The sequence below is a fragment of the Mucilaginibacter sp. KACC 22063 genome (assembly GCF_028736115.1).
Taxonomy (GTDB): Bacteria; Bacteroidota; Bacteroidia; order Sphingobacteriales; family Sphingobacteriaceae; genus Mucilaginibacter.
Genome location: NZ_CP117877.1, coordinates 4093018 through 4208360, shown reverse-complemented (window position 1 = coordinate 4208360; position 115343 = coordinate 4093018). Strand labels below are relative to the sequence as shown.

125 protein-coding genes and 2 tRNA genes (2 of these 127 only partly in view) are annotated in these 115343 nt (G+C 40.2%); 97 read left to right on the top strand and 30 right to left on the bottom strand.

Going from position 1 to position 115343, the window contains the following annotated elements:
• A protein-coding gene (locus tag PQ461_RS18405) for a PfkB family carbohydrate kinase (protein ID WP_274207000.1) crosses the window boundary here: on the bottom strand, nt 1–465 show its 5' portion. The gene continues 456 nt to the left of window position 1, outside the view; 465 of the gene's 921 nt are visible here — the first part of the coding sequence; the start codon lies at nt 463–465; its stop codon lies off the left edge, out of view.
• A gap of 86 nt (nt 466–551) precedes the next feature.
• On the opposite strand from PQ461_RS18405, the gene PQ461_RS18400 reads away from it, so the two are divergent.
• The 5 genes from PQ461_RS18400 to PQ461_RS18380 all read left to right on the top strand — a co-directional run bounded on the left by PQ461_RS18400 (nt 552) and on the right by PQ461_RS18380 (nt 5465).
• A tRNA-Asn gene (locus tag PQ461_RS18400) sits at nt 552–625 on the top strand.
• 137 nt (nt 626–762) lie between these two features.
• On the top strand, nt 763–1977 hold the full coding sequence (locus PQ461_RS18395) for a site-specific integrase (protein ID WP_274206999.1): 1215 nt from the start codon (nt 763–765) through the stop codon (nt 1975–1977).
• A gap of 50 nt (nt 1978–2027) precedes the next feature.
• Nucleotides 2028–2837, top strand: coding sequence for a hypothetical protein (locus PQ461_RS18390; protein WP_274206998.1), 810 nt, complete (start codon nt 2028–2030; stop codon nt 2835–2837).
• A 114-nt stretch (nt 2838–2951) separates the two neighbouring features.
• Nucleotides 2952–3566, top strand: a complete 615-nt coding sequence (locus PQ461_RS18385; RefSeq protein ID WP_274206997.1) for a hypothetical protein — start codon at nt 2952–2954, stop codon at nt 3564–3566.
• Between the two features lie 54 nt (nt 3567–3620).
• The gene (locus PQ461_RS18380) at nt 3621–5465 is read left to right on the top strand and encodes a hypothetical protein (protein ID WP_274206996.1); all 1845 of its coding nucleotides are present in this window, start codon (nt 3621–3623) and stop codon (nt 5463–5465) included.
• A 62-nt stretch (nt 5466–5527) separates the two neighbouring features.
• On the opposite strand, the gene PQ461_RS18375 is transcribed toward PQ461_RS18380, so the two are convergent.
• A complete protein-coding gene (locus tag PQ461_RS18375; RefSeq protein WP_274206995.1) occupies nt 5528–6229 on the bottom strand; it encodes a helix-turn-helix domain-containing protein in 702 nt (233 codons plus the stop codon).
• A 342-nt stretch (nt 6230–6571) separates the two neighbouring features.
• Between PQ461_RS18375 and PQ461_RS18370 the strand changes: the two genes are divergently transcribed.
• Complete coding sequence (locus PQ461_RS18370) at nt 6572–7063, top strand: hypothetical protein (protein ID WP_274206994.1); 492 nt, start codon at nt 6572–6574, stop codon at nt 7061–7063.
• Between the two features lie 505 nt (nt 7064–7568).
• Nucleotides 7569–8138 (top strand): hypothetical protein, encoded by a 570-nt coding sequence (locus tag PQ461_RS18365; protein WP_274206993.1) that lies wholly within the window; start codon nt 7569–7571, stop codon nt 8136–8138.
• A gap of 481 nt (nt 8139–8619) precedes the next feature.
• On the opposite strand, the gene PQ461_RS18360 is transcribed toward PQ461_RS18365, so the two are convergent.
• A complete protein-coding gene (locus PQ461_RS18360) occupies nt 8620–9093 on the bottom strand; it encodes a hypothetical protein (RefSeq protein WP_274206992.1) in 474 nt (157 codons plus the stop codon).
• A gap of 318 nt (nt 9094–9411) precedes the next feature.
• Here PQ461_RS18360 and PQ461_RS18355 point away from each other — a divergent pair, with 318 nt between their 5' ends.
• The 12 genes from PQ461_RS18355 to PQ461_RS18300 all read left to right on the top strand — a co-directional run bounded on the left by PQ461_RS18355 (nt 9412) and on the right by PQ461_RS18300 (nt 21179).
• On the top strand, nt 9412–9555 hold the full coding sequence (locus PQ461_RS18355; RefSeq protein ID WP_274206991.1) for a hypothetical protein: 144 nt from the start codon (nt 9412–9414) through the stop codon (nt 9553–9555).
• Between the two features lie 32 nt (nt 9556–9587).
• A complete protein-coding gene (locus tag PQ461_RS18350) occupies nt 9588–10064 on the top strand; it encodes a hypothetical protein (protein WP_274206990.1) in 477 nt (158 codons plus the stop codon).
• Nucleotides 10065–10141: 77 nt separating this feature from the next.
• Entirely contained in the window at nt 10142–10645 is a 504-nt protein-coding gene (locus PQ461_RS18345; protein ID WP_274206989.1) for a hypothetical protein, read from the top strand.
• Between the two features lie 387 nt (nt 10646–11032).
• Nucleotides 11033–11242 (top strand): hypothetical protein, encoded by a 210-nt coding sequence (locus tag PQ461_RS18340; RefSeq protein ID WP_274206988.1) that lies wholly within the window; start codon nt 11033–11035, stop codon nt 11240–11242.
• Between the two features lie 16 nt (nt 11243–11258).
• Nucleotides 11259–11783: a hypothetical protein gene (locus PQ461_RS18335; protein ID WP_274206987.1), complete on the top strand. Its 525-nt coding sequence runs from the start codon at nt 11259–11261 to the stop codon at nt 11781–11783.
• A gap of 81 nt (nt 11784–11864) precedes the next feature.
• Nucleotides 11865–12941 carry a putative phage abortive infection protein gene (locus PQ461_RS18330; RefSeq protein WP_274206986.1) on the top strand — a complete coding sequence of 359 codons (1077 nt, stop codon included), beginning with the start codon at nt 11865–11867 and terminating at the stop codon, nt 12939–12941.
• A 755-nt stretch (nt 12942–13696) separates the two neighbouring features.
• Nucleotides 13697–14140, top strand: coding sequence for a hypothetical protein (locus PQ461_RS18325; protein WP_274206985.1), 444 nt, complete (start codon nt 13697–13699; stop codon nt 14138–14140).
• Between the two features lie 191 nt (nt 14141–14331).
• Nucleotides 14332–15663, top strand: a complete 1332-nt coding sequence (dndC, locus tag PQ461_RS18320) for a DNA phosphorothioation system sulfurtransferase DndC (protein ID WP_274206984.1) — start codon at nt 14332–14334, stop codon at nt 15661–15663.
• Nucleotides 15660–17756, top strand: coding sequence for a DNA sulfur modification protein DndD (dndD, locus tag PQ461_RS18315; RefSeq protein WP_274206983.1), 2097 nt, complete (start codon nt 15660–15662; stop codon nt 17754–17756). The genes dndC and dndD overlap by 4 nt, the downstream gene beginning before the upstream one ends.
• Nucleotides 17746–19308: a DndE family protein gene (locus PQ461_RS18310; protein WP_274206982.1), complete on the top strand. Its 1563-nt coding sequence runs from the start codon at nt 17746–17748 to the stop codon at nt 19306–19308. Before dndD ends, PQ461_RS18310 begins: the two co-directional genes overlap by 11 nt.
• Nucleotides 19309–19402: 94 nt before the next feature.
• A complete protein-coding gene (locus tag PQ461_RS18305; RefSeq protein ID WP_274206981.1) occupies nt 19403–19924 on the top strand; it encodes a hypothetical protein in 522 nt (173 codons plus the stop codon).
• A 1-nt stretch (nt 19925) separates the two neighbouring features.
• Entirely contained in the window at nt 19926–21179 is a 1254-nt protein-coding gene (locus PQ461_RS18300) for a DNA sulfur modification protein DndB (protein ID WP_274206980.1), read from the top strand.
• Here PQ461_RS18300 and PQ461_RS18295 read toward each other — a convergent pair.
• The gene (locus PQ461_RS18295; protein WP_274206979.1) at nt 21169–22341 is read right to left on the bottom strand and encodes a cysteine desulfurase family protein; all 1173 of its coding nucleotides are present in this window, start codon (nt 22339–22341) and stop codon (nt 21169–21171) included. The two genes, PQ461_RS18300 and PQ461_RS18295, sit on opposite strands and share 11 nt — an antisense overlap.
• A gap of 208 nt (nt 22342–22549) precedes the next feature.
• Here PQ461_RS18295 and PQ461_RS18290 point away from each other — a divergent pair, with 208 nt between their 5' ends.
• Together PQ461_RS18290 and PQ461_RS18285 are read left to right on the top strand one after the other, a co-directional pair.
• Nucleotides 22550–22867, top strand: a complete 318-nt coding sequence (locus tag PQ461_RS18290) for a hypothetical protein (protein WP_274206978.1) — start codon at nt 22550–22552, stop codon at nt 22865–22867.
• Complete coding sequence (locus tag PQ461_RS18285; RefSeq protein WP_274206977.1) at nt 22831–23118, top strand: hypothetical protein; 288 nt, start codon at nt 22831–22833, stop codon at nt 23116–23118. Before PQ461_RS18290 ends, PQ461_RS18285 begins: the two co-directional genes overlap by 37 nt.
• A 693-nt stretch (nt 23119–23811) precedes the next feature.
• On the opposite strand, the gene PQ461_RS18280 is transcribed toward PQ461_RS18285, so the two are convergent.
• Entirely contained in the window at nt 23812–24222 is a 411-nt protein-coding gene (locus PQ461_RS18280) for a helix-turn-helix domain-containing protein (protein ID WP_274206976.1), read from the bottom strand.
• Between the two features lie 203 nt (nt 24223–24425).
• On the opposite strand from PQ461_RS18280, the gene PQ461_RS18275 reads away from it, so the two are divergent.
• The 8 genes from PQ461_RS18275 (at nt 24426) to PQ461_RS18240 (ending at nt 30760) form a co-directional block, all read left to right on the top strand.
• Nucleotides 24426–24620: a hypothetical protein gene (locus PQ461_RS18275; protein WP_274206975.1), complete on the top strand. Its 195-nt coding sequence runs from the start codon at nt 24426–24428 to the stop codon at nt 24618–24620.
• A gap of 10 nt (nt 24621–24630) precedes the next feature.
• Nucleotides 24631–24807: a hypothetical protein gene (locus PQ461_RS18270; protein WP_274206974.1), complete on the top strand. Its 177-nt coding sequence runs from the start codon at nt 24631–24633 to the stop codon at nt 24805–24807.
• A gap of 80 nt (nt 24808–24887) precedes the next feature.
• Nucleotides 24888–25607 (top strand): CPBP family intramembrane glutamic endopeptidase, encoded by a 720-nt coding sequence (locus PQ461_RS18265; RefSeq protein ID WP_274206973.1) that lies wholly within the window; start codon nt 24888–24890, stop codon nt 25605–25607.
• 35 nt (nt 25608–25642) lie between these two features.
• The gene (locus PQ461_RS18260) at nt 25643–26806 is read left to right on the top strand and encodes an HlyD family secretion protein (RefSeq protein ID WP_274206972.1); all 1164 of its coding nucleotides are present in this window, start codon (nt 25643–25645) and stop codon (nt 26804–26806) included.
• Between the two features lie 27 nt (nt 26807–26833).
• Entirely contained in the window at nt 26834–28987 is a 2154-nt protein-coding gene (locus tag PQ461_RS18255; RefSeq protein WP_274206971.1) for a peptidase domain-containing ABC transporter, read from the top strand.
• 142 nt (nt 28988–29129) lie between these two features.
• Nucleotides 29130–29753 carry a M949_RS01915 family surface polysaccharide biosynthesis protein gene (locus PQ461_RS18250; protein ID WP_274206970.1) on the top strand — a complete coding sequence of 208 codons (624 nt, stop codon included), beginning with the start codon at nt 29130–29132 and terminating at the stop codon, nt 29751–29753.
• 60 nt (nt 29754–29813) lie between these two features.
• The gene (locus tag PQ461_RS18245) at nt 29814–30275 is read left to right on the top strand and encodes a hypothetical protein (protein ID WP_274206969.1); all 462 of its coding nucleotides are present in this window, start codon (nt 29814–29816) and stop codon (nt 30273–30275) included.
• A 146-nt stretch (nt 30276–30421) separates the two neighbouring features.
• Nucleotides 30422–30760, top strand: coding sequence for a hypothetical protein (locus tag PQ461_RS18240; protein WP_274206968.1), 339 nt, complete (start codon nt 30422–30424; stop codon nt 30758–30760).
• A 64-nt stretch (nt 30761–30824) separates the two neighbouring features.
• Here the strand turns inward: PQ461_RS18240 and PQ461_RS18235 are convergent, their stop codons facing one another.
• Entirely contained in the window at nt 30825–33269 is a 2445-nt protein-coding gene (locus PQ461_RS18235) for a TonB-dependent receptor (protein ID WP_274206967.1), read from the bottom strand.
• 242 nt (nt 33270–33511) lie between these two features.
• Between PQ461_RS18235 and PQ461_RS18230 the strand changes: the two genes are divergently transcribed.
• From PQ461_RS18230 to PQ461_RS18210, 5 genes are all read left to right on the top strand, one after another.
• Nucleotides 33512–34543, top strand: coding sequence for a sensor histidine kinase (locus PQ461_RS18230; RefSeq protein WP_274206966.1), 1032 nt, complete (start codon nt 33512–33514; stop codon nt 34541–34543).
• Nucleotides 34536–35252 (top strand): LytR/AlgR family response regulator transcription factor, encoded by a 717-nt coding sequence (locus tag PQ461_RS18225; RefSeq protein WP_274206965.1) that lies wholly within the window; start codon nt 34536–34538, stop codon nt 35250–35252. Before PQ461_RS18230 ends, PQ461_RS18225 begins: the two co-directional genes overlap by 8 nt.
• 189 nt (nt 35253–35441) lie before the next feature.
• Nucleotides 35442–35921, top strand: a complete 480-nt coding sequence (locus PQ461_RS18220; protein ID WP_274206964.1) for an RNA polymerase sigma factor — start codon at nt 35442–35444, stop codon at nt 35919–35921.
• Nucleotides 35905–36489 (top strand): hypothetical protein, encoded by a 585-nt coding sequence (locus tag PQ461_RS18215; RefSeq protein WP_274206963.1) that lies wholly within the window; start codon nt 35905–35907, stop codon nt 36487–36489. The genes PQ461_RS18220 and PQ461_RS18215 overlap by 17 nt, the downstream gene beginning before the upstream one ends.
• Before the next feature lies 1 nt (nt 36490).
• On the top strand, nt 36491–36718 hold the full coding sequence (locus PQ461_RS18210; protein ID WP_274206962.1) for a hypothetical protein: 228 nt from the start codon (nt 36491–36493) through the stop codon (nt 36716–36718).
• Nucleotides 36719–36747: 29 nt separating this feature from the next.
• Here the strand turns inward: PQ461_RS18210 and PQ461_RS18205 are convergent, their stop codons facing one another.
• Nucleotides 36748–37737 (bottom strand): amidohydrolase family protein, encoded by a 990-nt coding sequence (locus PQ461_RS18205; RefSeq protein WP_274206961.1) that lies wholly within the window; start codon nt 37735–37737, stop codon nt 36748–36750.
• 164 nt (nt 37738–37901) lie between these two features.
• Between PQ461_RS18205 and PQ461_RS18200 the strand changes: the two genes are divergently transcribed.
• Entirely contained in the window at nt 37902–38495 is a 594-nt protein-coding gene (locus PQ461_RS18200; protein ID WP_274206960.1) for an SGNH/GDSL hydrolase family protein, read from the top strand.
• A 107-nt stretch (nt 38496–38602) separates the two neighbouring features.
• A complete protein-coding gene (locus PQ461_RS18195; RefSeq protein WP_274206959.1) occupies nt 38603–39283 on the top strand; it encodes an esterase family protein in 681 nt (226 codons plus the stop codon).
• Nucleotides 39284–39330: 47 nt separating this feature from the next.
• Here the strand turns inward: PQ461_RS18195 and PQ461_RS18190 are convergent, their stop codons facing one another.
• Together PQ461_RS18190 and PQ461_RS18185 are read right to left on the bottom strand one after the other, a co-directional pair.
• Nucleotides 39331–40476, bottom strand: a complete 1146-nt coding sequence (locus PQ461_RS18190; RefSeq protein WP_274206958.1) for a PepSY-associated TM helix domain-containing protein — start codon at nt 40474–40476, stop codon at nt 39331–39333.
• A gap of 13 nt (nt 40477–40489) precedes the next feature.
• The gene (locus PQ461_RS18185; RefSeq protein ID WP_274206957.1) at nt 40490–42925 is read right to left on the bottom strand and encodes a TonB-dependent receptor; all 2436 of its coding nucleotides are present in this window, start codon (nt 42923–42925) and stop codon (nt 40490–40492) included.
• A 213-nt stretch (nt 42926–43138) separates the two neighbouring features.
• Between PQ461_RS18185 and PQ461_RS18180 the strand changes: the two genes are divergently transcribed.
• Entirely contained in the window at nt 43139–43918 is a 780-nt protein-coding gene (locus tag PQ461_RS18180; RefSeq protein WP_274206956.1) for a DnaJ domain-containing protein, read from the top strand.
• On the opposite strand, the gene PQ461_RS18175 is transcribed toward PQ461_RS18180, so the two are convergent.
• Nucleotides 43919–44383 (bottom strand): hypothetical protein, encoded by a 465-nt coding sequence (locus tag PQ461_RS18175; protein WP_274206955.1) that lies wholly within the window; start codon nt 44381–44383, stop codon nt 43919–43921. It abuts the gene before it with no gap.
• 160 nt (nt 44384–44543) lie between these two features.
• Here PQ461_RS18175 and PQ461_RS18170 point away from each other — a divergent pair, with 160 nt between their 5' ends.
• Nucleotides 44544–45068: a YceI family protein gene (locus PQ461_RS18170; RefSeq protein ID WP_274206954.1), complete on the top strand. Its 525-nt coding sequence runs from the start codon at nt 44544–44546 to the stop codon at nt 45066–45068.
• A gap of 34 nt (nt 45069–45102) precedes the next feature.
• Here the strand turns inward: PQ461_RS18170 and PQ461_RS18165 are convergent, their stop codons facing one another.
• A complete protein-coding gene (locus tag PQ461_RS18165; protein ID WP_274206953.1) occupies nt 45103–45549 on the bottom strand; it encodes a phosphatidylglycerophosphatase A family protein in 447 nt (148 codons plus the stop codon).
• Nucleotides 45550–45661: 112 nt separating this feature from the next.
• Between PQ461_RS18165 and PQ461_RS18160 the strand changes: the two genes are divergently transcribed.
• Nucleotides 45662–46504, top strand: a complete 843-nt coding sequence (locus PQ461_RS18160) for a sulfurtransferase (RefSeq protein WP_274206952.1) — start codon at nt 45662–45664, stop codon at nt 46502–46504.
• Between the two features lie 372 nt (nt 46505–46876).
• Complete coding sequence (locus PQ461_RS18155; RefSeq protein WP_274206951.1) at nt 46877–49594, top strand: carboxypeptidase-like regulatory domain-containing protein; 2718 nt, start codon at nt 46877–46879, stop codon at nt 49592–49594.
• Nucleotides 49595–49642: 48 nt separating this feature from the next.
• On the opposite strand, the gene PQ461_RS18150 is transcribed toward PQ461_RS18155, so the two are convergent.
• A complete protein-coding gene (locus tag PQ461_RS18150; RefSeq protein WP_274206950.1) occupies nt 49643–49819 on the bottom strand; it encodes a hypothetical protein in 177 nt (58 codons plus the stop codon).
• Between the two features lie 157 nt (nt 49820–49976).
• Here PQ461_RS18150 and PQ461_RS18145 point away from each other — a divergent pair, with 157 nt between their 5' ends.
• Together PQ461_RS18145 and PQ461_RS18140 are read left to right on the top strand one after the other, a co-directional pair.
• A complete protein-coding gene (locus PQ461_RS18145) occupies nt 49977–50534 on the top strand; it encodes a hypothetical protein (protein ID WP_274206949.1) in 558 nt (185 codons plus the stop codon).
• Nucleotides 50535–50578: 44 nt separating this feature from the next.
• The gene (locus PQ461_RS18140) at nt 50579–51568 is read left to right on the top strand and encodes an acetyl-CoA carboxylase carboxyltransferase subunit alpha (protein ID WP_274206948.1); all 990 of its coding nucleotides are present in this window, start codon (nt 50579–50581) and stop codon (nt 51566–51568) included.
• Between the two features lie 67 nt (nt 51569–51635).
• Here the strand turns inward: PQ461_RS18140 and PQ461_RS18135 are convergent, their stop codons facing one another.
• Nucleotides 51636–53021 carry a serine hydrolase gene (locus PQ461_RS18135; RefSeq protein WP_274206947.1) on the bottom strand — a complete coding sequence of 462 codons (1386 nt, stop codon included), beginning with the start codon at nt 53019–53021 and terminating at the stop codon, nt 51636–51638.
• 108 nt (nt 53022–53129) lie between these two features.
• Entirely contained in the window at nt 53130–56267 is a 3138-nt protein-coding gene (locus tag PQ461_RS18130) for a DUF2723 domain-containing protein (protein ID WP_274206946.1), read from the bottom strand.
• Between the two features lie 223 nt (nt 56268–56490).
• On the opposite strand from PQ461_RS18130, the gene PQ461_RS18125 reads away from it, so the two are divergent.
• From PQ461_RS18125 to PQ461_RS18075, 11 genes are all read left to right on the top strand, one after another.
• Nucleotides 56491–56561, top strand: a tRNA-Gln gene (locus tag PQ461_RS18125).
• A 149-nt stretch (nt 56562–56710) separates the two neighbouring features.
• Nucleotides 56711–57658 carry a ribose-phosphate pyrophosphokinase gene (locus PQ461_RS18120; RefSeq protein WP_274206945.1) on the top strand — a complete coding sequence of 316 codons (948 nt, stop codon included), beginning with the start codon at nt 56711–56713 and terminating at the stop codon, nt 57656–57658.
• 103 nt (nt 57659–57761) lie between these two features.
• A complete protein-coding gene (locus PQ461_RS18115; protein WP_274206944.1) occupies nt 57762–58337 on the top strand; it encodes a 50S ribosomal protein L25/general stress protein Ctc in 576 nt (191 codons plus the stop codon).
• Nucleotides 58338–58533: 196 nt separating this feature from the next.
• Nucleotides 58534–59094, top strand: a complete 561-nt coding sequence (gene pth / locus PQ461_RS18110) for an aminoacyl-tRNA hydrolase (RefSeq protein WP_274206943.1) — start codon at nt 58534–58536, stop codon at nt 59092–59094.
• Nucleotides 59095–59471: 377 nt separating this feature from the next.
• Nucleotides 59472–61892, top strand: coding sequence for a TonB-dependent receptor (locus PQ461_RS18105; RefSeq protein ID WP_274206942.1), 2421 nt, complete (start codon nt 59472–59474; stop codon nt 61890–61892).
• Between the two features lie 9 nt (nt 61893–61901).
• Nucleotides 61902–62249: a Spx/MgsR family RNA polymerase-binding regulatory protein gene (locus tag PQ461_RS18100; RefSeq protein ID WP_274206941.1), complete on the top strand. Its 348-nt coding sequence runs from the start codon at nt 61902–61904 to the stop codon at nt 62247–62249.
• A gap of 68 nt (nt 62250–62317) precedes the next feature.
• On the top strand, nt 62318–64291 hold the full coding sequence (locus PQ461_RS18095) for a M1 family metallopeptidase (RefSeq protein WP_274206940.1): 1974 nt from the start codon (nt 62318–62320) through the stop codon (nt 64289–64291).
• A 60-nt stretch (nt 64292–64351) separates the two neighbouring features.
• On the top strand, nt 64352–65029 hold the full coding sequence (locus PQ461_RS18090) for a peptidase associated/transthyretin-like domain-containing protein (RefSeq protein ID WP_274206939.1): 678 nt from the start codon (nt 64352–64354) through the stop codon (nt 65027–65029).
• A 53-nt stretch (nt 65030–65082) separates the two neighbouring features.
• The gene (locus tag PQ461_RS18085) at nt 65083–65832 is read left to right on the top strand and encodes a prolipoprotein diacylglyceryl transferase (protein ID WP_274206938.1); all 750 of its coding nucleotides are present in this window, start codon (nt 65083–65085) and stop codon (nt 65830–65832) included.
• Nucleotides 65825–67222: a radical SAM protein gene (locus tag PQ461_RS18080; protein ID WP_274206937.1), complete on the top strand. Its 1398-nt coding sequence runs from the start codon at nt 65825–65827 to the stop codon at nt 67220–67222. The genes PQ461_RS18085 and PQ461_RS18080 overlap by 8 nt, the downstream gene beginning before the upstream one ends.
• The gene (locus tag PQ461_RS18075) at nt 67219–67497 is read left to right on the top strand and encodes a hypothetical protein (protein ID WP_274206936.1); all 279 of its coding nucleotides are present in this window, start codon (nt 67219–67221) and stop codon (nt 67495–67497) included. Before PQ461_RS18080 ends, PQ461_RS18075 begins: the two co-directional genes overlap by 4 nt.
• Here PQ461_RS18075 and PQ461_RS18070 read toward each other — a convergent pair.
• Both PQ461_RS18070 and PQ461_RS18065 read right to left on the bottom strand, forming a co-directional pair.
• Complete coding sequence (locus PQ461_RS18070) at nt 67494–67901, bottom strand: response regulator (protein WP_274206935.1); 408 nt, start codon at nt 67899–67901, stop codon at nt 67494–67496. The genes PQ461_RS18075 and PQ461_RS18070 overlap by 4 nt on opposite strands.
• On the bottom strand, nt 67894–69498 hold the full coding sequence (locus PQ461_RS18065) for a sensor histidine kinase (protein WP_274206934.1): 1605 nt from the start codon (nt 69496–69498) through the stop codon (nt 67894–67896). The genes PQ461_RS18070 and PQ461_RS18065 overlap by 8 nt, the downstream gene beginning before the upstream one ends.
• 254 nt (nt 69499–69752) lie before the next feature.
• On the opposite strand from PQ461_RS18065, the gene PQ461_RS18060 reads away from it, so the two are divergent.
• From PQ461_RS18060 to PQ461_RS18030, 7 genes are all read left to right on the top strand, one after another.
• Nucleotides 69753–70238, top strand: a complete 486-nt coding sequence (locus tag PQ461_RS18060) for a hypothetical protein (RefSeq protein WP_274206933.1) — start codon at nt 69753–69755, stop codon at nt 70236–70238.
• Between the two features lie 82 nt (nt 70239–70320).
• On the top strand, nt 70321–70836 hold the full coding sequence (locus PQ461_RS18055; protein WP_274206932.1) for a hypothetical protein: 516 nt from the start codon (nt 70321–70323) through the stop codon (nt 70834–70836).
• A 191-nt stretch (nt 70837–71027) separates the two neighbouring features.
• Nucleotides 71028–71441 carry a 30S ribosomal protein S12 gene (gene rpsL, locus PQ461_RS18050; protein WP_207424095.1) on the top strand — a complete coding sequence of 138 codons (414 nt, stop codon included), beginning with the start codon at nt 71028–71030 and terminating at the stop codon, nt 71439–71441.
• Between the two features lie 19 nt (nt 71442–71460).
• A complete protein-coding gene (gene rpsG, locus PQ461_RS18045; protein ID WP_274206931.1) occupies nt 71461–71928 on the top strand; it encodes a 30S ribosomal protein S7 in 468 nt (155 codons plus the stop codon).
• A 93-nt stretch (nt 71929–72021) separates the two neighbouring features.
• On the top strand, nt 72022–74133 hold the full coding sequence (gene fusA, locus PQ461_RS18040) for an elongation factor G (RefSeq protein ID WP_274206930.1): 2112 nt from the start codon (nt 72022–72024) through the stop codon (nt 74131–74133).
• A gap of 164 nt (nt 74134–74297) precedes the next feature.
• Nucleotides 74298–74603, top strand: coding sequence for a 30S ribosomal protein S10 (gene rpsJ, locus PQ461_RS18035; RefSeq protein WP_078347761.1), 306 nt, complete (start codon nt 74298–74300; stop codon nt 74601–74603).
• A 398-nt stretch (nt 74604–75001) separates the two neighbouring features.
• The gene (locus PQ461_RS18030; RefSeq protein WP_274206929.1) at nt 75002–77374 is read left to right on the top strand and encodes an ABC transporter permease; all 2373 of its coding nucleotides are present in this window, start codon (nt 75002–75004) and stop codon (nt 77372–77374) included.
• 42 nt (nt 77375–77416) lie between these two features.
• Here PQ461_RS18030 and PQ461_RS18025 read toward each other — a convergent pair whose 3' ends face one another.
• The 3 genes from PQ461_RS18025 to PQ461_RS18015 are packed head-to-tail and all read right to left on the bottom strand — an operon-like array spanning nt 77417 to nt 78809.
• A complete protein-coding gene (locus tag PQ461_RS18025; RefSeq protein ID WP_274206928.1) occupies nt 77417–77569 on the bottom strand; it encodes a hypothetical protein in 153 nt (50 codons plus the stop codon).
• Between the two features lie 17 nt (nt 77570–77586).
• Nucleotides 77587–78042 (bottom strand): EVE domain-containing protein, encoded by a 456-nt coding sequence (locus PQ461_RS18020; protein ID WP_274206927.1) that lies wholly within the window; start codon nt 78040–78042, stop codon nt 77587–77589.
• Nucleotides 78043–78056: 14 nt separating this feature from the next.
• On the bottom strand, nt 78057–78809 hold the full coding sequence (locus tag PQ461_RS18015) for a hypothetical protein (RefSeq protein ID WP_274206926.1): 753 nt from the start codon (nt 78807–78809) through the stop codon (nt 78057–78059).
• Nucleotides 78810–78955: 146 nt separating this feature from the next.
• On the opposite strand from PQ461_RS18015, the gene PQ461_RS18010 reads away from it, so the two are divergent.
• Nucleotides 78956–80215 (top strand): prephenate dehydrogenase, encoded by a 1260-nt coding sequence (locus PQ461_RS18010; protein ID WP_274206925.1) that lies wholly within the window; start codon nt 78956–78958, stop codon nt 80213–80215.
• Here the strand turns inward: PQ461_RS18010 and PQ461_RS18005 are convergent.
• The 3 genes from PQ461_RS18005 to PQ461_RS17995 all read right to left on the bottom strand — a co-directional run bounded on the left by PQ461_RS18005 (nt 80212) and on the right by PQ461_RS17995 (nt 82788).
• Complete coding sequence (locus tag PQ461_RS18005) at nt 80212–80574, bottom strand: DUF5615 family PIN-like protein (RefSeq protein WP_274206924.1); 363 nt, start codon at nt 80572–80574, stop codon at nt 80212–80214. The two genes, PQ461_RS18010 and PQ461_RS18005, sit on opposite strands and share 4 nt — an antisense overlap.
• Nucleotides 80575–80799, bottom strand: coding sequence for a DUF433 domain-containing protein (locus PQ461_RS18000; protein ID WP_274206923.1), 225 nt, complete (start codon nt 80797–80799; stop codon nt 80575–80577).
• Between the two features lie 111 nt (nt 80800–80910).
• Nucleotides 80911–82788 (bottom strand): M1 family metallopeptidase, encoded by a 1878-nt coding sequence (locus PQ461_RS17995; protein WP_274206922.1) that lies wholly within the window; start codon nt 82786–82788, stop codon nt 80911–80913.
• A gap of 288 nt (nt 82789–83076) precedes the next feature.
• Between PQ461_RS17995 and rplC the strand changes: the two genes are divergently transcribed.
• The 32 genes from rplC to dnaK all read left to right on the top strand — a co-directional run bounded on the left by rplC (nt 83077) and on the right by dnaK (nt 102942).
• Nucleotides 83077–83694, top strand: a complete 618-nt coding sequence (gene rplC, locus PQ461_RS17990) for a 50S ribosomal protein L3 (RefSeq protein WP_274206921.1) — start codon at nt 83077–83079, stop codon at nt 83692–83694.
• 1 nt (nt 83695) lies between these two features.
• Entirely contained in the window at nt 83696–84325 is a 630-nt protein-coding gene (gene rplD / locus PQ461_RS17985) for a 50S ribosomal protein L4 (protein ID WP_274206920.1), read from the top strand.
• Between the two features lie 2 nt (nt 84326–84327).
• Entirely contained in the window at nt 84328–84618 is a 291-nt protein-coding gene (rplW, locus tag PQ461_RS17980) for a 50S ribosomal protein L23 (RefSeq protein WP_274206919.1), read from the top strand.
• A gap of 6 nt (nt 84619–84624) precedes the next feature.
• Nucleotides 84625–85449: a 50S ribosomal protein L2 gene (gene rplB / locus PQ461_RS17975; RefSeq protein ID WP_274206918.1), complete on the top strand. Its 825-nt coding sequence runs from the start codon at nt 84625–84627 to the stop codon at nt 85447–85449.
• The gene (rpsS, locus tag PQ461_RS17970; protein WP_076377419.1) at nt 85449–85715 is read left to right on the top strand and encodes a 30S ribosomal protein S19; all 267 of its coding nucleotides are present in this window, start codon (nt 85449–85451) and stop codon (nt 85713–85715) included. Before rplB ends, rpsS begins: the two co-directional genes overlap by 1 nt.
• A 6-nt stretch (nt 85716–85721) precedes the next feature.
• Nucleotides 85722–86150, top strand: a complete 429-nt coding sequence (rplV, locus tag PQ461_RS17965) for a 50S ribosomal protein L22 (protein WP_337993479.1) — start codon at nt 85722–85724, stop codon at nt 86148–86150.
• A 6-nt stretch (nt 86151–86156) separates the two neighbouring features.
• Nucleotides 86157–87035: a 30S ribosomal protein S3 gene (gene rpsC / locus PQ461_RS17960; protein ID WP_274206917.1), complete on the top strand. Its 879-nt coding sequence runs from the start codon at nt 86157–86159 to the stop codon at nt 87033–87035.
• Between the two features lie 116 nt (nt 87036–87151).
• A complete protein-coding gene (rplP, locus tag PQ461_RS17955; RefSeq protein WP_274206916.1) occupies nt 87152–87574 on the top strand; it encodes a 50S ribosomal protein L16 in 423 nt (140 codons plus the stop codon).
• Between the two features lie 89 nt (nt 87575–87663).
• Complete coding sequence (gene rpmC / locus PQ461_RS17950) at nt 87664–87873, top strand: 50S ribosomal protein L29 (protein WP_274206915.1); 210 nt, start codon at nt 87664–87666, stop codon at nt 87871–87873.
• 14 nt (nt 87874–87887) lie between these two features.
• The gene (rpsQ, locus tag PQ461_RS17945) at nt 87888–88142 is read left to right on the top strand and encodes a 30S ribosomal protein S17 (protein ID WP_274206914.1); all 255 of its coding nucleotides are present in this window, start codon (nt 87888–87890) and stop codon (nt 88140–88142) included.
• 1 nt (nt 88143) lies between these two features.
• Nucleotides 88144–88512 (top strand): 50S ribosomal protein L14, encoded by a 369-nt coding sequence (rplN, locus tag PQ461_RS17940; protein ID WP_274206913.1) that lies wholly within the window; start codon nt 88144–88146, stop codon nt 88510–88512.
• Nucleotide 88513: 1 nt separating this feature from the next.
• On the top strand, nt 88514–88855 hold the full coding sequence (gene rplX / locus PQ461_RS17935) for a 50S ribosomal protein L24 (RefSeq protein WP_337993478.1): 342 nt from the start codon (nt 88514–88516) through the stop codon (nt 88853–88855).
• The gene (gene rplE, locus PQ461_RS17930; protein WP_274206912.1) at nt 88855–89424 is read left to right on the top strand and encodes a 50S ribosomal protein L5; all 570 of its coding nucleotides are present in this window, start codon (nt 88855–88857) and stop codon (nt 89422–89424) included. Before rplX ends, rplE begins: the two co-directional genes overlap by 1 nt.
• Entirely contained in the window at nt 89417–89686 is a 270-nt protein-coding gene (rpsN, locus tag PQ461_RS17925) for a 30S ribosomal protein S14 (protein WP_274206911.1), read from the top strand. Before rplE ends, rpsN begins: the two co-directional genes overlap by 8 nt.
• 143 nt (nt 89687–89829) lie before the next feature.
• Nucleotides 89830–90228, top strand: coding sequence for a 30S ribosomal protein S8 (gene rpsH, locus PQ461_RS17920; RefSeq protein WP_274206910.1), 399 nt, complete (start codon nt 89830–89832; stop codon nt 90226–90228).
• Between the two features lie 27 nt (nt 90229–90255).
• The gene (gene rplF, locus PQ461_RS17915) at nt 90256–90813 is read left to right on the top strand and encodes a 50S ribosomal protein L6 (protein WP_274206909.1); all 558 of its coding nucleotides are present in this window, start codon (nt 90256–90258) and stop codon (nt 90811–90813) included.
• Nucleotides 90814–90818: 5 nt separating this feature from the next.
• The gene (rplR, locus tag PQ461_RS17910; RefSeq protein ID WP_274206908.1) at nt 90819–91169 is read left to right on the top strand and encodes a 50S ribosomal protein L18; all 351 of its coding nucleotides are present in this window, start codon (nt 90819–90821) and stop codon (nt 91167–91169) included.
• A 13-nt stretch (nt 91170–91182) separates the two neighbouring features.
• Entirely contained in the window at nt 91183–91701 is a 519-nt protein-coding gene (gene rpsE, locus PQ461_RS17905; protein WP_274206907.1) for a 30S ribosomal protein S5, read from the top strand.
• Nucleotides 91702–91706: 5 nt separating this feature from the next.
• Nucleotides 91707–91886 carry a 50S ribosomal protein L30 gene (gene rpmD, locus PQ461_RS17900; RefSeq protein WP_274206906.1) on the top strand — a complete coding sequence of 60 codons (180 nt, stop codon included), beginning with the start codon at nt 91707–91709 and terminating at the stop codon, nt 91884–91886.
• Nucleotides 91887–91890: 4 nt separating this feature from the next.
• Nucleotides 91891–92337 carry a 50S ribosomal protein L15 gene (gene rplO / locus PQ461_RS17895; RefSeq protein WP_274206905.1) on the top strand — a complete coding sequence of 149 codons (447 nt, stop codon included), beginning with the start codon at nt 91891–91893 and terminating at the stop codon, nt 92335–92337.
• Between the two features lie 6 nt (nt 92338–92343).
• Nucleotides 92344–93699, top strand: a complete 1356-nt coding sequence (secY, locus tag PQ461_RS17890; protein WP_274206904.1) for a preprotein translocase subunit SecY — start codon at nt 92344–92346, stop codon at nt 93697–93699.
• Nucleotides 93700–93717: 18 nt separating this feature from the next.
• Nucleotides 93718–94503, top strand: a complete 786-nt coding sequence (map, locus tag PQ461_RS17885) for a type I methionyl aminopeptidase (RefSeq protein ID WP_274206903.1) — start codon at nt 93718–93720, stop codon at nt 94501–94503.
• 70 nt (nt 94504–94573) lie between these two features.
• Entirely contained in the window at nt 94574–94792 is a 219-nt protein-coding gene (infA, locus tag PQ461_RS17880; protein ID WP_074487406.1) for a translation initiation factor IF-1, read from the top strand.
• 8 nt (nt 94793–94800) lie between these two features.
• Nucleotides 94801–94917, top strand: coding sequence for a 50S ribosomal protein L36 (gene rpmJ, locus PQ461_RS17875; RefSeq protein WP_074487407.1), 117 nt, complete (start codon nt 94801–94803; stop codon nt 94915–94917).
• Nucleotides 94918–94987: 70 nt separating this feature from the next.
• A complete protein-coding gene (gene rpsM, locus PQ461_RS17870; protein ID WP_274206902.1) occupies nt 94988–95365 on the top strand; it encodes a 30S ribosomal protein S13 in 378 nt (125 codons plus the stop codon).
• A 141-nt stretch (nt 95366–95506) separates the two neighbouring features.
• The gene (gene rpsK, locus PQ461_RS17865; protein WP_274206901.1) at nt 95507–95896 is read left to right on the top strand and encodes a 30S ribosomal protein S11; all 390 of its coding nucleotides are present in this window, start codon (nt 95507–95509) and stop codon (nt 95894–95896) included.
• Between the two features lie 67 nt (nt 95897–95963).
• The gene (gene rpsD, locus PQ461_RS17860) at nt 95964–96572 is read left to right on the top strand and encodes a 30S ribosomal protein S4 (protein ID WP_274206900.1); all 609 of its coding nucleotides are present in this window, start codon (nt 95964–95966) and stop codon (nt 96570–96572) included.
• A gap of 161 nt (nt 96573–96733) precedes the next feature.
• Nucleotides 96734–97726, top strand: a complete 993-nt coding sequence (locus PQ461_RS17855) for a DNA-directed RNA polymerase subunit alpha (RefSeq protein WP_337993477.1) — start codon at nt 96734–96736, stop codon at nt 97724–97726.
• A 152-nt stretch (nt 97727–97878) separates the two neighbouring features.
• Complete coding sequence (gene rplQ / locus PQ461_RS17850) at nt 97879–98457, top strand: 50S ribosomal protein L17 (RefSeq protein WP_274206898.1); 579 nt, start codon at nt 97879–97881, stop codon at nt 98455–98457.
• Between the two features lie 97 nt (nt 98458–98554).
• A complete protein-coding gene (locus PQ461_RS17845) occupies nt 98555–99724 on the top strand; it encodes a helix-turn-helix domain-containing protein (protein WP_274206897.1) in 1170 nt (389 codons plus the stop codon).
• A 56-nt stretch (nt 99725–99780) separates the two neighbouring features.
• Nucleotides 99781–100860 (top strand): hypothetical protein, encoded by a 1080-nt coding sequence (locus PQ461_RS17840; protein ID WP_274206896.1) that lies wholly within the window; start codon nt 99781–99783, stop codon nt 100858–100860.
• Nucleotides 100861–101037: 177 nt separating this feature from the next.
• Entirely contained in the window at nt 101038–102942 is a 1905-nt protein-coding gene (gene dnaK, locus PQ461_RS17835; protein WP_274206895.1) for a molecular chaperone DnaK, read from the top strand.
• A gap of 87 nt (nt 102943–103029) precedes the next feature.
• Here dnaK and PQ461_RS17830 read toward each other — a convergent pair whose 3' ends face one another.
• The 6 genes from PQ461_RS17830 to PQ461_RS17805 form a co-directional block, all read right to left on the bottom strand.
• Nucleotides 103030–105294: a glycoside hydrolase family 31 protein gene (locus PQ461_RS17830; RefSeq protein WP_274206894.1), complete on the bottom strand. Its 2265-nt coding sequence runs from the start codon at nt 105292–105294 to the stop codon at nt 103030–103032.
• 185 nt (nt 105295–105479) lie between these two features.
• On the bottom strand, nt 105480–106379 hold the full coding sequence (locus tag PQ461_RS17825; RefSeq protein WP_274206893.1) for a nucleotidyltransferase family protein: 900 nt from the start codon (nt 106377–106379) through the stop codon (nt 105480–105482).
• Between the two features lie 57 nt (nt 106380–106436).
• Nucleotides 106437–107552 (bottom strand): M42 family metallopeptidase, encoded by a 1116-nt coding sequence (locus PQ461_RS17820; protein WP_274206892.1) that lies wholly within the window; start codon nt 107550–107552, stop codon nt 106437–106439.
• A 184-nt stretch (nt 107553–107736) separates the two neighbouring features.
• Nucleotides 107737–108159 (bottom strand): GNAT family N-acetyltransferase, encoded by a 423-nt coding sequence (locus PQ461_RS17815; RefSeq protein WP_274206891.1) that lies wholly within the window; start codon nt 108157–108159, stop codon nt 107737–107739.
• Between the two features lie 148 nt (nt 108160–108307).
• The gene (locus PQ461_RS17810) at nt 108308–108577 is read right to left on the bottom strand and encodes an endonuclease domain-containing protein (protein ID WP_274206890.1); all 270 of its coding nucleotides are present in this window, start codon (nt 108575–108577) and stop codon (nt 108308–108310) included.
• A gap of 50 nt (nt 108578–108627) precedes the next feature.
• On the bottom strand, nt 108628–110169 hold the full coding sequence (locus PQ461_RS17805; protein WP_274206889.1) for an acyl-CoA carboxylase subunit beta: 1542 nt from the start codon (nt 110167–110169) through the stop codon (nt 108628–108630).
• A gap of 127 nt (nt 110170–110296) precedes the next feature.
• Between PQ461_RS17805 and PQ461_RS17800 the strand changes: the two genes are divergently transcribed.
• The 3 genes from PQ461_RS17800 (at nt 110297) to PQ461_RS17790 (ending at nt 112376) form a co-directional block, all read left to right on the top strand.
• The gene (locus PQ461_RS17800; RefSeq protein WP_274206888.1) at nt 110297–110632 is read left to right on the top strand and encodes a hypothetical protein; all 336 of its coding nucleotides are present in this window, start codon (nt 110297–110299) and stop codon (nt 110630–110632) included.
• A gap of 317 nt (nt 110633–110949) precedes the next feature.
• The gene (locus PQ461_RS17795) at nt 110950–111705 is read left to right on the top strand and encodes a YoaK family protein (RefSeq protein WP_274206887.1); all 756 of its coding nucleotides are present in this window, start codon (nt 110950–110952) and stop codon (nt 111703–111705) included.
• 2 nt (nt 111706–111707) lie between these two features.
• Nucleotides 111708–112376, top strand: coding sequence for a carbonic anhydrase (locus PQ461_RS17790; RefSeq protein ID WP_274206886.1), 669 nt, complete (start codon nt 111708–111710; stop codon nt 112374–112376).
• Nucleotides 112377–112870: 494 nt separating this feature from the next.
• Here the strand turns inward: PQ461_RS17790 and pruA are convergent, their stop codons facing one another.
• Nucleotides 112871–114505, bottom strand: a complete 1635-nt coding sequence (gene pruA / locus PQ461_RS17785; RefSeq protein WP_274206885.1) for an L-glutamate gamma-semialdehyde dehydrogenase — start codon at nt 114503–114505, stop codon at nt 112871–112873.
• Between the two features lie 109 nt (nt 114506–114614).
• A complete protein-coding gene (locus tag PQ461_RS17780; RefSeq protein WP_274206884.1) occupies nt 114615–114980 on the bottom strand; it encodes a hypothetical protein in 366 nt (121 codons plus the stop codon).
• Between the two features lie 322 nt (nt 114981–115302).
• Between PQ461_RS17780 and PQ461_RS17775 the strand changes: the two genes are divergently transcribed.
• On the top strand, nt 115303–115343 hold the 5' portion of the coding sequence (locus PQ461_RS17775) for a hypothetical protein (protein WP_274206883.1). Its footprint extends 166 nt past the window's final position; 41 of the gene's 207 nt are visible here — the first part of the coding sequence; it begins with the start codon at nt 115303–115305; its stop codon lies off the right edge, out of view.

Here is a 115343-nt window from a genome sequence, read left to right as displayed (position 1 = left end):
AATATCCATCCAGAAGTTCATGGTGTCCATTACAATAAGCTTAGGGCGGTTATGCATACGCTTAATCACCGTTTGCTGTACTTGCGGGGTAAGGTTGCCCAGCATCAGGTATTGGCAATCCTGGTAACTTTCGGGAACGATAGGGTCGAAATCGGCCAATACGTTTAGCTCGGTCACCAGCGTATCGCGGCTGTTCATGTCGTTATGGTACTTCCCGCTCCAGAAAAATGATTTTTCTCCGGCTTTGATCTGCAAGCCTTCGGTATCTATATGGTGATTTTTAAAATCGGCAATTTCACTCTCCGGGAAATCGTCTCCCACAACGGCAACAATTTTCACCTTATCATAAAAATAAGAGGCGGCTAAACTTGCGTAAGTGGCTGCACCACCCACTATTTTATCTGTTTTCCCGAAGGGAGTTTCAATGGCGTCAAACGCTACGGTACCAATTACTACCAGGCTCATGAAATATTTTTTAAAAATTTTTTATGCAAATATTGTGAAATATTCCGGGAAATTATACCTTTGCACCACTCCAAACCGGAAAAGATTCCTGAATAGCTCAGCCGGTTAGAGCATCTGACTGTTAATCAGAGGGTCGCTGGTTCGAGTCCAGCTTCAGGAGCAAAGAAAAAGCCTTTCAGTTATTGCTGAGAGGCTTTCTTGTTTTAGTGAGTTCGACCAAGTGGAACCCTGAGCCTGAAATGTTTGCACATTGTTTGCACAACTATAAATAAGCGCTAACCACAAACCCGTGGTTTTATGATTACATACAAGGTATTTCTGGACAACAGGAGACCAAAAGCAGGAGAGAAGTATCCGTTAATGTTTAGGATAACTTACAACCGAAAGACAACAACTTACGCTACCGGCATATCTATTTGCAAAGGACATTGGAATGAGGATGGTTGCTTAATCAATAGTCAATGCCCTAACTACAAAGAACTAAACAAGAACCTTACAAGCAAATTTCTTAAAGTTCAAAAGTTACTTCTGCAAATGGAAGATGAAGGTAGTTTCTCGTTCGAGGCATTTAAAGAGAAGTTTCATGAGAAGCCGATAGAACTCAAAAGAAAAGTTACCTTTTTTACCTATTCAAATCAAGTTATTGCAGAGCTACATGAGGTGAAAAGAACGGGAAACGCAGTAGTATATCAAACTGCGGTAAATAGGCTAATGGCCTTCTGCAATGATAAGCAGTTGAAGTTTGAGCAAATTGATTACTCATTACTTGATAGATTCAAACATCAGCTTATAAAAGAAGGGGCGAAGCCTAACACAATAGGAAACTATTTCAGATCCATACGTGCAATATATAACAAGGCAATTAAGTCTAAGCTGGTCGATCGGTCTCTTTATCCATTCACCGAAATCTCAATCAAGACGGAGAAGACGGCTAAACGTGCTATTGCCTCAGATGCTCTAACCGGCCTGGGTCAACTTGTAATCAAACCAGGCTCGAAAGAGTGGAACGCTAGAAACTACTTGTTCCTAAGTTTTGCTTTTAGAGGGATGTCTTTCACTGACATGGCCTATCTTAAGCACTCCAATATAGTCAATGGTAGAATGCAATACTGTCGAAGAAAAACGCATAAGTCGTATAGTATCAAAATGACTAAGCTTGCCATTGAACTTTTGAAAAGGTTTAACAGCAACAGTATCTATCTTTTGCCGGTGATGACAAGTAAAGTTGAGGAAGACTCCTTAGAAAGTAAAAAGGTAATACAGCAATGGATAAAGACTACAAATAAGTACTTGAAGCGTTTAGGTAAACAGTTAGGTGTTGAGAATCTTACAACATATGTAGCACGTCATACTTGGGCTACAACAGCAAAGCGGCTTGGATACTCGAACGAGCTTATTGCCGAGTGCTTAGGGCACGAGTACGGTAACAAGATTACAAACATTTACTTAGATAGCTTTGAGCAAAGTGTGATTGATGAAGTAAATGAGAAGGTTGTAAAGCTTATTGAATAAGTTGTTAAGCAGGATGGGTAACTGTCCTGCTTTTTTTATATCATCGCAGCGTGAGTCATGTATTTCATTTGCAACCGAATTTAGAAGTCCTGATCAAGGAAGGTTACATCAGTAAGAGCCAAGCTAAAAGTATATCAGCTAATGGTTCATTGCAGGTTGAAGTCGATGCTGTGTGGGATGAAGATCAGCGTAAACACATAGAACAGGAATTTAAAACGCTTGCAAGAAGATTCAAGCTGACACCATATTTAGATACACTACTTTTCATTTGCTTAGTTGAAAGCAACAAAGCAGACCAGCAATATCAGTATAAGTTTCAAGCCTACGAGCAGCTAAAAAGGGATAAAGAGATTGCTCAGTTCTTGCTTATAAATAAACCTTACAACAAGCACAAGCCTAATAACATTAAGATAACTGGTGTGATGGACTCTGCTAAAGTAACTGATCCCTTATTAATAGACTGGCTAGGTAAGCTTGTAAAAGAAGCGATCGAGAAGCAGGAATTTGATCTTTCAGTATTTGGCCAATCATGGTTGCGTTTCGTTGCAAATGATGATGGCGAAGTAGGCACAGAACCATTTTCAATTAACTACACTTATGTTGAGCAGGTTGCTAATACTAAAATGCGTAAGCCAGGGATCAGAGAACGAAACAGATACTTAGCTTTGTTCTTATCCAATGTACTATCTTACCTTAACACCTACACACCTCTATCTAAATTAGGGGATAAAGGCTACACAGATGATCAAGTGAAATTCCTGTTTGAAGTTGCTTGCATATTTGAATGGCTTAATGAGCTAGACTTTGATTCGGAACCTAAAGACTACGTGTATACACTCCTTTCAAATTATATACGCTAACGACTTGATTATCTTTGCTATAGAAAGTTTCGAAACTTGAAATTTAGTATTGCCTTTTACGCTTCCTTATATTCTGACCTTTGACCTGTCATCTAATCATATGACAGAACAGACATGAATAGTCAAATATTAACAGAAAGACAATTAGAGTATTTAAATGCAAACAGAGCGGTATCAGATCCGTCTTTTCCTACTGAGGGGTATTACTTTATCCGCGGGATTCGTGAGCGGGAGGACCCCGAAGGAAATGTATATCCATTTGCCAGTGTAAATTGGAGAAAAACCGAAGATGATGAATGGGAACATGCAATTCCTGGTAACAGCTTTTACTTGAGACTCGACCACCTATTCACGAAGTACAGCTTGCATCCCGACGTAAGTCTGCAAGATCTTAAACATCAGGTGATTCATGTTCAATCAGCTAAAGCTGAGCTAAGCCTTTTAGGAGGCAACGCTGTAAGGAACGTGTATACAAATTGGAGCATTACCGGATTTAAAGACGAGATGCTTGATGCGCTGCCTTACTTCAGTCTCTTCAATCCTTTGGTGATGGCTATGGAGGATTGTCAACTGGAAGCTGAGGAAGTTCACATTGCTGCTTTATCGATGGATGACGATATCGATGACTTGCCTGAAGATGAGGTCATTGATATTGACGACCAAGACATCGACGACATGTTTGATGACAGCGATTATGATAGTGAAGATTTTGACAACGCTTCTATTTAAAAACTCGTGAAATAAGCTGGATGGAAAATACTGTCCAGCTTTTAAACTAAAGCTATGAAGAATCTTAAGTACGGGCAGCCACGTTTATGCTCAATAACCGCTGATCACAAGCACTTTACTGATGTTAAAGGGCTTCATCCTATACCATCAAACTCAATCATAGACAAGACTATTACGGGATTTGGTGCGACTTACAGTGAGATATCTTATCTCGGAAGAAACAGTATCATAGTTATGTCTAACATTGCGCTTGTAAAAGCGAAAGAGCAATTACACAAAAAAGAATTCAATGTGTTCGCGGTATGGGGTGGAGTAACTAACCGGCAACTTAAACATTATATAATAAATACAGGTACCCCCAAAAAGTTACTTATCACACCGGAGGCTTATAAGCGGGTAAAAAAGGTCATCACACAGTTGAAATTAAACTTATTTGATGATTTTTTCATACTCATAGACGAATCTCACAAGCTAACCAAAGACGTTCATTACCGGAATAGAATTGTAGAACCGATGAATGACTTTTTTCAATTTAAGGGGAAGGCAATGATATCGGCCACACCACTGCTTCCTAGTGATCCACGATTTGTTGAGCATCAATTTCAGCTTTTAAAAGTTGACCCAAAGTATGACTACAGAAAACCGCTAAGGATAATTCATGTAAGCAATATCATATCTGCTCTCAAAAGATATTTTAAAGATAACTCCGATCGACAATACTTTATCTTCTTTACAAGCATTACAGGTATCAAGTCCATAGTTGAAACCCTTGATATCAAAAATGAAAGCAACATATTCTGCTCCTTAGAAAGCGCTGCAAGGTTACACTCGGACGGTTATAGGCAGGCATATTCTGAGCTAACAGATTTTAACAAATACAATTTTTTAACAAGCAGCTACTATAACGGCCTTGATATTGTTCCTCTTACACCTGCCGATGTCATACTCATATCGGATGGTTCAGCAGATCATACGATGATTGATCCATTGACAGACAGTGTGCAAATTATTGGAAGATTCAGAAGCGGTTATAGCAAGGCAACGCATTTTTATACCACCAACTGGAAAGTAAATGCGCTAGACGACAAAGCTATTGATACCTGGATAAACGTTCATTGTAAGATCTATGAAACATTGAGAACGCTGAAACTTGCAAATCCACGAACTTCTCATGATCAATTACATAATCAAATACTTGAACAAGCCTCAAACAGATATGCTGAATTTGTTACAGATAATCAGCTTGACCATTTCAAGATCGACAATTTTGTAAATGAACAACGAGTAAAAGGATATTACAAGTTTAATGACAATTTAATTGCAGCTTATAAAAGCAACTACAGTGCTTTTGATCTAACCGTCCTTGATTATGTGCTCATACCCAATAAGCAGGATAAGCTAAAAATCAGGGGAGGAAAACGCTATTCTATCGAAAACAACAGGCTTGTCGCAGACACGCTTAGACAGCTCGAAGCATTTAAAGACAGAACTGCTTACAAAGAAGCGATACGGCATTTCGAGCAAAAGGCGCCTTTGATTCTTCAGGCGTATCATAAATTAGGCTACGACAAACTACATGAGCTTGGTTTCAAAAAATCGCTAATCCATAGGGCGGTGATAAAAGCAGACTTTGAAAATGAGATTAACTATTATCCACTTATAGATGCGGTACAAAGTGCTTTTACTCTAAACGTCTTTTATCCTGCTACAATTAAAATTAAGCCTCTGCTGGCAGCAATTTACCGTGATTTTGAAATAGACCTAGTTGCAGAGGCAAGGCACATCAAGTATTTTTTCTATTGTGTATACATCACAAAAAGAGTAGATAAGAAACCTACTAAAGGCTACATTTTGATCCGACCTAAACAACAGGCATATCCGGACTATCAAAGAAACTGAGTTACCAACCATCGAAAATGAGAATATTGTATAATACGCTTTTTGTGATTTTGGTAACAGTTCTACTGAACCTTACTCAGTTCACCAAAAATTATTTTAAACTTACTATATTCTATCTTCGGTAAGGCCTTGAAGATCCAGGTTAGTTTATCACTTAAGCGCAATACCCTTCTATGATAATTCGTTTTATATTCTTGTTCCTCATCAATGACGTAACCCTTTTCAACCAAAACATCATATTGGGCTTCGATAGTGCGATAGCTTAACCCGAGGTGTTTGGCTATATCAGCAATGACCTTTGTGAACATGCAAGTTAGTTCTTCACCTATGTAAAATTGCCTTATACATATAAGCATTGCTTTTTGGTTGGCAGTAAGGTCATCTGCTTTAAATAGCTTGAAAGGAATGGTGTAGGACTGATCTAGGTCAGGGAACCAATAATGATTAGCAACTTTCACTTTCTCAGAACGTGATATTGTAATAAGCTTCGCAGCTTCTAAACGCTTAACTGCATTGACTACAGTCGGCTTTGAAAGCCCCGATTGTTTTGCTATGGTATCATAAGAAGGGTAGCAACCTTCTTCGTAAATCTTGTTGGGTTTAAACCATTTGATGTCTGCAAATTGGCTATTGAATGACTTTAAAGCCGTATAAACAAGTACATCTATATATTTAAGACCTTTATCTTTTAGCTTTAAAAGCGAGGGAATGGTAACGAATCGATCCGGCAATCTGTAGGATTTAGATTGATGTGGCTTTGACATAATTAAAATTAAAAAGTGATTAGAAATCTCTGTTATCTTGTAGGAGATACGATCTAAGAATCTGGAGTCTCTGAGCCATCCATTAATGTTTACAAAGATACTAAATTGGCAGGACATTTCCTAAGATTAACGCTAACTATAACCTATTTAAATTACTTATTACTAATCAGTTATAGTTAAAGTAAGACTCAGGAAAATTTTAAACTAAAAATTTAGTTTAAAATTTTATTATCGTATCTTTGTATCACCAAAGCAAAGCAGCTGATTAGATTATCTCATTTGACAAGTTCGACCTTCAACAAAGATCATTTTTATTAAAAAATGTAAATGTTATAGAAATTTATGAGCTACTTATATACAATGCCAGAGTGCACGATTTATGCTGAACAGATTAGATATAAAGCCTTAGATAATTACTTGAGAGATGAATTTAATGCATGGCATAAAATGTATAAAGATATTTATTTCAATTATGATACAGGAAGGAACGATCTAGTTCGAGAATTACCAAGATTCATTTGGAATGAATTTATACAAAATGAGTTTGATTTGATATATGACTTATTTATGAGTAAAGTGTCGGTTTATAACATCAAATGTTATATGGAGAAAACATTTAGATCTCAAAAAATAAGGAAGAATGACGTGTTAATAAATTACGCATCTAATCCAGATCAAGTGGATAATTATGCTGGATTTTGGATGTGGATAGACTGTGCTATCAGTCGCTTCAAAAGCACCGGCTTCGTAATTAATATACCCGCCAAGTCCCATATTCAAAGTATAGAAAAGTTTGGTGAAATCAAAAAGGCCAGCATCTTCCCCGAAGATTAGAAATCATACTTTAATTTCATGTTGTTTATTGAAGTTGGATTAAACAAACTTCAATTTTAAAGAAGCAAGCATGCTTGGGTTACTTTATTATACGTTGAGGCATTAATGTAAGATGAGGAAAGCTCAGTACTATATAACCAGACATTGGTTAGCAATAATTGTGTATGCATTGTACTTATGTTTATGGCTTGCTTCAGTTCCTTTACAAATGGCAAGTCATAAAAGGCTCTTAGCTGATACTCCACATCCCCATTGCGATTTCACATCAATTATATATATACCTATTATGCTTATTGTATTGGCTTACGCGTTTGTAATGTTCATCAATATGACATTTAAGAAAGATGATGGTGGGTTCTACTGCGCCATGTTCTTCTTGACACTTGCTCCGTTCCTGTTGCTTTATTTATAAGCTAACTTATCTCATATTAGCTTATAAAGAGTTACAGCTAGGATGTAATTGAAGGTGTTATTGCTATATTGTCCTCTAAACTTACCATTTAGTGTGAAAGTATATCGATTACTGCTTCTATTGCTACTACTTATACCTGGTAGAACAGCCTTTGCTCAGGACTTTTTGAAAGACTATAAACAGTATCTAAAGAGTTGTGTCAAATATCCAAGTGACACTGCTGCTAAGTTGACCGATGCCTCAATAGAAAGGCTTAAATTAACTTTCTCAAGGTTTGAGCAAGACTACAAAGAGATGTTTACAGCCTCGGCTGATACTGTCTACCTCGTTGATTACTATATGGTTGAAAGCGGTTGGACATCCGCTTTATTATGGACACGAAGTCACTCATGCTACTACCGCTACGAGTCTGGACTTAAGAACTGGAAGTTAGTGAAAGAGAAAGTATTCATTGAGACAGACGCTCATGAAAGACTTATTAAACTGCTTCCAGCCTTTAAAGATTGGGTAGAGGCAGCGGACACTTCTAGTTATAGCAAGTATGCAAGACGAAAGTTGGTACTGGACGGAAGCTTTATAAGCTTCACCAAGGCTGTCAAAACAAATGGCCATTGGCAATTCGTATCGTCTGACTCCTACGAGACGGACGTTGATAAGCTTTAAGAGGGAGTAATTAAGTACGCTTGCTTATAGGCGGCAGCTTGTAGAATAATACTGCGATGCCAAGTATAATACAAGTCAATATCATAAACTTCCATACTGTATCTAACTCTAATGTGTAGGCGTGTTTAACTATGCAGAACGTTAACATGCATTCTGCTTCAGCTATAATCAAACAGAATAACCTTAAGTATCTTCTACTTGCCTTAATTGATATGAGCCATGTGGATAGCCAAAACAATAGCCAGGCAGGTATAGAGAAAGTGATAGTCAATATTGATAGCAGAAATAATTCCGAAACAAAAAGAGGTAGCCTTTCAGCCCTGTTAGAAAACAGTTGATATCCTATAGCCCACATGATTGTTGAGGACAGAACTGTGGTCAGCCATACATTACTACAATACTTGAAGGCTGTATCTTTCATACTTGCTTATTATTGATAAATATGGTTTGTTCAGGCAGCCTTAACCCTCTGCTGAGAGTATTACCTTTTTCTATTTGAGATGGGTGAGCGAGTTACTTGAGTGTGATTTTCAAGCCTTGTAACGTTCTCGATTGATCCACTCCAACCGTTCATATGTCCTGTCGTTTTACTGAAGGTCCCTTCCATAAGTACATAATGGTGGTTGTACTCGGCCTTTTCAAGTAAATGTGTACTGTCTGGTTTGAATTCAATCCACAAGCCGTTTTTGTCAATCGACTGTCTATAATCATCCTCATGTAAGTAGATAGAATTGGCTTCAAACTCTAAGTTTAGATAACCAATTACACGTACCTGCTTGCCATTGTATCTATCAGGATTGGCAATCAAGGTAATCAGTGACACCTCATTAACAATACTGTGATGGGTGCTGTCACCGTGAAAAGGTTTAGTTAGGTCTGCTTGAATAGGCTTGCTTTTACAAGCAGCGAAGGTTAGTAGAAGTAAGCAAATTGTTATGCGATTAAGCACTTTCATTACAAGGTTCATTCTACCTACTAAGATACATACTTACATAATAGGTACAAGCTTTCCTGCCAACTTGCAAAACTTGCTTTGTATATGCTGTTACAAGAAATTCAGTTTGAGAGGAAACGAGTTACATCATTTACAATTCATACATTGCTTCAATCTAAACACTACCCCCTCCCCATTAAGTTATCTAAAGCGTTTTCCATTCTACAGATTTGATGATGTGATGAGCTCCCGCAAGTAGCCCCGATACTTATCCCCGCCCTTGTTGAAGAGTTTAAACGAATAATATATCAAGGATGCGTTGCCGCTGCTTGTCAGCCAATGAAAAAGCGAAGTGCTGGCCAAACTTTGAAAGTGCTTTACTACTCTTTAACACCAGTGCCTGAAGGTAAAGTCAACTTTCATTCTTCGCTTTTAAAAGCTACAGCTGCAACCCTCTTTGATATACTGCCCACCATCAATTAACCCTTACCTATTAACAACAAGAACGTAAAACTATGCGTAGTGAAATCGTTAGAGAAGTAAACAGTGAACAGCGACAGCCAGCTAAGCAGTCATATGCCAAACGCTGGAAGGTTGCTGAAGGAAGATCAGTCGCCCTGGACAGAGTAAACGGAGCAGTCTCCGGATTTTATCGGGACATGCTTAGTAAAGTTAAGCAACTACTTGCCCAGCAACCACAGATAGTATTCGAGCGTGATCTGCGCCATGATAACACTGATGATGCGTTTACGATGCATGCATTCATAAGTAATAGTATCTACCTCTGCCTCGAATGCGCTTACAACTATGAGTACAATATTGAGTATGCTTTCAACAACTGCCCATTTGAAGCGCAGGTAAGAGAATGGCTAAGTGTCTATCCTGTTGCTGACAGATCAAGGGAGATCGCTTTACAGCCTGATTTCAACACCTTCTTTAAGGCAGTACAGGCATACCAGCCTAAAGAGTTTACTTACCTTCTACAAGCTTAGCGGCTTATAAAAGAACAACAAGTTAAAGCTTGGTGCAGTGGCACCAGGCTTTTTTCATTTAACACCAATCCATAACTATGAATAAGAAGCCAACATTAACAACCAATAATGAGCAGCTTATAAAGAATCAAGCGATCATTAAGTCTTTCTATGCTATTTTAAAAGCTGCAAAGGAACTGCTGTCAAGCATCGAAGATGAACCTTTACGTTATACACTGACAAGGATAGATAAGCACAAACGAACAAGACAAGTAATATTACACGAAGTCGTATCACCATTAATATATCTGCGCATAGAGCTGCACGAAACAAATGATTACAGTATTCACTACGGCTATGAAACGCTGCCAGCGTTTGCACCTTACTTCAATATTACATCAGCTTTCATCCGCTTGGTTTATAAGCTAAGTATGAAAGACAGTACTGATATCAATATTGAAGATGCAGTCAGAGCCGATTGGGTCATTGACAATTGTAGTGAAGCATACGAATACATTGAGGAACGGAACAAGCACCACAGGTTTCAACTTATAAAGCATAAGCCTAAGCAGGTCAAAAGAAAGTTGATGCGGGTTGCTTAACTTTAGTTGATAACTCACTAACTTTACAGCAAACAAAGGAGGAATCACTACATAGTAACCATAACTACTACATATTAAAATATAAAGCGTTAAGCTTTGTTTGTTCAGCTACTACAGAAAACCTAGGAAATTTTCAACACAGCAAGAACAAGCGAGTTCGACGTCCACGCGCAAGCGTAGGGCGAAGACTTGTTTGTTGCTGTGTGGGTTCTCCTAGGTACCTCTGTAAGCTCAGACTAAGTTCAGTCCTGCGCTTTCGTGTTTATTAACCTACCGTGAGGACTGCCCGGTAAAGAAACTCAACCTCACACCATGAGAAAACTTATTCTCTTACTAGCCATCACTACATCCGTTACTCTTACAAGCTGCTCATCTATTCGCTGGCAGATGGGGCAAACATCAAGTGACTTTTTACAAGCCAATCACAAACGCAACTTTGAGCTGGTTAGGACTTCAACGGAATGGACAGTCTACAAATGGCAAAACAACTGGTCTTATACAGAACAGCCTTACTTCTTCTACTTCCATAATGATCAGCTTTACAAAGTTGATCGTGGAATGAGTCCATCTGATATTGTTATAGAACATCGTTATTAACCCTACAACCTTGAATATGCTTAACCGATACATCGCCACAATTGCCTTCTGCATACTTACCACCACAAGTTTCTCACAACACATTTCACCTACAGACCTGCTGCAATTACATAGGTACTGGCAGATGAATGACCCGCGTGCAGACAAATCAGTTTACGATTATCTAATGACAGTAGATAATGGTTGGCGATTAAGAGAAAGACCAATCTTGAACGAGAAAGGCTTTACTGCAATCTATGGCTATAGCCGTGACCATAAAGAATGGTACAAGCCCGAAGAATGCAACTTGACGGTAGCTTTGGATGTCGGCCCTCCTTATGTAAAAGCTATTCTTTACGGGTTTACAGATCCTGACACTTGGAATGAGTATAAGAAGCAGATGCAACTAATGGAAGCTACGAAACTTGGCACAAGGAGTGCTAATGGCGGACAACAGACAACATACACGATAAACGATATTGCTTTTACACTTACCGAATTTCCTCCGGGAATAAACGGGGCTGACAGATGTTATCAAGTAAGTATCATGCGCAGTAAATAGCACTGATAGCCTACCTTCAGGGATAGGCTATTTTGTTTTACATGCTAATTATCATATACTTGATAATATTATTTAAACCTTATGACAAGACCTACAATCACATTGATATTTTCCCTTATAATATTTCTATTCTTTGGAATATACTTATGTGTGCAAAATTGGTCAGGGTGGTATTTGAACTTTGACGAATTGAACAATTTTGGCACCCTTATAGGAGGAATTTTTTCATTTATAAGTGTCATACTTATTTACTTTACCCTTCAACAACAATTTCAAAGTTTCAAAATTAATCAATTTGAAAATCGCTTTTTTGAACTTATTCGGTATCACAGGGATAATGTGAGTGCCTTAAAAATGAGAGCCCCTGACACCGCTAGAGAACAGTATTTTGAAGGGCACAAAGTAGCGAGAGAAATTCATAAGCAGGTCCTAGAAATGTTCGACAAAACAAAAGAACTTCTAAAAAACTATAAATTGGACGACCTTTACAAAGACACAGAAACAAAGTTGAGAGATATTGAAAATTTAGCTGTAACTGGAGATAAAAACCTTCTGGACTTAAATTATGCTAATATATCTTATCTGTGTGTTTTTTTTGGCGGCTCAGAGGATGGACTACTTGCCCTACGAGATAAATTAAGTAGTAAATACAATACGGAAAACCTTAATTCACTATTTCTTTATATAGCTAGCAAGAGGGCAAAGTGGAGTAAAAATCATCCCTTTGTTAAATATTACGGTGGTCATCAATATCGATTAGGACATCTTTTTCGCCATTTGTACCAAGCAGTTACTTATATTGATGAATTGGAAGGCTTAAATTATAAGGAGAAATATAGTTATACAAAACTGCTTAGGGCGCAACTATCGACTTACGAGCAATCTTTGCTTTTTTTTAATAGTTTATCAGATTTAGGACGTGTTTGGGAATTGAAAGTGGAATTATCGGAAAAGGAGAAACTGTTACCGGCCAAAAAACAATCGGAAAGAAGAAAGCAAAAAATGCTTATGACGAAATATAATTTTATAAGAAATATTGTAAATGAATTTACGATTGGGATCAGTGTTAGACAATTCTATCCTTATCTAGTATTTGAGGGCGATAGGAACACAGAGGAAAGGAATAAACTTGAAGAAATTTATGACAAAAAGTTCTGAAACATTTTCTAAATTATAGGATAAAATAATAGCTATTGTTATTCGAATAGAAATATATTGAATAAGCGCGTGGTTCATAAAATCGCTCTCGTCATTATTATCTTTAACTGAATACCTGTTTTTATCACCGTCTTGTTTATAAGCCTTCACTTGCCTTACCTCATTTGGTTGCTTAGATGCGGAAAGACAAGCTCTGCTTATTCTTGCCATCCAGCATAGGCCTTTGCCCTCCAGGAAGATAGGAGTTCGTTACTCGTAATCGACTCATCAATAGCGCCAGGCTTCGTTCAATTGAGTAAGCCACGGCACACTCAATGCTCACCGCTTACCATCGCTCATAGTGAACATTTTCCTTTTATAAGCTATGTAATACACCTATTCTTAAAGAAATGTCCACCATTGGCCTCCCAATAAGCTGCCTGTCACAATTGCTGAAGGTCGAAAAGTCGCTACTCACATTCGCTTTCTCTATCTTCTAAATACATCCGCTGCGCTTATTCATTTAGAAGCTAATCGCTCATCTATATTTTGCTCACCTGCGTCTCGTCGAAGACTTTAAAATTGTAATAGCATTTGAAACAGCCACCCGCAGTCCATCCAATCAAACGCAATCCCAATTTCTTGTGTGAAGCATTCTTTGTAGTCGTACCTTAAAGATACTCTTTCTACAAAGATCTTCTCCTCTGTTCGCAGCGGTTCGCATAAAAAATATTTTGCTAACTTCACACCTCAATCCTAAACAAAATCACTTAAAAATGAAGAGAGCAATTATAGTTAAAGGCCGTTCTAAGGTCGGGAAGAGCAGTATCATATATCAATGTTATGATTGGATTATTAAACACTATACTGTGACCCATCTTATAACGCCCAGTACCTGGATGGATGGTACTGTCCAAGAGATAAAGGCTATTATACAAGTTGGCAGGTTAGTAATTGGAATATGCAGTGCAGGAGATGAGCAATCTACTGTTGATAAGCATCTGGATGATTGTATGATGCATAGCTGTGATATAATAATCGGTGCATGCAGAACACGCGGAGGAACATTCAATACTGTTAGATCAAGACTATCGTATCCAAATTATATAACTGAATGGTGCATACCTGAATGGATTGCTCCAGCTGGTAAGATGTCGACAAGGATTCGAATCGGTGCCGATGAACTGAAAGCAAGGCTTACTGCACTTCCTAAACTATAATTAATGACATAAAGCCTATAACTTATAGGCTAACTCATTTGGTTGTTAGCATTATTTAGTATATCATGAAATCTACTAAAATGGTTGTCATCTGTTTTGGCGCCGAGTTAATGAGATTTAATAAAGATGTTTTTCGTTAAATGCTATTTCCTTTTGTTAATTTGTTAATTATTTAGTAAATATATAGTATAATGTCCTTGAACGTTCAGCATTTAGAAAATGAAATTATAGATCAGTATCTATATGACGAAAATCCTGATAGGCCTTGGATAATCGGTTTTAGTGGTGGTAAAGACAGCACTATGCTACTTCAGATAGTTTGGAATGCCTTAAGGAAAATTGAGCCTTCGCTTCTGTCAAGGCAAATCTACGTTGTTTGTAATGACACGTTAGTAGAAAATCCAAGAATTGTTAGATTTATAAATCATACTTTAAAAAAAATACAGCAAGCGGCAAATGAGCAGCAAATACCTTTGATTGTAGCCCAGACTGTTCCTAAGCTGGAAGATACGTTCTGGGTAAAACTAATAGGCTTAGGATATCCAGCACCTAACAAAGTACATCGTTGGTGTACTGATAGATTAAAAATTGATCCTACAACTCGGTTTATTTTGGATAAAGTTGATGAGAATGGAGAAGCAATTATCTTATTAGGAACTCGTAGTGCTGAAAGTACTAATAGAGCTGCTCAAATTAAAAGAAACGAAGTAAAAAATCAACGTTTACGCAAACATATACTTCGTAATGCTTATGTATTTGCACCAATCAAAGATGTAACAACAAAAGAAGTTTGGCAGTATTTGAATCAAGTCTCTCCCCCTTGGGGAGGAACTCACAAGGAGCTTGTAACTCTTTATAGAAATGCAAACGCGGGTGATTGCCCTCTTGTAATTGATGATACAACACCGAGTTGTGGTAATAGCCGCTTTGGATGCTGGGTATGCACTGTAGTCAACAAGGATAAAAGCATGGAGGGCTTAATTGAAAATGGAGAAGAATGGATGGAACCACTTTCGGAGATTAGAAACTTTTTAGTCGAAGCAAGAGAAAATCCGGAAAGATACAGAGAAAAGCGCCGAAGGAACGGCTCTATTAGTGATGATAAGTGGGGACCTTATAGTTTTGAAACACGAATTGAAATACTTGCTCGTATTCTTGAAGCTCAAAAGGAAATACAAGCAATTGAAAATATTGAATTGATAACTCATCAGGAAATGGTATTAATTCAGTATTATTGGTATCGTGATAACCATTTTCATACGAAGGTATCAGATATTTACAATAACGTTTACAAGCGAAACCTAAACATGAGTCGCCATCATAAGAACACGAAGAAAGAAACTGATTTATTGTATTCAAGTTGCCAAGAAGAACCTAAAGACGTTGGGTTAATTCAAGATTTACTTGCTTTACAAAAAACAAAAACGTTGATGATAAAGAAACGTGGATTACAAGCTGACATAGAAAGCAGAATTGATTTATTTGTTGAAGAAAATCAACAAAAAGGCGAAGTGTATAAATGACAATCAAGGAAATTGAGCTTTACAATTTCAGGATCTATAAGGATTCCAATGTAATAGACCTGTCTCGAACGGACAATAAGAACATTTTTATTATAAGTGGACGTAATGGGTTTGGTAAAACAACCTTTTTAATGTCAATGGTTTGGTGCCTGTATGGTAGAAACATGCAGGAAGTTGATGACCTATATAAAAAGGAAATTGCTGATCAAGGAGGTTATAGCAAGTATATAGTCAACTCCTTAAACCGACTAGCAAAAGCAGAAGAAAATTATAATTTTCATGTTGCTATCACCTTTACAGATCTAAATATTCCAGAAGTCCCTTGTAAAGAGGTTACTGTTAAGCGGACATATAACTTAAAAACCAGCTCTAATGAAGATGTAGAAATTCTAATAGATGGGCGTCCTAATGAACTATCGAGAGAAGTTGGTCCTGAAATATTCATTCGGGAATTTATTATGCCTATTGAAATTGCCAAATTTTTCTTTTTTGACGCTGAAAAAATTGTAAGCCTTGCTGAGGTTAATACAGCAGAACAAAGAAGGAGTTTAAGCCAGGCATACTCAGAAGTTTTAGGTATTAAAAAGTATGAAGATTTAAAAAAGGAGCTCGAAAGCCTGCAAATTAAATTGCGCCAAGACTCGGCTAGCGTTGCTGAAAAAAATCAATTGCAACAGCTTTACACAGATGTAGCTAAGTGTGAAAACGAGATTTCTGAACATGAAGCTACTATTCTAGAATTGCGAGAGAAGAAAAGTGAAAAAAGTAAAGAATCTCGCGACATACAAGAAAAACTTATAAAGGCAGGTAGTTCGATAACTGTCGAAGAGCTTCAAGCATTGCGTGTTCAGGAAGAAGAGCTAATTCAAAAGCAAAGCGAAATACAAAATCAATTAAAAGAATCTTTTGAGATTATTCCCTTTGCTATTGCGGGTGGCTTATTTGTTGAGCTAAGCAATCAGCTAAACAACGAGGCAAAGTTTAAAGCCGCTCAGTATAAAGAAGACAATGCTAAAGAGGTATCAAATAAAATATTAACGGAGCTTCTTAAAATTGAAAAGCCAAGCAACTTAGCAATTGATTTTAAAGTAGACCGGTTTTATATGGATGCTTTTGATAAGCTTATTCGAAAATATTTAGTTAGTGAGACGCTAGATTTACCAGCTGATTTTAAAGTTATTCATGAGTTTTCAGAATCGGAAAAGAACGAGCTTCAGACAACCTTAAGCAATATTCAGTTATCGTTTAGAGAATCTTTTAAGCGGATTAACGCAGATTATAATGAAATCCGAAATCAGCTAGGTGCTATTCGTCGTAAAATTAGGGATGCTGAAGCAAACCAAGAAGACGCGATGATCATCGAATTTCGCAAGCAGAAGGAAGAGTTGGACAAAGAGATCATACGGATTGATGATACTATCGACTCATTGAATCGAGAAATAGGTCAATACGCTAATGATAAAACCCAAAAGGGAAAACAGATTGAAGTTCTATCTCGTAAGCTTGCGGTATCAGAGAAAAACAAAGATAAATATACCGTTACTAGCCGTGTAATCAACGAGTTAAGAAGTGTTATAAGTAACTTTAAGGCACAAAAGAAGCATTCATTAGAGAGTCAAATTTTAAAAGGTTTGGATACCCTAATGCACAAGAAAGGGTTTATCCAAAATGTTGACGTTGATATTATAGGTGAAGATATTGATATCATACTAAGAAATATCAGAGGTGAAGAAATTAGAAAAGAGTCTTTATCAAAAGGCGAACAGCAAATGTATGCTACTGCTTTGCTAAGAGGTTTAGTAGAAGAAAGTAATATTCAGTTTCCGGTCTTCATTGATTCACCGATGCAGAAGTTTGATGAACACCATGCAGAAAACATTGTAAAATATTTTTACCCTCATATTTCTGACCAAGTTGTTATATTCCCTCTTGTAAACAAAGAGTTAACAGCGCGTGAGTATGATATGCTATTGCCTAATATTAGCAAAACTTACTTGATTAATAATGTACATGAAGATAAGAGTGAGTTTGTAGCAACAGACACCGAAACCTTTTTGCAAACCTACAATACGATGTATAATAATGCTGATTAATATCAGAACCTCGGAAGCCAACAAAAACGTTGTCCGAGAATTAACACAAAAACTAAATTTAGGAACCGAAAACTACATATCACGTATTGCCTTTGCCTACTCTTTATCCAAAAGGATAAAGCTCAGTTTGGAAACAGACTTACAAGATAGTAAGGGTAAAGAATATAAGGATGATATTTTGTTTGGCAAATACCGACATTATTACATGGCTTTAGTTTGCCAACATTATGGTTTATATAAAACCGATAAGGATGTTGGCAAGTACATAAAAATGCATATTGACCATGGACTAGCTTTGATGAATAAGCTGTTCATAGACAATAAGAATTTGACCGGACTTGACTTTATGTTGGAGTATATCGAAGCTGGCATAGATAAGATGGAAGAAGGTGACGTTTCCAATGATGCAATTATTTTTGATGAACAAACGCGTACTAGTAGAATTGCAAGCAAAGGTTATTTCTCTGGTTTAATTCAATTGTTAGTGGGTAAAACCTTTGATAACGAACCAATTTACTTTAACTTAAATGATACAAATATTCACAACAATGCTCACATTGCTGTAGCTGGTAATTCGGGGACAGGTAAAACCTTCTTCGCAAATAATTTAATAAAGCAAGTAGTAGAAAACTCTAAAGGTGAGGTAAACTATATATTTCTAGATTTTAAAGGCATCTCCGAGGATGACGAGAAAAAAAACTCGGCATTTTTTGAGGGTACTAAAACTACCTTAATCAAAGCGCCATTCAAGCCTTTCCCAATCAACCCACTATCTTTTATAGATAATGTAAATGATAAGAAAAAAATAATGGGCATCAACAAGTTTGTTGATATTATAGCTAGTTATAGCGGTATTGGTAAGAACCAACAGCAAACTTTGAAAGACGCTACACGTGATGCTTTTGGAAGTATGAAAAACGGTCTGTATCCTTCCTTCAAAGACATTTACCAACGTGTAATTAACATGGAGGGCGACAAAGCCAGTACCTTAAAAGAAGTGTTACAAAGTTTAGGGGAACTAGATTTGTTTGAAACATCGGCAGATTTGAAAAATGAGTTTTTGAACCGAAATTACTATTTAAGTTTATCTGGTGACTTACCTAATAACGTTCGCTTTACTTCAGTATTTCTAATCATCAATTACATATATAATACCTTTATGAACATGGACAACGCTCCTATTGAGGGCAATTGTCAAGCCATGAGGTATGTGTTGATTATTGATGAGGCACATACCATATTTAAAGAAAAGAAGTCTCAGGAATTGTTAGAAAAGATTCTTCGTGAAATACGATCTAAGGGTGTATCAGTGATGCTCTTGTCACAAGGTATAGAAGAGTTTAACCAACCATCTTTTGATTTTAGCAGTATGTGCGAAACTGCTTTCCTATTTGATATAAAGGATAAAACGAATATCAAATTGATGCAGAAGTTTTTGGGAATTGGAGATAAGGATGTCCAACGACTAAAAAACACTATGGAGAAAATTCAAAAATATCAATTAACGTCTAATCTAAAAGAGTATAAAACCTGCGAATTATTTAAATCTTAAAGCTGGTATAAAGATTCCAGTATTTTTTAGATTTATTAATTGCATATCACTTTTTATTATATATTAGCAGAAATAAACCTATTGCAATTTTATTATGCCTGTCTTAACCAGGAAGGAATTGTCGGAGCTTAACCCCGAAAAGATTTATAATATTCAAACATTTGTATTGCACCATGAACTATGGGCTAATATTGACCCCGCATTAAATGCTATCCTAAACGCACCAGTTAAGCTTGCTTTTGATAGTACAATTCGAACGCGACTTGGGGCTTTGAGAAATAGTAGGGGTATATATATGTTCTTTGTGGAGCCGGAATTCCCTTTTATACCTTCTTGTAACTACTTTATGTACGTTGGTCGTGTTATTAGTGGTAACACATTTTTTAAACGTTTTTACGATTATGTTAGCAGTATCGGAAATAAAAAAAAGAGAAGGAACCTACAATTATTAACAAACCTTTGGCCAGGTAAGACGTGGGTTTATTTTTTCGAATTAAATCTTTCTGACACGAGAATAGCTGCAATCGAAGCAAACTTATTCGATAATATCGTCCCACCGCTGAATAATCAGTTTCGTGCAAAAAGGGCTTTGAATTCACGTAGCATTTACAATTAGTATGGCAACTAGACAAATACATTTACCATGCCTTCGAGGTAATTTTGGAGCATGGAATTATTTTTCAACTATTATGAAAGTAAAAGATATTGTTGAAAATAAACGGATTATAACCGTGCCAGAATCGGAAGTATTATATACAAACAATATAAATCAAATACTCCAGCGAGAGATTGATGCCAGTCGGATTGGAAAAATTAAAGAATACCTAATAAATAGTAAAGAGCGTTTTTTTAGCTCTATTATCGTTGCTATACATAAAGGCGATCCGCAATGGGCAGATTTCGATTTGGAAAGACAATTTCGAGTTGATAATGACATTGTTGATGAAGAAGATGTCGATTTTATTGAGAACAAATTAGGTGTATTAACTTTGTCAGGTAGTGAAGAGATATTTGTTCTAGATGGTCAACATAGATTATTGGGTATTAGGAAGGCGTTTGAGGAACAAAGTAAAATTGGTGATGATGAAATATCTATAGTATTCATTGTGCATAAAGAAGAACTTATTGAAAGAACTAGAAGGTTATTCACTGTTCTAAACAGATATGCGGTTACCATAAAACCAGCTGAGAAAGTTATTTTAGAAGAGGATGATGCGGCCGCTATTTTAACACGGAGATTAGTGCAGTCTTACCCCAAATTTTTATTGGATAAAGCAGTTTCCCCTAGTAAAATTTTTAGTTTAGGTTCCACAGATACCAAGCATTTTACCACATTAGTTTGTTTATATGAAATTAGCAAGGTCTTAATAAATTACAACGAGCTTTACAAAAGCAAGGTAATCATCCGCCCAACTAACGCAAGTTTAAATAAGTATTACAAGCTAATCACAAATTTTTGGGATCTTTTCTTTTCAAAGTTTCCAGAGGTCGTAAAATTTGTGGAAGGGCAAGAAGTGTCAGCTACTTTTTTGAGAAACAAACAAACAGGAGGAAGTTTATTGCTAAGACCAGAAGGGCAACTACTAATTGCCTCTGCTTATAAAGAATTTAGCTCCGCTAACGACAATGATATCTTTAAAAACAATATTGCTAGAATTAATTACGACTTAAGTAGTTTCAATTGGAAATATGTTTTTTGGACAGGCGAAAAAATGGATCATAAGAACAAGAAATTAAAACGTTCCATTTTGCGCATGCTTTTAGGAAAAGAGTCCGAAAAAAGCTATGTCACACATGAAATGAAGAAAATTTATAAAGAACACAACCTAACTTATAACGAAGAAATCAAAAGCGTAGTTATCACATCATAGCTACGAGTTTCAAAATAATTTCTTTTATAGATTTAATGGTAATATCTAATTCATCTTTAGTGTTATCTTTTCCCAAGCTAAATCTGATGGAATTAAATGACTCCGCTTGCGTTAGTCCCATACTGGTTAACACATGGCTTGGCTCAATTGATGTTGACGTACATGCACTACCATTACTTACAGCCATAAGTGGTAAGTCGCTTTCAGGATCACTTAAGCCCATGATAAGAGCTTCACTGTCTATCCCCTTAAAACATATGTTACTTACATTATAAAGTCTTTTGTTGCAATTTCCATTCACGAAAGTATTATCTATTTTAAGAAGTTCAGCCTCTAAACAATCTCTTAATTTTTGAATCTTGCCTGCATTAAATTTCATTTCTTTAATTGCAATTTCACAAGCCTTGCCAAAGGCTACAATTCCAGGTACGTTTAACGTGCCGCTTCTTAAACCTCGTTCATGTCCACCCCCATGTATTAAAGCAGGTAGCTTAACTCTATTAGGGCGCCTTTGCCTTACGAATAGAGCACCTATACCTTTTGGGGCATAAAACTTATGCCCACTTAAGCAAAGCAGATCAATGCCATCTAAGTTTACATTAACGGGCATTTTGCCAACTGCTTGTGTAGCATCGGTCATAAACAGTGCTCCTGCATCGTGAGTCAACCGAGCTATTTCTTTTATAGGTTGAATAACACCAGTTTCATTATTTACATACATCACTGATACCAAAATCGTATCTGGCCGTAATGCTGCTTTCAAGGCGTCTAGGTTAATTAAGCCATCCGGTTGTACCGGTAAGTAAGTAACTTCGAAACCCTTTGTTTCTAGGTATCGACAAGTGTCTAATACAGCATAATGTTCTGTAGTAACTGTAACAATGTGTTTGCCTCTATCTGAATAATTTTCCGCAATACCTTTGATAGCTAAGTTTATCGCTTCTGTAGAACCACTTGTAAAAACTATTTCATTAGTCTCTGCACCGATCAAGTCAGCAACTTGCTTCCTAGCAGTTTTAACAGCTTCATAAGCATCCACTCCAAATTGGTGAGTGCTATTAGCATTTGCAAAATTATTGGTTAAATAAGGCATCATTGCCTCTAATACTCTAGGATCAACAGGAGTAGTAGCGTTATTGTCTAAATAAACTACTGGTTTCATTTATCAAAGATAAGAGCATTAGCGTATAGAGCAATTAGATTTAAGAATTCAATCTTTTTGTATGCATGATTAAATCTTTAAAATTAAAGTAGTAGATGAATTACATTCAGATTAATCAAGTAATTATTAACTATGGTTGAACTGAGTATATTTGATGTTATAAAAGAACTATGCGTTCGCTAGTAGTGAATGTAACTTCTGAAAGGGCATGATAAATAAGCAAGAAATAAAAATTTACGAGTCTGAGTCTAATATTATAGACGGGCTCCCCAAAGAACCAGGAAGTAAGCATTACAAATTTAACTACGGCGACAAGGAGTATATAATTGGTGTCGTTTTTAAAGTTCCGAATCAAGGGATAGGATTTGCATTTCATATTCATCCTGATTTTCAAGGAAATGGGATTGGGAAACAGGCTTTCGTTATGGCTTATAATGCCTTCAGTAAAGATTTCGATATAAATTCATTGAAGGTAAGTGGGAAAGAAAAATGGAATATTGGGATTATGAGAACGGCCGCTCAATAAATTTAAATGAGTACTTTAAAAATCTAGATCAAGGGCTCAGATCTGAAGAAGCTGCTGCTAAGACACCAACTGGAAAATATGCAAATTATCTAGATTATAATCAAATCAGGATTATTGAAGAATTTGAAGATCGAGTCATAGTAAGGTTTTATAAAAATCAAAGTGATACGGAATCAAATACTTTAAAAAAAAGAACAATGACAAAAAAAGAATCTGATTTAAACGATTTTTTTGAATCGCAAGGCCTTTAAATTTAAACATCTTTTCGACACATTAAATCAGTAGCTACATAAGGTGTTTTACATAAAGAGTCGATAGTTAAATAGCTTTCAATGATATATAAAGTTTATATATTGTCACTTAAAAATTATTTAGCAAACACTTCTATATAATTAGATCTAAAGCATAGCTCAGCAATTCAGAGCGGCGTGAATAAAAGGTTTTATTGTCAATTCTCACTCGTTAGATCATAAGCTGAGATGGAGCTGATAATAAATAACATTAATCATTGAAGCAAAGTTAGGGTTTCGGCTGCTGAAGCACATGAAAGACTACGGCATAAACACTTTCTCTAGCACTACCCTTCATTTATTCCGTTTCCTTTCTTGCTTGATTGCCTCAAACCTAAGTGTTGCTCCATAATTAATTTATGGTTTAACTTAATCACTAAAATATGAGAAGTCCACCGAATACGTGTATTGCTTTACAAGCTAAAGCATCTTAACTTAGCATTACAGTTCATTAATTTTTAACAAGGTTAGTGTTTGCACATAGTTGGCACACATTGCAATAGAAGGCTTAAAATCATTTGAGGGAAGCTGTAAAGGCAAGAAAGGCTTCAATCTGTTAATCAGAGGGTCGCTGGTTCGAGTCCAGCTTCAGGAGCGAAAAGCCTCACAGAAATGTGAGGCTTTTTTTGTTTAATATATTAAAGCTAATTTTAGCTATAAAAATTTTAGATTTTCTCTCACTTTATCTGTGGGAAGTTCACAATATGAAGCTTTCAACTTAGTTATCTGAAATTCAAGTTGATTAATCAAAGCATCCTTTTCTAAAATTATATTGGTTAGTATTTTTATCAAGTCGTTAGACGTAGATAGATCAATCAATAAGGTTTCGTTATGAGAGGTCTGATGTTGGGTTCCTTGAACAATATTATTGTTGCTCTCTAAAAAATATTCAGGCTTAACTTTAAATAATTTAGACAATTGGTAAATACGATCTTCGTCTAATTTGGTTTTTCCATTTTCCAAGAGGCTATACGCATTTTGACTAATGTTGAGTTTATCTGCAACTAACTGTTGAGACAGTCCGTTTTTAGTACGCAGATTTTTTAATTTTTGATGGCTATGCATTTGATAAGGGGTATTATTTTATTCTTTAACGAATCAAATAATTAAAAGTTGCATTAAACGAAAAATGATTAATAATATCAGTTTTTTGGTTTGTGAAAAACTAAAATCTTTTTGAATTTGGGATATTCAATTTGGCCAAATATGGATGTGGGATAATCTGAAACCCATGCATTTGCAAAATAAGTAAGAAAAAAATAATTAGCATGAAAAATAGCCTGAACTTAAATCAATTGGGACTGGAAAATCTGTCTCAATACGATCTTGTCGCAATTAATGGAGGCGATACCAATGGTTTGATGACCGATGGCACTCACGACAAGGCCTGGAACCAAATGGTAAATGGGATATCAACTACAGCAGGATTTGTTGTCGGTTTTTTTAAAGGACTTTTATCATAAAATTTAAATCATGAACACATTAAACTTGGAAGAAATGAATCTTACATCACTTACTGCAAGTGAATATGTAAGTATTGAAGGTGGTGATTACAATTCTGGTTACTCTGCTGGTCAGGCGGCTGGACAATTAGTAAGGAAAGTAGTCGATGGCGTGGGAGCTTTAAAATTTATTTGGGATCTTTTATAAAATTCTCTATAGTTAAAAAGGTCTTATATTATGTTAACGGCTTATTTGGGTTTTAAGGTACTCAAATAAGCCTTTTTAAAATGAGCACGTACTTAAAACAAATAGCTTCTTTTACAACTAATCCTGACAGGACTTACATCGGACAAACTTTTTCTGTTAAGGAAAAATGCTATGATGTAATAAAATCTGTTGTATTGTATTTGATGCTATCATTGATAGCATGTATCCCCATATTTAGTGTATTGAAATTAATTGATTTTCTATTTAAAATAGATATGGCTCAGGTTAGAGATAATTTTGTTAAAAAATCTATCAATAAATCTGACTTTATTTGGGTAGCTGCACTACTTGCCCCGATTATAGAAGAAGTTGTATTTAGATTGTGGCTTTCATTTAAAAAAAGAGACATTGTAATAAGCTTAACATTAATTTCTCTTTTAATCGCCGTTAAACTAAACGGACATCATATTTATCAACTTCAAGTTGATGAAATTATTAAACTTTTAGGCATAGCAACTCTTTCAGGAATTATTATTTTATTTCTGAGTAGGCGTATACCTACGGTGGAGATCACTAATTTAGCTTTCAAATCAATTTATTGGATCTCCTGTGCTTTATTTGGGTTATTACATATCACAAACTTTGGAACCTTTAATTGGAAAATTGCCTGGGCTTACCCATTTTTTGTGATACCGCAATTACTTTTAGGATGCATATTGGGTTTCATACGCATAAAAGATGGTTTGATCTGGGCTATTATGGTTCACTGCCTAGTAAACTTCATTCTAGTGAAATTATAGCCTAAATATCTTTTAATCTTCAATTTATAAAAAATATGATCCATCCTGTTTCTGCATTAGATAATACAGCAATATCATATTTGCCTAAATTCCGAAAAACATACTTTCTGATATATTGGCTAGCATTATTAATAACGACAATTTCTTTAATATCTCTTCCTTTTATTTATACCACCATATCGATTACGGCTCAAGGTATTACAAGACCCTTAAACGAAAGAACCGAGATTAAATCTGTAGTTGGTGGTATTATAGATGTGATAAAATTTTCTGAAGGTCAACAAGTAAAAAAAGGTGATACCCTTTTAACAATTAAAGATCAGGGTACAAAAAGCAAGAAAATTTATAACAACTATGAAATTAATTTGCATAAAACCTACATTAAGGATCTTTTGCTTTTAACTTCCAAGCCACTCGAAGAATCTCTTATAAAAAACATTTCATCACCTCTTTATAAAGAACAGCTTAGGAAGTTTTTGCGTCAAAAAGCAGAACAAGATATATCCCTCAAGAAAGCAGCTAGTGAGTATGGTAACAATACTACCCTTTTTAATGAAAAGGTTATAACAAAAAAGGAATACTTTGATTCACAAGTAGTTTATGATAAATTAATGGCTACCAAAGAAGCCTTTACGATAGAGCAAAAAGAGCAATGGCAGCAAGACCTATCTAAATTTAAGTTGGAATTATCTCAACTTAAAGAAGACCGGAATCAAGTTGATATCAATGCTTCATATTATCAAATAAGAATTCCAGTATCTGGTACATTACAAGGAATAAATAACCGTTATCCGGGTGGATTAGTGCAGCCTAATGAAACACTATGCACAATTTCGCCTAATGGTACAATCATAGCCGAATGTTATATCAATACGAAAGATATTGGTTTGATAAGATTAAATCAAAAAGTTGAATTTCAAATTGATGCTTTTGATTATAAATACTTTGGATTATTGGATGGTAAAGTTATTGCCATAGACAATGATTTTTCTACATTAAATAACAGTACATTTTTTAAAGTCCGGTGTCAATTTAATAAAAATGGTATTTCTTTAAAAAATGGATTTACTGGGAAATTACAAAAGGGCTTATCCTTTCAAGCCAGATTTATTATAGGCAGAAGATCTCTTTGGCAGCTCTTATGGGACAGCTTAGATGATTGGCTCAATCCATCAGCACCAAAAATAAAAGCAGTTTAAAAATGAACCTCTTATTAGCTGCGTAAAATGCGAAAAGGAACTAGAGTAAAGCAGAGAGACATTAGTGATTGTGGGGCAGCTTGCCTTGCATCGGTTGCTGCATATTATCAACTTCAATTACCTATTAGCAGGATAAGGCAATTTGCAGGCACTGATCAAAAAGGGACTAATGTTCTTGGGATGATAGAAGCCGCGGAGAGATTAGGATTTCAAGCCAAAGGAGCAAAAGGTGTTAGAGATAGTTTGGAAAAAATTCCTCTTCCTGCAATTGCTCATTTAAACTTGAAAAGCGGATTGAATCATTATGTAGTTATCTATAAAGTAGATACAAAAAACATTGTTTACATGGATCCTGGCGATGCTCAAATTTACAAAAAAAGTATCCATGACTTTTGTTTAGAATGGACGGGAGTAATTATCCTACTTTTACCCAGTGAATCTTTCAAAGCAGGGGCTGAAAGCAATTCTAATATGAGCAGATTCATCACATTGCTAAAACCTCATCGATCTTTGATTTTGCAAGCCTTTATTGGGGCATTATTATATACAGTTCTTGGACTTAGTACAGCTATCTATGTTCAAAAAATTGTTGACTTCGCCTTAGTAGAAAACAATGTCAGATTGCTTAATCTGTTAAGCATAGGGATGATTGTAATTATAGTTTTTCAATTTATAATAAACTATGTGAAATCCATTATTGGATTAAGAACTGGGCAGATAATTGATTCGCAATTAATACTTGGATATTATAAACATTTGTTGAAACTGCCTCAGCGCTTCTATGATACAATGCGTGTTGGAGAAATAATTAGCCGTGTGAATGATGCTGTAAAAATAAGATTTTTTATAAATGATGTTGCGTTAGGCATGGTTGTCAATGTGCTAATTGTTGGGTTTTCGGTTTCTATAATGTTTTTTTACTATTGGAAACTTGCGCTAATAATGCTTTCCATCGTTCCTGTATATGTAGCGTTATATTTGATTAGTAATTATATAAACAAAAAGTTGCAGCGTAAATTAATGGAAAATAGCGCTGACTTAGAGACTCAATTAGTTGAGAGCATAAATGCTACAGCAACCATAAAGCATTTTGGACTTGAAGAACATGCCGTTTTAAAAACAGAAAGTAGATTTATTGATTTACTTCGTTCAATATACGATAGTAATGTTAAAGGATTAAGGATATCTAACTTCTCTGACTTTTCCACTAAATTTATGACAATCATAATATTATGGATTGGCGGATATTTTGTCATTCAGCGTGAATTATCACCAGGTGAACTATTATCATTTTATGCTTTAATTGGCTATTTTACAGGACCAGCCATTTCATTGATTGGAGCTAATAAAAGCATTCAGGATGCGCTCATTGCAACTGACAGACTATTTGAGATCATTGATCTTGAAACAGAATCGTCCACTGATTTATTAACGGTAATGACACCAAAACTAATTGGAGACATTCAGTTTATTGATGTGTTATTTAAATATGGCACTAGGACTTTGGTATTTAATGGCCTGAATTTAAAAATAATAAAGAATCAAACAACAGCAATTATAGGAGAAAGTGGTAGCGGAAAGTCGACATTATTGTCTTTAATGCAAAATATTCATCCGGTTTCTGGTGGAAAGATAATGATAGGAGGTATAGACATAAGATTTGTTAACAATAACAGCTTAAGAAAGGTTATTAGCGTAGTACCTCAAAAAATTGATTTATTTGCTGGAACAATTATCGAAAACATTGCAATTGGAGAATATGAGCCGGATTTGCAAAGAATCCTGATGTTATCAAAATATCTAGGAATTGATGAATTTATCGAAAAGATGCCAAACGGTTTTAATTCTTTTGTTACCGAACAAGGAACCAATTTTTCGGGTGGTCAAAAGCAAAGAATTGCAATCGCCAGAGCTTTGTACAGAAATCCAGAGATACTTATTTTGGACGAAGCAACATCCTCACTTGATCCTGTTAGTGAACAAAAGGTTCAAGCAACTTTGACTTGGTTTAAACAGCTAGGTAAGACTATTATTATTATAGCACATAGATTAAGTACTATTAAAAACTGCGATGAAATTCTTGTTTTAAGCGATGGAAAACTTGTTGAACAAGGCACTCACGAAAGTTTACTAAAACTAGAAGGAGCTTATACCAAGCTATGGAGGTATCATTCTGTATAATTAAGTATTAGATTAGACACAATCTTATTTATGAGAAATAATCTCCGTATACCTTTCATAAGGTAGCTAGTCGTCTTACTTAATTACAAATTGTTTTTCAGCGTGTATTGATTAGCTTTATCATCTGTAATCTGCCCGAAACATGAAATTCTTATATATTCTTATCTTACTACTGCTGATGCAGTTAAGTTACGCCCAACTTAAAGTGATGAAGCTTGCTAAAACCGGTATCCCGGCATCAATTCGATATACTGGTAAACTGATTAACGCGGTTAAGTTCACAGACAATGATGGCGAGCATATGGTGATCACTACTGAAACCGGGGAAACGCCAAGTAAATCCGGTGAGGGGGATGATTACAGGGATGCTGCATTGTATGCTTATCATTATCTTGTTAAAGGCGGTACTCCAACGCTTACCTGGCAGGTGCATGATTTTGTTAATGATTGCCCGGTTGATATTGCAGCCAACTATGTGCCCAACACCTTTGCCGTTACTGATGTGAATAAGGATGGAAAAGCAGAGGTATGGCTGATGTACAAAAAAGTTTGCCACGGTGATGTAAGCCCGAGCGAAATGAAGATCATTATGTATGAGGGCGGAAAGAAATATGCCGTACGGGGCTTAAACAGGGTAAAGATCTCGGCTACAGCATATGAGGGCGGCACTTATACTGTTGATGAAGCTTTAAAAAAGGGGCCGCAAGAGTTTAGGACATATGCGACTCAGCTATGGAAGAAGCATATACTGGAGACATGGCAGTAAGTATATAAAGCATCTCAAATATTCAATTGCTGGTTATCATAATTGCTGATACAAATTTATATGAGCCTATTGAAAGCTAAAATTAATGCTACAAGGTATTGGCTAATGGTAATGCCTTTAACTATAATTTTCGGGTTGTTTTCGTCCTGCTCATCTGTAATGGAAAACTCAAAGGTAAATGCCCTGCGCGATGATTACTGCGCCCCGGCGGTACAGTATCAGCAAGAGGATACGCTTGCGGGAAATGAAAACAACACTGTAAACCCCATAGTTGCCGGTAAACTAAATACGCATGATTACAACCTGGCAAGCCGGATTGGTTTAACGCCATTAATTGCTGATTATTTAAATAGTGCCTCTCCAACTGACAAGTTAGCCGCTAAGCAAAAATTAACGGATAAAATTATTCTTTTCAATACCCAGGTTGAGGCCGTAGTTGCTGAACTGGATTGTAATGGGGAGCGGTTTGACCAATTGGCCAGGTTTATACATGATAAAATGGCCGTACCACTACCCGTTTAACAGTAGCCTCAATTGTTACGGCAGCAGCTATTACCATCTCTACTGCGCTAATAAAAAATAACAGTCTAAATAAGGGAATTAATATCAGTGGAGGCGTAGTAGGTGCCGGTTTGGGTTTTGTATTGCTAAATCCAAAAGGGAAGAAGGTGAAATTACAAACAAGCAGAAGTCTTTTGGATAATGTTTGGTTTGAAAACAATGCGGATATGGCGTTTCCACCGGCATTGTGGAGTGTGATGACAGACAAGGCCTTTAGTAATGAGGGCAGGTTTTCGCTGGTTCAGACTTTGAAAAAGAGATGGATGCTTTTTGTGTTTGACGAAAAGATCAATACCGAAGACGAACAAAGGTTTTTTAAAACCGGCGGTTATTTTTCTGAGGAAGATATACAACACCTGGCCGACATGCATAACCAGCTTCAGGCAAGTGTAAGGTCGATTCAGCAGGACATGCGCAGCCTGATTGAAGCAATTAATAAGCTTTGATTTAGAAAGGGTATTAGTTGTATTAACGCTACAGTTGCTATTCCTAATCAATCAAACAAAAACCTTAATTAGGCTGTAAACGGCCTCTTTCGTCATCCAAACCGTTGTTATCATATTTTCTTTTGCGTTTAAACAAGTCTTTCCCAAACCTGTAGGTAAAGGCTAAGCCAAACCGGCGTGTATCAGATGCTGTAGTCTGGGTAAATGCTGCCTGTCTTAAATCTGCAGAGTAGTTATGATACACCCACGAATGAAAAATGTCATCAACATTAAATCTGATGCTTCCTTTGCTGTTTAAAATCTTTAACTGTATAGCCGCATTGGTGCGAAACATGGCATGAGTATAAGCCTGTCCGTTTAAATCACTGCTGATATAATAACCAAAAAGTTCGGCGCTTAATCTTTTGCTGATACTAAACTGGTTTTGTACCCCACCACGCACAACAGAGTTTTTAACATCTAATGTTACGCCGTCTACCTGCCCGTTTAAGCCCATGCGCAATATTTGCATATCTAAATTAAAATACCACCATTTATATGGCGAAAGTGAAGATCCTACATTTAATATGTACATAAAGCCCTTACCAATATTTTGAGGCTTGGTAATAAAAATGTTATCAGTTACTGTAGTAGTTCTAAAAATCACGTCAGTGAAATCATTGTAGCTTAACCCTAACCGCAGGGCCTGCCGGTATTGGTATTTTATTTCATAACGGTATTGATACTGCGGCGTTAAGAGCGGATTGCCAGATGTGTAAGAATACTGATCGCGGATAAATACAAATGGGTTTAATACCTGGTAACTGGGCCGGTTGATGCGGCGGGATATGCTGAAGTTAAATGATTGCCGGCCTACAGTATCCAGTTTATAGTTAATAAACAGGCTTGGGAACAACCGCGTATAATCTTTAGTGAATTCTGTTCCGGCAACTTCGGCATTGCCCAACTGCCGGCCTTCGGCATGGGTATTTTCAGCCCTCAACCCAGCCTGTAGCGCTAAGTATTTCCAGCTTTTTTGTGCGTTGATATAGGCCGCATTAATGTTTTCCGAATATTTGAAGTGATTGGAAAGGCTGTTATCAATTGTAGCATCCTGATTAATGATAGTGTAGTAATCGGCAATATTATCATTGTTAACAAAGCTGGTTTTCACCCCTCCCTCTAATTTTAGTTTATTTTTTAAAGGCATAGCATAATCGGCTTTTGCATTATAAACCTGAATGGAAGATGGTATGTGATAAAAGAACTTCCTGTTACTTATTACCTCCCCGGTTGGTGCGTAGGTATAGTTATCCAGCCATTGCTCATTTTTATCATCATAATTTAAATAGTTGGCATCAATGGTGAGCTCGCGTCCGCTTTTACCGTACTTGTGTGCATAATTTACATTTGTACTCCAGTTGGTGGCTTTGTCTTTTATAAACGTACTTCCTGACCCTATGCTATCCAATACTAAGGGATTAAAGTTTTGATTATAATAGCTGTAATCGCTTGGTTGTGTAGTTCTGTTAAAATTAATCTGAGCCCCGTACGTGGTGTTTTCTGATGCGTTGTAATCCAATCCAATTATGCTGTTTGTGCCAGACATCCGGCTAACGGTATTGTCGTGCAGATTGATTCTGGAGTTTAATTCTGACGTGGGCGTATAAAAATTTCTTTCATAATCATCCCTGGTATAATTCTTTTCTGTATTAAAAGAGAAGTTACCAAAAACGTTTAGTTTTTTATGGTTGTAATTAAGGTTCAAACTGTTGTTGTTTCTGCCGTACTTCCCTTGCGAATAACCTGTTTGAATGCTGCCTGTAAAACCACCCGCCCTATTCTTCTTTAATTTAATATTAATAATGGCATTACCAGAAGCATCATATTTTGCCGGCGGATTATCCATCAGCTCTATCTTGTCTAAAACTCCACCAGGTAATGATTTAAGATAATTGGTAAGGCTTTGGCCAGACATGTAGGTTTGCCGCCCATCAATAAGCACCATTACTCCTGATCTGCCGTTTAAACTAATTTCTCCATTTGCATTAACCGATACACCGGGCGTTTTCTCCAAAACCTCTAAGCTGTTGCTGCTTGCACTGCTAATCATGGATTCTACGTTCACAATCGTCCGGTCAATTTCTGTTTGCATCAATGGCCGTTTTGCACTAATTACCACTTCGGCCAAATTCCTGTTTTTTGCAGGTATTAATATAACTGGTGGCAATGTAATAGCGTTTTTATTTAACTGTATTGCCGGACTTTGGTAGTTGTTTTGGCCTATAGCGCTTACTTTAAAAAAATAAGCACCATTGCTGAGATTATTAAATATAAGCTGGCCATCCATATCAGTGCTTCCTGCTTTAACGGCAACAGAATCACCCACTTTATAAATGCGGACTGTAGCCCCAGGCAAGGCGTTGTTACCAGCATCTTTAATGAGCAGGGTTACAGTGCAGGTAGTTTTCTGGGCTTTACACATAAACCCGCAGGCCATGATAGATAAAATAAGGATAAGGACTTTCATAATACGGTGTGTTGAGGTAGTGAGTATTGTTGAAGCAAATATTAATTTTGAGTACATCTTCCGTAAATAATTATGTTGTACCTTGGCTAAACGGGGTTAAATAGTCGTTTGAGGGTGTTTAAAGCATTCGACATCGTAAAACGGCAGTTCGTAAACAGATAACCGCTATACAGATACTATACTTTATAGCACAGCACCAAGCCGCTAATATTGCATGCTAAAGCAATATGGATATGATAAACATGAAGCCATCATCAAGCACCAGCTTTTTCGGGAAAAACCTGTACTTCTATCTGGCAATAGTTGGTGGTATATTACTGTTTGCTCCAATGGATTCATACGTGGACTCGATATCCATTCAGGAACACGAAGCTGTTGCGATATCAATAAGTATTTTTTTTATACTGGCTGTTTTCGCAGGTCGTTATGTTGTGCAGGTTTGGGCCAATAATCTAACTGCTGCGCCGCGTTCATTTCTTGTAAGCATTGTTACAGTAATGGTAATTTCCGGTATATGGCTTTTTTTTCATGCTCATTTTGATTTTGGCCATCGTACAGGTATCTTGTTTTTTGTGCCGTTAATAATGATTGGTATAGTATCCGGGGCTTTGCTAAAGGTAATGCATGCCGTTACACAGAACCAGTTAAGCGAAGCGCAAAAACAGGCTGCCCATAACAAAAGCGAACTTCACCTGCTGCAATCGCAGTTAAGCCCGCATTTTTTATTCAATACGCTTAACAATATGTATGGCTTGTCTATTACTGACCATCAGAAGGTGCCCCCACTGTTGCTCAAGCTTGCAGAGCTGTTACGCTACTCGGTTTATGATGTTAGCGAGACTTTTGTGCCCCTGGCCAATGAAATGGCCTACATTAAGAATTACATCGAATTTGAGCGGATAAGAATAGGGGATAAGCTGGTATTAACTACAGATCTTGAAGAGATGGTAGATGCGGAGGTACGGATAGCGCCCATGCTGTTTATTGTGTTTTTAGAAAATGCTTTTAAACATTCAAAAAATACTACCAGCGAGCAGATCTTTATCCATATCAGTTTGCGGGTATGGGAAAATTCTATACTGTTCTCTGTTAAAAATACCTACGGCGAAAAAGAAGTCTCTGGTGAATTATTTAATAGTAAGAGTAGTGGGTTTGGGCTTCAGAATGTTACTAAACGGCTGGAATTGCTTTATCCGAATGCACATGAGCTACAGATCACTAAAGATGAAATGTTTTACAAGGTGGCTTTACAAATGAAAATGAAGAATGGATAAGATTAATTGCCTGGTGGTGGACGATGAGCCGATTGCGAGAGACATCCTGGAGAATTATTGTAAACATCTGAATTACCTGCATGTAGTAGCCTGTTGCAGTAATGCATTAGAAGCCAGGGCTATATTGCAAAATCAGCCGGTTGATGTATTGTTCCTGGATATTAATATGCCGGTTATGGATGGTATCTCCTACGCAAAAACCATCCGTAATAAACCTCAAATTATATTTACTACCGCCTACAAAGAATTTGCCGCTGATGCATTTGATTTGGCGGCATGCGATTATTTATTAAAACCATTTTCGTTTGATCGATTTATTATAGCTATAGATAAGGCGCTTGACAGGTTAAAAGCTGCTGCGCCCTTTAATCCTAAAGTTATATCAGAGGAGCGTAAGAAAGAAGATTTTTTATTTATAAAGGCAGATAGTAAGATTTATAAGATCCATTTTGATGAGCTGCTTTATGCCGAGGCGCAAGGTAATTACACCAAAATTGTAACAACCAGCACTGCGTTAATGCCTAAAATGGCTTTTTCCAGCTTTGAAGAAACTTTACCCCAAACACTTTTTTTTCGTACCCATCGCTCATTTATTATTAACAAGTCGAAAATAGACCATATTGAAGGAAACCGCATTTTTATAAAAAACACGGAAATTCCTATTGGAAGTAATTACCGCGAGCAGCTAATGAAGCAACTTGGACTTTAGCATCAGGTTATATGGCATATATGATCAGGAAATAAAAAAGCCGGAACTGCCAACGCATTGCGCCGGATTATCTTAGCTCCCTGATGATCCTTTCATTGACAAAAAATCAGCAGCTATCAATCGCATAATAGTTGTAACATTTGATAATAGCCCGTATCTAACCCGGCAAATTCAGCTTTAAGCTTAAGCATGGCAGATTTCGACCTCATCTATAGAACGTACGCACCGCAGATTTTTAGGGTATGCCTCGGCTATACTAATGATGCCGACCATGCCAAAGACCTGGTGCAGGAAACGTTTATATCAGTATGGAAAAACCTGTCGGATTTTAAAAATCAGGCTCACATCAGTACCTGGATTTTCAGGATAGCTACCAATAAATGTTTGCGGGCATTAGAGGTAGCCAAACGCATGCCTGCCGGAGAAATGCCTTTTAATTTGACCGAAGTACACGAAGAATCGCCGGAAGAAAAACTGAGTTTCTTATACCGCTGTATTGCCGAACTTGACGAAGCCGACCGCATTATTATGTCGCTTGAACTGGAAGGCCTGCCCCAGGCTGATATTGCTGAAATCGTGGGCCTTAGCAAGGTTAACGTACGGGTGAAAATCCACCGCATAAAAGAAAAGCTGGCATTAAAATTTAAAGCACATGGACAATTTAGATGATCTGAAAGCCTTATGGCATACTGCAAAAACAGATGTGCTGCCTTCTTCAAAAGAGATGCTGCAAATCATCTTAAAGTTCCGCAAGCAAAAACTGAGGAGTAAATGGATGATCATCATTGTCTCGTTGCTGCTTAGTGCTGCCTTGGTTTTTATAATGATCCATACACCTTTTAAAATGTTAAGCACCTACATAGGAGGCTCATTAATGGCAGTGTCGGGCTTAATATTGGCAGCAACTAATATCAAATCGTTAAAGCGGTTTTACCAGCTTGACGATTGCAGCAACCTGGAGTTTGTAGCTTTTATAGAGCAAACACGGCAAAACCAGATCTTTTATTACAAGAAGACACAGGTAATCCTGATGTCGCTTAACACGGTAGGCTTGTCACTTTACCTATACGAGTCGCTTAAAGGCGACTTTTTGCCGACTTTAATACTATATGGGGTAACTACAGGTTTCCTGTTTTTTAACTGGTTTTTCCTGCGGCCACGGTCTTACAAAAAGAACGCAGCTAAACTGGCTGCTACTAAACAACATTTTGAAAAAATATCTAATCAATTAAAATAAGATGAAACAGAATAAACCGTCAAAGCCTGTTATGGCTTTATTGATCATTGGTGTACTAATGGTAACCACCACGCCAATAATCAGTAAGCATTTTTTTATGCCCGATAGTGTAAGAGGTTTTATCTACGGCTTAGGCTTAGCCCTTGAAGTTATTGCCATTATAAAATTTCAACAAAGTAAAAAGACAGGTATTTGTAATAAGGATATACTAAGTAATACCGGATCATAACCAATTATATGATCCGGTATGATTCAGCTTTATTTCGCGCCTAAGCCAAGCAATTTATCGGCGTTGCCATGTGCGATCTTTTCCACCTGGTCGGCGGGTAATTGAATGCTGTTCAGGAAATCAATCCCCATTTCATTGGTGCTAAACGGGTAATCTACCGATAGCATAATGTTATCTACCCCGATAGTATCCAATGCTAATTGCAGTGGTGGTTGCGTAAAAAAGCCACTGGTGGTAATGTATAACTGCTGCCGGAAGGTATCAGCCAGTGTACGCTGATTTTCGCCACCTGCTCCGGGCTTAAATGCCCGCTCGGAGCGTACCCACATCATCGGCAGCATTTCGCCCATGTGTCCGATGATGATCTTTAAGTTCGGATACTTGTCAAATATACCAGCCGCTAAAAGTCGTAACACATGTATGGCCGTTTCCGAGTGCCATCCCCAACCCCAGCAGGCAATAGCTTCATAGGGGCCTTGTTTGCCGCCCACATTGCTATAGTAAGCATCCATCACAGATTGTGGCGGTATACCGGGGTGAATATAAATAGGCACGCCCAGCTTTTCGGCTCTTTCAAAAACAGGTGCAAATTTTGGTGCATCCAAAAACTCGCCGTTGATCAGCCCTTTGATCATGGCACCGCGAAAGCCATAAGTTTTAACTGTGCGCTCCAACTCATCTGCGGCGGCTAAAGGCGCTGTCATGGGCAGGTGTGCAAACGCTGCAAACCGCTCAGGGTGATCTTTGATTCTCTCCGCAATCAGGTCGTTATATTTTGCAGCAAATTTTGCAGCTTCATTACCATTAAGCAGGTTTACATCTGTATTCTCTACAGAAAGTACCTGCATGGAAATGCCGTTTTTATCCATTGATGCCAGGCGTTCGCCGGTAATGTCTTCCAGCTTTGTCATCATTTGCAAGGCAGCGCTTGAAGGTTTTCTGTTTTGGATGAGATCAGGCGGCAAAAAAGCCGACATTCCCGGGAAAGATATATGCTCTTCTAGTGTTACTATTCTCATTGTTAGTATTTTAATTAATACAAAATAATTGGCGCAAATGTTGCATAGCAATGGTTAAACGCGGTATTTTCAGTACAATTCGCAGTATTTAGAAACCGTTTTCGCAATCTCCAAACAATATTTAAGAATTGTTTATTTAGGTTTGGGGCTATAATTTTTTAAAGATGAATTGGTACGAGGATGATATAATGCGTTTGGAAAAAGAGCGCCTCGAGTTAACATATAAGCCGGAAACGATATTTTACGGTAGCTCATCTATCAGGATGTGGGCTGGATTGAAAGAGGATTTTCCAGGCTTAAATCCTGCAAATCTGGGCTTCGGTGGTTCTACATTAGCGGCTTGTACCTGGTACTTTGACAGAGTGATGACGGGGTATGAACCACAAAAATTAATATTTTACGCTGGTGATAACGATTTGGGAGACGGGCGCCATCCTGAAGAGGTTTGTATTTTCTTTCAGGAGCTTACACAAAGGGTAACACAGCATTTTGGTGCTTTGCCATGCTACTTTATTTCGTTAAAGCCAAGTATCAGCCGCTGGCACCTGGTTGAGCAGTTTAAATATGCCAACGAACTGATCTCAAAAGAAATTAAAGACAAGCACCCTAACTGGCAATGGATAGATATTTTCAGTAAAATGCTGAATGCAGACGGACAGCCTAATAAAGAATATTACGCAGAAGATGGTTTGCACATGACGCGAAAAGGTTATTTAGTGTGGAAGGCTGCCATAGAGGAAGCGGTGGCGCACAGTTAACTATTTTTTGACCGGTATTTAATATGTAAAAGGGATATTTCTCAAAATTATAGCCAGGCATGAACAGGGAATATCATCGGTGGTATAGTGCACATCTCGAAAGGGATATGGAACTGTTGATATTTGGCCATGGCGGCAGGGCGGTGCTGTTTTTCCCTCCGCGTATGGGGCGGTTTTATGATTACGAGAACTGGGGAATAATTGAGGGCATTGCCGATCGCATCAATAACGGTGAACTGCAACTGTTTTGTGTGGATAGTATAGATGCCGAAACTTTTTATAACGAGCAATCGAGCCCTGAAGAAAAGATAAACCGTCATTTGCAATACGAGCGCTACATTGTTAATGAAGTATTGCCATTTATACGTACTAAAAACCCGGATGGTGATCTTGAGTCTGCCGGATGCAGCCTGGGTGCATATCATGCAGCAAACATAGCCTTAAAGTATCCGGATTATTTTAAGAGGCTGGTATGCCTCAGTGGCAGGTATGACCTTACCCGATCGGTGCTATATTTCCGCGATCTATTTGATGGCTTCCATAATGAAGATATCTACTTTAATATGCCGCGGCAGTTTATGGCCAACATGGAAAACGGCTGGCATTTAGATCATATCAGGCAAATGCAGATTCTAATTGCCATTGGCGAAACTGATCCTTTTAAGCAGGACAATTGTGAGTTTAGTGAGTTGTTAAACGCTAAAGGAATTCAGCATGAATTTTACACCTGGAATGGTTACGCACACAACCCACGCAACTGGAGAAAAATGACCCAATTGTATTTGTGAGATAATAAGTCACTAAGCACATAAGGCGCTCAAAGGCGCCTTATGTGTTATGAAATAGGTAGAGGTTTAGCGTATCTTTTTGGGTGCCGCCTTAAGGGTTTCTTTTTCTTTCTTCTGCCTAACCATATCATAAAGCCGGTTACCGGTAATGATGCCGCAATAAGCGCAGTCAAAAAGTAAATGACTTTGCCGCCAATGCCAACCAGCTGAAAGCGACCCGTATGCAGGTTGTAGTTGCTGGCTGCAATACGATCATACCCATTATAGTTTTTATAAAGATCTGCCCTTACAATGTTGCCGGTATAGGGATCAAAGTAAACCGAGTTTTGCTGCCTTACTATGGTATAAGGGTAGCGCATTTGTATGCGTATGGCATCGGTTTTTGATGCTGCCGGAGTTATAAATGTTTCTATAGCGCCCGGATAGTTTGAAACCATATAGTTATAGGCTTTATCCGTGTTAAAAGTCTTTTTATCACCCTGGGCTATCTTTACCTTTTCTTTCTTAGGCGCGCGGTTACCGGTAATAAATGCCGCTGTGCTTTTAACTGAATCATACACAAAAAACATCCCGGTAAGTGAAACTAATACCAGTACAAGCATAGCGTAAAAACCTAACACGCTATGCAGATCCCAGTTAAGGCGTTTCCAGTTTTTGATTTTAAAGTTGATGGTAAGGGCTTGTTTAAAAAATCTTTTCTGCTTAGGCCACCACAGCACTAAGCCGCTCACACACATGATAAAAAATATCAGCACGTTAACCTTAACAATGGTACCGCCAACTTCGCCTAGTAAAAGATGCGTATGCAGCGAAAGTACTACGGTAAAAAAGTCTTTTTTGAGGTTCAGTACTCCGTTGATCTTTGACGTATAAGGATCAACACTTACCGCCATTTCCTTTTTGCTGTAAAATATAATGGCGGCATCTTTTGTCTCTTTAAAACGGATGCTGCTTACTTTAAACTTAGGATAATGCGCCTTTACGCTGTCCTGCATTTGCTTAAACGGAAGGCGTGCGTAACTTACTTCTTTTACATGATAAAAATCATGCTGAAATAACTCACGGCCTTCTTCTTCAAAAGAGAGTATGGCGGCGGCTATGGCTACTACAAAAACAACCAAACCACTGGCTAAGCCAAGTATCAGGTGTATCTGCCTGATGGCGCTTTTTAAAGTTGTTTTTTGTCTGCTCATAGCCGGGTTAATTTTAAAATCTTACGGTTAAATTAAGTGTACCACGCGTTGGGTTTTGAGGTGCCAGGCGGAACGACCAGTACTTTTCGTTGGTCAGGTTGTCAACCTTTATACCTATGCGATATTTGGGTTTGTCGTAAAATACGGTAGCATCAACGGTAGTATATGACGGGATAACAAACTTAAAGCTGGCTGTATTAGTCTGGTACGACTGGCTGCCGTAGTTGCCGCCAATACCTGCACCCAATCCTTGTACCTTGCCACTTGGAATGCGGTAGCTCATCCATAAGTTTGCCAGGCGTTCCGGTCCCGCAGCAGCGGGGCGTAAACCTAATATGCTGTTAGCGCCGGGTGCCGCCTTGGTTATTTTGCTATCGTTGTAGGCAAAGCCTGCAACAATGTTAAAGCCTGTAAACGGATTAGCTATTAACTCGGCTTCTAAACCTTTACTTAGCTGTGTACCAGCCTGGGTAGAAAAGCCCGGATGTGCCGGATCATCCATAGTAGTATTGGTTACCGATATATCATAGTAGCTGATGGTTGAACTGATCTTATGATCCCAGATATCAACCTTAACGCCGCCTTCCCATTGATTAGCGTATTGCGGTTTAAAAGGCGTATTGTCAAAGCTGGTGGCAGTGACATTGTTAAAGCCGTTCATATAATTGCCAAACAGCGAAACCTGGTTGCGTACTACCTGGTAAACTAAGCCTAACTTTGGAGACCATGCCGTTTGCGAAAAGTTACCAGTGGTTTTACCATCGGCAGGGGTGTAGGCACCTTTGTTTACAAAGCGGTCTATCCGGATACTTGCCATTGCATTTAAGCGCTCGGTAATGTTGAACACATCTGATACGTATGCCGCATAAGAGCTTTGATTATTTTGCACATAGTCGCCTGTTTTTGGCGCTGCGGCCTGAACAAGTGCATTGATCTTGTCGGCTGTAAAGTTGTTGTAAGCCGCTCCCGGATCAAGGTAACTGATGGCAGGCATAGTTACCGTTACGTTTGTATTGTTGCTTTTCTGGTTATAATATTCAACACCGGTAACAATACGGTTGCGGAACTGCCCGATCTTAAAATCGCCGATGAAGTTTTGCTGAACGTTGGCGATATAGTAAGGATAGTCTTCTTTGGTAGCCTGTTGCTTAATTTTTTTGGTACTGTCAACAAGGGTAAAAGCAGTTACCATGCCTTTGGTGGTCGAATACGTTTTATTGAAAACAGTTTGTGATTTCCAGTGATCAGAGATCTTGTAGTTCACCAATGCGTAAAGGTCAAACTGTCTGCTCAGGTAATCAATGCTGTTGTTCATAAACGAGCGTTTGTAATCTAAGCCCAGGTCTTTTACATTATGAATTTTCCCTTTAGTATCTGGTGCAAGGCGGTAAGCCGATGTTGCGTTTGAGTTACCGATCTCGGCATCAATATCAACAGACAGGCGGTCGTTCACGATATAGGTTAGGCTTGGCGCAACAAAAAAGCCACGGTTAAAACCAGCATCCTGGAAGCTATGCTCATTATGCAAAGCAGCATTAACGCGGAAAAGTACACTTTTATCGCTTTTCAGAGGTACGTTTACATCGGCGGTAAGCCTGTTCAGGTCAAAGCTGCCGGTGCTGTAAGAGATCTCTGTGCGCGCTTTATCAAAAGGCTGCTTGGTAACCCGGTTAAACAAGCCGCCGAAAGAAGCAAGGCTACTGTTAAACAAAGTACCTGTAGGGCCTTTTATAGCTTCGATCTTTTCGATATCGGCAGGATCAATGGCATTGAAATTATAACCGGCAACACTGTTGCGGATAAAGTTTCCGGTGGTAAAACCACGCGACAACATACTTGTACGGCCATTATTATACACAAGCGGTACGCCGGTACCCGGTATGTTCTTGTAAGCATCGGCATAATTAACAACTACCTGCTCTTTCATCAGTTCGCTGGTTACTACGCTGTATACTTGTGGATTTTCCAGGTTTTTAAGCGGAAGTCGTGCCACATCCTCTGTTTCCTTTTTCAGAAATTTGTTAGTTTTAGCGCCTTGCACATAAACCTCTTGTAGTTGCTTCCGGTCTTCGGTTAAAACAAAGTCTAAAGTGATGGTCTCTTTTTGCGAAATAGTTACCTGACGGGTTTGTGTTTGCAGGCCTACAAAGCTTGCAGTTACTGTATAAGTACCCGGGGCAATGTTCCTGATGGTGTAATGCCCGTTCTGACCGGCAGCAGCGCCCTGGTTGGTTTCTTTAATGGTGATGTTTACAAACTCGGCGGGCTTACCGTCAGATGTTTTTACGGTACCCTTTATCGTACCACCTTTGGCATCGTCATCGGCAAATGCGTTTGAGGTAAAAAATGTAAGCGTTAAAAAGAATGTAAAAAGTTTAATAAGCCTGATGTTTAATTTTTTTTGTGAAGTTTTAGCAGGCTTCGGGAGCCCGATAACTGTGAAAAACATACTTTTGTTTCAATGAATGGTTGAAGGATCGTTTATTAAAACCCGGTGCAAAGTTTAGCGACATTCACCGGGAATTTTTTGCAAAGTTATTTTTATTTAGAATAAGTCCAAATAAAATAGATAGATTATGTCACTCAGAAATAATTCACAGCAGTTTTAAACTATAATTAAAATACCCGATCAAATAAGTTAAAATAGACGGGTGATTATGGTATGAAAGATTTCTACTACATTTTGGGAACAAGGAATAACTGTACTGCAAATGAACTGAACGAAGCATACTATAAGCTTGCGGGCAGGTTCAACGCAAACGACGATTACTTTTTGCAAAGCCATTTTCAGGAGATCAGCGAAGCATACGAAATTTTAAGCGACCCGGTAAAGCGCCGCCGTTATGATGCTGCCCTGAAACGGAGCCAGAAAAGGCAATTATTATTTTTCAGAACGCGGCATTTAAATTTACTAACCACTATTGCGCTGGTAGGGTTTACCGGCCTGTTTGGTTTTTATGTATTAAAGCAAATCAATCAGCATAAGGAGACCCCGGTACAAATTATACAGCCCATTACTTCAACTGCTACTCCACATAAAAAATTTAAGCATCGTAAAAAGAAACATGGGATGGCCATAATGCCGGCAAATCAAAAGCCGGTTCAAAATGTAATCAGCAAACCAGCAGTTGCGCTTCAGGTACCTGTACAGAAAGCAATAGCGGCGGTGCAAAATACAACGCCAGCACCAACTGCTATTAAGCCGGTTATTGTACAGGCGGTTCATAAACCACAGCCCGATACCACTTACATTACACATTTAAAGTCGAGTTTGGCAGGTGATGTTTATCTGCATGAAACAGCCGATTATATGTCGGCAGTGGTAGCTACCTTACCTGCTCAAGCCAAAGTAAGGGTACTGACAAAAGGAATTACATTTTATAAAGTTGCGTATAACAGCCAGACTGGTTATTTACCAAAGTGGACTTTAACCACGCCTTAATTAAAACGGGCGGAAATTTGGCCTACTGGTCAACGGTGAAAACGACCACGGTATTGAGCTGAGGATAATAACAAGGCTTATGGTAAACCATACGGCCATAATCCTGAACTTTTCTTTATCATCCGTTGCACGCTTGGCTTTAGCGGAACCTAATGTGATAATAATTATGGCCGTCAGCATCATGGTTACATGCTCCATCCCGAAGAACCTGATCTGCCTCTGATGTACAGCACTCGAAAAATTATGCAGAAAATAGGATACTACCGGGCTAATGAAATATAACCATATGCCTAAAACAAGTTGAATATGCGCAATAGTAGCGGTGACAACCCTTGTGCGATTGTCTGACAGGGTGAACGGTTTATTGCCAAGCCATCCGCGGTAAGCGCGCCAGATAGTAAATAACAGGCTAATTAAAACAAACCAGCGTACAAGTGAGTGAAAGGCTAATAAAATGGAATACATATTTTTATTGACGAATATCTTTAAAAAACATTTTAAGCTATTTGAAACATAATTGATCTAAGCTACTTTAGATAATTTTTTGCGTGTGGCAACCTGCACAGTGTAGCAGCCGTGTTATAATAAACAACTTAAATATAAGCTCATCAAGTTAATCTGTATTATGAAAAAATTTAGCTATGCCTTGCTGGCAACATTAATTACGGTATCAACCGCCTTTGCCTACTTTGCAGGGGCATGGAAAGTTAAGGGGGATGATTATGAAGTTAGGTTTGTAGGGGGTAATATCAAAGGGACAATTAAAGGTTTGAAAACTGACATCGTGTTTGATAAAGATCATCCGGAACAGGCCAAATTATCAGCCTCTATTGATGCTACTACCCTGGCTACAGGTTTCTTTATCAAAACAAATCACGCTAAGGATGCTCTGGGCGCTGACGAAAACCCGCTCATTAAGTTTGTATCTACATCAGTTACTAAAAGCGGTAATGGCTATATAGCCACTGGCAAGCTTACTTTAAGAGGCACTACAAAACCAGCAGCAATCCATTTTACGTTTGATGATAAAGGCAACGATGGTGTGTTCAAAGGCGAACTGAAAGTAATTCCGAAAGATTTTAACATTACAAGGATGGGTACCCCTGATGAGGTAATGGTATACCTGAATGTTCCGGTCACCAAAGCATAAATTACAGATAAAGGCAGCTTAACAGTTGCCTTTCTTATTTGAAAATAACCAGTAATACCTGCAAAACGATGTTGGAGTAAACGCCTGCCAGTATATCATCCATCATTACACCTGTACCTGCTGGCAGGTTTTCCATTTTACGGATATATAATGGTTTTACCATATCAAAAAAGCGGAACAGTACGAAGCCGCCAATAAGTGCATAAGTATTGGGGTGGATAAACAACAAAGTGACCAGCATGCCACCCACTTCGTCAATTACTACGCGGTAGCTGTCTTTCCCCCAAAAAGGCTCAACCTGGTTACCAACGTATATACCTATAGCATTAATGATTATTGTTATTGCTAAAAACAGCCAGATGTTTTGTCCGGCAGTCACCTGCCAAAAAAAATAAACCAGCACACAGGTTATTGCGGCAGCAATGGTACCGCCGCCTTTTATGTAGCCTACACCAAACCATGATGCTATCAGTTTATTCATATCCGGCAAATATCTGCTTAATTAAGGTTGGTATTAAGTCAAAAACATAAAAATTTTATAAAGCTAATAGCTGCTTTAATATATTTGACTGTTCACCAATTCACAGAACACCATGTCTCCATTGATAAAAATACAAGAATTGCTATTGTCAGATCCGCAATTAACTGTAATTGTTGATGCACGCGGAGGCGCCGATGCTTACGAGCGTTACCTGCAAGGACATATACAGGATGCCGTGTTTGCCGATCTTGATAAAGACCTGGCAGCCAAAGTTCAGGATGCATCACAGGGTGGGCGCCATCCTTTGCCATCAACCGCTGATTTTGCAGCCTTGTTAACAAGGTTAGGTATTACGCAGCAAACGCATGTAATTGTGTATGACGATAAAGCCGGGGCCAATAGTGCAGCACGATTGTGGTGGATGCTGAAATCAGTTGGGCATGAGGTTGTACAGGTACTTGATGGTGGTTTACAGGCAGCCATTGATTTTGGCGTAACATTAAGTACTGATGCTGTTACCCCGAAACAGGTGGATGCTTACCCTGTTCCTGCCGCGTTTACGGGTACAGTTGATATTGAAGATGTAACTAAGGCAGCGCATGATCCTTCGCGGTTAGTAATTGACGTACGTGAAAACGCGCGTTACCTTGGCCGTACAGAACCGCTGGACTTAATAGCCGGGCATATACCAGGCGCAGTTAACGTACCTTATGCATCAAACCTGGAGAAAAATAATACTTACCGTTCTGCAGATGCATTGAAAACGGCTTATGAAGAAATTTTTGGCAATGTAAAACCCGAAGATGTAATTGTACATTGTGGCTCGGGCGTAACGGCTTGCCATACTTTGCTGGCATTAGAGCAGGCGGGTATCAAGGGCGCCAAATTATATGTAGGCTCATGGAGCGAATGGTCGAGGCGGGATTTGCCAATAGGTAAAGAAGAAAGATATTGAATTAAGGGAGCCACTGGCTCCTTTCTTATTTAAAAAGCCGGCCTTCGTTTAAAAAGACCGGCCCAGTTTAAAGTACAAAGGGCCCAGAAAACCTTTAGGAGCGTTTTGTTTATTTTTTGTCCCGGAGGAAAGTGTAAAGGTAATGCAGGCTTTTTTCTGTAGCTAATAGAATAGACCAAAGCCTGATATGTGTAGACGAAAGCTGTAACAGCTTCACCCCATCGTAAAGATTTAGTAACATATTTGTATGTTCTTTAAGCGCAAGCGCATAAACGCTATTATTGCTTTAGTTATAAATTGTTAAATAGCTTGTTGCAGCCATATTGTTTGCTGACATTTAGCCGTTAATTAAGCGTTATAATATTAAAACTTTTGAAAAGATTTTTTTACCTGCTGATTCTTTTGCTGTCTGCACACTTGTCTGGTTTTGCCCAGCGCGACAGCGTAAGCCTGAATGCCATTATCGAAAAGGCCGTTAAAACTAATGACGGACACCCCATTGAAAAAGTTTATCTGCATTTTGATAAGCCGTATTATGCCGTGGGCGACACCATTTGGTTTAAGGCTTATTTAACCCTGGATATCCACCAGCCTTCGGGGCTTAGCAGGGTGTTGAATGTGGAAATGATCAATGCCCGCGATTCTGTAGTGGAAACACAGAAAATACCTATCAACAATGCGGTGGGTTATGGCAACATCACACTCAATAGTACAAATTACAGCCAGGGTAATTATCGTGTGAGGGCTTACACCACCTGGATGCTGAACTTTAAACAGAATTATGCTTTTGAAAAGGTAATTACCATCGGCAGCGGATTAAATAAAGAGATCAATACAAACATCCAGTTCTCTGGCGATGCAAGCGATAAAGCAGCAAAGCTGAATGCGCGTGTATTATACCGCAACACCGATGGTACAGTGCTCGCCAATAAGCGTGTTGACTGGCGGGTGGAGACCAACGGCGACGTAATGGACAAGGGTAAAGGCACAACCGATGCCCAGGGATATATTAACATCCCGGTTAACGGTGGTAAAATTGAAAGTTATAAAGGCACCTCGCTGGTTACGGGCATTGAGGTAGCCGATAAAAAAACGATCAACAAAGCATTTACATTAAAGAATGCGTTTAATGGCTGCGACATCGGCTTCTTCCCAGAAGGCGGCGCATTGCTTACCGATGTACCTACCGTAATTGGTTTTAAAGCTATACAAAGCAACGGCTTGGGTATTGATGTAAAGGGAACAATTGTTGATAGTGAAAATAAAGAGGTCGGGACTTTCTCATCACAGCATTTGGGTATGGGTAAATTTACCTTCGTACCTAAGCCTAATACGGGTTACCATGCGGTAGTGGAGTTTGCTAATGGTACAAAAGGTACATTCAGGTTGCCGCGCATATTGGCAAACGGCGTTTCACTATCGCTTGATAACAGTAACGCACATTCGTTGATTGTTAAGGTATCTGCCACGCCGACCTTCTTCGAACGTAATAAAAACAAGACCTTTTATATTGTTGCCAAAAGCGGAGGCTTCATCGCCTTCGCAGGGCAAACGGTGTTAAATACACAGTTATATTCGGCTACCATCCCGAAAAGTAAATTTAAAACCGGCGTTGTAGCGGTTACATTAATGGCCAATACCGGCGAAGCATTAAGCGAGCGTTTGGTGTTCATTAACCGTGATGACGAAGCGCTTAATCTTTCTTTAAGCACCGATAAGCCTGCCTATGGTATCAAACAAAAGGTGCAGCTTAAAGTAGCAGCAAAGCTTAATCAGCAGCCAGTTACTGCGGGCAGTTTCTCGGTATCGGTAATTGATGCTACCAAAGTGCCATATAACGAGGATGCGCAGACTACCATACTCAGTCATTTACTGCTTACCAGTGATGTTACCGGATATGTGGAGCAGCCAAACTATTACTTCAATAAACCGGATGCAAAAAAGGCTGACGATCTTGATGTGTTGATGCTTACCCAGGGTTTCCGACAGTTTAGCATGGGTGAGATCACATCCAACAAAATACCACAGGTGCAGGTACTGCCAGACCAGGGTATCAGCCTGTCTGGAAACTTGCGTAAACTTAATGGCACGCCAGTGTTTAAAGGTGCAGTTAGGCTGATCATCCCGGATAAAAACTTCTCTACCGAAACCACTACTGATGCCGACGGTAACTTCGTTTTCAAGAATGTGGTATTTAATGATTCGTCAAAAGTGACCATCAGCGCACGCAACAATGTCGACTCGAAAAACATGAAGATTACTATGAACGGTGAACCTTACCCAACCATAGGCAAATCTTTAAACGCGCCCGACGAGTTGATGAATATCGACAGCACCCTGAATAACTATGTTAAAAACAGCGAAAAGCAGTACCAGTTTAACAAAGTGCTGAAAGAGGTAGTGATTAAGGCCGTAGTAAGCAGAAAGGTTACCCACAAGGATTATTCTGCCTTAACCGGTCTGAACCCTGTGGCAGACCATGAGGTTGACGGCGAACGATTAAAGGGCTGTAATAACGTGATCAACTGTTTACAGTCGATGCTGTTAGGGGTTACCTATGATGGCGGAAACTTTTATATTACCCGCAGTTACAACTCAGGCACGCGTACACCAATGCAGATCTATGTTAAAGGCTTGCAGGTTGATGTGAACTACCTTAATTCGTTAGATCCAAATAAGATTGCTTCCGTAGAGACTTTCTTTAGCGATGGTTTAAGTGGTATTAACCGGATGAGCAATACACTGGGTGTGATCTCTGTGAACTTAAAAGAAGAACCTAAAGGTACCAAGGTAAGCATGGACGATCTGAAGCAAATGTTCCCTGATCCGAACATCATTACTTTTTCGCCTAAAGGCTACGCACAGATCAGGCAGTTTTACTCGCCAAAATATGATGTGCCCAAAAGCCTGCAACAGGGCGATTACCGCACCACCATTTACTGGAACCCGGCAGTTACGCCAGATAATTTAGGCAATGCTTTGCTGCAATTTTACAATGCCGATGGCAAAGGTACTTACAAGGCAATTATCGAGGGTATAGATAAAGATGGCAATATTGGCCGTGGTGTTTACAACTATACAGTACGCTAAGATTTAAACCATATTAAACAAGAAAAGGGCTTTAAGCCCTTTTCTTGTTTAATGGTAGTAACCATAATTATTATAGCGGTTGCCATCGTGCCAGTCGTGGTGATAGCGGTCATGGTAATAACGCCTGTCATGATAGCGGTCGTTTACAACGCATGATGTAATAGTTGTTATGCCGGTGATAGCTAATAATGATCCTATAATCAATTTTCTTAAGCTGGTATTCATAATTCAAAGTTTTAGTTAACGTTACAAAAGAAATCCGCTGCCTGATCTTTATCCATAAGTTTGCGTAAACAGGCCAATTACTTTTTACTTTTGTATAGTTTGACTATACTTTTGAACAAAGGATTAAACATCAGCCCCTGCACTTTGTTAAACCCCTATGCATAAAACCTCTACGTTTAAATTAATCGTTACAAGTTTATTAGTGGCAACAGCCACAGCTTTACATGCGCAGCAGGCAGACACTACCACTGCAAAGGCCGACACCGCTAAACCCGCGCTGTTAGATGAGATTAAAAAATCGCCTATAAAAACGCTTACCTATGCACAGTACATGGCATATGTTAATGGCGATGATGTAAACAATACGGCTGCACCGGCTACCATGAACCATTACCCGCTGCCTGGCAAAGTACTGAAGTATAAAAAGTTTTTAAACCTTACGCCCGAACAGGTAAAAAAGCTGGATGCCATTATGGCTACCCTTAAAATGAAAAAGGACGAAGTAGGGGTATCGCAGATCAGCAACGAGCGTACATTGGATAGTTTATTTCGCAAAAGGCTTATTAATGAAGGCACAATTTTGTTTTACGGGCAGCGTTATGGTGCTTATGCTGCCGAGTTGCGTATCGCCTTATTAACAGCATGCTTAAAAACCCGGTTGGTACTCACTTCAATGCAGATGAATAAGTTTTATTCGGTAGAAAAACCTAATTGATTATTGCCGATAACTTTATGTAAATTAGCCCCCCGTTTAATATTATGAAAATATCTTTTGATTTTGAAAAACCGCTTGCCGAACTGCAGCAGCAGATTGAAAAAGTAAAGCAGGTTGAAGAAAAAACCAAGGTGGATATGTCGGCTACGCTGGCTGAACTTGAGGAAAAGCTGGAGGCCGCACAAAAGAAGGTTTACAGTAACCTTAACGGTTGGCAAAAAGTACAGATATCGCGTCACCCCGAGCGTCCATACACCCTGCAATATATAGAGCTGATGTGCGATGATTTCATCGAGCTGCACGGCGACCGAACTATTGGCGACGATAAAGCAATCATCGGTGGCTTTGGTTCTATCAACGGCCACACGGCTATGTTTATCGGCCACCAAAAAGGGCGTAACACCAAAGACCGCCAGTACCGCAACTTCGGTATGGCTAATCCCGAAGGTTACCGCAAAGCTTTAAGGCTGATGAAAATGGCTGAGAAGTTTAACAAGCCGATCATCACTTTGATCGACACTCCGGGAGCATTCCCTGGCCTTGAGGCTGAGGAGCGCGGACAAGGTGAGGCTATTGCCCGTAACCTGCTGGAAATGTCGGTATTAAAAGTGCCTGTGATCTGCGTAATTATTGGCGAAGGTGCATCGGGCGGAGCAATTGGTATTGGTATCGGCGATAAGGTATACATGCTTGAGAATACCTGGTATTCTGTAATTTCTCCAGAGTCGTGCTCGTCAATCTTATGGCGCAGCTGGGACTTTAAAGAAAAAGCTGCTGAAGTATTAAAACTGACATCAGGCGAAATGTTCAAGAACGGTTTGATTGATGGTATCATCAAAGAACCGCTTGGTGGCGCTCACCAGGATCCGGTAGCTATGGCTACAACCTTAAAAAGGCAATTGCTTAAAGACCTTAAAAACTTACAGGAGCGTAATATCAACGAGCTTGTATCAGAGCGTATTGATAAATTCTGCAACATGGGCGTGGTAATTGACGAAAGCCCTGAGCCGCAAAGTCAGCCAGAAAGTAACTAAGCATCCAACAAAATAAAGGGGCTGTTTCCAAAAGAAGCAGCCCCTTATACTTTTAGCTATTTTACAGTTATTGTTCCAGTCGCTTAATAATCGCTTTACCCGCCTGGCTGTCCGGGTTAAGTTCAACCGACTTTTTATAGCTTAATAATGCTTTTGCATTATCTCCCGCTGTAAGATAGGCTTCGCCAAGGCTGTCATACACATTCCATGATTGTGGATATAGCGTAGTATTGTATTCGAAGACGGTAATGGCATCCTGCATTTTTTTAGTCCGAAGCAGGTAGTAACCTATTTCATTCAATGTGTTTTCGTCTTTAAAGCCGTACTCCTCCTTATTTGTTTTTTTCAGAATGTTATAAAAAGCAATGATCTGATTTCCGTTAAGTGAATCTATCTTGCTCTGGAAAGTACTTAGTATCGACTTTGTTGGCTCATCATATGGCTTGCCATCTAAAATGTTTTGCAGCGCGTTATTGAACTGATACAGACTGGTGTTTTTATTGTTGGTAAGCAGGATGATAGTACGCTTTTTAGGTATATCATCTACAAGTAAAGCCTGGTGGTTCATTGCTGTACCATCATGTGTATGGGTAATCAGTTTATCGCCATCCATTGTGCCACCACCCAGTCCGGATTGCATATTATTGCCTGCCGGTATCAATATATCACGGGTCGACTGTGGCGTAATCAATTTAAAATTCGAGATAACCCTTGCCCATTTATAAAAGTCGTCCAGCGTAACGGCCGTCCAACCGGTGATAGGATACACTAATGGATCAGGCTTATGACTCTTATCATATCCCTTTGCAAACAATGGCGTGCTATCGTCAGGATCAACTATCGAGCTTTTCATATCCGATGGCTGCAATATTTTTTGCTCAACAAATTGGTTAAACGTCATTCCGCTGATCTTTTCAATAATACGGCGGCGTAAAAACACATTGTTGTTGTTATAAAAATAATTAGTGCCCGGTTCAAAATTGAGTTTCTCTACATGCATCAGGTCCGACATATTGGCTGAATCACTTTTAACCGTTTTCCACTTTACGTCCGGCAATCCGCTGGTGTATTGCAACAAGTTTCTAATGCTTATGGTATTGCTCCATGCCGGTAGTTGGGGCAGGTATTTTGAAACTTTATCGTCAAGGTTAAGCTTGCCTTCGTCTTTAAGTATCATGATGGCTACCGCATCAGATTCTTTTGCGATAGAGCCAATATGAAAACGGTATGCCGTGGTGAGTGGTTTTGTTTCGGTGTAATCAGTAAAACCCATTGCAGCCTTATATACTACTTTGCCGTTATCCACAACCAAAACATTTCCCTTAAATAAGCCAAGATCATGCGCCTTTTGCATGTAGGTCTCAATCTTTTTTGCTTTGCTGTCCTGCGCTTTAGCTGCATAGATGCCTAAGCCAAGGCACAAGAATAGTATAAGTAAGTAACGCTTTTTCATTTACCAGGTTTATAGCAGTTTGATTCCTGATAAGGCGATTAGTTACAAAGTATTTTAAATGCGAAAGCCACCTGATGAGGTGGCTTTCTTAAAGTTTTATAAAGAGGATTATTGCTGCCTTTGCATAATTGAGCCCAGGCTGCCTTCGTATTCTTTCAGTTGTTTTTCAAACTTAGCCGAAAGGCTTGTTTGCTTATTATCTTTGGTAAGGGTTACTAAACCATTCAGTATCGACATGCAAAGCTGTGCATCACGTGTGCTAACGGTGCCATTGTTTTTCAACTGGTCAGCATTGTAGGATAGCACGTCATTAAGATAATCATCAATTTCGGTAGCCCATTTATTGCCAAGCTGTGCATCGCCAACTTTGTAGGCATCATCAACTAAATAGTATTTGCGTGCGGCAACCTCTGTATAAGGGTACAGGTTAGGCATTTCTGCATCGTATTTCTGTAGCGCTTTTTTAGCAAGATCTGGATGCCCGTCTTCCATTAAATGATCAGCAAGAGAAACAAACTGTTTCATGATGATAGGGTAGAACATCGTTAACGACTCATGATCCAGGTAACGCGCCTTTTTCATATTTCCCCATTTAAACTTGGTCATCATGTTATTATACATCAGCATGGTGTTGGCTACATCGCCTTGTGCGGCGGCTGTATCCGGTTTAAATGGCAATAAACGGTTTGCAAAACCTTCACAGTACAGGTATTTGTCAAGGCCCATCAGGTTCTCGTTACCTACGGTTATTGCAAAGTAAATAGGGCGTTTCCAATTGTTGTGCGCCAGGATATCCATCATGGCCAGGTTATCTTTTGTTACATAGTTCGAATTGTATTTCCAATCCATCTCTGGTGTAACGCGATCTTTATCGCTGGCTTTAACAATGCCGTCTTTAACCAGTTGGTCGGCATTAACGGTCATTTTAAAGTTCTTGGTAGGCAGGTAGTTTTCTACATCACCACTTTGGTATTCCACCTTAGTTTCAGGATTGTCTGACATCATAAAGTCGAACACTTCCTTCAGCTCAACCGGAGTAGCAATATTTTTATCATTGAAATAAAGCACATCTCTAACACCCTGCTCAAATTTTTCGTTCGGCATAGTGATAGGCAGCGGAGCAGAATCATTCATCTTCTGCTTCATCTGGCGGATATACCAGTCGGTACCCAGTAAACTTAAATTCACAATACGGATATCCGGGCGAACGTTCTCTACCTCTTGCGCATACCAAAGCGGGTAAGTGTCGTTATCGCCATAAGTGAATAAGATAGCGTTAGGCGCGCATGATTCCAAGTAGTTGATCGCCATATCACGAGGCGTGTATTTGGTAGAACGGTCGTGGTCGTCCCATTCCTGTGTAGCCATTAATATAGGCGCCGCCAGTAAGCATGCAGCAGTAGCAATATAAGCGCTGGTAGTTGCATTCAGCTTTTTGCTCAGGAACTGTGCAATAGCTAATACGCCTAAACCAATCCAGATGGCAAACGCGTAGAACGAACCCGCATAGGCATAGTCACGCTCACGTGGCTGCCCCGGATCCTGGTTGAGGTAAAGCACAATGGCAAGCCCTGTAAAGAAGAACAGTACCGCCACAACACCTGCATCGCGCTGTTTGCGTTTAAAATGATAGAACAAACCTACCAAACCAATTATCAGCGGCAGGAAATACATACGGTTGTATGATAAGCTGTGCGTTACATTGTAAGGCATCTTTTTACCCACGTTCAAGCCGCTTACCCAATCGCCGTCAGGTGAATCATTCGCCTGGCCGTCCATTTCATTGGTACGTCCAACAAAGTTCCACATAAAGTAACGGGTATACATCTGGTTAACCTGCCAGCTAAAGAAGAAGGCAAGATTGTGGACCAGGGTAGGATGTTCTTCCTGCCCTAAGCGAAGCCACTGACGATAGAATTGCGGATCGTCGCCTGTTTGGCTGAAGATACGTGGGAAGATGGTATTACGGTCGTAAACCGGTTTGATTTTTTTACCGGCAATTTCATATTTCTCTTTGCCACGGCGATACATGTTGCCGCCTTCGGTTTGGTCTACTTGTTTTGAATCAAAAAACTGACCGTAAAGCAATGGCGTTTCCCCATACTGGTCGCGGTTAAGGTAGCTGTTTAATGTAAAAGCATCTTCAGGGTCGCTGTTGTTTAAGTTTGTACCTGCTTTAGCACGGATAACAATCATTACAAACGAGCTGTAACCTAAAAGAATGAACAAGGTAGATATAAGGATGGTATTTAACAGATAGCGTTTGTTGCGTACGTGCAGTACATACTCTAAAAAGGCAACAAATGCAATGCCTGCAATAGCGCCTACAATACCGCCGCTAAAACCCAGCAGCAGTATAAAGCAGATGGCAGATGCAATAATAACCGGCTGCGAAGGCTTAATGGTATAGTAAATGCCTAATACAATAGCTGCAAGTAATAACACATAAAATGCAATAGCGCCTGTGCCGAAGCCCATGCCTAAAGTGTTAACAAAGAACAGGTCTGAATAAGCAGCACCTTTAACAGTGTATTGAATGATACCCCAAAGTACAAGGCCTAAGGCAACGCAGCCTAATAAGAATGACCATAAAGTTCCGGAAGCGGTAACTGTTTTTGCACGGCGGAAATAAATCACCAATGCAATTGCCGGAATAACCAATAAGTTAAGTAAGTGGATGCCGATAGAAAGGCCCATTACATAAGCGATAAATACCAGCCACCTGTCGGCACCCGGCTCATCTGCATGGGCATCCCATTTTAATATCGCCCAAAAAACAATAGCCGTACATAATGATGATTGTGCATAAACCTCAGATTCAACGGCCGAGAACCAAAAGGTATCAGACCAGGTATAAGCTAAAGCGCCAACCAGGCCTGCACCTATAATAAGGATGGTGTTGGCGGTTGTAATTTCTTCGCCTGTTTTAACTAATATCTTTTTAGCTAAGGCTGTAATACTCCAGAATAAGAACAAAATTGTAGCACCGCTGGCGATGGCCGAAGCAACGTTTGTCCAGTAAGCCACCCTGTGTATGTCGCCCATTGAAAGTAAGGAGAACACTTTACCAATCATAGTGAACAAAGGGGCACCAGGTTGGTGGGCTACCTGTAAACGATATATACAGGCAATGAATTCGCCGCAATCCCAAAAACTGGCAGATGGCTCTAAGGTTAAAATGTACGTTACCGAGGCTATCAGAAAAGCTATCCAGCCAAAGAGGTTATTGATTTTGTTATAATTCATGATTGAATATACAGTATATCTATAATTAGCCGCCGAAATTAACAAAACTATTACGATGTTTTTCAATCGCCGGGCTATTCTTTAACATAATTTAACTAAGTGCCAGCCCATTAAATAGTGGACAAGAAAAATTTGAAAATTTTTCAAAAAATGCTTTTGACTTTAAAAATATCGTCCTATATTTGCATTCCATTTCGGAAGCAACTTGTTTACGGAAAAGGATTGCCTGATAGTATAATGGTAGTACGACGGTTTTTGGTACCGTTTGTCTAGGTTCGAATCCTGGTCGGGCAACAATAAAATTTCGAACTTCGAAATTTCAATTTCGGATTTTAATTTCTCAAATCAGATATGATCTAAGAAAATTGAAATCCGAATTGTTGTTTTATAAGGTTGCTAAGAAATTTCGAAATTGAACATTCGAAATCCGAAATAAAAAAGGGATGCCTTTACAATTTAACCCGGTTAAACTATTCAGCGGTTCTGGCAGTGTAGCACTGGCCAACAAAATCGCAGACGCTTATGGCCGCGAGCTTGGCGATATTGTTTTCTCCCGCTTTAGCGATGGTGAATTTCAACCGCACTTTAACGAATCTGTAAGGGGATGCGACTTGTTTCTGATCCAGTCTACCAATCAGCCTACCGACAATTTAATGGAATTACTGATGATGATTGATGCCGGCCGCCGTGCATCAGCCCATTATGTAACAGCAGTAATCCCTTATTTTGGTTTGGCACGTCAGGACAGAAAAGACAAGCCGCGTGTAGCTATTGGTGCAAAGCTGGTAGCCAACCTGTTAGTTGCTGCGGGCATTAACCGTATTATGACGATGGACCTGCACGCTGCGCAGATCCAGGGTTTCTTTGACATACCGGTTGACCACCTTGATGCTTCAGTGATCTTTGTCCCTTACATTAAAAGCCTGGGACTGGAAAATCTGACCATTGCATCGCCTGATATGGGTGGTTCATACCGCGCACGTACCTTTGCCAAGTTTTTTAACGCAGAGGTTGTAATTTGTGATAAACGCCGTAAGCGTGCCAATGAAATTGAGTCGATGACGATCATTGGAGACGTAACCGGACAAGATATTGTGTTAATTGATGATATCTGCGATACGGCAGGTACATTATCAAAAGCTGCCGGCCTTATTATGGAACGCGGCGCAAAAAGTGTGAGGGCTGTTTGTACACACCCTGTATTATCAGGCAAGGCGTATGAAACCATTGAAAACTCTGCTTTAACAGAATTGATCGTTACAGATACAATTCCGTTGAAACAGCAAAGCCCTAAAATAAGGGTGCTTTCAACCGCCGATTTGTTTGCAAAGGCTATTGCCAATGTAAACGAACATGGTTCGATAAGCCAGCTGTTTAAGGTAGAGGACTAAATAAGTTGATAGTCTATGGTCAATAGTTCATAGACGTGAAATTGAAACTATTGTCCATTGCCCTTGGGTAATGGATTAGTGATATAAATTAAATAAATATAAAATGAAATCAGTTGCTATTAGCGGTTCTCCAAGAGAGAACGTAGGGAAACGCGATGCCAAAGAACTGCGTTACGCAGGTTCAATCCCGGCCGTACTTTACGGTGGCGAAACACAAGTTCACTTCTCAGTATCTGAAGCTGACATTAAACCGGTAATTTACACTCCGGAAGTATCTTTCATCGACCTTGAAATCGGTGGTACAAAAGCTCAGGCTATTGTTAAAGATCTTCAGTTTCATCCATTAACCAGCAAAATTTTACACATCGACTTTTTAGCGTTGAACGAAAATAAACCGGTTACTATTGAAATTCCTATCCGTTTAACTGGTACTTCTCCAGGTGTTAAAATGGGTGGTAAATTAGTTCAGAAACTGCGTAAACTGCGTGTTAAAGGCTTACCTAAAGATCACGTTGACACTATCGACGTTAGCATCGAAGGCTTAGAAGTTGGTAAATCTGTACGTGTTGGCGAAATCAGCGTTCCAAACCTGACCATCACCAATGCTGCTGAAGATACCATCGTATCTGTAACTACTTCACGTGCACTACGTCAGGCAGAGCAAGAAGGTAAAAAATAATAACGATTGATTTCACTGATTAAAAAGTGATTTCACCGAAGTATAAAAACAGCGATAGGTTTACTTATCGCTGTTTTTGTTTAGTTTAGAAATTAAATTAACCCGTCATGCCGAACTTGTTTCGGCATCTCAAATATATAGCTACTATGCCAGTGAGATCCTGAAACAAGTTCAGGATGACATAATGTGTACATCTATGAAATATCTTATTGTAGGTTTAGGTAATATCGGTCCTGAGTATGTTGATACACGACATAACATCGGCTTTATGATTCTTGATGAGCTGGCTAAGCAGGAAGGCATTAAGTTTTACAATATGCGTTTGGCGTACTATGCCGAAATGCAATATAAAAGCCGGTCATTGTATCTGATAAAGCCCACTACCTACATGAACCTGAGCGGTAAAGCGGTTAGCTACTGGATGAAAGACCTGAAGATTCCTATTGAAAATGTGCTTGTTTTGGTTGATGATCTGGCTATTCCGTTTGGCTCATTAAGGTTAAAACCTAAAGGCAGTGCCGCCGGCCATAACGGGTTAAAACATATTGAAGCTACGTTGGGGCGTAACGATTATCCGCGCCTGCGTTTTGGCATCAGCGACAATTACCCCAAAGGCCGCCAAGTTGATTATGTACTAAGCGGTTTTGATGACGATGAACAACCTGAGCTGCCGGCATTGATTGACCGCTCTATAGAGATCATCAAAAGCTTTGTTACTGTTGGCACCGAACTCACCATGACAAGGTTCAATAAATAATTGTAACAAGATTTTTAACTAACAGGTTAGTTATTTCTTATATCAACTGAATTTTAATGGAAGATTAGCGTTATAATTGAGAAAATTTAACCTGTCAACCATTATGAAAAAAACCTTATCACCAATTGCAGGCTTACTGCCCCTTTTCTTACCGTAGTTTAAAACCGCTACCTAAGTTTCGACAAATTCTAATTCATGCGCTGGATGGTTGGGTATGATCATTAACATGGATAACCATTTGGTTTTTGATACAGTAGCCGTTACACGCATTCAAATATTACATAACGCTGCATAGCAAGTAAACGAGTGCCTGCCATATCCGGAAATAATTTGATCTCCTTGTAACTATTAGTTATCTAATTGCATCTTATCACTAAATGAAAAAAGCCTTATTACTGTTTACATTGCTGTTTTTAACCTGGGCCAGTGTAATTGCACAGTCTACACAAAACATAAAGGGCATTGTTATCGATTCAGCCAAGAACGAGCCTATGGGTTATGTTACTGTGGCCCTGCGTACTGTAAAGGGTAAACAACCTGTAAAAAGTACCTTAACTAAAGATAACGGCAGTTTTGAATTTACTTCGCTTCCCGGTAAATCTTATGAACTGGTATTGGCATCAGTAGGTTATGCGCAAAAAATAATCAGCACAGACAGTACTAAAAAGCTGATTGATCTGGGGCGTATCAAATTGTCTGCCTCATCAAAAAATCTTAATGAAGTAACTGTTACCGCACTTAAACCCATAGTTAAGCAAGAGGTTGACCGCATAGGTTACGATGTACAGGCCGACCCTGAAAGCAAGAGCCAGACTGTGTTAGAGATGCTGCGTAAGGTGCCGCTGGTATCGGTTGACGCACAGGATAATATTAAACTAAAAGGCAACGGGGATTTTAAAATATTTATCAACGGGAAACCATCGGCGCTTGTAACTAAAAATCCGTCGGATGTGTTGAAGGCTATGCCTGCAAGCAATATTGACAAGATAGAGGTTATTACAACGCCACCTGCTAAATATGAGGCGGAAGGCCTGGCGGGTATCATTAATATTATAACGAAGAAGAATGTTGATCAGGGTTACAATGGCAACATCAGCGCACGGTATAACAACGTGTGGGGGCCGGGCACCAACTTAAATCTTACAGTAAAGCAGGGTAAGTTTGGTATAAGCGGTTATGTAGGTTATAATAAGCAAAACAGGCGAACATCGGACTTTGAAAACGTAACCAATACTTTTCATCCGGTAGTGTCAACGCTAATGCAAAGCGGAAGCAATACAAGGCAGGGCAACAATACTTATGGCAGCGCAGAGTTAAGTTATGAGCTTGATTCTTTGAACCTGATAACAGGCAGTATTGAATCTTATGGTCAAAATTCAAATTCAGATAATCTGCAGTATTCTAATCAGCCCAGCAGCGACCCGGCGAATGCGCAATCGTATACCTTGAATAATTACAGTAAGGGGTCTTATCACGGTACCGACCTGGCTTTAAATTATCAGTTGGGCTTTAAAAAAAGTAAGGATCAAATGCTTACAGCATCCTATAAGTACAGCGGAGGAAGCAGTAAACAAGACAATAACGCCATTTTTAGCGAACGTGTAAATTACGGACAGCAAAACTATAATCAATATAATCTATCAGGTACGCATGAGCATACTGCCCAGATAGATTATGTACAGCCGCTGAAAAATCAAACGGTTGAAGCCGGCATAAAAGGAATTTTCAGAAGTAATTATAGTGATTTTACCAGCGACGTTTTTGACCCGGCGAGCGGCAGCTTTATCAATAATCCAGCACAAACTAATAATTTTGATTACCAGCAAAATGTTTACAGCGGTTACGGTACCTACCAGATCAAGCTGACCAACTGGAGCTTTAAAGGCGGCGCGCGGTTAGAACATACCACCATTGATGCTAATTTTACCTCGGTAGGCAGTGCGGCTACGCAGGATTATAATAATCTTGTACCCTCCATTTCTATACAGCGTAAGTTTAAAAGCAGTAGTCTGAATTTTGGCTATTCTGACCGGATATCCAGGCCGGGTATCTGGCAACTTAACCCTTTTATAGACCAGTCTAATCCAAAATACATTAATGTGGGTAATCCGAATTTGCGCCCCGCGTTAAATCACAGCTTAGAGTTAAATTATAGTATCTCGGGCAAGGGCTCGGTTAATATGGGTTTAAGTTATGCTTTTGCAAATAATACCATACAAAGCGTAACCACGATCACACCCGATACCGTGAGCATCACTACCTATGAAAACGTTGGTAAAAGCAAACGCCTGGGGCTAAACGTTAATGTTAATTATCCTATAACAAAAAAGCTAAACATAAGTATCAATTCACAGATAATGCGTGTTGATCTCAGCGGTACCTTCAACAATATATTTTATACTAACAGCGGTTACCAGGGGCATACATTTACTTATGCCGGTTATAAATTTGATAAAGGCTACCGCATGGGAATAAACATTAATTATGATAGCCGGTATGTGCTGTTGCAGGGTAAAGACAATAACTATTTTGGTACCTCATTAAGCGGCTCAAAGGATTTTTGGAAAGATAAAGCCACTATTGCATTCTATCTGTCAAACCCGTTTTCAAAGTTCAGGAAGATTGATTTTTATTCAAAAACAGATGATTTTGAACAGATCACGGCCAACCAGGTTTTTTACCGTGCGGTAGCTGTTAGCTTTACCTACAAATTTGGGCACCTCAGCAGCGACATCAAGAAAAACCAGCGGGGTATAAATAATGATGACAGCGGTGGCGGCCGTGGTGGAAATCATTAAGTTTGCGGTATGAAAGTTTACGGCATTACTAACTGCAACACAGTAAAAAAAGCGCTTGACTGGCTAAAGGCTAATCATGTTGATTATGAGTTTCATGATTTTAAAAAGCTTGGTGTAAGCGATGAGAAGCTTAATGAGTGGAACGATAAGGCAGGTTACGAGAAGTTTTTGAACAAGCAGGGGCTTACCTGGAAACAGCTTGACCCTGCGGTAAAAGAGAAAGTAACATCCGCTACAGAGGCATTGCCCTTATTAAAGGAAAAAATAAGTATGATTAAGCGCCCGGTTATTGAAGACGGTGGCTTTTTATATTTCGGCTTTGACGAAAATACTTATAAACAGCACTTTCTGAAATAGTTGTCATTATTGCTGTATAATGCGTTAATTTGTCGGTTTAAACAAATTATAAACTGCATTATACAATTTTGAAAAAATATTTATCATTGGCTGGTATTTTACCGGCCTTTATTGCCGCATTTAATTTTTGTAATGCACAAGATATTGGCTCATCTGCCAAACTGCCTTCAAAATATAATCCATCCGAATTATTTAATCCGATATTCTATACCGAAAAAGGTACACCTTATCGTGCCGCCAGCGGCGAGCCTGGTCCGCTGTATTGGCAAAACCGTGCCGATTATAAACTAACTGCCCGGCTGGATGAAAACACCAAACAAATCAGCGGTACAGAAGTACTTACTTATACCAACAACAGCCCGCAAAAAATGGACTTTTTGTGGATGCAACTGGATCAAAACCTCTACAAGCCAGATGCACGTGGTTATGCAATGGAGCCTGTAGGCGGCAGCCGTAACCATGCTTTTGGGCAGGTGTTTGATGCCGGTTATAAGATCAGCGCAGTAACCATAAATGGTGTAGCTGTAAAGTATCTGATCAGCGAAACACGTATGCAGGTGTTTCTGCCTAACACTTTGCCTGCAAACGGCGGAAGGGTAGTGGTCAATATTATATACTCGTTTACCATGCCCGATTATGGCAGCGACCGGATGGGCATTTATGATAGCCGCAAAGGAAAGATATTCACAGTAGGGCAGTGGTACCCGCGCATGTGCGTATTTGATGATGTAATGGGATGGAACACGGTACCGTATAACGGCCCGTCGGAGTTTTACCTGGAATACGGCGATTTTGATGTGAATATCACCGTTCCGGCTAATCATATTGTATTTGGATCGGGAGAGTTATTAAATCCGCAGGAGGTTTATACGCCTGTTCAGCAGCAGCGCTGGGCAGAAGCTGCAGGTAGCGAAAAAACAGTGATGATACGCACTGCAAACGAGGTTGGTAAAGCATCATCGCGGCCTGTAGGTAAAACAGAACTTACCTGGCATTTTAAAATAGATAATGCACGTGATTTTGCCTGGGCATCGTCACCTGCATTTGTAATTGATGCAGCGAAGGTTGATTTGCCCGACGGTAAAAAATGCCTGGCGGTATCTGCATACCCTGCTGAAAGCAGCGGCGATAATGGATGGGAGCGTTCAACAGAATATGTAAAGAAATCCATTGAATATAATTCTGCAAAATGGTACCAGTATCCTTACCCTGTGGCAACCGCTGTTGCCGGCCGTGTAAGCGGTATGGAATATCCGGGTATTGTATTTTGCGGTGCAACAAGCAAGGGTAAGGAGCTATGGGATGTAAACGATCATGAGTTTGGCCATACCTGGTTTCCGATGATTGTTGGTTCGAACGAACGGTTGTATGGCTGGATGGATGAAGGCTTTAACACCTTTATCAATGTCCTGTCAACTCAATCTTTTAATAATGGAGAATATGCCGATAAACCGATAGACTGGACCAGTAACGCCGCATTACATTTTCTGAACCCGGCTTTGCCGCCTATCATGACCACCCCTGATAACATTGTTGAATATGATAACGGGATATTGGTTTATGATAAACCGGCGCTTGGGCTTAATTTTTTACGCAGACAGATCATTGGCCCCGAGCGGTTTGATTATGCCTTTAAAACGTATATCAAACGCTGGGCGTTTAAGCATCCAACTCCTGATGATTTCTTCCGCACGATTGAAAACGCATCTGGCGAAAGTCTTAACTGGTTTTGGCGCGAATGGTATTTAAATAACTGGCAACTGGACGTTGCAGTTACTGATGTACATTATGTAGATAACAACCCGGCTAAAGGTGCGCTGATCACCATACAAAACCTTGATCGTATGGCAATGCCCGTACCTTTGGAAATAAAAACCCAAAGCGGCAAAACCGAACGTATCAAATTACCTGTAGAAGTTTGGGCTACAGGCAGCAAGTGGACCTTTAAGTATCAGTCTGTGGAGCCGATCGTATCTGTAACTTATGACCCTGACCATACTTTGCCCGATTACAATACCGACAATAACACCTGGCAGCAATAATTTAACACATAATTTCTATCCTCTTAAAACTTCATGGTTTAAATAATGGTTATACGCTTTATGAAACTTTGGATATTAGCCGTTGTAATTAGCTTTTTAGCATTTGGAAATGTAAAGGCGCAAACCATAAAAGGTGTGGTGTCAGAAGCGGGTGGCAAAGGTAAAATGAGCAATGTGTTTGTTAAAAACACCAATAACAAACAGATAACTCTTACCGATAAAAATGGTAAATATGAGATACGTGCCCAGGCTGGTAACCTCATCGTTTTTTCTTCGCCGGGTTATGTATCTGATACCTTGTATGTAACAGACCTGCGCCCAAAGAATGTGGAGCTAACATTGCAGTCGATAGAGTTGCGTGAGGTAAGCATCCGTGCCAGTTCAAAGTTTGACCCGCATGCAGAATATCCCGAAGTTTACGAACGCAGCAAGGTCTATCCTTTTTCACCGTCATCATGGTTTAGTCATGATGCCCGTAATGCCCGCCGTTTAAAAGAATACTTTAAACGCGAGATGCAGGAGCGTACAATTGATTCGGCATTCAGCAGGGCTTATGTCACCAGTATTATACCGTTAAAAGGCGAGCAGCTTAATGATTTCATGACGCTTTACAGGCCAAGCTATGCATTTATCCGCAGCAATAGCGGCCCTTCTTTAGCGGCTTATATAAACGACAGTTATAAAAAGTTTATGGCGCTGCCGCCCGAAAAGCGTAAGGTACAACCGTTAACGCCTTAAACAAATTTCAGTTAAGCGCTTTAATCGCTATTATTGGGAAACGATAGTATAAATTGCATTTTCCTGTAAATATCCACATCGGCAATGCCGAAATCCCTGTACACTTTGTATGCGAAACGCTTGCTTATACAATAGGGTACAGGTTTTATGTTTATTTACGGCATAAAAAGCAAGACATCATCAGCGATCAGCACCGGATGATTATTTTTATTGGTGCTGCCATAGGTGCATTTTTAGGCTCGCATATTCTGGGGGTACTAGAAAGGCCGGATAAGTTCTCAGAAATGAATATTGTTTACTTCATGGGTAATACGACTATAGTAGGCGGCTTGCTGGGTGGGCTTGTCGGGGTAGAGGCTACCAAGAAAATTATCGGAGTAAATACCTCTTCGGGCGACTTAATGGTGTATCCCATCTGTTTATCCATGATCATTGGCCGCTTAGGTTGCTTTTTTGCTGGTTTGCCCGATGGTACTTATGGTACACCAAGCAGCCTGCCCTGGGCAATTAATTTTGGCGATGGGGTGCGCAGGCATCCTACCAATTTGTATGAAATATTGTTTTGGGCGATACTTTGGATCGCGTTATTGATAACAGAAAGAAAGCACAATTTTGCAGATGGTAGTAAGTTTAAAGTATTAATGGTGAGCTACTTATTGTTCAGATTTTGCGATGAGTTTATTAAACCCGATTATTTTTTTAGCTTCGGATTATCAAGTATCCAGTTAGCTTGTATTGCTGGTTTAATTTATTACTCCAGTTTTATTTTTCCGTTCCTTAAATCAAAAAAAGCCTATGCCTGAGCGTCCGTATATTTATTATGATTTTACTTTAAGCATTTGTTCAACCTGCTTAAGGCGTGTTGATGCAAAAATTGTGTTTGAAGATGATAAGGTATATATGCTCAAAAACTGCAGGCATCACGGCTTTGAGAAGGTGCTGATAGCCACCGATATTGAGTATTATAAAAACTGTCGCAACTATGCCAAGCGCAGCGAAATGCCTTTGAAGTTTAATGCCGAAACGCACTACGGCTGCCCTTATGACTGCGGTCTTTGCCGCGACCATGAGCAGCACTCGTGCCTTACTGTGATTGAGGTTACAGACCGCTGTAATTTAAGTTGCCCAACCTGTTATGCTATGTCATCGCCGCATTATGGCAGGCACCGTACGCTTGAAGAAATTGAGCAGATGCTGGATGTGATTGTTGCCAACGAGGGTGAACCAGACGTGGTACAGATCAGCGGTGGCGAGCCAACCGTGCATCCGCAGTTTTTTGAGATACTGGATATTGCCAAACGGAAGCCGATCAAACACCTGATGGTGAATACCAACGGCATCCGTATAGCTAAAGATGAGGAGTTTGTTAAAAGGCTGGCCACTTACATGCCCGATTTTGAGATCTATCTGCAATTCGATTCGTTTAAAAAGGAAGCGTTAGAACAGCTGCGTGGCGAAGATCTTCGAGAGGTAAGGGCTAAAGCTATCGAGCATCTGAATAAGTATAACCTGTCAACCACGCTGGTGGTAACCCTGCAAAAGGGTTTAAATACCGACGAGATAGGCACAATTATAGATTATGCTTTGCAGCAGCGTTGCGTACGGGGCGTTACGCTTCAACCTACACAACAGGCAGGCCGTTTAGAGAATTTTAATCCGGCTACAGACCGTTACACCATGACAGAGGTGCGCACGGCGATACTTGAACAAACTAATGTTTTTACGGCGCAGGATCTTTTGCCGGTACCTTGTAACCCCGATGCGCTGGTAATGGGTTATGCCTTAAAATTAGGATGCAACGTTTTCCCGCTTACCCGGATGATTGATCCGAATGACCTGTTAGATAATTCGCGGAATACCATTGTTTATGAGCAGGATGAAACACTGAAAAAACACTTGCTGCATATGTTTAGCACAGGTAACTCTGTTGATGTAGCCAAAGAGCATTTACATTCTATTATGTGCTGCCTGCCGCAGATTGATGCGCCGGGCCTTGGTTATGATAACCTGTTCAGGGTGATTATCATGAACTTTATTGATGCGCAAAATTTTGATGTGCGCGCCATTAAAAAATCATGCGTGCATATTGTAAATAAAGACATGCAGATCATTCCGTTTGAAACCATGAACCTGTTTTACCGGGATGATAAAGCGGCATATCTTGAAACCTTAAGAAATGAAATAGCAGTATGACAGAGCAACCTATACAGCCACCAAAAAAGCGCACGCCAGACCTTGCGATATTAGGTTATAACCTGTTAGCCTTCGCATTGTATACCATTGTCCTTGTAGCGTCTGATAAGGATAATGTGTTTTTTGCCTTCATATTATCAATCATACACTTTGTGGTATGTATCATTATGGCCATAGCGAAGAGTAGGTGGGCATGGGCCTTAGCAGGTTTACTTGTTTTAATAATTGGTTTTGGTACCTGCGTAAATAGTTTCCATATGGGGCCTATGCACTAAGCGGCATTCAAACGGCCGACCAGGTTTCTTAAAGTGTCTGCGTTTACTGGCTTTACAATAAAATCACTAACCTCTCTGATTGCCTTTGCCCGGATATAATCAGCTTCATCAATAGACGAGCTTACGATGTAAACGGTAATGCTTTTATCAAAAGCAGGCACCAGTTGTGTAAACTGATCTAAAAACTGCCAGCCATCAAGCACAGGCATATTAAGATCCAGCAAAATAACTTCTGGTAACATATCCGGTTGGTGCTGGTAGTTCACGAAATGATCTATAGCCATCTGACCGTTCTCAAAGAAAAGAGTTTCTTCGGCTGCACCTGTTTGTTTAATTAGACGCTTAACGGTAAAGGTGTATATCTCATCGTCATCAATTACACAAAGTTTATTTACCTTAATCATTAAACGTTATTTTAAATGTTGTGCCGTTTCCGGGTGTGCTCTCTACCTCAATAAATCCTCCCTGAGATTCTATCTGGTTCTTCACTAAAAAAAGGCCTATGCCGTGCGCGTCTTTATGCTTGTGGAAGGTTTTATATAAACCAAATATTTTTTGTCCGTGTAAATGCAGGTCAATGCCAATACCATTGTCGCTGCATTCTAAAACGGTATCGTTTGCGGTATTCTTGTAAGTACTTAACTTTATCACAGGTAGTTGATCGGGTTTTCGGTATTTAATACTGTTTGATACAAGATTCATAATGATGCTTTCCAGATAGATACCCGGAAAATTAACCTTGTCGACCTGGAAATCGGTACTTATCATCGCCTTGTTAGTTTCCAGGTCCATATTCATAACGTTTAATACATCATTGGTTATCTCTGTAAAGCTTAACTCCTCTGAATGTACACCGCCTTCTCTTATTTTTAATGCTGTAGACAAATCATCGAGCGTATTGTTTAGCGCAGATGAAACATTGCTCATCTTATCGAAGATTTCAGCATTGTTATCACTGCCTACAGGTTCTTCTATAAAGCTGCACAGCAGCGACATATTACTTGCATGGTTACGTATATTATGTGATAAAATATGCGTGAAGTTTTTGAGCTGCTGGTTCTGTTGGCTAAGCAATGCCAGCGACTGGTTAAGTGCAAGCTCATTTAGTTTATACTTATTGATGTCAATTAATACGCCACGCAGTTTAATTACGTTCGCATGGTCATCTAAAACCGCTTCGCCGATGATACGTACCCAAATAGGGTTGTTCTGAGCGGTGGTAAGTAACAGTTCAAGGTCTAAGCGGCGTTTTTGCTTTACCGCTTCGTGTGTAGCTGTAAGTAATTGTTGTTTGTAAGGCTCGTTAAAAAACGATGCAACATCAATATCGTTAAGATCAGTATTATAAGGCAGTTCAAAAATATCATAAACAGTTTTTAACCAGGTCAGCTGTCGTGTACGCCGGTCAAACTCCCAGCCGCCTGCTTTACTAACGCGGCCGGCTTCAGAAAGCAGAAATTCGCTTGCGGCAAGCTTTTCTTCCACAATACGGCGTTCGTTTATTTCATGCTCCAGATCTTTTACCGTTCTTAACGAAAACACCATTGGCAGTATACGATACAAAGCATATACGCTAAATACAGATATAATGGCCGTTAGCAAGCGGATCAATGCGCTTAAACGGTAGGCAGGCCACCAAAAAATAATGGCATCAACAAGATGGGTTGTACCGCATAGAATAATGAAAGCGCCGAACAGCCACACGATTTTCGGGAAAGGCATGTCTTTGCGGCCTGTTACCATGCGTATCAATAACACAGGTATTAAAAAATAAGATGCCCATATCAGCAGATCGGATATGATATATAACCAGCCATGAAAATCAGACCAGGTGCCGCAATGCCAGCGCGGAGGCCAGTCGCTGGTATCAAATAGTTTTGAGAAGAATTCAGTAGCCTGGGTAGTTAAGCCGGCGCGTTGTTGTTGATGCATTAATACAGTATCGGGCCTGCAAACAGGTCCGCAGTGTACTTGCGGTTTAAAAAGAACGTCAGGAGCCAATTTAGTAAGCGTAAAAAGTATGGGGAAGTATCCGTTAAAAATATATCAAGAAAGATGCCGATCCAAAATCCTGAAGTCATTTTACCTCAATAAGTTGTAATAAGAGTGAACTTGAAACCAGTGGGAAATGTTTTGTTGCTTAATGGTTAATTACTAATGCAAGCATTTCTGCATCAGGCGGTTTGTTAACATAAATGTTACTTAAACCTTTGGCAGGATAAGCACTCTATCCTTGTAATTAATTTAAATAGCATATGAAAAAGTTAGTAAGATCAATTTCACTGATGGCGTTGCTTACCGCAGCGGTAGCAGTTGGCGCTAAAGCTCAAACTGTAGCTAAGGCAGATACCAATACAGTAGCGCACCGTCATCATGGTGGTAAAAACTTTAAAGCCTTTAAGGCAATTTTAACACCAGAGCAGCAAGCAATGCTAAAGGAGAACCGCGAAAAGCAGAAAGAAGCTCACAAGGCATTTAAAGCAACGCTTACACCTGAACAGCAAGCGGTGTTGAAAGACAAGACCCTTTCCCGTAAAGATAAAATGGAAAAACTGAAAGGCACATTAACTGCCGATCAGCAAAAAATGATGGCCGACAATAAAGCAGCGCGCAAGGCAAACCGCAAAGCTTTTGTTGCCACCCTTAGCGATACCCAAAAAGCGCAAATGAAAGAGCTGTTTAAAAATAGCCGCCAGGGCAGAGGTGTAGTTACCCACCGCGGCGATGTACAAAAATCATAAGTGTTGTAAATATTAAAAGTTTTGATGTTTAAGGTGCCGTCCGGTTTGTATGAGCCGGGCGGTTTTTTTATGTTTACTACACATGAATAAATTAAAACCGGCATTGTTGCTTTTAGGGCTTCTTTGTATTGCGCTATTTAGTAATTGCAAAAGAAACACTCAAGTCTCTCTAGCAGACCCATACATGAAATGTTTGATCAAAAAGCGTGTTGGAGATAGCAAGTTCCATATTTCATTACCAAATAATTACATCGTGAAGGTAAGTCGTGGCCCCGACTTTGATGTTTACTATTTTGGGCCTGCAGATACTACCGATAAAACGCATTTTCATGGTGGCTTTTATTTAGGAAATGCAGGTGCGTTATTTACCATGGATGAAGCAGATAGTTGTAAAACAAGTGAAGTAGAGGGTGTACTTTTAAGCGAAAAGATGAATTGGGAGTTTAATGATTGCAAATCCAAATTTTTCATTCAGGGAATAGTAAACATTAAAAATGCTAAGCATTTTCCAAGGCAAATACATGCATTTGGAAGCGCTAAAAGTAAAGATGAAGCAAAAAATCTTTTAACAGTTTTCTCAACTTTATATTCTGATTAGGATTTAAACTATTTATAATAGCTTTAATTATTGGTTTCTTAACCTCAGTTTCAATACCACTCTGCACCTCGCGCCAACCGCCCCGCCACTCCCGTAAAAAACTTTTTATCAACCACTTGAAAATCAAAAAATAAGTGTGTACTTTTGCAGTCCTTAAAATAAGGATAAAACTGTAACATTAAAAAGGAAGAATGCCTACTATTCAGCAATTAGTTAGAAAAGGTAGAGTAGCTCTGGAGGATAAGAGTAAATCCCCAGCGTTGGACAGCTGTCCACAGCGAAGAGGCGTGTGTACCCGTGTATACACCACTACCCCTAAGAAACCAAACTCAGCAATGCGTAAAGTTGCGCGTGTACGTTTAACCAACGGTAAAGAGGTGAATGCCTACATTCCGGGTGAAGGTCACAACTTACAGGAGCACTCAATTGTGTTGATCCGTGGCGGCAGGGTGAAAGACTTACCAGGTGTACGTTACCACATTATCCGTGGTGCATTAGATACATCAGGTGTTAACGGCCGTAACCAACGTCGTTCTAAATATGGTACTAAACGCCCTAAACCAGGACAGCCAGCAGCTGCACCGGCAAAAGGTAAAAAGAAATAATTAAAGGAGGATAGTAACAATGAGAAAGTCAAAACCAAAAAAGAGAATCCTTCTGCCTGATCCGCGTTTTAACGACGTATTGGTAACCAGGTTTGTAAATAACATGATGTATGATGGTAAAAAATCTACCGCATACGGCATTTTCTATAACGCAGTTGATATCGTTGAGAAAAAAACCAACGAGAACGGTTTAGAAACATGGAAAAAAGCATTGAACAACGTAATGCCTGCCGTTGAGGTTAAATCTCGCCGTGTAGGTGGTGCTAACTTCCAGGTACCTACCGAAGTTCGTCCGGAGCGTAAAGTAGCTTTAGGTATGAAATGGTTAATCAGCTATGCCCGTCGTCGTGGTGAAAAAACCATGATGGAGAAATTAGCCGGTGAAATCATCTCTGCTGCAAAAGGCGAAGGTGCTGCGGTTAAAAAGAAAGAAGATACGCATAAAATGGCTGAAGCCAACAAAGCGTTCTCACACTTTAGATTCTAATCAAAAATTAGTGAGTTAGTGAATGTGTGAGTTAACGGGTATTTAATATTCATTAATTCACTAACTCAATAACTCACTAAATAGAAAAGAGATATGTCAAGAGATCTTAAATATACAAGAAACATTGGTATTGCCGCTCACATTGATGCGGGTAAAACCACCACCACCGAGCGTATCCTGTACTATGCGGGTGTAAGCCACAAAATTGGTGAGGTACACGAAGGTGCTGCTACTATGGACTGGATGGCTCAGGAGCAGGAGCGTGGTATTACCATCACTTCGGCTGCTACCACCGTATTCTGGAACTACCGTGGCAACAAATACCAGGTAAACGTTATCGATACTCCGGGACACGTGGATTTTACCGTAGAGGTAAACCGCTCACTGCGTGTATTGGACGGCTTGGTGTTCCTGTTTTCGGCAGTTGACGGTGTTGAGCCTCAATCTGAGACTAACTGGCGCTTAGCTAACAACTACAACGTACCACGTATCGGTTTCGTTAATAAAATGGACCGTTCTGGTGCCGACTTCTTAAAAGTTGTTAAGCAGGTACGTGATATGCTGGGCAGCCACGCTGTGCCATTGCAGATCCCTATCGGTGCTGAAGACGGCTTTAAAGGTGTGGTTGACTTAATCAACTTCCGTGGTGTGGTTTGGAATGAGCATGATAAAGGTATGACCTTTACTGAAGTGCCAATCCCTGACGATTTGTTAGATGAAGCTACCGAGTGGAGAGAAAAATTATTAGAAGCAGTTGCTGAGTATGATGAGTCATTAATGGAGAAATTCTTTGATGATCCTTCAAGCATCACCGAGCGCGAAGTATTGGACGCTTTACGTCAGGCTACCCTGGCTGGTAAAATCGTACCAATGACCTGCGGTTCTTCATTCAAAAATAAAGGTGTACAAACCATGCTTGACTATGTAATGGAGTTATTGCCTTCACCACTTGATTCAAAAGGTGTTGTTGGTACTAACCCTGATACTGGTGAAGAAGTGATGATTAAACCGGATGTTAAAGAGCCATTTGCAGCTTTAGCATTTAAAATTGCAACCGACCCATTCGTAGGCCGTTTGTGCTTTATCCGCGTTTACTCTGGTAATCTTGAAGCTGGTTCATACGTGCACAACATGCGTTCTGACAACAAAGAGCGTATCTCACGTATCTTCCAGATGCACGCTAACAAGCAAAACCCTATTCCTAACGTAGGTGCTGGTGATATTGCTGCGGTAGTAGGCTTTAAAGATATCAAAACAGGTGATACCCTTTGCGATGAGAAAAACAAAGTGGTATTGGAATCAATGGTATTCCCTGACCCGGTTATCGGTTTAGCTATTGAGCCAAAAACTCAGGCTGACGTTGATAAATTAGGTTTAGCGCTTGGTAAATTAGCAGAAGAGGATCCAACCTTCCGCGTAAACTCTGACGAAGAAACCGGCCAGACTGTAATTTCAGGTATGGGCGAGCTTCACCTTGATATCATCATGGACCGTCTGAAACGTGAGTTTAAAGTTGAGGTTAACCAGGGTGCGCCACAAGTTGCTTACAAAGAGTCAATCACCGGTACTACTCAGCACCGTGAAACTTACAAGAAACAAACTGGTGGTCGTGGTAAATTCGCTGATATCCAGGTTGTACTTTCACCTGCCGACGAAGGTAAAGAAGGCTTACAGTTTGTGAACGAAATCACTGGTGGTTCTATCCCTCGTGAGTTTATTCCATCTGTTGAAAAAGGCTTTAATGCTTCCATGTCAAACGGTGTATTAGCAGGCTTCCCGTTAACTAACCTTAAAGTTAGATTAATTGACGGTTCGTTCCACGCAGTCGATTCAGACGCATTATCTTTCGAGATTGCTGCTAAATCTGCTTACCGTGAGGCGTTACCAAAATGTAAGCCGGTATTGCTTGAGCCAATCATGAAAATCGAGATCTTAACCCCTGAAGAAAACATGGGTGACGTTATCGGTGACTTGAACCGTCGTCGTGGCCAGCTGCAAGGTATGGACACCCGTAATGGTTCACAGGTGATCAAAGCAATGGTGCCACTTTCTGAAATGTTTGGTTATGTAACTCAATTACGTACCATTACTTCAGGCCGTGCAACTTCAACTATGGAGTTTGACCATTACGAAGAAGCTCCACGTAACGTACAAGAAGAAGTGGTTGCTAAATCTAAAGGCCGCGTTAAAGGCGCTATCGCTTAATATAAATTTTCGATTGCACCGATTAGTTTGTGATTTCACAGATTATTCGGTGTAATCAAATTATAATTACAGACTTATCCTAATAAATAGCTCTTAGGGTAACCAAAAACAAATCGGTGAAATCGCCTTATTAAATCGGTGAATCATCATTAAAAAGAACAAAAATGAGCCAAAGAATCAGAATTAAACTGAAATCTTACGACTACAACTTGGTTGACAAATCAGCTGAAAAGATCGTTAAGACTGTAAAGCCAACCGGCGCTGTAGTTAGCGGACCGCTTCCTTTACCAACCGAGAAAAAAGTGTTTACTGTATTACGTTCACCACACGTAAACAAAAAAGCACGTGAGCAGTTCCAACTGTGCAGCTACAAACGTTTGTTAGACATCTATAGCTCTAACTCTAAAACTGTAGACGCGCTGATGAAACTTGAGCTGCCAAGCGGTGTTGAAGTTGAGATCAAAGTGTGATAGTACCGGAAGATCCGAAATATAACAAAGGCCACCTGAATAAAGGTGGCCTTTGTTGTTTAAAGCCGAGAATGTTGCGATGACAGGAAAGGAGCCGGTAATCAAGATATGTGCTAAACGCGTCATTGCGAGGAACGAAGCAATCACAAACTATACAGAGCCGCTCTGCAAGCCGGGGATTGCTCGTGCCTCGCAATGACGATACTGGAACAGACTTGTCATAGATAGATATCTCACGCAATCACAAATAACAGTTCACACGTTCATCTCCGCACAGCTACTGTATCGTAATCGCACAGTTTATATAGGATTGATTATGTATAAATATCTGATTGATAGTTATTTATATTATAAGGCACTATATTGGTACATCCTGACTATATTAGTATTGGAACCTTATGCTTAAAAATTACTTCACAATAGCCTGGCGCAACCTTTTAAAGAACAAGGTATATTCTTTCATCAATATACTTGGCCTAGCCTTAGGTATGGCTGTAGCCATCTTAATAGGTTTATGGATTTGGGATGAAATTTCCTTTGATCATAATTTCAAAAATCATGATCGCATAGGGCAAATTATGGTAACCCAGACTTTTGATGGGCATACAGGCACGCAGCCGGCAATGCCTATTCCGGCCGGGCAGGAACTAAAAAACAAGTATGGTTCTGACTTTAAGTACGTAACGCTTACATCATGGAATAATGGTTTTACTTATGCAGTGGGTGATAAAAAGGTTTCAGATCACGGTATGTGGGTACAGCCAGACTTCCCCAAAATGTTAACCCTTAAAATGGTTAAAGGTGACATTAATGCCCTGAATGATCTTTCGTCAGCATTGGTAAGTGCATCATTAATTAAGTCACTGTTTGGTGATGCCGACCCAATGGGCAAAACAATAAGGGTCAGTAACAAATGGGATATGAAAGTGGCTGGTGTATACCAGGACATGCCTCAGAACTCCACTTTTGCTACCACCAAGATTTTACTGCCTTGGGATAAGTATGTGACTACCGAAAACTGGTTAAAAAATGCGATGATCAACTGGGGCGATCATAGCTTTCAGATTTTTGTGCAGCTGCAAGATCATGCAGATTTTGCTAAAGTAACTGATAAAATTAAAGCCATTGTACGCCCGCATTTTAAAGAGGGTAATGAATGGGTGCTGGTACATCCAATGAACAAGTGGCACCTGGAAAGTAATTTTGTGGATGGCAAACTGGATGGAGGCCGTATCCAATATGTGTGGATGTTTGGCATCATTGGAGTTTTTGTATTGCTGTTAGCCTGTATCAATTTCATGAACCTGAGTACCGCACGTTCCGAAAAGCGTGCAAAGGAAGTGGGTATTCGCAAAGCAATAGGCTCAGTCAGGCAGCAATTGATCTACCAGTTTTTAAGCGAGTCTGTTTTAATGGCATTAATTGCTTTTGCATTGTCTATTGTGCTGGTGTTATTGTTTCTGCCATACTTCAATAGTTTGTCGAGTAAAGAGATGTCCCTTCCCTGGGCCAATCCTTTATTTTGGTTAATGGCATTGGTATTTACAGTATTTACAGGTGTGCTATCCGGAAGTTATCCTGCCTTTTATTTGTCAGGTTTTAATACAGTAAAAGTTTTAAAAGGGACATTTAAAGTTGGCCGTTTTGCTGCTTTGCCACGCAAGGTTTTAGTAGTTATTCAGTTTACAGTTTCTGTCGCAATCATCATCGGGACAATCATTGTTTACAAGCAAATACAGTTTGCTAAGAACCGGCCGGTAGGTTATACCCGTGAGGGGCTAATAACTGTGGATATGACTACGCCCGACTTATACGGGCATTATGAAGCCATTAAAAATGACCTGATTAAAACGGGAGCTGTAGAAAATGTTGCTGAATCATCAAGCCCTTCAACAGGCGTATGGTCAAATCAAATTGGTTATGAATGGGAGGGTAAAGATCCAACCACAAACCCGGTATTCGGTACAATTGCCGTAACACATGATTTTGGTAAAACCATTGGCTGGCATATTAACAACGGCCGGGATTTTTCGAGGGCTTTTAAAACGGATAGCCTTGGTATGGTTATCAACCAGACTGCCGCAAAAGTTATCGGTTTTAAAAACCCGGTAGGTAAAACCATTAAGTTCGATGGTAAAAACTACACCATTATTGGTGTAATTGATGACATGATTATGGATTCGCCTTATACACCGGCAATAGGGACAATCTTCAGGCTTGATTATAATTGGGTAAACGTAATAACACTACGTATCAATCCGCACATGCCTGTTAAGGATGCGCTTGCAAAGATAGAACCCGTATTTAAAAAGTATAATCCTAACAGTCCCTTTGATTTTAAATTTACCGATACTGAATACGGACAAAAATTTGCAGACGAGATCAGGATCGGTAATCTTGCCACTTTCTTCGCCATACTGGCCATTTTTATTTCATCGTTAGGATTGTTCGGTTTGGCATCGTTTGTTGCCGAGCAACGTACTAAAGAAATTGGTGTGCGCAAAGTATTAGGTGCTTCTGTTTATAACGTATGGACCATGCTTTCTAAAGACTTTCTGGCTTTGGTAATTATATCATGTATCATCGCTATACCGCTTGCCTGGTATTATCTTTCCGGATGGCTTAAAGGATATGTATACCATACAGAAATATCATGGTGGGTGTTTATTCTGGCAAGCGTCGGGGCTGTTGCTATCACCATACTGACAGTGAGCTTTCAAGCCATAAAAGCTGCATTAGCTAATCCTATAAAAAGCCTGAGAACAGAATAGGCTTATATAAAACAAAAGCATCCTGTAATGGATGCTTTTGTTTTATTCTTCTAATAGTGCTATTTGTGTGATGTCGAACACTTCGCGACGGTCGTCACCATCAATCAGGTCAACTATTACCTGATTTTCTATTACTTCATTCACATAGCCATTACCGTTTGGCGTAGATACCAAGTCTCCGGGTTGATATTCCATATTCAATTGTTATGGTATTAAAAGTCGTCATGCTGGTCTTTTGTTTCCAAAAAATCGAGCCACAAATTTTCAAGTTCGTCAACAAGCTCTGGTCTGATAGAAATTCCCGACGCCTGCGGCGCCCATGTTTGCGCAGCAAGGTTACCTATCTTAAGAATATCAAAAGTTAAGATGCGTTCCTTATCTGGATTAAGCAATACATCCAGGTCAATTTTTACCCGGTAATAATGCCTGCCATTCCTGTAAGCAGGATAAGGATTAGATGTAATTGTACCTGATGCAAAAATGCCGCGTGGCTCTGCACCAAGCCTCACAATAAAAGCCCTGTCTCCAGGTTTTATTGCCTTGTGGCTTGCTGCGCTCCAATCTTCTTTAAGTGTACCTTCTGTTGATAATTTCTGAATATCCAGATCGAGATCCTCCCACGGCCATTTAACGGGGTTCCACCCAAATAAGAAAGCTCTTGCTGGCATTAGTTGGCTATTAATCAATAATCAGGCTTTCCTGTAATTTCTTCAATTTTATTACGGGCAGTTTGCAGATCACGGGCCAGTTTTTTCTCTTTGTCGTTAGCCTTGATTTTATAGTTCTTGTATTCCTCGTCAAGCTCTTCATAAAGTTTGATACGGTACTTTGCTTCGCGGCTGTAAGTACCCGAGCGAAAGATGACAAAAGCGGCAACTGCGCCAAAAACTATTACCAATCCCCACATCAGGCTGTTGTACGAGGCTTTGCTCATGTGGATACCTAATAAGCTAATGCTATCGGCTTTTTCGGTTGATTCGGTTAACGACTGGCCTTGTGTAGATAGTTGCTTATGCAGGTCTTTAACCGTATCTGTTAGTGATGTTAAGTTGGCTTGTGCTTCCTTTGCCTTCTTTCTTTCTGATTTTAAAGTATCGGTAACACTTTTATAAAAGGCCTCAACCAGCGGGCGCTGATAGCCAAAAACTTTGGTGTTTAAATATTGGTATTGTCCTTTTATACTACGGTCATTTGGGGGTGCTGGCTGGGCTGATGTATAACCACGTGCCGCATTGTTTGGCGGTACTGTACCTGGGGTAGTAGCTTGCGGAACGGCTGTTTTTGCTGCAGGGTAAGTAGTTGGTTTTTGTACAGGCCTTGTAACAGCAGGTTTGGTAGCGGCTTTCTTTGTGCTATCCTGTGCTATAGAATAAAGCGATGTGCTTAGCAGAAAGATGAGTGCCGGCAAACTTTTAAAAAACAGCTTGTTAGTCATTTGGTAATAGTTTTTGATGTTTGTTTAATGATCCAAAATTAACGCATATATGTTAAGATGGTTCACTAATATATTAAATGTTAATTAAAGTTGCGCAAATAGTACTATAACGTGATGATTAGCTTTATGGTACTTATATTAGCAGCATGAATATCGGTATCATCGGTTTGGGAGATATGGGCAAGCTTTATGCGAAGGCTTTTGCAAAGACAGGGCATAAGGTTTTTGGCTGTGATCTGCCGCAAAACCGTGAAAGGCTTGAAGACGAATTAAACCCACTTGGTATTTCGGTTTTAGATAATGGCACAGCGGTAGCCCATCAAAGCGAACTGCTGATCTATTCTGTTGAGGCTGAAAGATTTGAACAGGTAGTTGCACAATCTTACCAGGCCATAAAGCCGGGAACAATAGTAGCCGGGCAAACATCTGTAAAACAACCGGAGATTAGTGTTTTTGAAACTTATGTACCTGCAAACGCACATATTGTAACTTTTCATGCCATGCATGGGCCGGGTTTTGAACCCAAAGGGCAAAAGCTAATCCTGATAAGGCACCGGGCTGATGATGATGCTTACCGATTGATGTATGAGCTATTTGACAGCCTTGAAACAAACATTGTAGAATTAGCCGACTATCATCAGCATGATCAGATTGTTGCCGATACGCAGGCGGTAACCCACGTTGGTTTCGAGAGTATGGGCACGGCGTGGAAATCGGCAGGTTTTTTCCCGTGGGATAATGCTTCATATCATGGAGGCATCGATAATGTTAAGATCCTGACCACACTACGTATATTTAGTTACAAAGCACACGTGTATGCCGGCCTGGCTATCCTTAATCCTTATGCAAAGGCACAGGTAAAAAGGTATGCACTTTCAGAATCGGAGTTGTTTAAGCTCATGATTATGGAAGAAGAAAAGGCATTCAGGGAGCGTATTTATAAAGCCCGCGACTTTGTATTTCATGAAAGCCGGAAACTGATCATGTTTAATGAGCAGGTGATGAAAGAATTTTCGCTGGCAGACACCTCTGCACATCCAAAGCCAAACTCACATTTAAGTATATTAAGTATGGTTGATGCCTGGTATCATTTAGGAGTAAACCCGTATGATAACCTGATTGCGCAGACACCACCATTCCGCTTGCGTTTGGGTATTGCCGAATACCTTTTTAAAAATGAAGCTCTGCTCGAAGAATCTATAGAAACCGCACTCTATGATAAAACTATTCGCGGCGATGATTTGGAATTCCATTCGGCTGTGCGCGAATGGTCGTCAATTATCAGCTACGGCGATATGGAAGGCTATAAGAAACACTTTAACGAAGTGCAGACTTTCTTCAGCGACCGTTTAGATGAAGGCAAAAAACAAAGCGCAGAGTTGATCAGAAGGTTGATGATGGATTAGATAGGGAGCTTTCTTATGCGTATCTGATGATCCTTTACGGTGATGATTCTTGGACTAGATAACTCCAGATTAAAATCATTAAATATTAAGCTTAATTTTTCAATAATGTTATCCGGACTGAAATCACTTACCCTAAACTGTATAACAGAAGTTTCATATTCAGGATGAGTTGCTAATAAAGTTCCAAAGTCCATATCAGCGGTAACGATTATCCTGCCCTCTTTAGAGCCTTTTATTAGAATATCTAAATCTGAAAGCTTATGTAATCCTTCGTTCGATAAGTGGATAGCATCATGTTCCTGATCTTTTAACCAACTGAGAGTTCTGGTTGAGATTCCCATATCTAAAAGGAATTTCATTTAATTAAATGAATATAACTCTTCTTCTGCAAGATAAGCTGCATACTTAAGGGACTGATCAATATCTTCAAGTTCGATAAGTGGATATTCTTTAATAATATCTTCCTTGCTTAAGCCATTAGCTATAAGATTAAGGACCAATGAAACAGTAATTCGCATATTTCTAATGCACGCTTTACCACCCATAATTTGAGGATCCGATGTTATTCTATCAAGCTTTGACATATAACCAAATATAACATTAAGTAATTAAAAAAGCGACCTGTTAACAGGTCGCTTTTTTTTTAAAGGCAATTATCATGTCTCTTGCTTTTTTACTTCTTGTATCTGAAATAATTATTTAGCTTCCCAGCTATTGTCTTTTTCGTTGGCATCCATAAATATGCCGCCATCTAATTTAACAGATTTAACAGCCTTTGCAGATTTAACCGTCATGGTTACTTCTTTCTGATTGTTTTCCCAGAAAGCAGATGTCCTGTGGATGGTTTGTGTGCTGCCGTCGGCATAAGTAATCATCGCATCAAAAGGGATAACAAAGCCGCCAATGTTTTTAACGGTAATGGCAGTGCCGCCGGTTACTTTGGCAACTTTGGTTATCGCAATATCATTATACCCGTTAGTGAAGAACCAGCTGTTGAAAAACCAGTTCAGGTTTTTGCCAGCACCAGCACTCATCGAGTTAAAGTAATCCCACGGAATAGGGTGTTTTCCATGCCAGTTGTCCATATAGGTATGCAAAGCTTTTTTGAAGAGCTCGTCGCCAAGCATATCTTTAAGTGCCAGGTAACTTAATGATGGTTTACCATATTCGTTATTACCTGCACCTGCAAACAGTTCGCTGGTAGGGGTAATTACAGGCAAGTCTTCTGCTGATGATGGGTCATGTATCCAGCGGTTAATCCTGAAAGCTTTGTAAAGTTTATCAGCGCCATCTTTGCCAACCTCTGCCTGGCCAATCAGGTACTCAAATGTGGTAGCCCAGCCTTCATCCATATAACCATAGCGGGTTTCGTTTATGCCCATGTAGAATGGAAAATAGGTATGTGCAATTTCATGGTCCTGTACAAATTGTGCAAAACGCAGGTCGTCAGTGTGGCTGTCGTTCACCATCATTGGATACTCCATGTCTGCAAATCCCTGAAAGGCGGTCATCTTTGGAAAAGGATAAGGTACACCTGGCCAGTTATGCGAAAACCAGCTTAAACTATTACGGCCAAATTGAACCGAATGATGAAAGTCTTTTGATTCATCTAAGAATGCGGCTTGCATACTTGCACGGCGTTTTGTTGCATCATCAACCACGGTACTGGCAGCATCCCATACGTAATGGTCGCTTATGCCAAAGGCAACATCGGTGATGTTGGTTGCTGTCCAAACCCAAGTGTTCATGGCATTTTGTGCAGTAACTTTCTTTTTGGCAATATCTTCGGCAGTAGCAACATGAATAGTGGAATCACTTGTGAAGGATGCCTGAAGGCGTTTGGCATATTCAGGCTGTAAAACCTGGTTGGCATTCTGCAATGTACCGGTTGACCAAACTAAATAATTTTTAGGTACGGTAACACTTAGCTTATAGTCGTTGAAGTCGTTATAAAACTCAAGCGCGTCGGTAAATGGCAGGCGGTCCCAACCATTGTAATCGTCATACACAGAAACGCGCGGATAGAAATAAGCGAAGTAATAAGTAGTAGAGTCGATCATGCCCTCGCGCTCGCTTTGTAAAGAGATCTGGTAATGGAAATTGATGTTCAGTTTCACAGAGTCGTGCGGAAGCAGGGGCTTGGTCAGCATAACGCCTTCATTGGTTGCACCTTTGCGTGTGTTATCCCAGTTCACCTTTGTGCCGTTCACTAAAAAAGTATCAATCTGCATACCCGGGGTAAGGTAATTATCGCCAACCGGCCTTAACCTTGCTGCGCCGGGGCGGTGGATGTTGATAATCAGTTTCATGTTTAGCGCCTTTAAGGTATCCGGGCTATTGTTTACATAGACAATTTCTTCTTTGCCTTTTATGTTACGGTCTGGTGGTGCGGTTGTGATATGAATGTCATAACGTGCATGGTTTTGCCAGTAGTTTTTTCCAGGCTTTCCGTCCGCAGATCGCGTGCCTTTGTCAAAGGCGCGTTTAATATCGCGCGGCATATAAAGCGATTGTGCCATTGCGCCTGTTAAAAAGCATAACAGAATGGCGCTGATAATGAGTTTTTTATACATTATTGTTAGTTTGCTACAATATTAACAAATACAACAGAAATTTAATTAATGCATTGTATTTTGATCCGATCCTTGCTATAATTGCATCACTAAACCCTGCAATTTATTGTTCCATATGCCGGTTACTTCCGTAACTTGCTGTAAGTAAGAAAATTCTCTAAAAAATAATTTCGTAAGTATTTGAGAGTTAATTAATAATTCCTATCTTTGCCGTCCCTTTCGGGGGAAATTATGCCTTGAACGAAGCCCTACTGCTTCGATGGGCAACAAAAAAAGCTAAAAAAGAAAATGTCAGGAATTATTGGTAAAAAAGTAGGTATGACCAGTATTTTCGATGAGGCGGGAAAAAACATTCCTTGTACCGTAATCGAAGCTGGTCCTTGTGTAGTAACACAAGTGAAGTCTGTAGAGGCAGACGGGTATGCAGCTGTTCAGTTAGCATACGATGAGCAAAAAGAAAAAAACACTACTGCTCCTTTAAAAGGTCATTTCCAGAAAGCCGGAACCACTCCAAAGCGCAAGCTTGTTGAATTCAAAACATTTGAGGATCAAAAGAACTTAGGCGACACCGTTACTGTCGATATCTTTGCTTCTGGCGATTTCGTGGATGTTGTTGGTACTTCAAAAGGTAAAGGATTTCAGGGCGTTGTAAAGCGTCACGGATTTGGTGGTGTTGGTATGCAGACCCACGGTCAGCACAACAGGTTAAGAGCTCCGGGTTCACTGGGTGCATCTTCATGGCCATCACGCGTATTTAAAGGTATGCGCATGGCTGGTCAAACCGGTAATGTGCGCGTAAAGGTTCAAAACCTTGAAGTGGTTAAAGTGTATCCAGAACAAAATTTGTTAGTGGTTAAAGGCTCTATCCCAGGAGCTAAGGGTTCATTCGTAATCGTTGATAAATAAGATGGAAGTTAATGTATTAAATGTATCAGGTCAGCAAACAGGTGCCAAGGTGCAGCTTCCTGATTCGGTATTCGGTATCGAGCCCAACGATCACGCTATTTACCTGGATGTGAAGCAATATCTGGCTAATCAGCGTCAGGGTACTCACAAAGCAAAACAACGTAATGAAATTGCTGGTTCAACCCGCAAGTTACATAAACAAAAAGGTACTGGTGGTGCACGCGCAGGTAGCATCAAATCACCATTATTTAATGGTGGTGGCCGTGTATTCGGTCCTCAGCCTCGCGACTATAGCTTCAAGCTAAACAAAAAGCTTAAGCAATTAGCACGTAAATCAGCCTTAACTTACAAAGCTCAGGATAGCAATATCGTAGTTTTAGAAGACTTCAACTTCGATACTGTTAAAACTAAAAACTATGTAAAGTTAGTTAGCGACTTAAAATTCACTGACGAGAAAACTTTACTGGTATTGCCTGCAGCAAATAACAATGTTTATTTATCAAGCAGAAATCTGAAAAAAGCTAAGGTTATTACTGCCGACCAGTTAAACACTTATGATGTGTTAAACGCAGGCAAACTGATCTTAACTACAGGTGCTGTTAAAACTTTGGAGGAAGCTTTCGCTAAGTAATTATGGAAATTTTAAAGAAACCTTTACTTACTGAAAAAGTATCTCAATTAACTGAGAAACTTAATCGTTATGTTTTCAAAGTTGATCACAGAGCTAACAAGATTCAGATCAAAGCAGCGATTGAAAACATGTATGGTGTAAACGTTACAGCGGTAAACACCATGAAATATGTCGGAAAACTAAAAACCCGTAACACTAAAGCTGGCTCGGTAACTGGCCGTGCAGCTACTTACAAAAAAGCGGTTATTACGTTGAAAGACGGTGAAACAATAGATTTTTATAGCACAATATAAAAAGAGATGGCAGTTAAAAGATTTAAACCGGTTACGCCGGGTACCCGCTTCAGAGTAGGTGCCGATTACTCGGACGTTACAACCAATGTGCCTGAGAAGTCACTTGTTGTAGCGCACAAAAAATCAGGCGGTCGTAACAATACCGGTAAAATGACCATGCGTTATATCGGTGGGGGACACAAGAAATCATACCGATTGATCGACTTTAAACGTAACAAGTTTGACATCCCCGCTACTGTTGCGACTATCGAGTACGATCCAAACCGTTCAGCACGTATCGCCCTGTTAGTTTATGCTGACGGCGAGAAACGTTATATGATCGCTCCGGAAGGATTGACAGTTGGACAAACTGTACTTTCTGGCGATGCAGTTGCTCCTGAAGTTGGTAACACTTTACCATTAAAGAGCATCCCGCTGGGTTCGATCATCCATAACATTGAACTTAATCCTGGTCAGGGTGGCACAATTGCACGCTCTGCAGGTACTTATGCGCAGCTATCTGCCCGTGATGGTAAATATGCCATCATTAAATTGCCTTCTGGTGAAACCCGTATGATCCTGGCTACCTGCCTTGCTACCATCGGTACAGTTTCAAATGCTGAGAAAGCAAATGAGGTATTAGGTAAAGCAGGCCGTAAACGTTGGATCGGTCGTCGTCCAAGAGTACGTGGTGTAGCAATGAACCCTGTCGATCACCCTATGGGTGGTGGTGAAGGCCGTTCTTCAGGTGGTCACCCACGCTCACGTAAAGGTTTATTAGCTAAAGGCTACAAAACCCGCGACAAAAAGAAAACATCGGATCGTTACATCATTGAAAGAAGGAAGAAATAATGGCACGTTCAATTAAAAAAGGACCTTATATTGATCATAACCTGGAAAGAAAAGTTCTGACCTTGAATGAATCAAGCAAAAAGTCGGTAGTAAAAACATGGTCACGCCGTTCCATGATTTCTCCTGACTTCGTTGGTCACACATTCGCAGTACACAACGGTAACAAATTTATCCCTGTGTACGTAACAGAAAACATGGTTGGTCACAAGCTGGGAGAGTTTGCCCCAACACGTACATTCCGCGGTCACGCAGAAAAGAAAAAATAATAGGCAATGGAAGCAACAAATAAAATCAAAAGATCTGTCCTAATCAGACAGCAAAAAGAGCAAGAGAAAGCTCAGCAAGGAGGAGCTTCTGTTGCCAAACTGCAAAACTGCCCAACATCACCACGCAAAATGCGCCTGGTAGTTGATCTGATTCGCGGTGAGAACGTTGAAAAAGCGTTATATATATTAAAATATACAAATAAGGAAGCGGCTATCCGTGTAGAAAAGTTATTACTTTCTGCAATTAAAAACTGGGAAGCTAAAAACGAAGGCAAACGTGTTGAAGAAAGCGGTTTATTTGTTAAAGAAGTTTCTGTAGGCGGTGGCCGTCAGTTAAAAAGACTTCGCCCGGCTCCACAAGGCCGCGGTTACCGTATCCGTAAACGCTCAAACCACGTAACACTTATTGTGGATAGTAAAAACGCTAACAATTAATTTGAAATGGGACAAAAAGCACATCCAATAGGTAACAGATTAGGAATCATCAGAGGTTGGGATTCTAACTGGTTCGGTGGCGACAACTACTCCGACAAATTAGTTGAGGACGAAAAAATCCGCAAATACTTATCAGTACGTATCGCTAAAGGCGGCGTATCAAAAGTAGTTATCGAGCGTACTTTAAAACGTATTACAGTTACTATACATACTGCCCGTCCGGGTATCGTTATCGGTAAAGGCGGCCAGGAAGTTGATAAGATCAAAGAAGAGCTTAAAAAGCTTACTAAAAAAGATGTTCAGATCAACATCTTCGAGATCAAACGTCCTGAGCTTGACGCGCAACTGGTTGCTGAAGGTATCGCTAAGCAATTAGAAGCACGTATCTCTTTCCGTCGCGCCATGAAAACTGCAATAGCTTCAACCATGAGAATGGGTGCTGAAGGGATTAAAGTGATGACCAGCGGCCGTTTAGGCGGTGCTGAGATGGCACGTACCGAACAATATAAAGAGGGAAGGATTCCGTTACATACCTTCCGCGCTGATATTGACTATGCACTGGCAGAGGCTTTAACTACTTATGGTAAAATAGGTGTTAAGGTATGGATCTGCAAAGGCGAGGTTTATGGCAAACGTGATCTTTCTCCAAACATTGGTGCTGCAAGCAGTGCCAGCGGTAAAGGTGGCCGTCCAGAGGGCGCAGCTTCATTTGGCGCACGTGGCGAAAGAAATGATCGCGGTGGCGACCGTCGCAACAGTGGTGGTGGTGACAGAAGAGGTGGTAATAATGACCGCAGAGGCGGTAACAACCAACGTGGTGGTGGCAACAATCGTCCGGGCGGCCAAAACCGTCAGGGTGGCAACCGTCCGGGTGGTAACAGATAATAAAGTTTGATGCGTTGTGAGTTTTCAGTTGCCGGATGTCAGGAATAACTGATAACAGACAACCGATCACTAACAACAAACAAACATCGTTTAAACACGAATAAAAGCTTAAAGTAATGCTACAGCCAAAAAGAACGAAGTTCAGAAAGATGCAAAAAGGCAGAATGAAAGGTTTAGCCACCCGTGGTGCTGAACTTTCATTCGGATCTTTCGGTATAAAATCACTCGAGCCGGCATGGATCACCAGCCGTCAGATCGAGGCTGCACGTATCGCTGTAACACGTTATATGAAACGTGAAGGCCAGGTTTGGATCAGGATTTTCCCAGACAAGCCTGTAACCAAAAAACCAGCAGAGGTACGTATGGGTAAAGGTAAAGGTGCTCCTGAATACTGGGTAGCAGTTGTACGCCCTGGAAGAATCATTTTCGAAGCAGAAGGTGTGCCACTGGAAATTGCCAAAGAAGCTTTGCGTTTGGCAGCTCAAAAACTGCCCGTACAAACAAAATTTGTTGTACGCAGAGATTACGCAGAAGCATAACAATTAGTTTAGGTTGGAAAAGTTGGATGTTGAACCGTTACAACAACATTTAAACATTACAACCTTTCAACATTAGAACAAACAAGAAAATGAAAAACTCAGAAATTTTAGAGCTGTCAACAGAAGAGTTGGTTGCAAAGATTAACGAGGAAAAGAACAATCTTAATAAATTGAAATTTGCTCATGCGGTTTCAGCTATTGAGAATCCTTCACGCATTACTAAAGTACGTAAGGATGTTGCTCGTTTAACTACAGAATTAACCAAGCGCAAAGCGGCGTCAGCTTCTGAAAATAAATAACCAGCGTCTGAAAAATGGAAAGAAATTTAAGAAAAACACGTACCGGTTTGGTAGTGAGCAACAAGATGGATAAATCTATCGTTGTTGCAGTAGAAAGGAAAGTAAAACACCCTATCTACGGTAAATTCGTAAAGAAGACTACCAAATTTATGGCTCATGACGAAGCAAATACCTGTGGTATTGGCGATACCGTATTGATTATGGAAACTCGTCCGATGAGCAAAAGTAAAAACTGGAGATTAGTTCAAATTTTAGAAAGGGCTAAATAAGATGGTACAACAGGAATCAAGATTGAATGTAGCCGATAACAGTGGCGCTAAAGAAGTTTTAGTGATCCGTGTTTTAGGTGGTACAGGTAAAAGATATGCCTCTATCGGAGATAAAGTTGTTGTTACCGTTAAAAGTGCGCTGCCATCAGGTAACGTAAAAAAAGGTAGCGTTTCTAAAGCCGTAGTGGTAAGAACCAAAAAGGAAATTCGCCGTAAAGATGGTTCATATATCCGTTTCGACGACAATGCAGCTGTGTTATTAAATAACCAGGACGAGCCGCGTGGTACACGTATCTTCGGCCCTGTTGCAAGAGAGCTGCGTGAAAAACAATTTATGAAGATTGTATCATTAGCACCGGAGGTATTGTAACATGGAAAGAAAGAAAAACGCACAGCCAAAACTGAAAATCCGCAAAGGTGATACAGTAAAGGTAATTGCCGGTGACTCAAAAGGTTCACAAGGTAAAGTAACTGAAGTTATCCTGGCTACTAACCGTGCCGTGGTAGAAGGCGTTAACATGGTGTCAAAACACACTAAGCCAAACGCTGCCAACCCTAATGGTGGTATCATTAAACAGGAAGCTTCTATCCATATCTCTAACCTGGCATTGGTTGATCCAAAAACAGGCGAGACTACCAAAGTTGGTCGTAAAAAGAACAGCGAAGGTAAATTAGTTAGATTTGCTAAAAAATCAGGGGAGGAAATTAAGTAATGGCCTACGTACCAAGATTAAAATCGAAATATAAAGAGGAAATCCGTACTGCACTGAAAGATAAATTTCAGTACAAGTCAGTAATGCAGGTTCCAAAGCTTGAAAAAATCGCTATCAACCAGGGTGTTGGCGGTGCTACCACTGATAAAAAACTGATCGAGGTTGCTATCAATGAGTTAACCACCATCACCGGTCAGCAAGCAGTATCTTCACGTTCTAAAAAAGATATCTCAAACTTCAAATTACGTAAAAACATGCCTGTAGGCGTACGTGTAACTTTACGTGATAACACCATGTATGAGTTCTTAGACCGTTTGATCGCCGTAGCTTTACCTCGTATCCGCGATTTCAAAGGTATTAATGATAAAGGTTTTGATGGCCGTGGTAACTATACTTTAGGTATCACTGAGCAAATCATCTTCCCTGAAATAAATATCGACAAGATCAACAAGATCATGGGTATGGATATTACCTTTGTAACTTCGGCAACTAATGACGTTGAAGCGTTAGAACTGCTTAAACAATTTGGTTTACCATTTAAAAATCAAAATCCACAACAAAATGGCTAAAGAAGGTGTAAAAGCACGTGAAGTAAAACGCGCTAAGTTAGTAGCTAAATACGCTGATAAAAGAGCAGCCCTTAAAGCCGCTGGCGATTATGTTGCTTTAGATAAATTACCTAAAGCTGCATCTCCGGTAAAATTGCACAACCGTTGCAAATTAACCGGCCGTCCACGTGGTTATATGCGCCAATTTGGTATTTCACGTGTAACTTTCCGTGAAATGGCCTTAGCTGGTAAAATACCAGGGGTTAAAAAAGCAAGCTGGTAATATTAAGCTGAAAGCCGAAAGTTTAAAGCTCAACGCTTTTTAGCTTTAGGCTTTTCGCTTTATGCTCAAATAACAAAACTTAACCGATAGAAGGTCGTCCGGGATAGGCCCGGAAGGAAACCACTATCATATTTTAAAAATAGATGAATACAGATCCAATCGCAGATTATCTTACACGAGTAAGGAATGCTATTAAAGCCAACCACAGGGTTGTTGAAATTCCTGCATCAAATCTGAAGAAGGAAATCACTAAAGTGCTTTTCGACAAAGGTTACATTGCAAACTACAAATTTGAAGACAACGGCCCGCAAGGCATTATCAAAGTTGCTTTAAAATACCACCCTGTAACTAAAATTCCTGCTATCCGCACATTATCGCGTATCAGCAAACCAGGTTTGAGAAAATATGCAGGCACTACTAACATGCCACGCGTATTAAATGGTTTAGGTATCGCTATCCTTTCTACTTCAAAAGGCGTTATGACCGATAAAGAGGCACGCGCTCAGAATGTAGGTGGCGAAGTATTGTGCTACGTTTATTAATCAACAACACACAGGAGGAATTAAGAAATGTCAAGAGTAGGAAAAGCACCTATAACAATCCCTTCGGGTGTTACTGTAACCGTATCTAACGATAACGTTGTTACTGTAAAAGGACCTAAAGGTGAGCTGCACCAGGCTTTAGATAGCGATATCAAAGTTGAGCAGCAAGACGGTACCCTGTTGGTTACCCGTCCGTCAGAACAAAAGCGCCATAAAGCATTACACGGTTTATACCGCGCTTTGTTATTTAACATGGTAACTGGTGTTACAACCGGCTACAAGATCGAGCAAGAACTTGTAGGTGTAGGTTACCGTGCAACCAATACTGGTAATACACTTGATTTGGTGTTAGGTTACTCTCACCACTACGTGTTTGAATTACCAAAAGAAATTAAAGTTACAACCACTGCTGAAAAGGGTAAAAACCCTACTATCATCCTTGAATCAATTGACAAACAATTGATCGGTCAGGTAGCTGCTAAAATCCGCTCACTGCGTGCTCCAGAGCCTTACAAAGGTAAAGGTATCAAGTTTGTTGGTGAAGTATTGAGAAGAAAAGCAGGTAAATCAGCATCTAAAAAATAATCGTCATGGCAGGTAAATTATCAAGAAGAGACAGAATTAAAAAAGGAATCAGAAAAAGTCTTTCAGGTTCTACAGAACGTCCTCGCTTATCTGTATTCAGAAGCAATAAAGGAATTTATGCTCAGATCATCGACGATGTTAACGGTAAAACATTAGTATCAGCATCATCTTTGTCTAAAGATTTTTCTGCTACAGGTACCAAATCAGAGCAGTCAGCAGCTGTGGGTAAATTAGTAGCCCAAAAAGCAATCGCTGCCGGTATCACTCAGGTAGTGTTTGACAGAAATGGTTACTTGTATCACGGCCGCATTAAGTCATTGGCTGATGGTGCACGTGAAGGCGGTTTAAAATTTTAATTGAAGCAAAGAAATGTCAACAATAAATGTTAAAAGAGTAAAAACCAGCGAGATCGAATTAAAAGATCGCCTGGTTAGCATACAACGTGTTGCCAAAGTAACCAAAGGTGGCCGTACCTTCAGCTTCTCAGCCATTGTGGTTGTAGGCGATGAGAACGGTGTTGTTGGTTACGGTTTAGGTAAAGCAAAAGAGGTTACCGAGGCTATTGCCAAAGGTATCGACGATGCTAAAAAGAACCTGGTTAAAGTGCCTATCATCAACGGTACTGTACCTCACGAACAATATGGTAAGTTTTCAGGTGGGTTCGTTTTCGTGAAACCTGCTGCTAACGGTACCGGTGTAATTGCCGGTGGTGCAATGCGTGCTGTATTAGAGAGTGCTGGTATCCACAACGTATTGGCAAAATCAAAAGGATCATCAAACCCACACAACGTGGTAAAAGCAACTGTATCTGCTTTAGCGCAACTGCGCGATGCTTATACCGTAGCACAACACCGCGGTGTTAACTTAGGTAAAGTATTTAACGGATAATCAACATGGCTAAGATCAAAATAACACAGATTAAAAGCGTTATCGACAGAAACGAACGCCAGAAAAGAACCATTACTGCTTTAGGTTTGAAAAAGATCAACCATAGCGTAGAAGTTGAAGCTACTCCGGCTATCATCGGTATGGTTCGCGCAGTTAATCATTTGGTAGCAGTTGAAACAATTTAAGATCATGAATTTAAGTAATCTGAAACCTGCAAAAGGTTCTGTAAAAGATAGCAAAAGAATTGGCCGTGGTACCGGCTCAGGTAAAGGCGGTACTTCTACACGTGGTCATAAAGGTGCCGGTTCACGCTCTGGTACATCTACTAAGGTAGGTTTCGAGGGTGGCCAGATGCCATTACAACGCCGCTTACCAAAGGTTGGTTTTAAAAACCCTAACCGTGTAGAGTATGTAGGCATTAACTTAGATGCTTTACAGCAATTGGCTGAGAAGTTCTCATTAACCACTATCGATTTTGATACGTTCAGAGAACACGGCCTGGCATCTAAAAATGACCTGATCAAAGTATTAGGTCGTGGCGAGGTAAAAGCTAAGCTTGATGTTAAAGCTCATGCTTTCTCGGCTACTGCACAAAAAGCAATTGAAGCAGCCGGTGGTTCCATCGTTAAGTTATAATTTTCAATGAAAAGGTTTTTCACCACATTATCTAATATCTGGAAAATCGAAGATTTAAGAGTGCGTATTATCAACACACTCTTATTTCTTTTAATATACCGTGTCGGTTCGTTTATCGTGCTGCCGGGTGTAGATCCAGCCTCATTAAATTCGCAACGCGCTAAAGAAGGTCTGTTAGGCTTATTAAACATGTTTGCCGGCGGTTCGTTTTCACGTGCGTCTATTTTTGCACTGGGTGTAATGCCATATATTTCTGCATCTATCGTGGTGCAGCTATTAGGTATTGCTGTGCCATATTTTACCAAACTGCAAAAGGAAGGTGAAAGTGGCCGCAACAAGATTAACCAATGGACCCGATACCTGACTATCCTGATCACTGCTGCACAAGCCATTGGGTATGTGCGTACGCAGGTTACTCCGGATGCGATCAGCCCGGTATTAGGCCAAACTATGTTTAATATCATATCGATCTTCGTTTTAACTGCAGGTACATTATTTGTAATGTGGTTAGGTGAAAAAATTACTGATAAAGGTATCGGTAACGGTATTTCATTGATCATTATGGTGGGTATCATTGCCCAGTTGCCATCAGCTCTGGTAACGGAGTTCAGCTCACGTGTAACTGACACCAACAGCGGCGGTTTATTGATCTTCATCGTAGAGATGGTTGCACTGATCTTAGTGGTCATGTTTACCATTATGATTGTGCAGGGTACCCGTAAAATTGCGGTGCAATATGCCAAACGTATTGTTGGTAACAAGCAATATGGCGGTGTACGTCAGTACATCCCGTTAAAGGTAAATGCTGCAGGTGTAATGCCGATCATCTTTGCCCAGGCATTGATGTTTATCCCAACTACAATTGCTTCGTTTTTCCCTAAAATGGCATCAAGTACGGTATTGATATTATTGTCTAACTATACATCATGGTTACACAACCTGGTATTTGCCATACTGATCATCCTGTTCACTTACTTCTATACAGCAATTACTGTAAATCCGAAACAAATGTCGGATGATATGAAGAAGAACGGTGGTTTCATTCCGGGTGTTAAACCAGGCGATGCAACGGTTAATTTTATTGACGATGTAATTTCTAAGATTACCTTACCGGGTTCAATTTTCTTAGCGGCAATCGCTATCATCCCGGCAATAGCAAACCTGGCACATGTAAACAGCCAGTTTGCAAGGTTCTTTGGTGGTACCTCATTAATCATCTTAGTTGGTGTTGTGCTTGATACCTTACAACAAGTAGAAAGCCACTTATTAATGCGCCACTATGACGGTTTAATGAAAACCGGCAGGATTAAAGGCCGTACTGCTATTCCAACAGCTGCAGGTACAACGCCTCCGGCTATATAAGGAGCAAGAGATTTATACATGGCAAAGATCCATTATAAAAGTGCGGAAGAGATTGAGCTCATCAGAGCAAGTGCTTTATTAGTATCTAAAACACTCGGAGAGGTAGCTAAGGTTATTGCTCCGGGTGTTAAAACTATAGCTTTAAACAAGCTTGCCGAAGAATTTATCCGCGATAATGGCGGCGTTCCGGCTTTCCTGAACTATCATGGTTTCCCTTACTCGTTATGCATATCGCCTAACGACCAGGTGGTACATGGTTTCCCGGGAGAAAAAGAATTAAAGGATGGCGACCTGATATCTGTTGATTGTGGTGTTATCCTGAATAAATACATTGGCGATTCGGCCTATACCTTTGCAGTGGGAGAAGTAAGCGACGAAGTTAAACAACTGATGCGTGTTACGCAGGAGTGTTTAAAACTTGGCGTAGAGAAAGCGGTTACCGGCATGCGTGTAGGTGACATAGGTTTTGCAGTACAGCAACATGCCGAAAAGCATGGTTATGGCGTTGTTAAAGAATTGGTAGGCCACGGTGTTGGCTTACAGCTGCATGAGAAACCTGAAGTGCCTAACTACGGTAAGCGCGGAGCTGGTACAAAGCTGGAAGAAGGTATGGTGATCGCTATTGAGCCAATGATAAATGCTGGTAAAGCAGGCGTTAAGTTTTGGAATGATGGGTGGACTGTTTCGACAGTTGACGGAAAGCCATCAGCACATTATGAACACACTGTAGCCATTAAAAAGGGCCAGCCAGACATTCTTTCTACTTTTTCATACGTTGAGGAAGTTTTAGAAAGAAAAAATTAAAATATCAAATTTTTTTTATAATTTTGCATCCCGCTTTGGGAGCGGATAAATAAGTAATTATCAATAAAATATGGCGAAACAATCATCGATTGAGCAAGACGGTACAATTAAAGAGGCATTGTCCAATGCAATGTTTAGGGTTGAACTGGAGAATGGCCATGAGATAATTGCACACATATCGGGTAAAATGCGTATGCACTATATCAAGATCTTACCTGGCGACAGGGTGAAACTTGAAATGAGCCCGTACGATTTAACCAAAGGCAGAATAACCTACAGATATAAATAATTAAAGAGATGAAAGTTAGAGCATCCATCAAAAAGCGTAGCGCTGATTGCAAGATCATCCGTCGTAACGGAAAACTTTACGTGATCAACAAAAAGAACCCTAAGTACAAACAACGTCAGGGATAATTAAAATATTGGAATTATCCGTACAACGGTAGCCGCCGTTCGGTAATTCACTAAAAAAAAATTTAAAAATATGGCAAGGATATCAGGTATTGATTTACCAAGAAATAAAAGAGGAGAGATCGGACTTACTTACATCTACGGAATTGGCCGTTCAACTGCGCAAAGCATTTTAGACCAGGCTGGTATTTCTTATGATACTAAAGTACAAGAATGGACCGATGAGCAATTAGCTGCAATTCGCGGTATTATTAATGATCAGATCAAAGTTGAAGGTGCTCTTCGCTCTGAAGTACAACTGAACATTAAGCGTTTGATGGATATTGGTTGTTACCGTGGTACACGTCACCGTAAAGGTTTACCTCTGCGTGGTCAGCGTACTAAGAACAACTCACGTACCCGTAAAGGTAAACGTAAAACAGTTGCTAACAAGAAAAAAGCTACTAAATAATAAGTAACAGATGTTAGATGTGAGATAGGTGATTTTCTCACACACTCGCATTTAATGGATTTAAAAAAATAGGATTTGCAGTATTTGAACTGAGCGGTAGGTCTCACAACTCAAATCTCGGATCTCAAACCTTAAAGTAAAATGGCTAAAGCTAAAAAAGTAACCAAAAAACGTATCGTAATTGTTGAGCCTGTTGGTCAGGCGCATGTTAACGCTACTTTTAACAACATCATTATTACCCTTACTAACTCAACCGGTCAGGCTATTTCATGGTCATCAGCTGGTAAAATGGGTTTCAAAGGTTCTAAAAAGAATACTCCTTACGCTGCTTCACAAGCTGCTGCCGATTGCGGTAAAGTAGCTTATGATTTAGGCTTACGTAAAGTTGAGGTGTTTGTTAAAGGCCCGGGCGCTGGTCGTGAGTCAGCTATCCGTACCCTGCAAACTACAGGTATCGAGGTTACTACCATTAAAGATATCACACCGCTTCCGCACAACGGTTGCCGTCCTTCAAAACGCAGAAGAGTTTAATTAATATATTTTTTAAAGCTAAGATTCGGCAGCTGCGGGCTGCCTGATACTTTAAAACACACAAACAATGGCAAGATATACAGGCCCAAAAAGCAAAATTGCACGTAAGTTCCGTGAACCGATTTTCGGTCCGGATAAAGTGTTAGAGAAAAAGAACTACCCTCCAGGCATGCACGGCGTTTCTAAACGCAGAGGCAAACAATCTGAGTACGCAGTACAGCTTCAGGAGAAACAAAAAGTTAAATATACTTACGGTGTGTTAGAACGTCAGTTCGAAAACCTGTTCCACCGCGCTTCATCTCGCGAAGGTATAACCGGTACAAACTTGCTTCAATTATTAGAAGCTCGTTTAGATAACGTAGTTTATCGTTTAGGTATTGCTCCAACCCGTTCTGGCGCACGTCAGCTGGTTGGTCACAAACACATTACCGTTAATGGCGAAATTGTAAACATTGCTTCTTATACTTTAAAAGCAGGTGATGTTGTTGCAGTACGTGAGAAATCAAAATCACTTGAAGCAATCAGCAATTCAGTTGCCGGCCGTCGTGTTAACAAATACAACTGGTTTGAGTGGGATGCAGCTAACCTTTCTGGTAAGTTGTTAAACTACCCTAACCGTGATGAGATTCCAGAGAACATCAAAGAGAATCTGATCGTCGAGTTGTACTCTAAATAAGATATGAGAATTGAGATGTGAGATCTGAGACTTTAGTCGCAGATTTTGCATTTTAAATAAATTCAAAAATGATGTGGGTACTTCCGATTTCAGATTATAATCTCAAATCTCATATCTCACATCTCAAGTCTAATTAACAAACAAAAATCAAAAGGATATAAATGGCAATTTTAGCATTTCAAAAACCAGACAAGGTAATCATGCAGAAGTCAACTGACTTTGATGGTACTTTTGAATTCCGTCCGTTAGAGCCAGGTTTCGGTGTTACCATTGGTAATGCTTTACGTCGTATCTTACTTTCATCACTGGAGGGTTATGCTATCACTTCTGTACGTATTTCAGGAGTAACGCATGAGTTTTCAACCATCAAAGGCGTTGTTGAAGACGTTACCGAAATTATCCTGAACCTGAAACAAGTTCGTTTCAAAAAAACCGGAAATTCTGGTGATTCTGAGAAAATATTTGTCATCATCAATGGTCAGGATACTTTTAAAGCTGGTGACATCACCAAGTTTTCAAACAACTTTACCGTATTAAACCCTGAGCTTGTTCTTTGTAACATGGACTCATCAGTAACGCTTGAAGTTGAGCTTACTGTTAACAAAGGCCGTGGTTACGTTGCAAGTGAAGAAAATAAAAACCCGGATGCAATGGTTGGCGTTATCGCCATCGACTCTATTTACACTCCGATAAAGAATGTAAAGTATACCATTGAAAACTATCGTGTAGAACAAAAAACGGACTATGAAAAATTAGTTCTGGATATTGTTACTGATGGTTCTATCCACCCTGAAAATGCATTGAAAGAAGCGGCTAAGATCCTTATCCAGCACTTCATGTTGTTCTCAGACGAAAACATGATGCTTGAGGCTCAGGCTAAAGAAGAAACCAAAGAAGTTGATGAGGAAATCCTGCACATGCGCAAGATCCTTAAAACCGAACTGGTTGATCTTGACCTTTCAGTGCGTGCGCTTAACTGCTTAAAAGCAGCTGATATCCGCAGCTTGGCTGATCTGGTTTCTTACGATGTTGCTGATATGTTAAAATTCAGAAACTTCGGTAAAAAATCATTAACAGAGATTCAGGATCTGGTTAAATCAAAAGGCTTGTCTTTTGGTATGAACCTGGCTAAATACAAACTGGACGAGGAATAATTTTATAACGAACCAAGAGCCAAGAGACAAGAAACAGGACATCTTGAATCTTGATTCCTGACTCTTGGTTCTATTTACAAACAACAGCGTAATTCCGAGGGCTTGACGGTAACGCCGCCCAACGGTATGCACGTGCCACAACAACAAACAAAATGAGACACGGTAAAAAACACAACCACTTAGGTCGTACCGACAGCCACCGCAAGGCAATGCTTGCTAACATGGCTTCTTCTTTGATCGAACACAAACGTATTACTACAACGTTAGCAAAAGCAAAAGCTTTACGCGTTTATGTTGAGCCGATCATCACAAAAGCTAAAAACGATACTACACACTCACGCCGTACCGTATTCAGCTACCTGCAAAGCAAAGATGCTGTAACTGTATTGTTCCGCGAGATTGCTGAAAAAGTTGCTAACCGCCCAGGTGGTTACACCCGTATCATCAAATTAGAAAACCGTTTAGGTGACAACGCCGAAATGGCACTTATCGAATTAGTAGATTACAATACCGTTTACGGTAAAGATACTGCTGCTGCTCCTGCTAAGAAAGCTACCCGTCGTCGTGGTGGTGCTGGCAAAGGCAAAACTGCTGAAGCTGCAACTGCTGAGGTAACGCCTGCTGATGAAGCAGTTGTTGCTGAAAACCCTGCTGAAGAAACTCCTGCAACTGAAACACCAGCTGCTGACGAGGTTTCTAACAAAGAAGATCAGGCAGAAAAAGGCGAGTAATTGTAATTACGCGATACTGTTAAAAGCCCCGCTCAGTTTTGAGCGGGGCTTTTATTTTTTAAAATGATTTGATTAGCTTTAAGCTTATCTGTATAAAATGCCTATCCAAGCTGTCATTTGCGGTATTATCTGCGTAACCTTCTTCCTGCAGGCTTTTATTGCTTTTTTTAATCCGCTGAAAGTAAATGTGATTGGGAATAGATGGCTTAGTATATTTTATGTGGCTGTTGCCGGCATGGCGTTGAATGAAATGTTGTTCTTAGCAGGCTGGCATGAGCGCCATTACCGCTTAATAGGCGCCAGTGAGATGACAAGGTTTGCAATGGCACCTGCATTATATCTTGCGGTTTTACAATTCACCACGCCAGGAAATAGTTTTAAGGTAAAGCAGCTATGGCGTTTTTTGCCATTTGCCTTGTTTGTACTTTATATGGCCCCCACTATATTATTGCCAGGCACGCACAGTTGGTTGTTAACGCACAGCATGGGCGTACTTGTTGCTACATTCTTCGGGTTAACCGCTCGGTTTCAGTTGTTGGCCTATTGGGCTCTGTCATTGTTAATACTTTATCGTCATCAAAAAAATATTCGCCATATTAATTCAAATATTGAACCTGTAAGCCTCGACTGGTTAAAATACATGATGTATGCAATTGGCGCCATGGTGATACTATTCGTTATCAATGTGGCATTACATATTTATGTACATCCACTATTATCACCGATGGTTTATTTGTCGGGTAGTTTGCTGATTATCTACTATTCGCTTGCCCAAAAAGAGATTTATCCTTTCGTAAGCGCCGATATTGAGGGGATACAATTGGTTATTGAAGAAGTGAATGAAAATAGCCGGACCGTTAAGACCCGGTTTACTTCAGAGGAAGCGTTGCAATTAAAGTTACGCCTGCAGCAACTAATGCAGATCGAAAAGTTCTATCTCGATAACGAACTAAACCTTCCGCAGTTAGCACAAGCAATGGACCTTTCTATACATGACCTGTCTTACCTGCTTAATGAGGTGATCGGCGTTAATTTTTTTCAGTTCGTAAACGGCTACCGGGTAGAGGAGGCTAAACAATTGATGCTGTCTGGCAAACACAATCATCTTAATATTTTAGGCATTGCATATCATGCAGGTTTTAACTCTAAAACCACTTTTAATACTGCTTTTAAAAAAGCAACCGGCTTGTCGCCAAGCCAGTATATTAAACAGTCGGCTACGCTTTCAGATCGGCTTACTATAAAACAAATCGGTACGGGTTTATAATACCGAACGACAAGCCCTGTTCATATACATAATATTGGATAAAACTGAAATCCAATATGAGTTATCAAAGCACTTTTTTCAAAAATCAATTAGCATGTGTTGTTGCCGGCATTATTGGCGCAATTGTAACAATTCGCATATCGCGCCGGTATTTAGCATTTATTCCTAACATTCTGTTTATTACAGTGGGCGTGGCATTTTTACTGCTTAGCATCTTGTATGCTTTCAGGTGGCGGCAAAATTCAAAATACACATGCGATATCAACAAACGGCAATTTGCATTTTGGGAAGCGCTTATCCGTTATTTTATCGGGTTGGATATGTTTGATATCGGTTTGGGTAAGATTTTTCATGCACAGTTCCGGGTGCCGTTGGGCATGCTCGATCTTCCGTTTAATGAGATAGAAGGCTCGACACTGATGTGGGCTTTCTTTGGCAAACACTATAGTTACACCGTTATCATTGCTATATTACAAATGGCAGCAGGCTTGCTAATTGTATTTCGTCGCACACGTTTGTTCGGAACCATTTTTTTACTGCCAATTTTACTGAACATCATTCTGCTTAACTATTATTATGATTTTGGGCCTGTGGTAAGCATTTATACCATCTTACTTACGCTTGCATGCGTTTACTTACTGCTGCTTGAGTATGATCGCTTGTCGCAATTTTTCTTTGCAGAGCCGGGTACGCTGCCTGTGTTCATATTTAAAAACCAGTGGGCTAAAGCGGTTGCCCGAGCTTCGATAGTGGTCATTCCGTTTGCGCTTGTTATCATCAACCGAATGCCATTATTTTATCCTGAGTATACAGGCAGTTATACGGTAAAATTGCTTAAATTAAATAATGCTTTGGTTCCCCGGCCCAAATCATCCCGCGACAGTGTCTTAACCCGGATTTATATTGATAAAGATGATAATGACTTTGTTATGGATTATAATGATTACCGCCGCCGTTTTATTGGGAACTATACTTACAATAAATCCAATAACCTGATCCAGGTAATATGGCATTGGCCGGAGTTCATGCATGATACGCTGACTGCACAGTTGCTGCCAGGCAAAGCGGCTGGAACAAAAGTTCTTTCCGGTCACATGGGTAAAGAGGTATTTAAGATAGAGATGCAAAAACAGTAGGATGCTGTCAACCTGTCACCGTAATCTCATTTAGTACTGACTAAACGCATGTTATTATACACATATAACCCACTTTATGTCATTCCTGTTAATTATTTTCTGCCATTTTTAAGTTGGCACAACCCTTGTTAAATAAGAGCAGGAACTTATTTAATAATAAAGGAAAATATCAATCATATGTCTAAAATCATTGGAATCGACTTAGGAACAACAAACTCCTGCGTGGCTGTAATGGAAGGTAACGAGCCTGTAGTTATTGCCAACAGCGAGGGTAAACGCACCACCCCATCGGTAGTTGCTTTTGTTGATAACGGCGAACGTAAGGTGGGTGACCCTGCTAAGCGCCAATCTATCACTAACCCTAAAAAAACAATCTACTCTATTAAACGCTTCATGGGTAACCAGTTTAACGAGGTTACTAAAGAGGCTGAACGCGTACCATATGACGTGGTTAAAGGCGATAACAACACACCACGTGTTGAGATCGGCGACCGCAAATATACTCCGCAAGAAATTTCTGCAATGATCCTTCAGAAAATGAAGAAAACTGCTGAGGATTTCTTAGGAACTGAAGTTACTGAAGCGGTTATTACCGTACCAGCTTACTTTAATGATGCACAACGCCAGGCCACTAAAGAAGCAGGCGAAATTGCAGGCTTAACTGTAAAACGTATCATTAACGAACCTACCGCTGCTGCCCTGGCTTATGGCCTTGACAAAGCCCACAAAGACATGAAAATTGTGGTATTTGACTGCGGTGGTGGTACGCATGACGTGTCAGTGCTTGAACTTGGCGATGGCGTGTTCGAAGTAAAATCAACTGACGGTGATACGCACTTAGGTGGTGACGACTTTGACCAGGTAATTATCGACTGGTTGGCAGACGAATTTAAAAACGACGAAGGTATTGATCTGCGTAAAGACCCTATGGCTTTACAACGTTTGAAAGAAGCTGCTGAGAAAGCTAAAATCGAGCTTTCAAGCACTACTCAAAGTGAGATCAACCTGCCATATATTACTGCTGCTGACGGTATGCCTAAGCACTTGGTTAAATCATTAACCCGTGCAAAATTTGAGCAATTAGCCGACAGCTTGATTAAACGTACTATTGAGCCTTGCCGTACCGCACTTAAAAATGCAGGTTACAGTACATCAGATATCGACGAGATCATCCTGGTAGGTGGTTCAACCCGTATCCCTGCAATTCAGGAAGCAGTACAAAAATTCTTCGGTAAAGCGCCTTCAAAAGGTGTAAACCCTGACGAGGTTGTGGCTATTGGTGCTGCAATTCAAGGTGGTGTATTAACCGGTGAAGTTAAGGATGTGTTACTGTTAGACGTTACCCCGCTTTCATTAGGTATTGAAACTATGGGTGGTGTAATGACCAAGCTGATCGAAGCTAACACTACTATCCCAAGCAAAAAATCAGAAGTGTTCTCAACTGCGTCTGACAACCAGCCATCTGTAGAGATCCATATTTTACAAGGTGAACGCCCAATGGCTGCACAGAACCGTACTTTAGGCCGCTTCCACCTGGACAGCATTCCGCCAGCGCCACGTGGTGTACCTCAGATCGAAGTAACTTTTGATATTGATGCTAATGGTATCCTGCACGTATCTGCTAAAGATAAAGCAACCGGTAAAGAGCAAAAGATCCGTATCGAAGCTTCTTCAGGCTTAACTGATGCGGAGATCAAGAAGATGAAAGATGAAGCTGAAGCAAATGCTGAGGCAGATAAAAAAGCAAAAGAAGAAGTTGAAAAACTTAACGCTGCTGATGCTTTGATCTTCTCGACAGAAAAGCAACTGAAAGAATATGGTGACAAGATTTCTGCTGACAAAAAAGCACCTATCGAATCATCATTGCAAAAACTGAAAGATGCTTATGCTGCTAAAAACTTCTCTGATATCGAAGCTGCACAAACCGAGCTTAACAACGCATGGGCTGCAGCATCTGAAGAGATGTACAAAGCAACTGCCGATGGTCAGCAAGCACAACCAGGCCCTGACGCTCAACAAGGCGGCGAGCCTCAAAACGGAGCAGACACCGTAACTGATGTTGACTTCGAAGAAGTAAAATAATAACCCAATATATATGTAAAACGCCCTGCCGGTTTCCGGCGGGGCGTTTTGCTTTATGATATTATTGAAGTTAGATAACAAGAGCGATTAATAATCAATCTCAATTTCCTGATTACTGTAATCAATTAAATGTTCCTGCACCTTAGCTTCACTGCCAAAACCATGCAGGACAAGTTTTATCTGCTCAAATTTTGATGAATAGGAGCCTTCTGCTGCTGAGAAAATGATTTGCCTGGTGTACGGGTCAAATGTGATCGTGCGCTTGTGATAGCTGCCCTTCTCATAATCGTATGACGAGCCGTCATCTTCATAATAAACAAATGTGTTCGGCTCGCTGCCGTTCCAAACATTTACCTCTAAAATGCCATCAGTTTTTTCATCGGTATACTGAATGATACTTTGCAGAGGCAATATGCCACCGGCTTTTACAAATACTGGTAGATTACCCAGTGGCGCATCAACTTGGTGATCTTTGCCACCTTCATATTTTTCGTCTGATCCTAAGCGGTACCATTCACCTTTTGGCAGGTAAGCATAAACACTACTTTCGGTACTGATGACCGGGCAAATCAACAAGCTATCGCCAAACATAAACTGGTTTTGGTACGAGTCATTATAAACAGTATCATCAAAGGTGTATTCAATAGCTAATGTGCGGCTTACCGGAAGCCCTGTAGTATGCGATTGGTAAAAGCTGGAATACAGATAAGGTAACAAGCGGTAACGCCATTCTATGTCCTTTCTCATGATCTGCTCGTTGTCTTCGCCGAAACGCCACGGCTCGCGCATTTTCATGCCTTTCATGGCATGGTTGCGGAACATAGGGATATATACACCTAACGAATTCCAGCGTACCATCAGTTCAGGAGTAGGGTCGCCGGTAAAGCCGCCAATATCAACACCCACCATTGACATACCTGTAATGCCCAGCGCATTTACCATGCGCTGCCCTAAAAGCATATGAGCATCGTAAGCCGAATTATCACCCGTCCAGACGGCTGAATAGCGCTGCGTACCGGAATAGGCTGCACGTGTTAACACAAACGGCCTGCGGCCTGATATTTTCTTAGTGCCATCATAAGTGGCGCGTGCCATTTCCATGCCGTACACATTACGCACCTCGGGCATAAATTTGTCGCCAAACTTCACCATCCACGGGATGTTTTGTCCCCAGGCTGCAGGTTCGTTCATGTCGTTCCAAAAACCTTCTACACCCGGGTCTGTAAGTGCGGTGAACGACTCGCCCCACCACTTGCGTACATCTTCTCGGAAAAAATCTGGAAAATGGCAGCGGCCTGGCCATACTTCGCCTACATAGTTTTCGCCGTTAGGATAGGTGGCAAAATAGCCTTTAGCTACGCCTTCGTCGTATTGTTTATAGCCTTGTTCTACCTTAATGCCAGGGTCAACTATGGTAACCAGGCGGAAGCCCATTGATTTAAGTTTATCGATGAACGACTTCGGATCGGGAAAGGTCTCGTTATTCCAGGTGAATATCTTGAAACCGTCCATATAGTCAATGTCGCAATACATTACATCGGCCGGTATGTTATGGTCGCGGAAGGTTTGGGCAATATCCAGTATCTCCTGTGCGCTCATATAACTCCAGCGGCATTGCTGGTAACCGAGGCTCCACATTGGCGGCATTTCCATTCGGCCAGTTAGCCATGTATAATCTTTGATGATTTCTGCTACGCTTTGCGCACCGAAAAAATAATAGTTAATATCACCATCATCAGCGCCAAACCAGCTCATCTGGTTATCGGTAGTGGCACCAAAATCAAAATAAGTTTTATGGGTGTTATCAAGGAATAATCCGTAGGTCAATCCGCTATGGATGCCAATAAAGAACGGGAAGGTTTCATAAAGCGGATCTGATGTAATGCCATGCAATGGTACATCGCTGTTCCAGTTTACGTATGAACTGCCGCGACGGTTCAGGTCACCGGTTTTTTCACCGAGGCCAATGAATTTCTCGTCAGGATAAAGCTTACGATAATTAATCACACGGCTGCCCTGCCAGTTAACACCGAAGCGTTCATCGTCCCGGCTTAGCTCTTTTCCATCGGCCGTATAGAAACTAAACCTTAATGACGATTTTTGGATGCGTAGCTCCAAAGCATCGGTTCGCACCTTTATTTCCGAACCTGATTCTTCAATGCTAAACTCATTCTCCGGCTTTTGAATTACAGCGAACGATTCGTCTGCGGTATTAAAGTTTTTAGAAATATTAACCCTGACCACCGTAGGGCTATAGACCCATACCCGCGCTATAGCTTCGGCGGTTTTTATAATCAGCTGGTTATTTTGCTTGCTTACGCTTTCGGTATTTCCTAATATCTCAAACTGCATATCTTTTATGTTAGCAATAAAAGAACGGCTGAAATTGGATAACGTTTTTATAAATAAAAATCCCCGCCTTTAAGGGCAGGGATTGTATGAGTAGGCTTACGTCATCCCGAACTTGTTTCGGGATCTCATAAGTTAAGATTTGCATGTGGGATGCTGAACTGGGTTCAGCATGACAGGCTAATTTTTTAGTCCCAAAGTTTTTCTGGATAAGTACCGTTTGCTACAAGATCAGCAATGCTTTTTTGTACAATCGGTTTATCCTCTTTGTAAGTAACGCCAAACCATTTTGATGAAGTTGGGATCACTTTGAAAGATGCTTTGCCAGATTTAATTAATTCGTCGGCCACAAGCGGAATAAAGAACTCTGCTTTAGGATTGTTTTTGTTAGCCTCAACAAAGCGTTGGAACATGGGCAGGCTTTGCTCAAATACGGCAGGAGTAAAGCCCCAGAAGTTCATAGAAACGCGGGTATCTTCAGTTAGCGGAGTTTCTACACCACCTTCTTCGTAAACAATGCCGTCGCCTTTAAAGTAAACCTGTGTACGCTCGTTGATCTCAACCATGTTGCCTTCTTCGTTCACTTTACAAACGCCGCGGGATACCGAGCCGTAATCTGAAAGTGTTTTACCGATCTGGTAACCGATAAGCGAATATTTATCGTCAGCAACTTCGGTAGTTAAAAACTTAGCCATTTTTTCAAAGGCGTCATAACCATAATAATCGTCTGCATTGATTACGCAGAAAGGCTCATGGATCTGGTTGCGGGCAGCTAATACAGCATGTGCAGTACCCCATGGCTTAGCACGCTCTACTTCTTCGTCGATACCGAAAGGTTTAAGGTCATAGCTTTGAAATACGTAATCGGTTTCTATACGACCCTGCAGCTTAGGTTCAAAAATAGCTTTAAAGTTATCCTGAAATTCTTCGCGAATGATAAAGCTGATTTTGCCGAAGCCTGCTTTAATGGCATCGTAAATAGAGTAATCGATAATGGTTTCGCCGTTTGGGCCAAAACCATCTACTTGTTTCATGCTGCCATAACGGCTTGCCATTCCGGCGGCTAATATTAATAATGTTGGTTTCATTGTTATAAAGCTGGGCTTTTATTTTTTAACGAATTTTTTTTGAGTGATGTTCGGTTGTTAATTGAAATACTTAAAATTCTGTCCTGCCTCGATACTCAGCAGCGATTCATAAATCAAACGGATCACATTGTCTACATCTTCTTTATGTATCATCTCAACAGTAGTATGCATGTATCGCAAAGGCAAAGATATCAAAGCAGATGGCACACCATCATTTGAGTAGGCAAATGCATCCGTATCTGTACCAGTTGAACGTGACGATGCCTGGCGCTGGAACGGAATATCTGCTTTTTGTGCAGTGTCAATCAGTAATTTATTCAGGTTGTTTTGTACCGCAGGTGCGTAAGAAACTACCGGCCCGCGTCCGCATGCTAAATCGCCCTGAACAATTTTGTTAATCATAGGGGTTTGGGTGTCGTGCGTTACGTCAGTGATAATGGCCACATTAGGTTTAATGTGATGTGCAATCATTTCGGCACCGCGCAAACCAATTTCTTCCTGTACGGCATTTACGATATACAGGCCGAAAGGCAATTGCTTGTTGTTTTCTTTAAGTAAACGGGCAACTTCGGCAATCATGAAACCACCTACACGGTTATCCAGCGCACGGCCTACATAATAGCGGTCGTTAAGTACCATAAATTCATCCTCGTAAGTAATAACGCTACCCACGTGGATGCCCAGTTTTTCAACCTCTTCTTTAGAAGTACAACCGCAATCCAGGAAGATATTTTTAAGGGTAGGGGCTTCTTCTTTTTCGCCGCCTAAACGGGTGTGTATTGCAGGCCAGCCGAAAACTGCCTTTACAATGCCTTTGTCGGTGTGAATATTTACACGTTTAGAAGGTGCGATCTGATGGTCGGAGCCACCATTGCGGATCACATAGATCAAGCCATCGCTGGTAATGTAATTCACATACCATGAGATTTCATCGGCATGTGCTTCAATTACCACCTTGTATTCGGCCTGCGGATTAATGATACCAACGGTTGTGCCATAATTGTCGACATAATATTCGTCAATATATGGTTTGATATAGTCCAGCCACATTTGCTGGCCTTTCCATTCAAAACCGGTTGGCGAAGGATTATTAATATATCTTTCTAAAAATGCTAAGGAAGTTTCGTTTACAACAGGTACGTGCTGTTTTTTATCAGGTGTTTTTTCAGACATAGTAGTATAACGCGTATAACATTGCTGCTATTGCAGATAGACAAATATAGCAAAGCAGTTGATAATGCCATATAAACCCTAAAGTTATCAAATAGTTGATGCAGTGTTAGGGTTATTTTAAAGGATGTGTGAGGAGGAAGTAGCCTCACCCCGAACCCCTCTCCTGAAGAGAGGGGCTTTGAGTTTATATCTTGGATAACATCTTTTCCATGATCTCATAATTTACGCCCTTGCGCTCGAATAACTCACCGGTAGAATTAAAGCCGGATTTTTGATAAAACCCTACTGCTGAATCGCGGGCATTGCACCAGATGCGTGTACCACCTTCTGCTTTTGCAAAATCAATGATATATTGCAATAAGTCGCGGCCGATGCCTTTGCCTTGCATGTCGGCGGCTACGGCAAACTTTCGGAACTGAAAATCTGTTCCGTTTTGAAATAAGGATACAACAGCAACCAGTTTATTATCCATAAAACCACCGAAGTGGATGCCATGCTGGTCTTCCTCCATTTCCATAGCTGGCAGCGTTTCGTTTGGATAAAGCTCGTTACGTCGCAAGCGCCACGTAAGCTCGGGGGTTATTTGTTCGATGTGAAGGGAATCCATATGATTAGATAGTTCCCTCCCCTGGGAGGGTTAGGGAGGGGTTGTTTTCAATAATTTTTATGATTGTAATTTCAATCGTCCTTAATACATTGATCATGTCTGATTTTACTTCAGTCTCTGAAAGTCTTAAAATAGTAACTCCCAACTGCTATAGCCTTTCAGTTCTGATTAGATCATTATTAAAAGTTTCTTCAAGTTCATGATAATGCCCATCAATTTCAATTGCCAAATGCAATTTTTTGCAATAAAAATCTACTATATAATTGTCAATGCAGCGTTGCCGGTCGAAATCAAAACCCAATAATTTATCTTGTTTAAGTTCATTCCATAGCAGAGCTTCTCCCAAAGTCATGTTCTTGCGAAGTTTCCTGGCAAGTTCTTTTAATTTAGGATTGTATGGAATGATCTTGTCTGGCATTAACCCCTCCCTTACCCTCCCAAGGGAGGGAACTAATCATAAAACAAGCGTCACAACGGAATATTGCCATGCTTTTTCTTTGGCATGTTTACTACTTTATTTTCAAGCATCTTGAAAGCGTGGATCAGCTTGATACGTGTTTCTGATGGTTCGATCACCTCGTCAACAAAGCCGCGTTTGGCTGCACGGTAAGGGTTGGCAAATTTGTCAGAATAGATTTGTTCCATCTCACGCCATTTTGCTTCCGGGTCTTCTGCGGCATTAATTTCACGTTTAAAGATAATTTCTGCTGCCCCTTTGGCACCCATAACCGCAATCTCTGCCGATGGCCATGCAAAGTTCATGTCGGCACCGATATGTTTCGAGTTCATTACATCATAAGCGCCGCCGTAGGCTTTACGGGTAATTACCGTAATACGCGGAACAGTAGCCTCGCAGAAAGCGTATAATAATTTAGCGCCATTGGTAATAATGGCATTCCATTCCTGGTCGGTGCCCGGCAAAAAGCCCGGTACATCTTCAAATACCAACAGCGGAATATTAAAGCTATCGCAAAAGCGTACAAAGCGCGCTCCTTTGGTAGAGGAATGGATATCAAGCACACCTGCCAGGTAGGCGGGCTGATTAGCCACAATGCCAATGCTGCGGCCAGCTATGCGTGCAAAGCCTACCACAATGTTAGGTGCAAAATCTTTATGGATCTCTAAAAAGCTGCCGCCGTCAATTACTTCCTCAATCACCTCACGGATGTCGTAAGGTTGTGAGGCATTCTCAGGCATCATTTTATTCAGTGTCGGGCGTTGTTCGTTGCCCCCTTCATAAACTAATGCCGGTGCGTTTTCTTCGCAATTTTGCGGCATATAACTCAGCAGTTTTTTAATATGCTGAATAGCGTCGATCTCATTAGCGCAGGCAAAATGGGTAACACCTGACTTTGTAGCGTGTGTGTTAGCACCGCCAAGTTCTTCTGAAGTGACTACCTCATGCGTTACCGTTTTAACAACGTTGGGTCCCGTAACAAACATGTACGAGGTGTTTTCCACCATCAGTATAAAGTCGGTAATGGCAGGCGAGTAAACTGCACCGCCGGCACACGGACCCATAATGGCAGATATTTGAGGTATCACACCCGAAGCTTTAGTATTGCGGTAAAAGATATCGGCATAGCCGCCCAAAGAGACCACGCCTTCCTGTATACGTGCGCCGCCCGAATCGTTAAGCCCGATAACCGGTGCGCCATTCTGCATAGCCAGATCCATTATTTTACAGATCTTTTCGGCATGGGTTTCAGACAACGATCCACCGAAAACAGTAAAATCCTGCGAAAATACATAAACTATACGACCGCTGATCGTGCCGTAACCAGTCACTACACCATCGCCCGGATAGTTTTCTTTTTCCATACCGAAATCAGTTGAGCGGTGTGTTACCAGCATCCCGATCTCCTGGAATGAGCCTTTATCCAGCAAAAAATGTAAACGCTCGCGGGCGGTTAACTTTCCTTTTTTATGTTGGGCATCAATACGTGCTTGTCCGCCACCAGCCAACGCCTGTGCGCGTTTCTGATCAAGAATTTCTATCTTTTTATCCACGGTATATAATCGGTAAAGGCTAAAAGTACTGATTGTTAACTGATATAATCAAGAGAAAGAAAAATGACAATGAAAAATGCAATCAATTAGGTGCTTATGATGTTTTTTATATATTTGCTAAATACGCATGAAGTTAAGGGAATTTAAAATAGTGCTTTGCATCCTGTTTATGGCCATCTTTAATTTAAAGATGTTCATTTCAGTTGCACCTGTTTTTATGAGCCTTAACAGTAAAACAGTTAACGCTGTTATTACACAATTAGAGCAGGAAACTAAAGGCGAAAAAGAATCGCCGGAGAAAGATGCCGCCAAAGAAAAGAAATTCTGCGATGAGCATTTTTTTAGTTACACCTATGAGCATGTTGCTATAATTGAAGAAACAAACATCCTGCATAACCAGGAACGGTCTTTATATACACAGGTTTACCATCCTGTTGTGCCAACCCCTCCTCCGAACGTATAATCCCGGGCAATCCCATTTGATGATGTATGATCTGCAAACTATGGCATTTAGCTATTGCTAATAGCCGGTAATTGCTTTTCCATATCATCTTCAAAACATCCCTGCATTAATGCAGGGTAAAAATAAATGATTTAATTTTTGAATAAACCTGAATAATCAGGTTGTATATAAGAGCTTAATGGACAGCGTTAACTGTTGCCCATTGAGGGTGAGTTTTCATCTTAAGTTAGTTAGTAGTAGACAACCCCGGGAGCGAGTCGCGGGGTTGTTATTTATATAAATTTTATATTTTGCAGCGTTAATGAATAGCTGCTTTTATGCTAAGAAATTCAACAACAAATCGCACCTTCCGCGAAAATCAGATGCTTGCATCGTCAACGGCCTTTGTTTCGGGTTACATTAATGTGGCCGGAATGTTAGGCTTACTTGTTTTTACCTCAAATGTTACGGGTCACGTTGCTTCATTAGCAAATCATATCGTGAGGCAACACTTTCATGAGATCATGGTGTTTATGATATGGTTGCTCATGTTCTTTTTTGGCGCCTTTACCTCAAATTTTATTATCCGCTCTTTTGAGCATAAAAGCTATTACACGGCTCATAGTACACCGGTGATATTAGAGATTTTCATCTTATTATTTGTAGCCATATACGGTAATCATTTTTTTGCGGGCTCTGATACCGAGCGCGAATACATCATCGGTGCCTTGCTGTTTGCCAACGGTTTGCAGAACAATATGGTATCTACAGTTTCTGGTGGGTTAGTTAAAACATCTCACCTTACAGGTTTGTTTACCGACTTGGGCGGAGAAGTAGCCGAATGGCTGCATCCCAAAAGTTTAAAAGCGAAAATAACGAAGGAGAAGATATTAATCCGCACAACAATACTTGGTTGTTATATTACAGGCGGTATTGTTGGAGGCATATTTTTTGACATATATGGCTTTGCTATATTTTATTTTGTGCCATTAATATTGCTCACCATATTATATTACGATTTATCACCGCTGGCGCTCCATAAGCTTGCTCGCTTGTTTGGCAGACCCGGCAAAACAAACAATTTTAAACAATAACTATGTGTGCTAAAGTAGAAAAGTATTATGACGATGCTTCAAGATTAAGTTACGAAGCTTTGTTAGAAGGCAACAAACGTTTTGTTGCTGAAACATTACAGGAAGACCCGGACTATTTTAGTAAACTGGCTTCTGGTCAGGCGCCTCCGGTGCTGTGGATTGGTTGTGCTGATAGCCGTGTGCCTGCTAACCAGATTACAGGTACTAACCCGGGTGAAATATTTGTGCACCGTAATATCGCCAACGTTGTAGTACACTCTGATATGAACATGTTAAGCGTACTCGACTATGCCGTTAACGTGCTTAAAGTAAAACACGTAATTGTTACCGGTCATTATGGCTGCGGTGGTGTAATTGCTGCCATGAGCCATAAACAGTTTGGTTTAATTGACAACTGGCTGCGCCATATTAAAGACGTTTACCGCTTGCACTCGGCCGAACTGGATGCTATTGAAGACGAAACCGAACGTACCAACCGTTTTGTTGAATACAATGTGATTGAAAGCGTTGAAAACGTTTGTAAAACATCAATTGTACAAAACGCCTGGAAAAACGACCAGGAGATTTATGTACATGGCTGGGTGTATGAATTAGGCACAGGTTATATTAAAGACCTGCAAGTAAGCCACAGCAATAAAGACAGCCTTGAAGGCGTGTTCAGATTTGATTAATAAAAAATCATATATCATAAGAAGCCGCGAAGTGATTTGCGGCTTTTGTGTTATGAGCCAATTTTCATTAGGCAAGCAAAGTAAGTAAATGAAGCGTTTGTGGATGTACTTCTTTTTTAGCCGCTAAAAAAGAAGTACCAAGAAAAAAACTCGTCGCTGGCACCGCAGCCTTCAAATGTTTTTGCTTTAGCACTACCCGTAATTTCCGGCTGCGCTGAGGCGACATTGTTTCGGTTGCGTTACGTCAGTACGAACAGAATAATCTTATGTGCTTGCATATGCAATAGAGCCTCTCTCTGCTCCACAGGAGTCCTTTGACCGGAGAGCGGTTTGGGGTGAGGCTACAAAAGATATTTTAGGTATCGTCATTGCGATGAATCCGATTTATCGGATGAAGAAGCAATCCTCAAGCCGCATTTAACTGTGGGGCTCATTAAACTCAAAAAGCCACTCTGCAATTGCAAAGTGGCTTTTTGTTATATCTGATTTCTAAACTATACTTCTTTATTTAAAAAAGGATAGCGGTAATCTTTTGGTGGATCAAAGGTTTCTTTGATGGTACGCGGCGATACCCAACGCAGCAGGTTAAGCATTGAACCCGCCTTGTCATTAGTACCTGAACCACGTGCACCGCCAAATGGCTGCTGGCCAACTACAGCTCCGGTAGGTTTGTCATTCACATAGAAGTTACCCGCGCTGTTACGCAAGCGTTCTGTTGCGGTAGCTATGGCATAACGGTCTTGAGAAATGATAGAACCTGTCAGCGCATAATTGCCGGTTTTATCAATAGTTTCCATAATGCTTTCAAACTCATCGTCGTTGTAAACGTAAACGCTTAATACCGGGCCGAAAAGCTCTTCGCACATGGTTACATAAAACGGATCCTGCACCTCAATAACGGTAGGGGTAATAAACCAGCCTATGGTTTTATCATAAGTGCCGCCTGAAATAACGTTAACGTTAGGGTCGGCATTGGCAGCGTCAATATATTTAGCCAGTTTATCGAACGAACGTTCGTCGATCACGGCATTAACAAAATTGCTGAAATCTTCAACCGGGCCAATTTTAAATGTTTTTAATTCGGCAACCAGTTTCTCTTTAAGCGCAGGCCATAAAGATTTTGGAATATATGCACGAGAGGCAGCCGAACATTTTTGTCCCTGGTATTCAAAAGCGCCACGTAATAAGGCAACATTCAATACGTCGATGTTAGCGCTTGGGTGGGCAAGCACAAAGTCTTTACCACCGGTTTCGCCAACTATGCGTGGGTATGAGCGGTATTTATTGATGTTTGCGCCGATCTCTTTCCAAAGGCTTTGGAAAACCCCGGTTGAACCTGTAAAGTGAAGGCCTGCAAAATCAGGGTGTTTAAAGATGATATCACCCGCAACAGGGCCATCAGTATAAATCAGGTTGATAACTCCCGGAGGCACACCAGCTTCCAGGAAGATCTGCATCACTACGTTAGCAGCGTAGATCTGTGTTGGTGCCGGTTTCCAAACCACAACGTTACCCATCATGGCTGCAGAAGCACAAAGGTTACCTGCAATAGCCGTAAAGTTGAATGGGGTAATAGCAAATACGAAACCTTCAAGCGGCCTGTATTCCACACGGTTCCAGATGCCTTTGCTGCTTTGCGGTTGCTCGGCATATATCTCGGTCATGTAATGCACGTTGAAGCGCAGGAAGTCGATCAACTCACATGCTGCATCAATCTCTGCCTGATAAGCGTTCTTAGACTGGCCAAGCATGGTAGCTGCGTTGATCTTAGCACGATAAGGGCCTGCGATCAAGTCTGCAGCTTTCAGGAAAATAGCGGCGCGTTGTTCCCACGGCATGTTTTCCCAGTTGGCCTTGGCATTTAATGCAGCTTCAATAGCGGCATGTACATGGCTGGCATCACCTTCGTGGTAAGTTGCTAATACATGTTTATGATCATGCGGCGGGCGAATTTCAAATGTTTTACCGGTGCGTACTTCTTCGCTGCCGATATACATCGGGATATCCAGTTGCTGAGCGCGGCCCTCTTCTAAAGCGGCTTTTAAAGCGGCACGTTCCACACTGCGCGGGCCGTAGTTCAAAACCGGCTCGTTAACAGGCTGCGGTACGTTAAAAAATCCTTTTAACATAGACGATATTTTAAGTGCCGCAAAGATACAGGTTGTTATTAAGTTATTTGTTTGTTCGGCGTAATTTTGGCTGGTGTGATGGATATATCAGGAAGCTAATCAATTAGACTCACTTAAACCACCTTTTCAACCGGCTAAAGAAACCTGGTTTTTGTTTTGTTGCTTCTTCCGGAAGCTGATCTGTAAACGGGTGCAGACGGTTAATAATAGACAATGCCGCCTTTACCCTTAGTGCAAATGCTTCATCTTTATCCGGATCAAAACGTAATTGTTTTAAAGCTTCGATCTCGTGTTCCAATTCAAAGCTTAAATCAAGCTGCGTTTGGCTGTCCATTCTTTCGGGTTTGCCATTTACAAAATCAGCCAGTTGTACCAACGTGAGCTGTAATACGGCATAGTGGTTATAGGAATAATGCTGAAAGGTTGTTAGCAGCTTTTCAAGTCTTTTTAGATCACTCGGGGTAAGATATCGCACGAAATTATTAGAATATTGTAGTTAGGTTAATAAATAGGTGTTTCCATTAAAGCAATAATATATCCAAAGTTGATATGGGAACATAAGTTTACTTCTTTAAGTAGTAAAAATGTTTCCTTCAGGTTAAACTACGTAGTAAAAGGTTAATTGGTTTATTTCTTTTGCTTAATTAAGTGGCATTGATGCAATGTTATGATCGCCCCAAGTGAGCATAAATGTCCCCAAAGTGATGAAAAAATTGCTTAGTGTGGTACTGCACAACAATGAATAAAGTATAGCAATTAATAAAAACATCAATTATATTTGTGGCTTTAATTAAGATATGAAAAACTTAGGTATCGTTATTGGCCTTTTAGGTATACT

Coding starts and splice junctions, on each gene's coding strand:
- PQ461_RS18395 (WP_274206999.1), top strand. CDS start 763: ATGATTACATACAAGGTATTTCTGGACAACAGGAGACCAAAAGCAGGA.
- PQ461_RS18385 (WP_274206997.1), top strand. CDS start 2,952: ATGAATAGTCAAATATTAACAGAAAGACAATTAGAGTATTTAAATGCA.
- PQ461_RS18380 (WP_274206996.1), top strand. CDS start 3,621: ATGAAGAATCTTAAGTACGGGCAGCCACGTTTATGCTCAATAACCGCT.
- PQ461_RS18375 (WP_274206995.1), bottom strand. CDS start 6,229: ATGTCAAAGCCACATCAATCTAAATCCTACAGATTGCCGGATCGATTC.
- PQ461_RS18370 (WP_274206994.1), top strand. CDS start 6,572: ATGAGCTACTTATATACAATGCCAGAGTGCACGATTTATGCTGAACAG.
- PQ461_RS18360 (WP_274206992.1), bottom strand. CDS start 9,093: ATGAAAGTGCTTAATCGCATAACAATTTGCTTACTTCTACTAACCTTC.
- PQ461_RS18355 (WP_274206991.1), top strand. CDS start 9,412: ATGAAAAAGCGAAGTGCTGGCCAAACTTTGAAAGTGCTTTACTACTCT.
- PQ461_RS18350 (WP_274206990.1), top strand. CDS start 9,588: ATGCGTAGTGAAATCGTTAGAGAAGTAAACAGTGAACAGCGACAGCCA.
- PQ461_RS18345 (WP_274206989.1), top strand. CDS start 10,142: ATGAATAAGAAGCCAACATTAACAACCAATAATGAGCAGCTTATAAAG.
- PQ461_RS18340 (WP_274206988.1), top strand. CDS start 11,033: ATGGGGCAAACATCAAGTGACTTTTTACAAGCCAATCACAAACGCAAC.
- PQ461_RS18335 (WP_274206987.1), top strand. CDS start 11,259: ATGCTTAACCGATACATCGCCACAATTGCCTTCTGCATACTTACCACC.
- PQ461_RS18330 (WP_274206986.1), top strand. CDS start 11,865: ATGACAAGACCTACAATCACATTGATATTTTCCCTTATAATATTTCTA.
- PQ461_RS18325 (WP_274206985.1), top strand. CDS start 13,697: ATGAAGAGAGCAATTATAGTTAAAGGCCGTTCTAAGGTCGGGAAGAGC.
- dndC (WP_274206984.1), top strand. CDS start 14,332: ATGTCCTTGAACGTTCAGCATTTAGAAAATGAAATTATAGATCAGTAT.
- dndD (WP_274206983.1), top strand. CDS start 15,660: ATGACAATCAAGGAAATTGAGCTTTACAATTTCAGGATCTATAAGGAT.
- PQ461_RS18310 (WP_274206982.1), top strand. CDS start 17,746: ATGCTGATTAATATCAGAACCTCGGAAGCCAACAAAAACGTTGTCCGA.
- PQ461_RS18305 (WP_274206981.1), top strand. CDS start 19,403: ATGCCTGTCTTAACCAGGAAGGAATTGTCGGAGCTTAACCCCGAAAAG.
- PQ461_RS18300 (WP_274206980.1), top strand. CDS start 19,926: ATGGCAACTAGACAAATACATTTACCATGCCTTCGAGGTAATTTTGGA.
- PQ461_RS18295 (WP_274206979.1), bottom strand. CDS start 22,341: ATGAAACCAGTAGTTTATTTAGACAATAACGCTACTACTCCTGTTGAT.
- PQ461_RS18290 (WP_274206978.1), top strand. CDS start 22,550: ATGATAAATAAGCAAGAAATAAAAATTTACGAGTCTGAGTCTAATATT.
- PQ461_RS18285 (WP_274206977.1), top strand. CDS start 22,831: ATGGAATATTGGGATTATGAGAACGGCCGCTCAATAAATTTAAATGAG.
- PQ461_RS18280 (WP_274206976.1), bottom strand. CDS start 24,222: ATGCATAGCCATCAAAAATTAAAAAATCTGCGTACTAAAAACGGACTG.
- PQ461_RS18275 (WP_274206975.1), top strand. CDS start 24,426: ATGAAAAATAGCCTGAACTTAAATCAATTGGGACTGGAAAATCTGTCT.
- PQ461_RS18270 (WP_274206974.1), top strand. CDS start 24,631: ATGAACACATTAAACTTGGAAGAAATGAATCTTACATCACTTACTGCA.
- PQ461_RS18265 (WP_274206973.1), top strand. CDS start 24,888: ATGAGCACGTACTTAAAACAAATAGCTTCTTTTACAACTAATCCTGAC.
- PQ461_RS18260 (WP_274206972.1), top strand. CDS start 25,643: ATGATCCATCCTGTTTCTGCATTAGATAATACAGCAATATCATATTTG.
- PQ461_RS18255 (WP_274206971.1), top strand. CDS start 26,834: ATGCGAAAAGGAACTAGAGTAAAGCAGAGAGACATTAGTGATTGTGGG.
- PQ461_RS18250 (WP_274206970.1), top strand. CDS start 29,130: ATGAAATTCTTATATATTCTTATCTTACTACTGCTGATGCAGTTAAGT.
- PQ461_RS18245 (WP_274206969.1), top strand. CDS start 29,814: ATGAGCCTATTGAAAGCTAAAATTAATGCTACAAGGTATTGGCTAATG.
- PQ461_RS18235 (WP_274206967.1), bottom strand. CDS start 33,269: ATGAAAGTCCTTATCCTTATTTTATCTATCATGGCCTGCGGGTTTATG.
- PQ461_RS18230 (WP_274206966.1), top strand. CDS start 33,512: ATGAAGCCATCATCAAGCACCAGCTTTTTCGGGAAAAACCTGTACTTC.
- PQ461_RS18225 (WP_274206965.1), top strand. CDS start 34,536: ATGGATAAGATTAATTGCCTGGTGGTGGACGATGAGCCGATTGCGAGA.
- PQ461_RS18220 (WP_274206964.1), top strand. CDS start 35,442: ATGGCAGATTTCGACCTCATCTATAGAACGTACGCACCGCAGATTTTT.
- PQ461_RS18215 (WP_274206963.1), top strand. CDS start 35,905: ATGGACAATTTAGATGATCTGAAAGCCTTATGGCATACTGCAAAAACA.
- PQ461_RS18210 (WP_274206962.1), top strand. CDS start 36,491: ATGAAACAGAATAAACCGTCAAAGCCTGTTATGGCTTTATTGATCATT.
- PQ461_RS18205 (WP_274206961.1), bottom strand. CDS start 37,737: ATGAGAATAGTAACACTAGAAGAGCATATATCTTTCCCGGGAATGTCG.
- PQ461_RS18200 (WP_274206960.1), top strand. CDS start 37,902: ATGAATTGGTACGAGGATGATATAATGCGTTTGGAAAAAGAGCGCCTC.
- PQ461_RS18195 (WP_274206959.1), top strand. CDS start 38,603: ATGGAACTGTTGATATTTGGCCATGGCGGCAGGGCGGTGCTGTTTTTC.
- PQ461_RS18190 (WP_274206958.1), bottom strand. CDS start 40,476: ATGAGCAGACAAAAAACAACTTTAAAAAGCGCCATCAGGCAGATACAC.
- PQ461_RS18185 (WP_274206957.1), bottom strand. CDS start 42,925: ATGTTTTTCACAGTTATCGGGCTCCCGAAGCCTGCTAAAACTTCACAA.
- PQ461_RS18180 (WP_274206956.1), top strand. CDS start 43,139: ATGAAAGATTTCTACTACATTTTGGGAACAAGGAATAACTGTACTGCA.
- PQ461_RS18175 (WP_274206955.1), bottom strand. CDS start 44,383: ATGTATTCCATTTTATTAGCCTTTCACTCACTTGTACGCTGGTTTGTT.
- PQ461_RS18170 (WP_274206954.1), top strand. CDS start 44,544: ATGAAAAAATTTAGCTATGCCTTGCTGGCAACATTAATTACGGTATCA.
- PQ461_RS18165 (WP_274206953.1), bottom strand. CDS start 45,549: ATGAATAAACTGATAGCATCATGGTTTGGTGTAGGCTACATAAAAGGC.
- PQ461_RS18160 (WP_274206952.1), top strand. CDS start 45,662: ATGTCTCCATTGATAAAAATACAAGAATTGCTATTGTCAGATCCGCAA.
- PQ461_RS18150 (WP_274206950.1), bottom strand. CDS start 49,819: ATGAATACCAGCTTAAGAAAATTGATTATAGGATCATTATTAGCTATC.
- PQ461_RS18145 (WP_274206949.1), top strand. CDS start 49,977: ATGCATAAAACCTCTACGTTTAAATTAATCGTTACAAGTTTATTAGTG.
- PQ461_RS18140 (WP_274206948.1), top strand. CDS start 50,579: ATGAAAATATCTTTTGATTTTGAAAAACCGCTTGCCGAACTGCAGCAG.
- PQ461_RS18135 (WP_274206947.1), bottom strand. CDS start 53,021: ATGAAAAAGCGTTACTTACTTATACTATTCTTGTGCCTTGGCTTAGGC.
- PQ461_RS18130 (WP_274206946.1), bottom strand. CDS start 56,267: ATGAATTATAACAAAATCAATAACCTCTTTGGCTGGATAGCTTTTCTG.
- PQ461_RS18120 (WP_274206945.1), top strand. CDS start 56,711: ATGCCTTTACAATTTAACCCGGTTAAACTATTCAGCGGTTCTGGCAGT.
- PQ461_RS18115 (WP_274206944.1), top strand. CDS start 57,762: ATGAAATCAGTTGCTATTAGCGGTTCTCCAAGAGAGAACGTAGGGAAA.
- pth (WP_274206943.1), top strand. CDS start 58,534: ATGAAATATCTTATTGTAGGTTTAGGTAATATCGGTCCTGAGTATGTT.
- PQ461_RS18105 (WP_274206942.1), top strand. CDS start 59,472: ATGAAAAAAGCCTTATTACTGTTTACATTGCTGTTTTTAACCTGGGCC.
- PQ461_RS18100 (WP_274206941.1), top strand. CDS start 61,902: ATGAAAGTTTACGGCATTACTAACTGCAACACAGTAAAAAAAGCGCTT.
- PQ461_RS18090 (WP_274206939.1), top strand. CDS start 64,352: ATGAAACTTTGGATATTAGCCGTTGTAATTAGCTTTTTAGCATTTGGA.
- PQ461_RS18080 (WP_274206937.1), top strand. CDS start 65,825: ATGCCTGAGCGTCCGTATATTTATTATGATTTTACTTTAAGCATTTGT.
- PQ461_RS18075 (WP_274206936.1), top strand. CDS start 67,219: ATGACAGAGCAACCTATACAGCCACCAAAAAAGCGCACGCCAGACCTT.
- PQ461_RS18070 (WP_274206935.1), bottom strand. CDS start 67,901: ATGATTAAGGTAAATAAACTTTGTGTAATTGATGACGATGAGATATAC.
- PQ461_RS18060 (WP_274206933.1), top strand. CDS start 69,753: ATGAAAAAGTTAGTAAGATCAATTTCACTGATGGCGTTGCTTACCGCA.
- PQ461_RS18055 (WP_274206932.1), top strand. CDS start 70,321: ATGAATAAATTAAAACCGGCATTGTTGCTTTTAGGGCTTCTTTGTATT.
- rpsL (WP_207424095.1), top strand. CDS start 71,028: ATGCCTACTATTCAGCAATTAGTTAGAAAAGGTAGAGTAGCTCTGGAG.
- rpsG (WP_274206931.1), top strand. CDS start 71,461: ATGAGAAAGTCAAAACCAAAAAAGAGAATCCTTCTGCCTGATCCGCGT.
- fusA (WP_274206930.1), top strand. CDS start 72,022: ATGTCAAGAGATCTTAAATATACAAGAAACATTGGTATTGCCGCTCAC.
- rpsJ (WP_078347761.1), top strand. CDS start 74,298: ATGAGCCAAAGAATCAGAATTAAACTGAAATCTTACGACTACAACTTG.
- PQ461_RS18030 (WP_274206929.1), top strand. CDS start 75,002: ATGCTTAAAAATTACTTCACAATAGCCTGGCGCAACCTTTTAAAGAAC.
- PQ461_RS18025 (WP_274206928.1), bottom strand. CDS start 77,569: ATGGAATATCAACCCGGAGACTTGGTATCTACGCCAAACGGTAATGGC.
- PQ461_RS18020 (WP_274206927.1), bottom strand. CDS start 78,042: ATGCCAGCAAGAGCTTTCTTATTTGGGTGGAACCCCGTTAAATGGCCG.
- PQ461_RS18015 (WP_274206926.1), bottom strand. CDS start 78,809: ATGACTAACAAGCTGTTTTTTAAAAGTTTGCCGGCACTCATCTTTCTG.
- PQ461_RS18010 (WP_274206925.1), top strand. CDS start 78,956: ATGAATATCGGTATCATCGGTTTGGGAGATATGGGCAAGCTTTATGCG.
- PQ461_RS18005 (WP_274206924.1), bottom strand. CDS start 80,574: ATGAAATTCCTTTTAGATATGGGAATCTCAACCAGAACTCTCAGTTGG.
- PQ461_RS18000 (WP_274206923.1), bottom strand. CDS start 80,799: ATGTCAAAGCTTGATAGAATAACATCGGATCCTCAAATTATGGGTGGT.
- PQ461_RS17995 (WP_274206922.1), bottom strand. CDS start 82,788: ATGTATAAAAAACTCATTATCAGCGCCATTCTGTTATGCTTTTTAACA.
- rplC (WP_274206921.1), top strand. CDS start 83,077: ATGTCAGGAATTATTGGTAAAAAAGTAGGTATGACCAGTATTTTCGAT.
- rplD (WP_274206920.1), top strand. CDS start 83,696: ATGGAAGTTAATGTATTAAATGTATCAGGTCAGCAAACAGGTGCCAAG.
- rplW (WP_274206919.1), top strand. CDS start 84,328: ATGGAAATTTTAAAGAAACCTTTACTTACTGAAAAAGTATCTCAATTA.
- rplB (WP_274206918.1), top strand. CDS start 84,625: ATGGCAGTTAAAAGATTTAAACCGGTTACGCCGGGTACCCGCTTCAGA.
- rpsS (WP_076377419.1), top strand. CDS start 85,449: ATGGCACGTTCAATTAAAAAAGGACCTTATATTGATCATAACCTGGAA.
- rplV (WP_337993479.1), top strand. CDS start 85,722: ATGGAAGCAACAAATAAAATCAAAAGATCTGTCCTAATCAGACAGCAA.
- rpsC (WP_274206917.1), top strand. CDS start 86,157: ATGGGACAAAAAGCACATCCAATAGGTAACAGATTAGGAATCATCAGA.
- rplP (WP_274206916.1), top strand. CDS start 87,152: ATGCTACAGCCAAAAAGAACGAAGTTCAGAAAGATGCAAAAAGGCAGA.
- rpmC (WP_274206915.1), top strand. CDS start 87,664: ATGAAAAACTCAGAAATTTTAGAGCTGTCAACAGAAGAGTTGGTTGCA.
- rpsQ (WP_274206914.1), top strand. CDS start 87,888: ATGGAAAGAAATTTAAGAAAAACACGTACCGGTTTGGTAGTGAGCAAC.
- rplN (WP_274206913.1), top strand. CDS start 88,144: ATGGTACAACAGGAATCAAGATTGAATGTAGCCGATAACAGTGGCGCT.
- rplX (WP_337993478.1), top strand. CDS start 88,514: ATGGAAAGAAAGAAAAACGCACAGCCAAAACTGAAAATCCGCAAAGGT.
- rplE (WP_274206912.1), top strand. CDS start 88,855: ATGGCCTACGTACCAAGATTAAAATCGAAATATAAAGAGGAAATCCGT.
- rpsN (WP_274206911.1), top strand. CDS start 89,417: ATGGCTAAAGAAGGTGTAAAAGCACGTGAAGTAAAACGCGCTAAGTTA.
- rpsH (WP_274206910.1), top strand. CDS start 89,830: ATGAATACAGATCCAATCGCAGATTATCTTACACGAGTAAGGAATGCT.
- rplF (WP_274206909.1), top strand. CDS start 90,256: ATGTCAAGAGTAGGAAAAGCACCTATAACAATCCCTTCGGGTGTTACT.
- rplR (WP_274206908.1), top strand. CDS start 90,819: ATGGCAGGTAAATTATCAAGAAGAGACAGAATTAAAAAAGGAATCAGA.
- rpsE (WP_274206907.1), top strand. CDS start 91,183: ATGTCAACAATAAATGTTAAAAGAGTAAAAACCAGCGAGATCGAATTA.
- rpmD (WP_274206906.1), top strand. CDS start 91,707: ATGGCTAAGATCAAAATAACACAGATTAAAAGCGTTATCGACAGAAAC.
- rplO (WP_274206905.1), top strand. CDS start 91,891: ATGAATTTAAGTAATCTGAAACCTGCAAAAGGTTCTGTAAAAGATAGC.
- secY (WP_274206904.1), top strand. CDS start 92,344: ATGAAAAGGTTTTTCACCACATTATCTAATATCTGGAAAATCGAAGAT.
- map (WP_274206903.1), top strand. CDS start 93,718: ATGGCAAAGATCCATTATAAAAGTGCGGAAGAGATTGAGCTCATCAGA.
- infA (WP_074487406.1), top strand. CDS start 94,574: ATGGCGAAACAATCATCGATTGAGCAAGACGGTACAATTAAAGAGGCA.
- rpmJ (WP_074487407.1), top strand. CDS start 94,801: ATGAAAGTTAGAGCATCCATCAAAAAGCGTAGCGCTGATTGCAAGATC.
- rpsM (WP_274206902.1), top strand. CDS start 94,988: ATGGCAAGGATATCAGGTATTGATTTACCAAGAAATAAAAGAGGAGAG.
- rpsK (WP_274206901.1), top strand. CDS start 95,507: ATGGCTAAAGCTAAAAAAGTAACCAAAAAACGTATCGTAATTGTTGAG.
- rpsD (WP_274206900.1), top strand. CDS start 95,964: ATGGCAAGATATACAGGCCCAAAAAGCAAAATTGCACGTAAGTTCCGT.
- PQ461_RS17855 (WP_337993477.1), top strand. CDS start 96,734: ATGGCAATTTTAGCATTTCAAAAACCAGACAAGGTAATCATGCAGAAG.
- rplQ (WP_274206898.1), top strand. CDS start 97,879: ATGAGACACGGTAAAAAACACAACCACTTAGGTCGTACCGACAGCCAC.
- PQ461_RS17845 (WP_274206897.1), top strand. CDS start 98,555: ATGCCTATCCAAGCTGTCATTTGCGGTATTATCTGCGTAACCTTCTTC.
- PQ461_RS17840 (WP_274206896.1), top strand. CDS start 99,781: ATGAGTTATCAAAGCACTTTTTTCAAAAATCAATTAGCATGTGTTGTT.
- dnaK (WP_274206895.1), top strand. CDS start 101,038: ATGTCTAAAATCATTGGAATCGACTTAGGAACAACAAACTCCTGCGTG.
- PQ461_RS17830 (WP_274206894.1), bottom strand. CDS start 105,294: ATGCAGTTTGAGATATTAGGAAATACCGAAAGCGTAAGCAAGCAAAAT.
- PQ461_RS17825 (WP_274206893.1), bottom strand. CDS start 106,379: ATGAAACCAACATTATTAATATTAGCCGCCGGAATGGCAAGCCGTTAT.
- PQ461_RS17820 (WP_274206892.1), bottom strand. CDS start 107,552: ATGTCTGAAAAAACACCTGATAAAAAACAGCACGTACCTGTTGTAAAC.
- PQ461_RS17815 (WP_274206891.1), bottom strand. CDS start 108,159: ATGGATTCCCTTCACATCGAACAAATAACCCCCGAGCTTACGTGGCGC.
- PQ461_RS17810 (WP_274206890.1), bottom strand. CDS start 108,577: ATGCCAGACAAGATCATTCCATACAATCCTAAATTAAAAGAACTTGCC.
- PQ461_RS17800 (WP_274206888.1), top strand. CDS start 110,297: ATGAAGTTAAGGGAATTTAAAATAGTGCTTTGCATCCTGTTTATGGCC.
- PQ461_RS17795 (WP_274206887.1), top strand. CDS start 110,950: ATGCTAAGAAATTCAACAACAAATCGCACCTTCCGCGAAAATCAGATG.
- PQ461_RS17790 (WP_274206886.1), top strand. CDS start 111,708: ATGTGTGCTAAAGTAGAAAAGTATTATGACGATGCTTCAAGATTAAGT.
- pruA (WP_274206885.1), bottom strand. CDS start 114,505: ATGTTAAAAGGATTTTTTAACGTACCGCAGCCTGTTAACGAGCCGGTT.